At 39.8% G+C, this 115,343-nt stretch carries 115 protein-coding genes (1 of these 115 running past the window's edge); 41 read left to right on the top strand and 74 right to left on the bottom strand.

What is annotated here, in order from left to right; all coding sequences use genetic code 11:
- Positions 1 to 124, bottom strand: partial view of a serine hydrolase gene (locus tag H5183_RS04440; protein ID WP_145239207.1) — the 5' end (the start) only. The gene continues 1,055 nt to the left of window position 1, outside the view; only the first 124 of its 1,179 coding nucleotides appear in the window; it begins with the start codon at positions 122 to 124; its stop codon lies beyond the left edge, outside the window.
- 116 nt (positions 125 to 240) lie between these two features.
- On the opposite strand from H5183_RS04440, the gene H5183_RS04435 reads away from it, so the two are divergent.
- The 6 genes from H5183_RS04435 (at position 241) to H5183_RS04410 (ending at position 5,999) form a co-directional block, all read left to right on the top strand.
- The gene (locus tag H5183_RS04435) at positions 241 to 1,044 is read left to right on the top strand and encodes a hypothetical protein (RefSeq protein WP_145239591.1); all 804 of its coding nucleotides are present in this window, start codon (positions 241 to 243) and stop codon (positions 1,042 to 1,044) included.
- Positions 1,045 to 1,148: 104 nt separating this feature from the next.
- A complete protein-coding gene (locus H5183_RS04430; RefSeq protein ID WP_145239210.1) occupies positions 1,149 to 2,006 on the top strand; it encodes a MipA/OmpV family protein in 858 nt (285 codons plus the stop codon).
- Positions 1,996 to 2,388, top strand: coding sequence for a DUF3019 domain-containing protein (locus H5183_RS04425; RefSeq protein WP_145239213.1), 393 nt, complete (start codon positions 1,996 to 1,998; stop codon positions 2,386 to 2,388). Before H5183_RS04430 ends, H5183_RS04425 begins: the two co-directional genes overlap by 11 nt.
- 13 nt (positions 2,389 to 2,401) lie before the next feature.
- Complete coding sequence (locus tag H5183_RS04420; RefSeq protein WP_145239217.1) at positions 2,402 to 3,106, top strand: response regulator transcription factor; 705 nt, start codon at positions 2,402 to 2,404, stop codon at positions 3,104 to 3,106.
- Between the two features lie 28 nt (positions 3,107 to 3,134).
- Entirely contained in the window at positions 3,135 to 4,430 is a 1,296-nt protein-coding gene (locus H5183_RS04415) for an ATP-binding protein (RefSeq protein WP_145239220.1), read from the top strand.
- A gap of 216 nt (positions 4,431 to 4,646) precedes the next feature.
- Positions 4,647 to 5,999, top strand: coding sequence for a sodium-dependent transporter (locus H5183_RS04410; protein WP_145239223.1), 1,353 nt, complete (start codon positions 4,647 to 4,649; stop codon positions 5,997 to 5,999).
- Positions 6,000 to 6,015: 16 nt separating this feature from the next.
- Here the strand turns inward: H5183_RS04410 and H5183_RS04405 are convergent, their stop codons facing one another.
- On the bottom strand, positions 6,016 to 6,468 hold the full coding sequence (locus tag H5183_RS04405) for a GNAT family N-acetyltransferase (RefSeq protein ID WP_145239226.1): 453 nt from the start codon (positions 6,466 to 6,468) through the stop codon (positions 6,016 to 6,018).
- A 78-nt stretch (positions 6,469 to 6,546) separates the two neighbouring features.
- Positions 6,547 to 7,290 (bottom strand): sporulation protein, encoded by a 744-nt coding sequence (locus H5183_RS04400; protein WP_145239228.1) that lies wholly within the window; start codon positions 7,288 to 7,290, stop codon positions 6,547 to 6,549.
- 265 nt (positions 7,291 to 7,555) lie between these two features.
- On the opposite strand from H5183_RS04400, the gene H5183_RS04395 reads away from it, so the two are divergent.
- The 3 genes from H5183_RS04395 (at position 7,556) to H5183_RS04385 (ending at position 10,031) form a co-directional block, all read left to right on the top strand.
- Positions 7,556 to 9,127 carry a cation:proton antiporter family protein gene (locus H5183_RS04395; RefSeq protein WP_145239230.1) on the top strand — a complete coding sequence of 524 codons (1,572 nt, stop codon included), beginning with the start codon at positions 7,556 to 7,558 and terminating at the stop codon, positions 9,125 to 9,127.
- Positions 9,128 to 9,414: 287 nt separating this feature from the next.
- Positions 9,415 to 9,696 carry a hypothetical protein gene (locus tag H5183_RS04390; protein WP_145239233.1) on the top strand — a complete coding sequence of 94 codons (282 nt, stop codon included), beginning with the start codon at positions 9,415 to 9,417 and terminating at the stop codon, positions 9,694 to 9,696.
- A gap of 116 nt (positions 9,697 to 9,812) precedes the next feature.
- Entirely contained in the window at positions 9,813 to 10,031 is a 219-nt protein-coding gene (locus H5183_RS04385) for a DUF3820 family protein (RefSeq protein WP_145239236.1), read from the top strand.
- A gap of 171 nt (positions 10,032 to 10,202) precedes the next feature.
- On the opposite strand, the gene H5183_RS04380 is transcribed toward H5183_RS04385, so the two are convergent.
- The 5 genes from H5183_RS04380 to ilvY form a co-directional block, all read right to left on the bottom strand.
- Complete coding sequence (locus tag H5183_RS04380) at positions 10,203 to 11,438, bottom strand: ATP-binding protein (protein WP_145239239.1); 1,236 nt, start codon at positions 11,436 to 11,438, stop codon at positions 10,203 to 10,205.
- 6 nt (positions 11,439 to 11,444) lie between these two features.
- Entirely contained in the window at positions 11,445 to 12,137 is a 693-nt protein-coding gene (locus H5183_RS04375; RefSeq protein WP_145239242.1) for a response regulator, read from the bottom strand.
- 14 nt (positions 12,138 to 12,151) lie between these two features.
- Positions 12,152 to 12,538 (bottom strand): DUF3019 domain-containing protein, encoded by a 387-nt coding sequence (locus H5183_RS04370; RefSeq protein WP_182719327.1) that lies wholly within the window; start codon positions 12,536 to 12,538, stop codon positions 12,152 to 12,154.
- Position 12,539: 1 nt separating this feature from the next.
- Positions 12,540 to 13,400 carry a MipA/OmpV family protein gene (locus tag H5183_RS04365; RefSeq protein WP_182731025.1) on the bottom strand — a complete coding sequence of 287 codons (861 nt, stop codon included), beginning with the start codon at positions 13,398 to 13,400 and terminating at the stop codon, positions 12,540 to 12,542.
- Between the two features lie 152 nt (positions 13,401 to 13,552).
- Complete coding sequence (gene ilvY / locus H5183_RS04360; RefSeq protein ID WP_145239251.1) at positions 13,553 to 14,467, bottom strand: HTH-type transcriptional activator IlvY; 915 nt, start codon at positions 14,465 to 14,467, stop codon at positions 13,553 to 13,555.
- A 164-nt stretch (positions 14,468 to 14,631) separates the two neighbouring features.
- Here ilvY and ilvC point away from each other — a divergent pair, with 164 nt between their 5' ends.
- The 4 genes from ilvC (at position 14,632) to H5183_RS04340 (ending at position 20,393) form a co-directional block, all read left to right on the top strand.
- On the top strand, positions 14,632 to 16,104 hold the full coding sequence (gene ilvC / locus H5183_RS04355; protein ID WP_182731024.1) for a ketol-acid reductoisomerase: 1,473 nt from the start codon (positions 14,632 to 14,634) through the stop codon (positions 16,102 to 16,104).
- 193 nt (positions 16,105 to 16,297) lie between these two features.
- Complete coding sequence (locus H5183_RS04350) at positions 16,298 to 18,211, top strand: methyl-accepting chemotaxis protein (protein ID WP_182731023.1); 1,914 nt, start codon at positions 16,298 to 16,300, stop codon at positions 18,209 to 18,211.
- Between the two features lie 81 nt (positions 18,212 to 18,292).
- Positions 18,293 to 19,486 carry a tetratricopeptide repeat protein gene (locus tag H5183_RS04345; protein ID WP_182731022.1) on the top strand — a complete coding sequence of 398 codons (1,194 nt, stop codon included), beginning with the start codon at positions 18,293 to 18,295 and terminating at the stop codon, positions 19,484 to 19,486.
- A gap of 37 nt (positions 19,487 to 19,523) precedes the next feature.
- The gene (locus tag H5183_RS04340) at positions 19,524 to 20,393 is read left to right on the top strand and encodes a M28 family peptidase (protein ID WP_259397105.1); all 870 of its coding nucleotides are present in this window, start codon (positions 19,524 to 19,526) and stop codon (positions 20,391 to 20,393) included.
- Between the two features lie 37 nt (positions 20,394 to 20,430).
- Here H5183_RS04340 and H5183_RS04335 read toward each other — a convergent pair whose 3' ends face one another.
- The gene (locus H5183_RS04335; protein WP_145239261.1) at positions 20,431 to 20,748 is read right to left on the bottom strand and encodes a GIY-YIG nuclease family protein; all 318 of its coding nucleotides are present in this window, start codon (positions 20,746 to 20,748) and stop codon (positions 20,431 to 20,433) included.
- 119 nt (positions 20,749 to 20,867) lie between these two features.
- On the opposite strand from H5183_RS04335, the gene H5183_RS04330 reads away from it, so the two are divergent.
- A complete protein-coding gene (locus tag H5183_RS04330) occupies positions 20,868 to 21,227 on the top strand; it encodes an outer membrane protein assembly factor BamE (protein WP_145239264.1) in 360 nt (119 codons plus the stop codon).
- Positions 21,228 to 21,287: 60 nt separating this feature from the next.
- On the opposite strand, the gene H5183_RS04325 is transcribed toward H5183_RS04330, so the two are convergent.
- Positions 21,288 to 21,617, bottom strand: coding sequence for an RnfH family protein (locus H5183_RS04325; RefSeq protein ID WP_145239596.1), 330 nt, complete (start codon positions 21,615 to 21,617; stop codon positions 21,288 to 21,290).
- Entirely contained in the window at positions 21,617 to 22,054 is a 438-nt protein-coding gene (locus H5183_RS04320) for a type II toxin-antitoxin system RatA family toxin (RefSeq protein WP_145239267.1), read from the bottom strand. The genes H5183_RS04325 and H5183_RS04320 overlap by 1 nt, the downstream gene beginning before the upstream one ends.
- A gap of 146 nt (positions 22,055 to 22,200) precedes the next feature.
- Here H5183_RS04320 and smpB point away from each other — a divergent pair, with 146 nt between their 5' ends.
- Together smpB and H5183_RS04310 are read left to right on the top strand one after the other, a co-directional pair.
- Positions 22,201 to 22,680 (top strand): SsrA-binding protein SmpB, encoded by a 480-nt coding sequence (smpB, locus tag H5183_RS04315; protein WP_064666579.1) that lies wholly within the window; start codon positions 22,201 to 22,203, stop codon positions 22,678 to 22,680.
- A gap of 189 nt (positions 22,681 to 22,869) precedes the next feature.
- A complete protein-coding gene (locus H5183_RS04310; protein WP_182731021.1) occupies positions 22,870 to 25,467 on the top strand; it encodes a TonB-dependent receptor in 2,598 nt (865 codons plus the stop codon).
- Between the two features lie 66 nt (positions 25,468 to 25,533).
- On the opposite strand, the gene H5183_RS04305 is transcribed toward H5183_RS04310, so the two are convergent.
- Complete coding sequence (locus H5183_RS04305) at positions 25,534 to 26,139, bottom strand: peroxiredoxin C (protein ID WP_145239274.1); 606 nt, start codon at positions 26,137 to 26,139, stop codon at positions 25,534 to 25,536.
- A 273-nt stretch (positions 26,140 to 26,412) separates the two neighbouring features.
- Complete coding sequence (gene fadR / locus H5183_RS04300) at positions 26,413 to 27,126, bottom strand: fatty acid metabolism transcriptional regulator FadR (protein WP_064666576.1); 714 nt, start codon at positions 27,124 to 27,126, stop codon at positions 26,413 to 26,415.
- 419 nt (positions 27,127 to 27,545) lie between these two features.
- Here fadR and nhaB point away from each other — a divergent pair, with 419 nt between their 5' ends.
- The 3 genes from nhaB (at position 27,546) to H5183_RS04285 (ending at position 30,067) form a co-directional block, all read left to right on the top strand.
- On the top strand, positions 27,546 to 29,129 hold the full coding sequence (gene nhaB / locus H5183_RS04295) for a sodium/proton antiporter NhaB (RefSeq protein ID WP_145239277.1): 1,584 nt from the start codon (positions 27,546 to 27,548) through the stop codon (positions 29,127 to 29,129).
- Between the two features lie 123 nt (positions 29,130 to 29,252).
- A complete protein-coding gene (gene dsbB / locus H5183_RS04290; RefSeq protein ID WP_145239280.1) occupies positions 29,253 to 29,765 on the top strand; it encodes a disulfide bond formation protein DsbB in 513 nt (170 codons plus the stop codon).
- A complete protein-coding gene (locus H5183_RS04285) occupies positions 29,765 to 30,067 on the top strand; it encodes a DUF6170 family protein (RefSeq protein ID WP_145239283.1) in 303 nt (100 codons plus the stop codon). Before dsbB ends, H5183_RS04285 begins: the two co-directional genes overlap by 1 nt.
- A gap of 16 nt (positions 30,068 to 30,083) precedes the next feature.
- Here the strand turns inward: H5183_RS04285 and H5183_RS04280 are convergent, their stop codons facing one another.
- A complete protein-coding gene (locus H5183_RS04280) occupies positions 30,084 to 30,380 on the bottom strand; it encodes a ComEA family DNA-binding protein (RefSeq protein ID WP_145239286.1) in 297 nt (98 codons plus the stop codon).
- Positions 30,381 to 30,641: 261 nt separating this feature from the next.
- Between H5183_RS04280 and H5183_RS04275 the strand changes: the two genes are divergently transcribed.
- A complete protein-coding gene (locus tag H5183_RS04275) occupies positions 30,642 to 30,956 on the top strand; it encodes a YebG family protein (RefSeq protein WP_145239289.1) in 315 nt (104 codons plus the stop codon).
- Between the two features lie 70 nt (positions 30,957 to 31,026).
- Here H5183_RS04275 and putP read toward each other — a convergent pair whose 3' ends face one another.
- The gene (gene putP / locus H5183_RS04270) at positions 31,027 to 32,538 is read right to left on the bottom strand and encodes a sodium/proline symporter PutP (RefSeq protein ID WP_182731020.1); all 1,512 of its coding nucleotides are present in this window, start codon (positions 32,536 to 32,538) and stop codon (positions 31,027 to 31,029) included.
- Positions 32,539 to 32,915: 377 nt separating this feature from the next.
- On the opposite strand from putP, the gene H5183_RS04265 reads away from it, so the two are divergent.
- Positions 32,916 to 34,139, top strand: a complete 1,224-nt coding sequence (locus H5183_RS04265) for an EAL and HDOD domain-containing protein (protein WP_182731019.1) — start codon at positions 32,916 to 32,918, stop codon at positions 34,137 to 34,139.
- 69 nt (positions 34,140 to 34,208) lie between these two features.
- Here the strand turns inward: H5183_RS04265 and H5183_RS04260 are convergent, their stop codons facing one another.
- The 10 genes from H5183_RS04260 to ccmA are packed head-to-tail and all read right to left on the bottom strand — an operon-like array spanning position 34,209 to position 41,954.
- Positions 34,209 to 34,940, bottom strand: a complete 732-nt coding sequence (locus H5183_RS04260; protein ID WP_145239298.1) for a VacJ family lipoprotein — start codon at positions 34,938 to 34,940, stop codon at positions 34,209 to 34,211.
- A 9-nt stretch (positions 34,941 to 34,949) separates the two neighbouring features.
- Positions 34,950 to 36,230, bottom strand: coding sequence for a c-type cytochrome biogenesis protein CcmI (gene ccmI / locus H5183_RS04255; protein ID WP_182731018.1), 1,281 nt, complete (start codon positions 36,228 to 36,230; stop codon positions 34,950 to 34,952).
- Positions 36,231 to 36,692, bottom strand: coding sequence for a cytochrome c-type biogenesis protein (locus H5183_RS04250; protein ID WP_145239304.1), 462 nt, complete (start codon positions 36,690 to 36,692; stop codon positions 36,231 to 36,233).
- The gene (locus H5183_RS04245) at positions 36,689 to 37,261 is read right to left on the bottom strand and encodes a DsbE family thiol:disulfide interchange protein (RefSeq protein ID WP_182731017.1); all 573 of its coding nucleotides are present in this window, start codon (positions 37,259 to 37,261) and stop codon (positions 36,689 to 36,691) included. Before H5183_RS04245 ends, H5183_RS04250 begins: the two co-directional genes overlap by 4 nt.
- Positions 37,258 to 39,225 (bottom strand): heme lyase CcmF/NrfE family subunit, encoded by a 1,968-nt coding sequence (locus H5183_RS04240; protein WP_182731016.1) that lies wholly within the window; start codon positions 39,223 to 39,225, stop codon positions 37,258 to 37,260. The genes H5183_RS04245 and H5183_RS04240 overlap by 4 nt, the downstream gene beginning before the upstream one ends.
- A gap of 1 nt (position 39,226) precedes the next feature.
- Positions 39,227 to 39,706 (bottom strand): cytochrome c maturation protein CcmE, encoded by a 480-nt coding sequence (gene ccmE, locus H5183_RS04235; protein ID WP_145239314.1) that lies wholly within the window; start codon positions 39,704 to 39,706, stop codon positions 39,227 to 39,229.
- Entirely contained in the window at positions 39,703 to 39,906 is a 204-nt protein-coding gene (gene ccmD, locus H5183_RS04230; protein WP_145239317.1) for a heme exporter protein CcmD, read from the bottom strand. The genes ccmE and ccmD overlap by 4 nt, the downstream gene beginning before the upstream one ends.
- A 2-nt stretch (positions 39,907 to 39,908) precedes the next feature.
- Entirely contained in the window at positions 39,909 to 40,646 is a 738-nt protein-coding gene (locus tag H5183_RS04225) for a heme ABC transporter permease (protein WP_145239320.1), read from the bottom strand.
- Between the two features lies 1 nt (position 40,647).
- Positions 40,648 to 41,334 (bottom strand): heme exporter protein CcmB, encoded by a 687-nt coding sequence (gene ccmB / locus H5183_RS04220; RefSeq protein ID WP_145239323.1) that lies wholly within the window; start codon positions 41,332 to 41,334, stop codon positions 40,648 to 40,650.
- Complete coding sequence (ccmA, locus tag H5183_RS04215; protein ID WP_145239326.1) at positions 41,334 to 41,954, bottom strand: cytochrome c biogenesis heme-transporting ATPase CcmA; 621 nt, start codon at positions 41,952 to 41,954, stop codon at positions 41,334 to 41,336. Before ccmA ends, ccmB begins: the two co-directional genes overlap by 1 nt.
- Before the next feature lie 102 nt (positions 41,955 to 42,056).
- Between ccmA and H5183_RS21720 the strand changes: the two genes are divergently transcribed.
- The gene (locus H5183_RS21720; protein WP_259397104.1) at positions 42,057 to 44,741 is read left to right on the top strand and encodes a flagellar hook-length control protein FliK; all 2,685 of its coding nucleotides are present in this window, start codon (positions 42,057 to 42,059) and stop codon (positions 44,739 to 44,741) included.
- Positions 44,742 to 44,744: 3 nt separating this feature from the next.
- The gene (locus tag H5183_RS04205; RefSeq protein WP_182731015.1) at positions 44,745 to 45,053 is read left to right on the top strand and encodes an EscU/YscU/HrcU family type III secretion system export apparatus switch protein; all 309 of its coding nucleotides are present in this window, start codon (positions 44,745 to 44,747) and stop codon (positions 45,051 to 45,053) included.
- A 13-nt stretch (positions 45,054 to 45,066) separates the two neighbouring features.
- Here the strand turns inward: H5183_RS04205 and H5183_RS04200 are convergent, their stop codons facing one another.
- The 31 genes from H5183_RS04200 to H5183_RS04050 form a co-directional block, all read right to left on the bottom strand.
- Positions 45,067 to 45,471: a DUF2802 domain-containing protein gene (locus H5183_RS04200; protein WP_145239332.1), complete on the bottom strand. Its 405-nt coding sequence runs from the start codon at positions 45,469 to 45,471 to the stop codon at positions 45,067 to 45,069.
- A 16-nt stretch (positions 45,472 to 45,487) separates the two neighbouring features.
- Entirely contained in the window at positions 45,488 to 45,985 is a 498-nt protein-coding gene (locus H5183_RS04195; RefSeq protein ID WP_145239335.1) for a chemotaxis protein CheW, read from the bottom strand.
- 19 nt (positions 45,986 to 46,004) lie between these two features.
- A complete protein-coding gene (locus H5183_RS04190) occupies positions 46,005 to 46,802 on the bottom strand; it encodes a chemotaxis protein CheW (protein WP_145239338.1) in 798 nt (265 codons plus the stop codon).
- 3 nt (positions 46,803 to 46,805) lie between these two features.
- Positions 46,806 to 47,576 (bottom strand): ParA family protein, encoded by a 771-nt coding sequence (locus tag H5183_RS04185; protein WP_145239342.1) that lies wholly within the window; start codon positions 47,574 to 47,576, stop codon positions 46,806 to 46,808.
- An 8-nt stretch (positions 47,577 to 47,584) separates the two neighbouring features.
- Positions 47,585 to 48,544: a flagellar motor protein MotB gene (locus H5183_RS04180; RefSeq protein ID WP_145239345.1), complete on the bottom strand. Its 960-nt coding sequence runs from the start codon at positions 48,542 to 48,544 to the stop codon at positions 47,585 to 47,587.
- Between the two features lie 5 nt (positions 48,545 to 48,549).
- A complete protein-coding gene (locus H5183_RS04175; protein WP_182731014.1) occupies positions 48,550 to 49,314 on the bottom strand; it encodes a flagellar motor protein in 765 nt (254 codons plus the stop codon).
- On the bottom strand, positions 49,307 to 50,437 hold the full coding sequence (locus H5183_RS04170) for a chemotaxis response regulator protein-glutamate methylesterase (protein ID WP_145239351.1): 1,131 nt from the start codon (positions 50,435 to 50,437) through the stop codon (positions 49,307 to 49,309). The genes H5183_RS04175 and H5183_RS04170 overlap by 8 nt, the downstream gene beginning before the upstream one ends.
- Before the next feature lie 68 nt (positions 50,438 to 50,505).
- The gene (locus H5183_RS04165; RefSeq protein ID WP_182731013.1) at positions 50,506 to 52,704 is read right to left on the bottom strand and encodes a chemotaxis protein CheA; all 2,199 of its coding nucleotides are present in this window, start codon (positions 52,702 to 52,704) and stop codon (positions 50,506 to 50,508) included.
- Positions 52,705 to 52,718: 14 nt separating this feature from the next.
- A complete protein-coding gene (locus H5183_RS04160) occupies positions 52,719 to 53,483 on the bottom strand; it encodes a protein phosphatase CheZ (RefSeq protein WP_145239357.1) in 765 nt (254 codons plus the stop codon).
- 17 nt (positions 53,484 to 53,500) lie between these two features.
- Complete coding sequence (gene cheY / locus H5183_RS04155) at positions 53,501 to 53,884, bottom strand: chemotaxis response regulator CheY (RefSeq protein WP_016708035.1); 384 nt, start codon at positions 53,882 to 53,884, stop codon at positions 53,501 to 53,503.
- Between the two features lie 40 nt (positions 53,885 to 53,924).
- Positions 53,925 to 54,635 (bottom strand): RNA polymerase sigma factor FliA, encoded by a 711-nt coding sequence (locus H5183_RS04150; protein WP_145239602.1) that lies wholly within the window; start codon positions 54,633 to 54,635, stop codon positions 53,925 to 53,927.
- Positions 54,636 to 54,661: 26 nt separating this feature from the next.
- Entirely contained in the window at positions 54,662 to 55,522 is an 861-nt protein-coding gene (locus H5183_RS04145; RefSeq protein WP_145239360.1) for a MinD/ParA family protein, read from the bottom strand.
- Positions 55,515 to 56,996, bottom strand: coding sequence for a flagellar biosynthesis protein FlhF (gene flhF, locus H5183_RS04140; RefSeq protein WP_182731012.1), 1,482 nt, complete (start codon positions 56,994 to 56,996; stop codon positions 55,515 to 55,517). Before flhF ends, H5183_RS04145 begins: the two co-directional genes overlap by 8 nt.
- Before the next feature lie 23 nt (positions 56,997 to 57,019).
- Positions 57,020 to 59,128 (bottom strand): flagellar biosynthesis protein FlhA, encoded by a 2,109-nt coding sequence (flhA, locus tag H5183_RS04135; protein ID WP_145239366.1) that lies wholly within the window; start codon positions 59,126 to 59,128, stop codon positions 57,020 to 57,022.
- 95 nt (positions 59,129 to 59,223) lie between these two features.
- A complete protein-coding gene (gene flhB / locus H5183_RS04130) occupies positions 59,224 to 60,354 on the bottom strand; it encodes a flagellar biosynthesis protein FlhB (RefSeq protein ID WP_145239369.1) in 1,131 nt (376 codons plus the stop codon).
- Positions 60,355 to 60,363: 9 nt separating this feature from the next.
- Positions 60,364 to 61,143, bottom strand: a complete 780-nt coding sequence (fliR, locus tag H5183_RS04125; RefSeq protein WP_145239372.1) for a flagellar biosynthetic protein FliR — start codon at positions 61,141 to 61,143, stop codon at positions 60,364 to 60,366.
- Between the two features lies 1 nt (position 61,144).
- The gene (gene fliQ / locus H5183_RS04120) at positions 61,145 to 61,414 is read right to left on the bottom strand and encodes a flagellar biosynthesis protein FliQ (protein ID WP_145239376.1); all 270 of its coding nucleotides are present in this window, start codon (positions 61,412 to 61,414) and stop codon (positions 61,145 to 61,147) included.
- Between the two features lie 43 nt (positions 61,415 to 61,457).
- Positions 61,458 to 62,198, bottom strand: coding sequence for a flagellar type III secretion system pore protein FliP (gene fliP, locus H5183_RS04115; protein ID WP_145239379.1), 741 nt, complete (start codon positions 62,196 to 62,198; stop codon positions 61,458 to 61,460).
- Between the two features lie 4 nt (positions 62,199 to 62,202).
- Complete coding sequence (fliO, locus tag H5183_RS04110; protein ID WP_145239382.1) at positions 62,203 to 62,586, bottom strand: flagellar biosynthetic protein FliO; 384 nt, start codon at positions 62,584 to 62,586, stop codon at positions 62,203 to 62,205.
- A complete protein-coding gene (gene fliN, locus H5183_RS04105) occupies positions 62,583 to 62,981 on the bottom strand; it encodes a flagellar motor switch protein FliN (RefSeq protein ID WP_145239385.1) in 399 nt (132 codons plus the stop codon). The genes fliO and fliN overlap by 4 nt, the downstream gene beginning before the upstream one ends.
- Before the next feature lie 22 nt (positions 62,982 to 63,003).
- A complete protein-coding gene (gene fliM / locus H5183_RS04100; RefSeq protein ID WP_145239389.1) occupies positions 63,004 to 64,095 on the bottom strand; it encodes a flagellar motor switch protein FliM in 1,092 nt (363 codons plus the stop codon).
- A gap of 9 nt (positions 64,096 to 64,104) precedes the next feature.
- A complete protein-coding gene (fliL, locus tag H5183_RS04095) occupies positions 64,105 to 64,635 on the bottom strand; it encodes a flagellar basal body-associated protein FliL (RefSeq protein ID WP_145239392.1) in 531 nt (176 codons plus the stop codon).
- Positions 64,636 to 64,737: 102 nt separating this feature from the next.
- A complete protein-coding gene (locus H5183_RS04090; protein WP_182731011.1) occupies positions 64,738 to 67,131 on the bottom strand; it encodes a flagellar hook-length control protein FliK in 2,394 nt (797 codons plus the stop codon).
- A 127-nt stretch (positions 67,132 to 67,258) separates the two neighbouring features.
- A complete protein-coding gene (gene fliJ / locus H5183_RS04085) occupies positions 67,259 to 67,705 on the bottom strand; it encodes a flagellar export protein FliJ (RefSeq protein ID WP_145239397.1) in 447 nt (148 codons plus the stop codon).
- Positions 67,705 to 69,039: a flagellar protein export ATPase FliI gene (gene fliI / locus H5183_RS04080; RefSeq protein WP_145239400.1), complete on the bottom strand. Its 1,335-nt coding sequence runs from the start codon at positions 69,037 to 69,039 to the stop codon at positions 67,705 to 67,707. The genes fliJ and fliI overlap by 1 nt, the downstream gene beginning before the upstream one ends.
- Before the next feature lie 18 nt (positions 69,040 to 69,057).
- A complete protein-coding gene (gene fliH / locus H5183_RS04075) occupies positions 69,058 to 69,876 on the bottom strand; it encodes a flagellar assembly protein FliH (RefSeq protein ID WP_182731010.1) in 819 nt (272 codons plus the stop codon).
- A gap of 3 nt (positions 69,877 to 69,879) precedes the next feature.
- Positions 69,880 to 70,920: a flagellar motor switch protein FliG gene (fliG, locus tag H5183_RS04070; RefSeq protein WP_145239407.1), complete on the bottom strand. Its 1,041-nt coding sequence runs from the start codon at positions 70,918 to 70,920 to the stop codon at positions 69,880 to 69,882.
- Positions 70,913 to 72,628: a flagellar basal-body MS-ring/collar protein FliF gene (fliF, locus tag H5183_RS04065; protein WP_145239410.1), complete on the bottom strand. Its 1,716-nt coding sequence runs from the start codon at positions 72,626 to 72,628 to the stop codon at positions 70,913 to 70,915. The genes fliG and fliF overlap by 8 nt, the downstream gene beginning before the upstream one ends.
- A 20-nt stretch (positions 72,629 to 72,648) precedes the next feature.
- The gene (gene fliE, locus H5183_RS04060) at positions 72,649 to 72,981 is read right to left on the bottom strand and encodes a flagellar hook-basal body complex protein FliE (protein ID WP_145239413.1); all 333 of its coding nucleotides are present in this window, start codon (positions 72,979 to 72,981) and stop codon (positions 72,649 to 72,651) included.
- Positions 72,982 to 73,159: 178 nt separating this feature from the next.
- Positions 73,160 to 74,638, bottom strand: coding sequence for a sigma-54 dependent transcriptional regulator (locus H5183_RS04055; protein WP_182731009.1), 1,479 nt, complete (start codon positions 74,636 to 74,638; stop codon positions 73,160 to 73,162).
- Positions 74,635 to 75,747 (bottom strand): PAS domain-containing sensor histidine kinase, encoded by a 1,113-nt coding sequence (locus tag H5183_RS04050; protein WP_145239418.1) that lies wholly within the window; start codon positions 75,745 to 75,747, stop codon positions 74,635 to 74,637. Before H5183_RS04050 ends, H5183_RS04055 begins: the two co-directional genes overlap by 4 nt.
- 140 nt (positions 75,748 to 75,887) lie before the next feature.
- On the opposite strand from H5183_RS04050, the gene H5183_RS04045 reads away from it, so the two are divergent.
- Entirely contained in the window at positions 75,888 to 76,475 is a 588-nt protein-coding gene (locus tag H5183_RS04045) for a DNA-3-methyladenine glycosylase I (protein WP_182731008.1), read from the top strand.
- A gap of 400 nt (positions 76,476 to 76,875) precedes the next feature.
- On the opposite strand, the gene H5183_RS04040 is transcribed toward H5183_RS04045, so the two are convergent.
- Positions 76,876 to 78,312 carry a sigma-54 dependent transcriptional regulator gene (locus H5183_RS04040; RefSeq protein WP_182731007.1) on the bottom strand — a complete coding sequence of 479 codons (1,437 nt, stop codon included), beginning with the start codon at positions 78,310 to 78,312 and terminating at the stop codon, positions 76,876 to 76,878.
- 163 nt (positions 78,313 to 78,475) lie between these two features.
- Positions 78,476 to 79,261, bottom strand: a complete 786-nt coding sequence (locus tag H5183_RS04035) for a flagellin (RefSeq protein WP_182731006.1) — start codon at positions 79,259 to 79,261, stop codon at positions 78,476 to 78,478.
- A 210-nt stretch (positions 79,262 to 79,471) separates the two neighbouring features.
- On the opposite strand from H5183_RS04035, the gene pseB reads away from it, so the two are divergent.
- Genes pseB through H5183_RS04020 form a run of 3 tightly spaced genes read left to right on the top strand, consistent with a single transcriptional unit; the run spans position 79,472 to position 82,817 of the window.
- Positions 79,472 to 80,473 carry a UDP-N-acetylglucosamine 4,6-dehydratase (inverting) gene (gene pseB / locus H5183_RS04030; protein ID WP_145239431.1) on the top strand — a complete coding sequence of 334 codons (1,002 nt, stop codon included), beginning with the start codon at positions 79,472 to 79,474 and terminating at the stop codon, positions 80,471 to 80,473.
- On the top strand, positions 80,470 to 81,624 hold the full coding sequence (pseC, locus tag H5183_RS04025) for a UDP-4-amino-4,6-dideoxy-N-acetyl-beta-L-altrosamine transaminase (protein ID WP_145239433.1): 1,155 nt from the start codon (positions 80,470 to 80,472) through the stop codon (positions 81,622 to 81,624). Before pseB ends, pseC begins: the two co-directional genes overlap by 4 nt.
- A 38-nt stretch (positions 81,625 to 81,662) precedes the next feature.
- Positions 81,663 to 82,817, top strand: a complete 1,155-nt coding sequence (locus tag H5183_RS04020) for a Gfo/Idh/MocA family oxidoreductase (RefSeq protein ID WP_310736544.1) — start codon at positions 81,663 to 81,665, stop codon at positions 82,815 to 82,817.
- Positions 82,818 to 82,822: 5 nt separating this feature from the next.
- Here H5183_RS04020 and H5183_RS04015 read toward each other — a convergent pair whose 3' ends face one another.
- From H5183_RS04015 to pseI, 5 genes are read right to left on the bottom strand one after another with little or no spacing between them, the layout of a single operon-like run.
- Positions 82,823 to 84,349 (bottom strand): class I adenylate-forming enzyme family protein, encoded by a 1,527-nt coding sequence (locus tag H5183_RS04015; RefSeq protein ID WP_182731004.1) that lies wholly within the window; start codon positions 84,347 to 84,349, stop codon positions 82,823 to 82,825.
- Positions 84,339 to 85,922 carry a hypothetical protein gene (locus H5183_RS04010; RefSeq protein WP_182731003.1) on the bottom strand — a complete coding sequence of 528 codons (1,584 nt, stop codon included), beginning with the start codon at positions 85,920 to 85,922 and terminating at the stop codon, positions 84,339 to 84,341. The genes H5183_RS04015 and H5183_RS04010 overlap by 11 nt, the downstream gene beginning before the upstream one ends.
- Positions 85,923 to 85,924: 2 nt before the next feature.
- Complete coding sequence (locus H5183_RS04005; protein WP_076923517.1) at positions 85,925 to 86,167, bottom strand: acyl carrier protein; 243 nt, start codon at positions 86,165 to 86,167, stop codon at positions 85,925 to 85,927.
- Positions 86,167 to 87,255: an FkbM family methyltransferase gene (locus H5183_RS04000; RefSeq protein ID WP_182718190.1), complete on the bottom strand. Its 1,089-nt coding sequence runs from the start codon at positions 87,253 to 87,255 to the stop codon at positions 86,167 to 86,169. The genes H5183_RS04005 and H5183_RS04000 overlap by 1 nt, the downstream gene beginning before the upstream one ends.
- Complete coding sequence (pseI, locus tag H5183_RS03995) at positions 87,252 to 88,301, bottom strand: pseudaminic acid synthase (protein ID WP_182718191.1); 1,050 nt, start codon at positions 88,299 to 88,301, stop codon at positions 87,252 to 87,254. Before pseI ends, H5183_RS04000 begins: the two co-directional genes overlap by 4 nt.
- 186 nt (positions 88,302 to 88,487) lie before the next feature.
- On the opposite strand from pseI, the gene H5183_RS03990 reads away from it, so the two are divergent.
- From H5183_RS03990 to H5183_RS03925, 14 genes are all read left to right on the top strand, one after another.
- Positions 88,488 to 89,213, top strand: a complete 726-nt coding sequence (locus tag H5183_RS03990; protein ID WP_076923520.1) for a cytidylyltransferase domain-containing protein — start codon at positions 88,488 to 88,490, stop codon at positions 89,211 to 89,213.
- Positions 89,214 to 89,281: 68 nt separating this feature from the next.
- On the top strand, positions 89,282 to 90,229 hold the full coding sequence (locus H5183_RS03985) for an NAD(P)-dependent oxidoreductase (RefSeq protein ID WP_145239453.1): 948 nt from the start codon (positions 89,282 to 89,284) through the stop codon (positions 90,227 to 90,229).
- Positions 90,226 to 90,834, top strand: coding sequence for an SIS domain-containing protein (locus tag H5183_RS03980; RefSeq protein WP_076923522.1), 609 nt, complete (start codon positions 90,226 to 90,228; stop codon positions 90,832 to 90,834). The genes H5183_RS03985 and H5183_RS03980 overlap by 4 nt, the downstream gene beginning before the upstream one ends.
- Complete coding sequence (locus tag H5183_RS03975) at positions 90,834 to 92,108, top strand: hypothetical protein (RefSeq protein ID WP_182731002.1); 1,275 nt, start codon at positions 90,834 to 90,836, stop codon at positions 92,106 to 92,108. The genes H5183_RS03980 and H5183_RS03975 overlap by 1 nt, the downstream gene beginning before the upstream one ends.
- Positions 92,109 to 92,111: 3 nt before the next feature.
- A complete protein-coding gene (locus H5183_RS03970; protein WP_076923524.1) occupies positions 92,112 to 93,107 on the top strand; it encodes a GDP-mannose 4,6-dehydratase in 996 nt (331 codons plus the stop codon).
- Positions 93,108 to 93,114: 7 nt separating this feature from the next.
- Positions 93,115 to 93,777 carry a class I SAM-dependent methyltransferase gene (locus H5183_RS03965; RefSeq protein ID WP_083707533.1) on the top strand — a complete coding sequence of 221 codons (663 nt, stop codon included), beginning with the start codon at positions 93,115 to 93,117 and terminating at the stop codon, positions 93,775 to 93,777.
- Positions 93,777 to 94,733, top strand: a complete 957-nt coding sequence (locus H5183_RS03960) for a thiamine pyrophosphate-dependent dehydrogenase E1 component subunit alpha (RefSeq protein ID WP_169019240.1) — start codon at positions 93,777 to 93,779, stop codon at positions 94,731 to 94,733. The genes H5183_RS03965 and H5183_RS03960 overlap by 1 nt, the downstream gene beginning before the upstream one ends.
- Positions 94,723 to 95,778, top strand: coding sequence for an alpha-ketoacid dehydrogenase subunit beta (locus tag H5183_RS03955; RefSeq protein ID WP_076923526.1), 1,056 nt, complete (start codon positions 94,723 to 94,725; stop codon positions 95,776 to 95,778). The genes H5183_RS03960 and H5183_RS03955 overlap by 11 nt, the downstream gene beginning before the upstream one ends.
- Complete coding sequence (locus H5183_RS03950) at positions 95,778 to 96,548, top strand: SDR family oxidoreductase (protein WP_182731001.1); 771 nt, start codon at positions 95,778 to 95,780, stop codon at positions 96,546 to 96,548. The genes H5183_RS03955 and H5183_RS03950 overlap by 1 nt, the downstream gene beginning before the upstream one ends.
- Positions 96,549 to 98,327: a thiamine pyrophosphate-binding protein gene (locus H5183_RS03945; RefSeq protein ID WP_076923528.1), complete on the top strand. Its 1,779-nt coding sequence runs from the start codon at positions 96,549 to 96,551 to the stop codon at positions 98,325 to 98,327.
- Entirely contained in the window at positions 98,327 to 99,175 is an 849-nt protein-coding gene (locus H5183_RS03940) for an FkbM family methyltransferase (protein WP_145239468.1), read from the top strand. Before H5183_RS03945 ends, H5183_RS03940 begins: the two co-directional genes overlap by 1 nt.
- Before the next feature lie 3 nt (positions 99,176 to 99,178).
- Complete coding sequence (locus tag H5183_RS03935) at positions 99,179 to 100,234, top strand: alcohol dehydrogenase catalytic domain-containing protein (protein WP_145239471.1); 1,056 nt, start codon at positions 99,179 to 99,181, stop codon at positions 100,232 to 100,234.
- A complete protein-coding gene (locus H5183_RS03930; protein WP_169019238.1) occupies positions 100,231 to 101,679 on the top strand; it encodes a PfkB family carbohydrate kinase in 1,449 nt (482 codons plus the stop codon). Before H5183_RS03935 ends, H5183_RS03930 begins: the two co-directional genes overlap by 4 nt.
- Positions 101,676 to 102,374 (top strand): nucleotidyltransferase family protein, encoded by a 699-nt coding sequence (locus tag H5183_RS03925; protein WP_182731000.1) that lies wholly within the window; start codon positions 101,676 to 101,678, stop codon positions 102,372 to 102,374. The genes H5183_RS03930 and H5183_RS03925 overlap by 4 nt, the downstream gene beginning before the upstream one ends.
- A gap of 4 nt (positions 102,375 to 102,378) precedes the next feature.
- Here H5183_RS03925 and H5183_RS03920 read toward each other — a convergent pair whose 3' ends face one another.
- From H5183_RS03920 to flgJ, 11 genes are all read right to left on the bottom strand, one after another.
- A complete protein-coding gene (locus tag H5183_RS03920) occupies positions 102,379 to 104,496 on the bottom strand; it encodes a 6-hydroxymethylpterin diphosphokinase MptE-like protein (RefSeq protein ID WP_182730999.1) in 2,118 nt (705 codons plus the stop codon).
- A gap of 9 nt (positions 104,497 to 104,505) precedes the next feature.
- Entirely contained in the window at positions 104,506 to 104,805 is a 300-nt protein-coding gene (locus tag H5183_RS03915; RefSeq protein ID WP_182730998.1) for a hypothetical protein, read from the bottom strand.
- On the bottom strand, positions 104,795 to 105,223 hold the full coding sequence (fliS, locus tag H5183_RS03910; protein WP_149981556.1) for a flagellar export chaperone FliS: 429 nt from the start codon (positions 105,221 to 105,223) through the stop codon (positions 104,795 to 104,797). Before fliS ends, H5183_RS03915 begins: the two co-directional genes overlap by 11 nt.
- A 28-nt stretch (positions 105,224 to 105,251) precedes the next feature.
- Positions 105,252 to 106,670, bottom strand: a complete 1,419-nt coding sequence (gene fliD / locus H5183_RS03905; RefSeq protein WP_182730997.1) for a flagellar filament capping protein FliD — start codon at positions 106,668 to 106,670, stop codon at positions 105,252 to 105,254.
- A 31-nt stretch (positions 106,671 to 106,701) separates the two neighbouring features.
- On the bottom strand, positions 106,702 to 107,136 hold the full coding sequence (locus H5183_RS03900; protein WP_149981560.1) for a flagellar protein FlaG: 435 nt from the start codon (positions 107,134 to 107,136) through the stop codon (positions 106,702 to 106,704).
- A 77-nt stretch (positions 107,137 to 107,213) separates the two neighbouring features.
- Positions 107,214 to 108,176: a flagellin gene (locus tag H5183_RS03895; RefSeq protein ID WP_182730996.1), complete on the bottom strand. Its 963-nt coding sequence runs from the start codon at positions 108,174 to 108,176 to the stop codon at positions 107,214 to 107,216.
- Between the two features lie 165 nt (positions 108,177 to 108,341).
- Positions 108,342 to 109,310: a flagellin gene (locus H5183_RS03890; protein ID WP_182718208.1), complete on the bottom strand. Its 969-nt coding sequence runs from the start codon at positions 109,308 to 109,310 to the stop codon at positions 108,342 to 108,344.
- 417 nt (positions 109,311 to 109,727) lie between these two features.
- Positions 109,728 to 110,690, bottom strand: coding sequence for a flagellin (locus H5183_RS03885; RefSeq protein WP_182730995.1), 963 nt, complete (start codon positions 110,688 to 110,690; stop codon positions 109,728 to 109,730).
- A 338-nt stretch (positions 110,691 to 111,028) separates the two neighbouring features.
- Entirely contained in the window at positions 111,029 to 112,261 is a 1,233-nt protein-coding gene (flgL, locus tag H5183_RS03880; protein WP_145239518.1) for a flagellar hook-associated protein FlgL, read from the bottom strand.
- A 2-nt stretch (positions 112,262 to 112,263) separates the two neighbouring features.
- Positions 112,264 to 114,270, bottom strand: a complete 2,007-nt coding sequence (gene flgK / locus H5183_RS03875) for a flagellar hook-associated protein FlgK (protein ID WP_145239522.1) — start codon at positions 114,268 to 114,270, stop codon at positions 112,264 to 112,266.
- A gap of 1 nt (position 114,271) precedes the next feature.
- Positions 114,272 to 115,240: a flagellar assembly peptidoglycan hydrolase FlgJ gene (flgJ, locus tag H5183_RS03870; protein ID WP_182730994.1), complete on the bottom strand. Its 969-nt coding sequence runs from the start codon at positions 115,238 to 115,240 to the stop codon at positions 114,272 to 114,274.
- Positions 115,241 to 115,343 lie beyond the last annotated feature (103 nt).

The raw sequence follows: 115,343 nt of genomic DNA, 5'->3' as shown, positions 1-115,343 counted from the left end.
GATGTTGTGTGTAATCATTGACAAATTCTTGCCACTGTTGCTCGCTGGCATGAACCTGCGATTGAAATAACACTAACGTGATAACGAAAAAAAAGGAGTTGATTAACGACACAAAGGACTTCATTTTTTATTATTTTTATCTAGATTAAGACATTCTTAGCTTTATAATACCATGAAGTTTTATTAAGACTAACGTACAATATTCCGATTATCGAGCTTTCAAAGGGTTTTACAGTGTTTATACGTTATTTATCAATAGTTTTTTTCACTTTCATTACAACAGCTTGTGTGACTGCGCCGCCACCTGCTGCGCCTTTAGAAATGCCACTCAAGCCGCAATTAAAAAGCCAAAGCTATCAAGTAGCCTATGAAACCGAACATGCTTCACCGAAAGTAAAATCAGTACAATTACCAGCGCATAAAATTACTCGTAACCAAACTGTGCAAGTTATTGCCGATAAAGCAAGTGTCACTGATACCCTATTTAAACAAATAACTGATGCATTAACGACTATGAACTTACGTGTCGTTGATCAAGGTAATAGTGATTATACCCTAGCTATACACCAGCTAGAGCTCAACTTTATTGAAGATACCGAATATCAAATACAACCACCAAATAAAGCGTATCCTTTATTTGCGCAAATAACACAACTGTATCCGATCCAACAATGCTCAACCATCAATGCAGAGGTTAGCATGCGCCTGATCCATCGTGCATCGGGTGATGTAGTGTGGTTTGGAAAATCCTCAATCGACAGTGCGAGCTTCCATCGCGAACCACTTATTTACAGCTTCAGTGATGAACAAGTGATCAGTAATGAACTTGAAGTAGCCACTTTTATCCATCAACAAAATACTGATCAAGCACGTCTTGCCCGCGCCAATCAGGAGATCAGTATACCAAGCTATAAAACCATTTCAAAAATGACCAGCTTAACTAAACTTCAAGGACCGTGTAATCGCACTGAAGTGAGTGCTCTAACACCAATGATGCACTATTATCTAAGTAGTATTTTGATCGATAAAATAAAAGTACACTAAGTCAATGTCCACAGAATGACTACTGGCTACAATTTTTTACAGATCAAAGGAACTCTTTGACAATATAATACACTTAACAACTGCTTAATTTATTTGGATCATGGATGCAACGTAAACAACACACTCTACAGAAACTACTGTTATTACTGATCAGTGTGAGTTTATGGAGCACCTCTAGCAATGCCAGTAATCGCTATTATGCTGATAACACCTTAGAGCCAACCTCAGGCTTTGCTTGGGATTGGAGCGCGGGTGCGGGCTATTATGTTGAAGATTCTTATCTAGTTGGAATGGATTCTTACAGTGACGGTCTAGAACTTGATATTAACCTTGCTGTTTCTTACGAACGCTTTTATTTAGATATTGATCACAGCCAACTCAGTGGCGGCATCATTATTGGTTATAGCATCATCAATAAGTATAATTGGGATCTTGATATTCTTGGTACCAATATGCAAGCTGGGTTTGATGAAACAGGACTCGACTTTTATAGCAGTGGGGTGGTGCCTGAACTTAAAGGTATACGAACCAGAAAAAGTGACTTTGATACCGGCTTACGCCTTACCCGTCGCTTTGAAAACTCACAGATTTCCTTTGAATACTTACATGATATTTCTAATGCTCATAATGGTTGGGTCGTAAATAGCTTTTTTAGCCATATTTTACCGTGGCAAAACTGGGAGTTTCGCACCGGTGTTGGCATTAGCGCTTACTCAGCAGATTTCAGCAATTACTATTTTGGCATAACATCAGAAGAAGCCACCGCTACTCGTGCTGTCTATCAAACAGACGGCGCAATGAGTATGATTTTTGAATTCCACGCCGAGTACCCACTTAATCGACACTGGGTATTTTTAGGTGGCTGGCTGTCAACCTGGTTTTCAAGTGAAATTTCCAACAGTCCCATTGTATCTCAGGGTTATCAGCATAAAGCCATGGTAGGCGTGCGCTATGTATTTTAAAACCACAGTAATTTTATTACTGTTACTAAACGCAAAACAAATACTAGCCAATGGTGAAGAACCGCATGACAGTAGTTTAATTGCGTTGCCCGACACCTGTGTTGCACTGCGTGAAGGACGCAGTTGCTATGCTGATATAGAGCTAAGCTGGCAACAAACTAGCATCGGTAATTACTGTTTACGTGATGCAACATCGAAGCATATTATGCAATGCTGGCTTAGACAAAATAGCGGAAAGTTAAATTATGCTTTTGATTCTGTTGAAAGCATTTCATTTGAGTTAATAAACAGCGATACCGGTAAGATCATTGCATCAACACAAGTACAGTTGCAATGGGTGTATCAAAATCGCCAAAAGAAACGCCGCTGGCGGCTTTTTTAAAACGAGATAAAGCATGGATAATTACGGCACAATATTACTTGTTGAAGATGACGGCTCTTTAGCCCAGTGGGTGGCGGAGTATTTAACTGAGCAAGGCTACACAACTCATATTTGTGAGCGAGGCGACCAAGTTGTCAGTCATGTAAAAGAGCTCAAGCCTGACTTAATTTTACTCGATATTATGCTCCCCGGCCAAGACGGTATTAGTGTCTGTCGTGAACTACGTCAATTTTACCAAAGCCCTATTATTATGCTAACCGCTCGAGACGAAGAAATGGACGAAGTGATTGGTCTTGAAGTCGGTGCCAGTGATTACATAATGAAACCGGTCAGGCCGCGTGCATTGCTTGCGCGGATCAAAGCGGCACTGCGCGCCAATAACGACAATTCGGAGTCGCAAACGGATGATACCATTATTCAAGTTGGCTCTTTAAAAATTGATACACAATCTCGCAACGTTTTTATTAATAATATTGATCAAGGAGTTTCCAGCGCCGAGTACTTATTACTGCATTATTTAGCCTGTAACGCCGGGCAAGTTGTGTCGCGAGATGCTGTATTCAAAGCAACCAAGGGTCGTGAATACGATGGCCTTGATCGTAGTGTCGATGTGCTTATTTCTGCACTGCGCAAAAAGTTTAATGATGATCCGCAGCAACCTGAAAAAATTAAAACAATTTGGGGGCGAGGCTATTTACTCGTCGCAAGCGCTTGGTGATCGCCGCTAAGGTATACTGGCAAATGCTATGAAAAAGTTTTATCTCTCCTTATTAGCCAGTGCCCTGCTCTCGATCGTAATATTAGGTTGGTTAATTGATGCTTTTAGTCAGCAAACTCATACCTCGCAGGATGAGTTTGGCTTTCAAAGTAAACTTTTAATGGGCTTCAGCCAGCAAATTGCCAGCCAACCCTTCATGCAAAGAGCAGACTACACCGCCTTACTTGCACAACAGTTTTCGTTGGGATTAAGTTATCGAGCCACGCAATCTTTAGCGCTGCCACCATCACTGCTAGAAGAGATCAATGCTGAAGGCGGACTGATTTTAGAAGATCAAGAAGGGTATTACCTACTCTACAGTAATGATTTGCTTGCGCCTTTTCATCTTAAATTACGTTTGGAAAAATCCCACGAACAAGATCAACAAAATGATATGTTACTTACGTTAATGTTTTACGCTGGGTTATGTGTGTTTATGGGGTTTATTATTGCACCATTAGCTAAACGACTAGGCGTGGTTAATGACGCAGCTAAAAAGTTTGCCAGTGGCGACTTACATGCTCGCATTCGGGTATCCCATTTCACTTACATTAAAGATGTTGAGCTTACTTTTAACCGCATGGCAAGCCAGATCGAAAAATTACTCGATGAAAATAAACTGATGGCCTCGAGTTTATCTCATGATATACGCACCCCCATTGCCTGCCTACGATTTGGCTTAGATGCGGCACTAGATAGTCATAACGAAGAAAAAATAAAACATTATTTAAATCGTATGGAAGCTGATTTAGACCAAATGGAATCAATGTTGAAAAGTTATTTAGCATTTGCCACGCTTGAGCAAAAAGCCAACCAACTGACCTACTCACACACTGAGTTAAACAGCTACCTAAGCACCCTAATACAGCAACTAGAGCCTAAGTTAGTACAGCAACAACTTGATTTACAGCTTATCTGTCATGATAATTCTCATATTTATGCAGATTTACATTGGTTAGCTCGCGCAATCACTAATCTGCTTAGCAATGCCTGTGACTTTGCCAAACAAAAAATTATTCTCACGGCATCGATTAAAGAGCAAACACTTATTATTACCGTTGAGGATGATGGCCCAGGTATCGAAGAGCAAAATTGGCACAAAGTTTTTAGCCCTTTTTTTCAAGAACAGAGTCATCGCAATCGGGCCGATCAAAGTTATGGCCTAGGACTTGCCATTGTTGCTAAAGTAGCTGATTGGCATCATGGCAGTGTAAGCGTAAATCGTAGTAAACACCTAACGGGGGCATGCCTTACCCTTAAAATACATAACCCGGAACAGTTGTAACTTTTATGTTACAGTTTACAGCATCATAAACCACCTCATTATGATTAGATAACAATAACTTAAACAAACAATGTTAACAGCATTGGCATTCTAAATTTTGTAAATACAGTCATGCGTTAATTCTGCACGGCTGCAGCTAAAAATAAGGGCTTTTTATTTTTTAACATTTACAGTAGATTGTCAGCGCCGTCACTATATAGAGAAGAAAAAATAATTATGAGCGCAGTCAGAGGGGAGTTTAGCTCCCGTTTTGGATTCATTATGGCCGCAGCAGGATCTGCAGTAGGTCTTGGTAATATTTGGGGTTTCCCTACACAAACAGCTAGCAATGGAGGCGCAGCCTTTTTAATTGCTTACCTTGTATTGGCATTTTGTTTGGCTTACCCAGCACTGATGGCAGAACTAACGATTGGGCGCCATGGTCAGGCCAATGCGGTTAGTTCATTGCGGAAAATTTCAAATAACCCGTTCCAAAAACGCTTTGCGTTTGTGGTCGGTTTTGGCGGTATCATATGTGCCGGACTGATCCTCAGCTTTTATGCCATTGTCGCCGGTTGGATGATCAGTGCCACTCTAGAGCCCATTGCGACTTTAGTGGGCAGTGAGAGCTCTTCAACTTGGTTAAGTGAACAGTCACTCTCTAGAAACCTTATATTTACAGCTGGGTTTATTATTCTTACTGTCGCAATCATTAGCCGCGGAGTAGAAAACGGCATTGAAAAGTGGTCGAAACGCTTAATGCCCGCACTGCTGACTATTTTATTTGCACTGATTGTTTATGTGCTGATGCAAGAAGGTGCTATGACAGGCCTTAAAGCCTATTTAGTACCTGATTTTAGCTCTATTTTAGACCCTGAATTACTTGTTAGTGCACTGGGGCAAGCATTCTTTTCATTGTCATTGGGCACCAGTGTGATGATCATTTATGGCTCCTACATTAGTAAAAAAGAAAATTTAGTCTCACTTGGCGCCTACGTTACCCTTATTGATGTGTTTATTGCTTTTGTTGCTGGGTTACTAATTATCCCTGCGATGTACGTTGCGCAGGCACAAGGGGTGGAAATATTCTCAGCTACTGGAGAGTTGCTTTCTGAAGACACTTTAGTATTTCAAGTATTACCCGCTCTTTTTGATGGCATGGGCACCATTGGTTTATTCGTTGGCTTTGCCTTTTTTGCATTGATGAGTATAGCTGCACTGACATCGTCTATTTCAATGCTTGAAGCACCGGTTTCGTATGCGGTAGAGCGCTTTGATCTTGGCCGTGTAAAAGCCACTTGGTTAATAGGAACGATTATAGCATTGGTGAGCTTTACGATAGTCCTGAACTTTAATGCGCTGTTTGGTTTAGTTATTGCGCTCACAACTAAATTTGGTCAGCCTATTCTTGGTTTAATGTGTTGCTTGTTTGTCGGCTGGATTTGGTATCGCAACTCACTATTAAACGAAATACAACAAGGCTGCCCAGAAGTTGCTACCAGCCTATTTTGGAAAATATGGCCATGGTATATTAAATTCATTTGCCCAATTGCAATTGGTTTAGTGTTTGTCAGCTCGCTATTAGGCTAACTCAAAAAACCGCTCTTTACACGGAGCGGTTTTTTAAAATCATATCTTGATGTGCAATACCATCTTCTAAATAAGGCTCGCCAATACACTGAAAACCCAGCGACTGATAAAACGCGAGTAAATAGGTTTGCGCGCCAATGTATATATCCTTGTTCGGCCAATGCGTAAAGCAACACTGGATCGCCTCTTTAACCAATAACACTGCCAACCCCTTACCCCGTTGTGATTTTTCAACCAGCACGCGACCAATAGCGCTGTACTGCTCATTTTTCTCATAACAACGTGCGTATGCAGCTAATTGTTCAGCCTCGAGCCAATAGAGATGCTGAGTTGTTGCAGTGCAATCGATATCGTCTAATTCAGGGTATGGGCATTGCTGCTCAACTACAAATACATCGACCCGCGTGCGCATGATAGTAAACAGTACCTGCGCAGACAGTTGAGAAAATGGTTTTGTTGTTAATCGCATAAAAACTCCTAACATAAAAAAGCCCAGTCAATACTGGGCTACTTAATACGCTTAGCTAACTAACCGAGCTCTGGATAGCTAGGCAAGCAAACGTTCTAATTGATCACATAAATGCGAAAGATTAACGTGATCATGTTCAATCGTCAGGTCAACATAGCCATCGCCACGAAAACCACGGTCAAGCTCAATTAAAACATGAGTTTTATGAGCTTCAGGCACAAACGATAGTTCAATCTCTTGAATACCGAACAAGCTACGGCTATTTGGTTTATATTCCAGCTCTTGATAACAACCAGAGACAGAGTTAAACGTACTAGCACGTAAGAAGCCCTTTTCAACATCCGCTTTTACCAAGCTAAAACCCAGTTTATCCATCGCTTGCATAAAAGTAGTTACGGCATCATTTGGATAAATATGAAGATGATCTTTATCCGTAGGATCAAGTGCTAAATCAATATCTAAACCTGTTTCAAGCCACACATGTGATTGGTTATAACCGGCGTTGATTTCGGTGATCGGTGTTTCTGAATGTAAGCGCGCTTCAAACGGAATGTGTTTTTGTTGACCAGGTTCAATTGTACCAATATCGGTTATACGCCACTTATCAATAATATGATTGGTAAAATAAGCACCGTCTTCACCTTCCACTTTTACGCGCGTCATTAATGCTAAATCAAGACCTGTTATTGCTTGGCTAACATCCCCTGCGGTGATCACTATTTGGGCATTAAATAGTTGCCCAGGTTGTAAATGCTCAGTTTCAAGCACGGTATCTACTGTTGCTGCACCAATACCGACTGATGCAAGAATTTTTTTAAACATCTATTTCTCCTTAAGCTTAATTCACCTAAACCTGAATCACGCTTAAATTCCTTTGTTACTGCATCTTAACCATATTTAAAAGCTGCTGTCAGTGAAAAAATAACTATTTTTTGAGTTTTTAGCAGAATAATTAACTAAACGAGTGTTTTTCATACACAGGTATATCTCTATGCGCGCAATTTATATGCATAATATACACGAATGATTTTCAAAAATGCTGATATTTCGCTACACTAGGTAACCAAATGAAGTGATATTAAGAATTATGGAACTATTATATTTTGCTGTCGCATTTGTGTGTGGCTTTGCCGTGTACCAACTTAAACTTCCTCCGCTAATCGGTTTTTTGATTGCTGGCTTTGTACTGAACTTATCTGGCTTTAAAACCACTGAGCTACTTAATACGATTGCTAATTTAGGGATCACGTTATTACTATTTAGTATTGGTCTGAAACTAAAAGTTAGCCATCTTATTAAGCCACAAGTTTGGGCCCCTGCCTCTTTACATATTATTATTAGTAGCGCTATTTTTTGCAGTTTGATGCTGTTCTTAGGCGCACTTTCGTTGCCATTATTTGCAGACCTAAGTTGGCAAAGTGCGTTGCTTGTTGGTTTTGCTTTTAGCTTTTCTAGCACAGTTTTTGCTGTAAAAGTACTTGAAGAACGTGGCGAAATGGCCAGCCTTCACGGCAAAATAGCCATTGGTATTTTGGTTATGCAAGATATCTTTGCAGTGATATTTTTAGCCATCAGCACAGGTAAAATCCCCAACGGTTGGGCTTTTGCGCTATTAGTTGCCTTGCCATTATTACGCCCAGTCATGTTTTGGGTGTTAAATCGTTCTAAACATGGTGAGCTATTACCTTTGTTTGGCTTTTTCTTTGCACTTGTCGTTGGCTATCATGCATTTGAATTTGCAGGCTTGAAAGGTGATTTAGGCGCGTTGATCATCGGTATGATCTTTGCTCCTCATAAAAAAGCCAGTGAGCTTGCAAAATCACTACTTAATTTAAAAGAAATTTTATTAGTTGGGTTTTTCTTAACAATTGGTTTAGGTGCTGATCTGACGCTCAACTCATTACTTATAGCGCTTATTATTGTATTGGTGCTACCAGTCAAAGTTGCCCTGTATTATATACTAACGAATGCCTTTAAGTTACGCGCTCGTACCTCCTTATTGAGTGCATTTACCTTAGCTAACTACAGCGAGTTTGGCTTGATAGTCTGTATGGTTGCTGCCAGTAGCGGGTTAATCACATCTGAGTGGTTGGCTGTTATGGCTATTGCAGTATCAATGACCTTTATCATTGCATCCCCACTAAATAAACGTTCAAACGAAATTTATGTAAAAATCGAAGCTTGGCTCATACGTTTTGAAAGCCCTACTCGCTTAGCAGAAGAACTTCCTGTGAACTTAAATGACACCAAGATTGTTATTTTTGGTATGGGTCGTATTGGCACCGGTGCATATGAAACAATTAACATCACCCATCCTGGCGTTGTAGCTGGAGTAGACATCAAGCCAGAAGTGGTCGAGAAGCATGTTTCACGAGGCCGTAAGGCGCTCTTGGCAGATGCAACCGATCCAGACTTTTGGCAACGGGTAAATCACTCCCATGTAGAGATGATCATGCTCGCGATGCCGAAACATATGCAAAACATTTTTGCTTTGGAGCAATTGCGTGCTTCGGGTTACCAAGGTCAAGTTACTGCCATTGCTAACTATCCAGATCAGCAAAAAGAACTTGAAGATATGGGCGTTGACTCTACTTATAACTTCTATTTAGAGGCCGGTAGTGGCTTCGCTGAGCATGTAAAACAAAAATTATTTCCATAATATAAATAAAGTTCTCAGCACCACAAAAGGTACTGAGAACTATTTTCATTTAATTTTCATATCCTTATATATAACCGCCTGAAACAACGTCGCAAAAGTCCCCAAATAAGAGTCAAGCGCATTTACAAAGCTTTACATCCAGATTGGCATTTACCCATGAAAAAAGAGTAAACTGCATTTGTTGAGTAATACGTAAGTATCTATTTTTAGCACAAAAAAAGCCTTCTCGTGTTTTTGAATACGTATTTATCGGCATTTTGTCTTTTGCTATTAAATAAGGTTTTTAGATGAAGAATAAGTTTGCTACACAGTTTCAGACAGTGGCGGATGATGTAAATAACCCAAAACTGGTTGAGCTTCAAAATCGTCTTGATGAAATACAAAGAAATGGAATGACAGCGTTAACAATGCGCGCAGTGCTATTTCAAAAAATGCTCGATATATATCAAGTGCCGGAAAATCATTTCTTACGTGATAGCGAAACACCAAGCCGCATCGATGATCCGTCAATTATAAACAAACTTAAACAACTTGGATTTACCAAAAAGCATCAATATCAGATCCATTAGTAAATTATGAGGGCCTACTCCCCTCATTAAATAGGCTGTTTCTTGCCCGTCACAGCCTATTTTCTCACCCTCTTTTGTAATACACTTCACGCATAATCTAGCAAATTAAGTTAATCATGGATCCAGAGCTTTTAAAAACAGCGATCAATACAAAAATGCCGTTTGGTAAATACGCAGGCCGCCCTTTGCTGCTATTACCAGAACCATACTTGGTCTGGTTTAAGCAGCAAGGATTTCCTCACGGCACACTCGGTGCTCAATTAGCAATGATGTATGAAGTTAAACTCAATGGCTTGGAGCAGATGCTCATGCCGCTTTTAAAAACACATAAATAAATTAAAAGTAATAAATAATGGAACTTACTTAGCAAAGTGAAGTCTACTCTTTTGCTACTTGTTGATTTTGGTTTTAACCGCAGAAAAGCGCCTATTAGGCGCTTTTTTTTTGAGTATCAATTTAGCCACAGATATAGCAATAGAAAAGGAGTTACTTACCCTGAACTCTGGTTACTTAGGCAAATAGATTGTAAATTTGGCGCCACCTAATTCTGAATTCGATATCGTACAGCTGCCTTGGTGCCAAGACACTATTTTTGCCACAATGGCTAAACCAAGCCCAAAGCCTCCAGTCTTTTTATCGCGACTTTTATCAAGTCGGGCAAAAGGTTTAAACACTGCATCCCATTGTGATTGTTCAATGCCAGGGCCATCGTCTTCGACCGATAAAATTAACTGCCCAGTATTTTCAACTAAGCTAATTCGCACTTCGTGACGAGCATATTTCAACGCATTGCCTACTAAGTTTTGGATACTGCGGGCGATAAAGTGACTGTCACAAGTGTAACTGCATAAAGCTGGTAATTGCATATTGAGTTTTATTTGCGTAGCAAAATCAAGTTTAGTGACAACACTTTCTACTAGCTGCACTAAGTTACATGTTTGCACCGTAAGATTAGGTTGTTGGCTATCAAGGCGAGCATAATCAAGCATTTCTTTAACTAACGACTCTAACTCCACAATATCTAATTGCATGTTATCGATATATTCAAAGGCTTTTTCGTCAGCTACTTTATCCTCAAGCATTGCCAACGCAAATTTTAAACGTGCCAGTGGCGTTCTAAACTCATGCGATACCGACGATGTAAGTTCTTGTTGAGCGGTTAATAAATGCTGAATACGCTGCTGCATAGCACTTAAGGTGTCGGTAATTGGTAAAAAGAATGATTTCGAGGTGGCGCTCAGCTCAAAGTCTTGTGATCCACCAACGGCTTCACAGGCCAGTCGCAACTTAGCAAAATCACGCCACAGTAAAAAACTCCATAAGCCAACAGGGATCCCAACGACACACAATAATAATAGATAAGGCCAAACGGATGAGAATACTGGCGCAGAAACGGTAATTGGACCCACTTGCAATAATTGCTCATTATCAACAACGATATACCAGATAGCTCGCTGTTGTTGATCAAATAGATAAATATAATTATGTAGGTTAAGTTCTTGTTGTTGTTGTGCGGGCAACATTAGGTCTTGTTTTTGTACTATTTCACTTTGAAAGCGAGTGGCTATTTTAGTAAGCCCTTGCGGGGTTTGCGCTAATAGCCATAGGGATTGACCAAACTCATCATCGAGCGCAATTTGTTGTTGACTGTCTTCATAGGGCCAAAGTTGTTCAATTACCCCACTGACTAAAAACAGGGAAACTATAATATACACATATAAACTTGCAAATAGCTTCCCCATTAATAGTTACATACCCCATGCATCGGAGACAAATAAGTAGCCTTGTCCCCAAACGGTTTTAATACGGTATGGTTTATCGCTGTTATCACCTAATTTTTTACGGATCCGAGATACACGTACATCTACGGTGCGGTCTAATCCATCATATTGGCGACCAATCATGTGTTGATGAACATGTTCACGACTTAGTACTTCACCGGAATTTGAAGCTAATAACCACAGTAATTCAAATTCATGGGAAGTGAGGGTGATTTCGTTATTCTTTAAGCGAACAATACGGCTGGTTTTATCAATACATAAATCGCCAAATTGTAATTCTTCTGGCGCTTTTACTGATGCTTGGCCACGGCGTAATAGCGCATTAATACGGGCAAGCAATACTCTTGGCTCAGCTGGCTTAATAACATAATCATCGGCACCAAGTTCCAAACCAATGACTTGATCAAAGTCTTCACCTTTGGCGGTCAACATTAATATTGGTAAGCTAAATTTATCTCTGACTTGACGACAAACACTAAAGCCATCTTTACCTGGCAGCATCACATCGAGGATCATCAAATCAACCGGATTGTTTTCAAGGTAACTAAACACTTCATCGCCACGGTCTAGCACCGCCACTTCAAGGCCATTATTTTCAAGATAGTCACGGGTTAATTGCTGTAACCCTAAATCATCTTCTACAAGTAAGATCTTTGCCATTTGCAGCTCCAAGATTAAAAAAAGCTCCACGGAGAACGTAATCGGCGCCGAGTTGTTTTAGCGCGAGTGCTCTGTACTTCAATGCGTGTTGTCGCCAGTAATTCATCCGTGTGAGGATTGACTAGGGAGTATATGGTTTCAACCTGAACACGCGCTTTATGATTGAATTCTTCTAAGGTAACCTGTTGCCAACATTGCAGTTGTTGATCTTCGCTGTATAAACAAACGTCCATTTTATGGGGCATATTTAAAGCAAATTTTACATCAACATCGCAAAAGTCTTGTTGTTCGGAAACCACACAGACTTTTGGAGTAACTGTTAATATATCTTTTTTTGCGGCAGCTAACTTTGGCCATACCAACAAAAAAATGACGCACGCACCAAGTTGTAAATACTTCATATTAAAAAATATGATCAAACCCTATAAAGGCAGTCAGAGAATACGTTTGTTCAAACAGCGGACTGTCGTCAGCTAAGGCGGAATAATCATAATAAGCCAGATGAAAACGCAATGAGTTGGCTCCATTTAAGGGCCAGCGGGCATCTATTTTAGCATAAGGCTGCCAACTACTGCCAACCTCAATTGCACGAACTGGAGACTCTTTTTCTGTTACGCCATAAAAATATGTATTCAGTGCTGCCGATTTATACCAGATGCCAATAGTCGGCTTAATCTGTAACTCACCAATGTTCTTGTGCATTTGCCACTGCAGTGCACTTCGCCACCCGTCATACACTCCGGATACATCAGCTAATGCCTGCACGGAAAATACATGCTGCTGATAGCTATAATGGTAACTCAGGCCAGCATCGAGTGCCCATTTACGTTTATTAAGCTCACGGATATCTAGACTAGGTTGTTGGATTTGAAGTTCATTTTCACTGTTCGTAAATGAACTTTCTGATCTTAATGCAAAAATGTTACTTGGATGCCAATCAACAAAAAAACGAGTTTCCGAATTAAACTCAGTGACTAAATTAAAGGTATGTGGGGAGTCTTGTATCAGGCTATAGCCTAAGCGACCATTATCAAAAAAGAACTGTTCACCGTAATAAGCTATATCTGGGATCAACACTAATGGTAAATCACCTCCACCAGCTAATGGATTTGTTATGACTCCTAATCCCGTGTTAAGGCTCAAGTGCCACTGCCCTGTTGTTATATCCTGCACAGGCTCAATTTCTGATGGCTGTGCAAAACAAGGTACTGTAAGCCATACAGAGATGCAAAGCGCAGTAAGAATATTAACTATCGACTTCATTGTTGTTATTTATGCCAAAAGAGACAACCCAATATCGTTATCATAGCAAGGTATTAATAACTAATCCCTAGACGATTACAATCATTCACACTTTTGATACATATGGAACGATTCAAGGTAAATAAACTTTACATCTGCGTATTTAGACTCGGCTAAGGAGCTAAGCTATTAACGTTTTTCAGTGATTGAGCAATCTCCCATAATGCATTTAACGCGGCATCTGGTAACTCTTTACGTAATACTGCCAAACCAATCTCAAACCCGGCAGGGGCCTCTTTTTGATCACTGATCACCTGAACGCGATCTTTTAATGGGCTATTATCTAAAACAATTTTTGGCACCATGGCAATGCCTAGCCCTAAACTCACCATTGACACCATAGCTTCATGCCCCGCTACTTGCGCATAGATCTTTGCATTAATACCGTGCTTACGCCACCACAGCTCTAACCTTTGACGAGTAAAACCTTGCTCTGGCACTATAAACTCAAGCTCAGACCAATCTATCTTATCGCCAAACTGGGCCAGTTTTTCAGTGAGCAACGACGGAATACGTGGCGCGATAAATACCAAGGATGAATAACCAATACTGGCAAATGCAATTTGCGTCGGTAATTTATCAGGCTTTGCGGCAATTGCCATGGCTTCGTGTCCGTCAAGCACACGGTTTATTGCCACTGCGGGATCGCCAGTATTAAGCTTTATTTCTATATGTTGATGTTGCAAACGCAGTTGCTCTAATAGTTGATGCAAAAAACTATAAGAGGCAGTTACTGAACAGTAAATGCTTACTTTACCGTAAATAGTTTGCTCAGGATTTTGTACATTTGCTCGAAAACGCTGCCAATTAGCTAACGTAGCCGTTGCATAGTCGATAAACGATTCTCCTTCAGCTGTTAACTTTACACTGCGATTATCGCGACTGAATAATGCGACTCCAACTTCATCCTCTAACTGTTTAATATTGCGACTTAAGGTGGGAGCACTTATGTGGCATAACTCGCTGGCACGGGCAAAATGTAAGGTTTTGGCAAGTGCCAGAAAGTAATGTAATCGTTTATGGTCCATAGTGATCCCAATAGTTAGCGGTTATTAATTAAAGCATTTCATTTTTTGAAATACTTTAATGCAAATATATCATTTTACGCAAGAGTAAAAATTCCTTATGGTGACTTTAAGCAAAGCAGCAAGCGCTTGCATCTAACAAATACGAAATTTATAGGATACTAACAATGGCGAATTATTTTAATACTCTTCCCTTACGCGAGCAGTTAGCACAACTAGCACAATGTGAATTTATGGATCCGGCTGAATTTGCCGATGGTGTTGAAGCACTTAAAGGCAAAAAACTTGTTATTGTTGGGTGTGGTGCACAAGGTTTAAACCAAGGACTGAACTTACGAGATTCAGGTTTAGATGTTGCCTACACATTGCGTGATTCTGCAATCAGCGAACGTCGTCAATCATTTCTTAATGCGTCAGAAAATGGTTTTACTGTAGGTACTTACGAAGAATTGATCCCTACTGCTGATGTTGTGTTAAACCTAACACCTGATAAACAGCATACTGCGGTTGTAAACGCAATCATGCCGATGATGAAACAAGGCTCTACGCTTGCTTATTCTCATGGCTTCAACATTGTTGAAGAAGGTATGCAAGTACGTGATGATATCACTGTAATCATGGTTGCACCTAAGTGCCCAGGCTCTGAGGTTCGTGAAGAGTATAAACGCGGTTTTGGTGTCCCAACTCTTATTGCTGTTCACCCAGAAAATGATCCTCAGGGACATGGTCTAGCCCAGGCTAAAGCTTATGCAGCGGGTACTGGCGGTCATCGCGCTGGGGTATTAAAGTCTTCATTTATTGCTGAAGTAAAATCAGACCTAATGGGTGAGCAAACAATTCTTTGCGGCATGTTACAGACAGGCTCAATTTTATGTTTTGATAAGATGATCGAAAAAGGTATAGATGCCGGTTACGCATCAAAACTAATTCAATACGGTTGGGAAGTTGTTACTGAAGCACTTAAATACGGCGGCGTTACAAATATGCTTGACCGTTTATCAAACCCAGCGAAAGTAAAAGCGTTTGAATTAAGTGAAGAATTAAAAGTAATCATGCGCCCGCTTTACAATAAACACCAAGACGACATCATCGATGGTACGTTCTCTCGTGTAATGATGGAAGATTGGGCGAATGATGATGCAAACCTTTTGAAATGGCGTGCAGAAACAGCTGAAACAAATTTTGAAAAAACCCCTGCCGGTGATGTTGAAATCACCGAACAAGAGTTTTTTGATAACGGTATCTTGATGGTTGCAATGGTGAAAGCCGGTGTAGAATTAGCGTTTGAGACCATGACTGCAGCAGGTATTATAGCTGAGTCAGCATATTATGAATCGCTACATGAAACGCCATTAATTGCCAATACCATTGCACGTAAAAAATTATTCGAAATGAACCGCACAATCTCTGATACAGCAGAGTATGGTTGTTACTTATACAATCACGCATGTTTGCCACTGTTACAAGACTTTATGCAAAACATCGATACTGATGTGATTGGTAGAGGCTTAGGCGAGCGCTGTAATCATGTTGATAACCAAACACTAATTGCAATCAACAAGTCGTTGCGTGAGCACCCTGTTGAAATCATTGGTACCAAATTGCGTGGCTACATGTCAGCAATGAAGAAAATTGTTTAACCCTGGAAAGTAACAATTTCGCTTGTTAGAAACCAAGCCCACATGCTAAACGCAGTGGGCTTTTTCATTTTATTAATTTGCCTAAAGACGCCTTAGCGTAAATTATAAACTGAGTACTTACTCTATTAGATGATGAACTGTATGAAAAAAACATGCTAAAATACCCTCATAATTTGTAAAGTCAGTACCCACAATGCCGTATAAAAGTCTTAGTATCACACGTAAGATCACTATTTTAGGGATCGCTATTGCCTTGTCAGTCGCCAGCTTAATTGGCATTACGGCGCTGTTATCCGCCAAAACCATTATCGAACAACGGATGATACAATCTGAGTTGCCCAGTAAACTACACGCAATAAATAACTATATAAGCTTAGAGATCAATGAATTACTCAGTGCGGCCGAACAAGTATCAAGTAATCATTTTATACTCGCGTGGGCAAATAGTCGTGATAACAATGATGACGTTTTAATCAAAGAATTAAATCGTCTGGTAAAACAATACGGCTTAGCAACCGCATCATGGGCAAATCGCGATACCGCGCAGTACTGGAATCAAGATGGCTTTTTAAGAGTATTAGATCGGCAGCAAGATGGCTGGTTTTTTGATTTTAAAAACGCCAACCAAGCTTACTCTATTAGCTTATATCAAGAGCCTAATGGCGACACAAAAATGTTTGTTAATCATCAACAGATCAATGGCATCGGCTTAACCGGACTGGCAAAAAGTATTGATGATATGCAGGCACTACTGAATAAATTTACTATCGAGCAGACTGGCTTTGTATTTATTACTGACGATAAAGGCGTAATTAAACTCCATCAAGACGTTAATAAAGTAGAAAAAACAAATCTAGATAGCTTGTATGGTCATCAAGTAAGTGGTCAATTATTAACAAGCAATGAATTTAACTTGCAAGAAGTCGAACTCAATGGCGACACTTTTTTCCTTGCGGCGAGTCCAATTAAAAACACTCAACTCTATGTGGTTGCACAAGTACCAAAAGCAGAAGTGTTTGCCGGGATCACCACTTTACAATGGCAAATTTTAAGTTTTGCTATCGCAATTGCGCTGTTGGCATGTATCGTTAGTTTTTTACTGGCTCGTTCGTTAGCTTCACCGCTATCAAAAATGGCAGAGTTATTTACTCGTTTAGGGTCTGGTGATGCCAATCTAGCTTATCGTTTACCTCACAGTGACCAGCCTGAGCTATTAGCATTAACGAATGGTTTTAACCAATTCATTGATAAAATTGAAACCGCTATTGCGCAAGTCTCCCACGAAAGTTTAGAAATTCGTCAAAGCTCAGATCAGGTATTTACTCAAGCCAAGCGTAACTCACAGGCAATGGACAACCAAAAAGAGCAGACTATCTCTGTTGCAGCAGCAATCAACGAAATGGGCGCGACAGTGCAAGAAATTGCCCACAGCGCCGCAACTGCCGCAAAACTGACCGAAGATAGTAAAGCGAATACATTACAGAGCCACCAGCAAGTAGTGCAAAGCCAACAGAGTATTACCGCATTAGCCAGTGATATTGACACAATTGCGGGACAAGTGACTGAGCTTGCTAATAAAACCCAGACTATTGCCAGTATTGTTGACTCTATTCGTGGTATTTCAGAGCAAACCAATTTATTAGCACTAAATGCAGCAATTGAATCAGCACGTGCTGGTGAACATGGCCGCGGCTTTGCCGTAGTTGCGGATGAAGTACGAGCCTTAGCCAACCGTACGTCACAATCAACGACTGAAATTCAATCAATGATTGAAGAGCTCGCGAAAACAGCTACCAATGTGGTTGAACATATTGCCCAGTCCAAAGATAAAGCTCAGTACAGCGTTGCAACAATGCAAAGCTCTGTGCAGTTGCTTGATGCCATTACCAATACCGCTAATGAAATTAATGATATGGCAACCTTGATTGCAACAGCTACTGAAGAGCAAAGTAGTGTGGTTGCTGACGTCGGCCGTAATATTGAACAAATTAGTGAGATCAGCGATATGGCAATGCGAGAACAAATTGATACCGAGCAGGCGATCAAAGGACTTGCAACCAGCGCACAAACCTTAGCAAGTTTAGTCGCCACCTTTGAAAAGCGCTGACACAGTTTGTAACATTTAACATCTACCTCGACTAAAAAACAGACTAAACTTAATAAGTCAGTAATTAGTTGGGGTATGATTATGACAATACTAACGCGGTTTTGTAAGTTAGCAGTCATTGTGCTGCTTTTTAGTATCTCTGCCTGTACCAGTGTGAGTAATCAAACAATACTCATCCCTCCACCAGTCACTGAAAACCAATCTTTCACGCTTTACCCGGTGGAAAGTAGTGAACAGATTTTTACCTTAAGCGATACAATAACACAACAACTCGATGCAGCCTTCCCAAGTACTAAACACAATTTAAACACAACTCGAAAATTACTAAACTTTTTGTTAGAAAATGGCGATGCATCCTTACTATATCAAGCAGGGGCTACCCTAACCGCCAATCAAGCCTACCGAGATTTAAATGCTAACTGTTTATCATTATCGATTTTGGCCTATAGTATCGCGGAATATTTAGGCATGCAGGGGCAATTTCAAACGGTTCATATTCCTGAGTATTGGGCGCTAAATAAAGGCTATAACTTATTGACTGGGCATATTAATTTGATCGTCACACAGCGTCGTAATAACCACACTAATGTGACTTATGTGTATGACGCAAAAACCTCATTAGTGATTGATTTTGATCCGAACTCGCGAGGTGAGAAATTTCAGACGACCCCCATCAGCAAACAACGAATTACCGCGATGTTTTATAACAATAAAGGGGCAGCGGCAATGCTCAATCAAAATTATGATTTAGCCTATAGCTACTTTTTAGCGGCAACAAAAGCAGATAAATATTACTCTGCTGCATGGGGTAACTTAGCCGTATTACTTCGCCTTGATTCTCAGTATGATAACGCCGAATTAGCCTATAATTATGCTTTGCTGCTTAATAACGACAACAATACAGCACTGGGTAACTTAGCTTTACTGTATCAACTCACCGACCGTCCTGAGCTGGCAGACAAGATTTTATATAAACTTGATTTGAAGCGCCAAAGTAATCCGTATTATCATGTGTCATTAGGAAATAACGCATACCTTGGACAAAACTATCAAGATGCCATCAAGCATTTCAATAAAGCAAAAAGAATTGATGATGATATTCATGATAGCTACTTTGGTCTTGCCCGCACTTATTATCAGTTAGGTGATTTTAAGCAAGCATATCGCCAATTACGTTTGGCTAATAAACATGCCGATTTTGACCATGATAAGCAACGTTATCAAAATAAATTACAGGCACTAAGTGACATGACTGCGCGAGTAATTAATCATTAACTATTTTATTTTGCTATTGAGCCTCAGCTTTTCAACATTGTGCCAAAGTAATAGCAGCGCGCAGCAACAGCTGATCGATGATCTGAGGCATCTAAGCTCTACGGCTCTAAGCGGTAGAAAAACCAATACAGACGGCGCGCATACCAGTGCCCAATACATTAGTATGCGACTGCAAACGCTCGGTTACAATACGCAATTACAGCCGTTTAGTTACAGCCATGGTTGGTCTTCAAAAGCAACGGGGAAAAATGTCGTTGCGACTTTAAAACCACCACACTTAGCCAAGACTCATTTGGTAATTACCGCTCATTATGATCACTTAGGTATGCGTGGTAACACTTTATATGCAGGCGCAAACGATAATGCCAGTGGCGTCAGTGCCTTGTTATTCCTAGCGCAACGCTTCGCACACACAAATCTGCCTTTCCAACTTAGTTTTGTTGCTACTGACGCAGAGGAAAATGGTTTACATGGAGCTGAATATTTTGTTAGTCAATTGCAAATCGACGACAGCGTAACCGTGCTAAATATTAATTTGGATATGTTAGCAGTAAAGCCGCCAAAAAAAATCTTATATGCCTTTGTCTCACATGCACAACGCAGTGCTTTACAAGCACAACTACAGCAGGTGCCTGAGCATAATTTAAAGATAAAAGTAGCTAGTTCATCAACCACAATGAACAGAATGACCCTCGGAGATAGTATTGATTGGCGCCGAGCAAGCGACCATTATGCGTTTGCTAAAGCCGGGATTGCTTATATTTACTTTGGTATGGGTCATGATCCCCACCATCATAAGAGTTCCGACCTACTAAGTAATATTGACCAAGCACTTTATATTGATGCAGTTAATTATATTGCCGCATTTATTAGCCAACTTGATATAAACGATATAAACACTCTTTGAGCTAAATTGTAGATAGTAAATATATTTTAAACTGAATTCAGGTTAGCAAAATCCCAGAGCTAACAAACGCTCGCTTTTGTGCCTTACTTAAGCGTTTAATTTTTATCTCAAGCTTGGTGGCTTCACTGCGAGAACCGACTTCACATTGATATATTAAAGTCAGTGGCCCCTTCCCCTTTAAGTTTTTAGCCCCTTTGCCCGCTTGATGTGCGGCAAATCGTTTTGCCACATCCGTGCTGATCCCAGTGTACCAATGCCCTAAACGTGTTTGTACAATATAAAGTGACCACGTGGAAATCTTAGTTGTCATAGTATTTTCAGTAGTAGTTAAACTTTTAGCGGACTCTGAGGTCAAAATTACGCTCCAAACATCGATAGTAAAAATTAAGTCACAAACAATTACTCAAAAGGGTTTTACCTTAGGTGACTAATCGGTATCATGCAGTTTATAAAAAATAAGGATCCAAACAAACAATGCAGTCGTTAAAAACTTTTTCTCTTTGGTTTATCGTTGCTCTGACCTTAAGTGCAACCGCCGGTTGTTCTAGCTGGGTTTATCGTATCAACATCCCACAAGGTAACTTTTTAGAACAAACCGATGTTGACAAGCTTCGTATCAATATGACCCGTGAGCAAGTTCTTTATGTATTAGGTAAACCTGTTGCAGAAGACGCTTTCGATAAAAACACGTGGCATTACTTATATTCTTTTAACCTTGGCCGTGATAACGAACAACGTAAATCACTGACTATTAATTTTGAAAATGAAAAATTGGTATCGCTCAGTGGTGACTATGAACAACCCGCAGAGTTTAATACACCGCTTGAGCAATAACGCTCCAGTTCAGTAAATTACGAAAAGGTTAGCAACAGCTAACCTTTTTTGTTTGAGCTATTATTTAGCTTTATCAAGCGGTCGCCCACCTGTAATTTTATTAGCACGACCTTCGTCTTTAGCTTTTTCTGCACGTTTTCGTCGTGCGTCTTTAGGATCAGCAATTAAAGGACGGTAAATTTCAATTCTATCGCCATCCTCAAGCACTTGCGTAAGCTTGCAGGTACGGTTCCATATTCCTAAGGTTAATGCTAAGCCATCAATTTCAGGGCACTTAGCGAGGATACCTGATTGCATCACGGCATTTTCTGCCGTTGTACCAACTGGTACTTCAACAAGCAAACACGTTGCCGTGGTAGGTAATGCATACACAACTTCAACTTTTATCATCATCGCAGTCCATATACCTGTTTAGCGCGTTGAGTAAATGCATTCACCATGTTTTTTGCAACATCGTTAAATACGCGCCCAAACGCAAGTTCAATTAATTTACTCGCAAATTCAAACTCAAGCTGTAGCTGAACTTTACATGCATTGTCATCCAACACTTGAAAATGCCAACGCCCTTGCAAGGCTTTAAATGGCCCATCAACTAAGCGCAATGTTACTGTATTGTCATCTAAAAAGGTGTTTTCAGTAGTAAACCATTTTTTTATACCCGCTTTGGAAATTTCCAAACTTGCCGTCATGGTATTACCTTGCTGTGCAATAATTTTTGCATCCGAGCAATGGGGTAAAAATTCAGGATAAGCATCCACATCATTGACTAAATCAAACATTTCTTTGCTGCTATACATTACTAGCGCACTTTTTTCTATTTGTGGCATACTCACTCCCAACTGTGTGGGCGAATTTTAGCAAGCTTTGCGTTTTTCCCCAAACTTTCATGGCGCTTTATTTACAAACACTTTTTTATTAGCAAAAATAAAAAATCGATGTAAAAAGCAGAGCTTTACGTATAATATGGGCCACTATGGCTAAGAAAAATTCATCTAAATCGACAAGTAATACTATCGCGCTAAATAAAAAGGCGCGTCATGAGTATTTTTTACACGACAAGTTTGAGGCTGGTGTTGAACTACAAGGCTGGGAAGTAAAAAGTATCCGAGCTGGTAAAGTAAACATCTCTGAAACATACATTCACCTTAAAAATGGCGAAGCGTTTTTGCTTGGCAGTCAAATACAGCCTCTCAATAGTGCTTCAACCCATGTTATTTGCGATCCATTACGTTATCGCAAGTTATTATTAAGCAGACGCGAGCTAGATCGCTTAGTCGGTGCGACTGAGCGCGATGGCTATTCATTAATTGCCACTGCCATGTATTGGAAAAAATGCTGGGTGAAACTTGAGTTCCACCTCGGTAAGGGTAAAAAAATGCATGACAAACGTGAAGACGGTAAAAACAAAGACTGGTCTCGCGAAAAAGAACGGTTAATGAAGCACAAAGTTTAATCTATCTAAACAACCTCAAAAACGCCTAACCCAGTTAGGCGTTTTTATTTTCAGCCCCTAAATCCCCGCAACTGTATAAATTATAGTACACAATCCAAATAAACAATTTGATAACAAATCACTTACATGATATTGATGTTACTGGTTGATTTAACCAGATAAAATTAACATGACAACGAGGATTTAAGGATGAAGAACAGAATACTCCCATTTAAACCTAAGCTAATCGCTTGTGTAACACTTGCACTTTCAACAGCGGGTTATACTTCTCAATCATTTGCTGCGGACGAAGCAAAAAAAGTTGAACGTATTGAAGTGACTGGTTCTAGAATAAAGCGAACAGATATTGAAGGCCCTTCCCCAGTACAATCAATTAGTCGCGCCGATATCGATAATATGGGCTATGACAATCTACAACAATTACTAGAAAGAATGCCTGCTGCTGGTAATGGTACTTTTTCTACTCGCGGCAACAACCAAGACTCTACGGCCAATGGCTCTGCGGCAGTGTCGCTTCGTGGTCTTGGCGCAGATGCAACGCTTGTGTTAATTAATGGCCGTCGAGTAGCTATAAGCGCATTTGCTGAGAGTATCACTAACTCATTTGTTGATATTAACAGTATTCCGGTCTCTGCTATCGAACGTATTGATATTCTTAAAGATGGTGCCTCTGCAATTTATGGTTCCGATGCCGTTGCAGGTGTGGTGAATATTATTTTGAAAAAAGACATCGATGGTTTAGAAGTTAATTTAGGTTATGGTGGTACTGACGGCCCTAACTATGAAGAAACCTCAGCAAGCATAGTTTGGGGTACCTCAAACGAAAAAAGCAGTGCGTCTGTGATCATCGATTACTTTAAAAACACCTCTTTATCATCAGATGAAATGGGCCGCTTAGGCACTGCTAATCAAACCGCGAATGGTGGTGAAGATTTCCGTTCATCACGCGGATTCCCTGGTTATTTCTATGTTGACGGCGTAAAAACTATCGACCCTGATTGCCCAGCTGAAAGTGCCACATCTAGCGGCAGCTGCTTATTTGATTATGGTCCATTTGGTTATATTGCCCCTGCTTCTGAGCGAGTTGGTGCTATTTCACAATTTGAATACAACTTTGATAACGGCATTACAGCCTTTCTGGAAATGGCCATGCAGCATAATACCTCGATTGCTGCAGGGGCACCGACACCGCTAGACGAAGATGCGGGATTAACAGTTCCAGGCAGTCATCCAAACAATCCTTTTGGTAAAGATATTGAGATTGGTCGCTATCGTACCGTGGATGCAGGTGCCCGTCAGTGGGATATAGAATCAGACACGTTACGCTTTGTTGCCGGTCTTCGTGGTGAAATTAGCGATTGGAGCTGGGAAGCAGCTGTACAAAAAGGTCGAAGTAAATCAATGCAAACCGGTGATCGTACTCAAGGCTGGGTAAGAACTGACTTTTTACAACAAGAAATAAATGCTGGCAACTACAACCCATTTGGCGGCACTTATAATGATCCAGATGTAATAAATCGTATTACCACCAGCTTAGTTCGCCGTGGTGAATCACATATGACCTCATTTGATGCCAACATTACCGGCGAAGCGTTTAGTTTTGGTGACAGTGTCGTGATGATGGCGGCTGGTATTGAGTACCGCGAAGAGGACGTCAGTGATATCCCTGATGATCAATTTCAACGTGGTCTAATTTTTGGTACTGAGTCCGTTTCTGCTGCCGCTGAGCGGGACCAATACGCTGCCTATGTTGAATTCTCAATCCCATTAGCTGATAGCTTAGAATTACAACTTGCAGGTCGTTACGATGATTACAGTGACTTTGGTACCACAACCAATCCTAAAGTAGCGCTGCGCTGGGCACCTACTGATGAAATTACTGTTCGCGGCTCATGGGCACAAGGATTTAGAGCCCCTTCACTAGCACAAATCGGCCTAGGTCCTTCAGAGGAAAGTCAGTTTTTTATTGATAGTTACCGCTGTGCTGCAACGGGAGAAGATTGTGATGTACTCGATTACAACATCCAATTTGCTGGTAATCCTGATTTAAAAGCCGAAGAATCTGAGTCATGGAACGTTGGTTTTATTTGGGCACCTATGGCTGATCTTGGTTTCAGTATTGACGTATGGAGTATCACTCAAGACAATAAGATTGATGAACAAGCCTTTGGTCCTATTTATGATGCTGAATGTAACAACCAGAATAGTACCATCTGCGTTCGCCTGTCGCCACAAGGTGGACAAAGTCTTGGGGTGATCCAAAAAATTCATAGTACCTTTGAGAATGTCTCTTCGCAGGAAGTGTCTGGTGTTGATTTCTCAGCAAATTATAATCACTCCTTGGATGATCTTGGTTTACTTAAGTTCAACTTAGAATGGTCCTATCAAGACAAGTTTGAAAAAGACGGTCGCGATTATACTGGTGAATATGGTTACCCTGAACACCGCTGGATGTTCTCAACTAATTGGGAGCTTGGTGAATTCAATACTAATGTAAATATCAGCTATGTGGGTGAGTTTGAAGATACACCTGATATTGATTTTGATGGCACCCTCGATTTTGATAGCAACACATCAAGAATGGTTGATTCACAAGTCTTAGTTGATTTACAAACGGCTTATCGTATTACCGAATCGACCAAGATCTCGATTGGCGTAAATAACTTATTTGATGAAGAGCCACCATTTGCAATTGGTGATGGTGATGGTGATTTATACGGTTATGCTTCCGCGGTTCACAACCCTCGCGGACGTTATATCTACACCAAAGTGTCATTCGCTTTCTAGCGACTACCCTAAATAAAAAACCCGCCAAGTTGGCGGGTTTTTTATATTCTAAAACAAAGGCCTAAATTATAGGTCGCTTTCGTTTTCAGAAAGGAACTTAGCAACGCCTGCTGGGCTTGCATCCATACCTTTTTTGCCTTCAGTCCACCCAGCTGGACATACTTCACCGTGCTCAGTGTGAAACGCTAGAGCGTCAACCATACGAAGCATTTCGTCGATGTTACGACCTAGTGGTAAGTCATTTACTACTTGATGACGTACATTACCTTCTTCATCAATTAAGAATGAACCACGAAATGCAACGCCGGCTTCTGGATGCTCAACATCGTATGCTTTACAGATTTCGTGCTTAACATCTGCAACTAGTGCGTATTTAACTGCACCGATACCGCCGTCTGCAACAGCAGTGTTACGCCATGCGTTGTGTGAGAATTGTGAATCGATTGAAACACCAATTACTTCTACGCCACGCTTTTGGAATTCTTCATAACGCTTGTCAAAAGCAATTAGTTCAGAAGGACATACGAAAGTAAAATCTAGTGGGTAAAAGAAGATGACTGCTTTTTTACCTTTGATTGTTTCGTGAAGATTGTAGCTATCTACGATCTCGCCGTTACCTAGTACTGCTGCAGCGGTAAAGTCTGGTGCCTGGCGGCCTACTAATACACCCATTTTATTCTCCAAATATTTGAGTTTGCTTTTAATTGCTTACGCAATGCTTGCCTTTAATATGGGATCTAAAAAGTAAATACCAAGGGCTAACATGCATAATTATCAAATTATTTTAGAGACTAAAGACTTAAAAGAACAATCGTATTTTCCGATTCACGTCATCGAAAAATGCGAACGACTGTTTGTCACTCGCTATTTGTCACTAATAACAGCTACAAAAAAAACCTGCAGATGCAGGCTTTTTATCGGTATAACTACATATTAAATGCGGTATTAATCCATGATATTTTCAGGCATATCACCGCGAATTTTTTGCCAAATTTCACCAGTTTGATGACCATATTTTCGCATCATTGAAATTGCGCCGTCATGTTCGCGTTTCTCAGCAAGTATGGTTAAATCTTTATAGAATTGACGTGCTAACTGACGCGTGCCTGGATCTGAAAAGTAATGACAGCCAATCTTAGAGTAAAAACCTTTAAAGCCATTGAGAATAAGCACATAAATACGGTTATTACCTGCAACAGCTAACTCATGGTGTACCTTGTAATCATAATCAGCGAAAGCTTGTGCACTATCTTCAAGCTCATCACTTTGCGAGAGGATTTCTATCACGCGATCAGGTGCTAGCTTAATGGCTGCACGAGTGTAAATAGCGCTAATGTTTGTTCGCGCAGAAAGTAGCTGGTCGGTTAACTCGGGCATTTTATCTTCATCAAGACGCGCTAAGGTCTCTAAAATATTAAGTCCTGAAGTTTCCCAAAAGTTATTTACTCGTGTCGGTTTACCGTGCTGGATTGTTAACCAACCATCGCGCGCTAAACGCTGTAATACTTCACGTAAGGTTGTACGAGTGACACCGATTAATTCTGATAACTCTCGCTCAGCCGGAAGAATAGAACCTGGAGGAAAATCACCATTCCAGATTGACTCAACAATGTACTCTTCGGCAAACCCTGCTGGGCTTTTCGCTTTAAAAATTCTCATTCAATTCCCACTTGAGTTACCACATAATATTACTTTTAACGATTAACTGACTGATTGTACCAGATGAAGCCAAACTAACAAGTAAAGTCACCCCATTAATTCACCTTCGATAGCAGGTTAAAGCCTCTATCTAACTAAGTTTTCTAAAATGGATAAAAATTAATTTATTGCTCTTTCATTGTCTAGTTCTTCGATATTAAATTAAGGTATTAACCCTAAAGAGTAATAGACTTTTAACTTCATTGTGCACACTATATACACCCATTTAGCTATTTCAGCTACACTAAATATAGCGCGGAACGCATAACAGATAAAAGGTACTCGATGTTGTTTATAGCTTTTTTGTTTACACCACAGCTAGACTACATTAACTTAACCAACAATAGTTATACTTAAATGCAAAATAATAAGGAACACCTATGCAACAGAGTGTTTTCAATGCAATTTTTAAGAATTTTTTAGGCTCGGCCCCACAGTGGTATAAATACACAATTATTGCTTTTTTAGCTATTAACCCTGTGTTGTTTCATATCAACCCTTACATGGCTGGTTGGGCATTAGTTTTAGAGTTTATCTTTACTCTCGCGATGGCGCTGAAATGTTACCCACTGCAACCCGGCGGTTTACTTGCGATTGAAGCACTATTCATAGGCATGACAACTGCAGGGCAAGTAGAGCATGAAATTGTTCAAAATGTAGATGTAATCTTACTGCTGATCTTTATGGTCGCAGGTATCTACTTTATGAAAGATTTACTGCTCTATATTTTTACACGCCTAGTGGTGTCAGTTCGAAGTAAAACAGTACTTTCCTTGGCGTTTACTATTGCGGCGGCATTTCTTTCTGCATTTTTAGATGCACTTACAGTTATGGCGGTGGTTATAGCTGTCGCCATGGGCTTTTACAGTATTTACCATAAAGTCGCCTCTGGGAAAGATTCCACTAGCGAACATGATATTAACGATGATAATCAAGTACGCCCGGTTAATCGTCAGGAACTTGAAGAGTTTCGAGCTTTTTTGCGTAACTTATTAATGCATGCCTCGATAGGTACAGCCATTGGCGGAGTTTGTACTATGGTAGGTGAACCACAAAACCTCATTATTGCAGAACGAGCAAGCTGGCAATTTGGGGAATTTTTCTTGCGTATGTTGCCTGTTACTATGCCTGTATTCATAGCTGGCATTATCACTACAATATTACTTGAAAAGACAAAAACGTTCGGATACGGCGCCAAATTACCAGAGACGATTCATCAAATACTAGCTGATCATGCAAAAGAGCTCGATAGCAAACGTACCAAACGCGATAAGGTTAATTTGATGTTTCAGTCATTAATTGCTGTATGGTTGATCATTGCATTAGCATTACACCTTGCCACTGTTGGCTTAATCGGCTTATCCGTCATTATTTTTGCAACTGCGTCCGCTGGTATAATTGAAGAGCACCAACTAGGAAAGGCTTTTGAAGAAGCACTGCCGTTTACTGCACTGTTATGTGTATTTTTCTCAATCGTTGCAGTCATTATTGACCAACACTTATTTACTCCTGTAATAACTTGGGTACTGACATTTGAAGGGCAATTACAGTTAGTTATGTTTTTTGTCGCAAATGGCCTACTCTCGATGGTCAGTGACAATGTCTTTGTTGGCACTGTTTATATTAATGAAGTGGCGGCAGCATTAAAAGCAGGGCAAATTAGCCGCGATCAATTTGATTTATTAGCGGTGGCAATTAATACCGGTACAAATTTACCAAGTGTTGCCACACCTAACGGTCAAGCTGCATTTTTATTCTTACTAACATCGACCCTTGCTCCCGTATTGCGATTATCCTACGGTCGTATGGTTTACATGGCACTCCCCTATACCATAGTGCTAACGGTTGTTGGCTTAGCAGGGACATATCTTGGCCTAAGTGAAATGACTGATTTATTCTATCAATGGGGCTGGATTGAGCACCATAGTGCAAGCTTACAAAGTATAGGAAGTTCTGGGCATTAAATAATCCAAACAGTAAATAAAGCTGCTTCGGCAGCTTTTTTATTGTTACAAATCATATTTATCCTTGCGCGTAGTTTAATGACTAAGTCATAATTCATCCACAAATTATAGACTGGATATTTTATGACTTGGTTAGCAAATTTAGCCCAACAACGCAGTGCTTGGTTACTACTCGCTTTTAGCGCTTTTATTTTTGAATTAATCGCATTGTATTTCCAATACCAAATGGGCTTAGAGCCATGCATTATGTGTATATATCAACGTACTGCCATGCTAGGGTTACTAGCCGCAGGGTTAGTCGGCGCAGTCAGACCAACCAATTTAATTTGCCGTATAACAGCATTTTCAGCATGGGCAGTTGCTAGTATTTGGGGTTACTTAATTGCACGCCAACATATTGATATGCAAACGACAACCGATCCCTTTGCGTTTAGCTGCGAATTCGAGCCTAATTTTCCATTACCATTACATGAGTGGATGCCACATTTTTTTGCTGCGACAGGAGACTGTGGCAACATCGATTGGCAATTTGCAGGGTTAAGTATGCCAGCATGGATGGAGATCATTTTTGCGGTATTTACTCTGATACTGATAAGCGTTGTAGTAAGTCGTTTAATAATTAAAAAGTCGCTGTGATGATTGCATTATTTTCAAGTCAAGTAACGCAATTAAAATCGTTTAAAATACGTCAACGTCAGCAAATAATTGCGATTGCAGTGAGTATGTTAACTCCAATGCAAAAAATCAGTTTGCGTATTATAAAGCTGATTTTATTGATCCCAGTATTTCTATCATTAGCGTATATCGAAGGTTGGCTGTTACTTCCTGTATTACTGGTGGCTGGGTTAAGTTACCCGTTGTTAACCACCCCTGTTGAAATTCAATTCTCTAAACACTATTTGAGCAAGGCTATAAAGCAATTTGAGCAGGGCGAATAATTCGCCCTGTAGTTTTTTAAAATGTAACTTTGCCATCCAGTTTAGCGACTAATTTATCGCCAATACCTTTCACCTGCGCTAGATCTGCAACAGACTTAAATTTGCCTTGCTCGGTACGGTAATCAACTATCGCTTGTGCTTTTGATTTACCAATACCTGGCAGCTGGGTAAGCTGCTCGACTGTTGCTTGATTAACATTGACTAACTGAACTTTACCCATACTTTCAGTAGCTTCGGTTTTAGTTACAGCGGCACCACTAGGCAATGATATAGCCAAGCCAAGCACTACGACTATTAAAGTTAAAAACTTCATGTTTCTCCTCCATGATGTCCATACGTGGACTCAATTAATAGTTGACTTTAATGCCTTCACTTTTGGACTACTTCCAAATAAAGTCATACTAAAAAAGTGCGACTATTTAAATAAAGTAAAGTTGTACCTCTTTGTCAAATCCTAATAGTAAAAAATAAAAATGTTCACTTGCAAAAAGACCAATAAACAATTACTGTACATAAAAACAGTAATCAATCAAGGTGAACTTGTTATTCACCAAGCAAATTGGCAGGAGAAATCATGGCTGTTGTTGTTAAATATGTTGTAGAGAGAAACGGAGTCGAGCGTATGACGTTTACTACTAAAAAAGAAGCTGACGCGTATGACAAAATGCTTGATATAGCAGAGTCGCTTGAGGTTATGCTTGAGAAAGTTGATGTACCACTAAGCGAACAACAAATCGAATCGCTCGCACTTGAGATTGCTAAAAGTAAAGACGACTTTATGAATGTACTTAAAGGCGGCAAAGAGGCAATACAGAAAGCACCAACGGCGAAAGTAAAAAAAGAAAATGTAGCGTCTATTAAAGCCAGCACTGATAAAGAAGCAAGCTAAAAAATCATAAGTTAACTAACTAAAAAAGGGCAATTAATTGCCCTTTTTTAGTTATAAAAATTACTACTCGTTATAGCCCTCGTTCAACTTCATCAAATAATTCGGTGATCTCTTTATTTGGTGGCGCTGTTGATAAGCTCACTGTAATGATTGCAATTGTTGCAAGTATAAAGCCCGGTATAATTTCATAAATGATACTGCTGAGACTCTCTCCATTTATGGTGATTGGCGCATATATCCAGATCAACACTGTCCCTGCACCCACAACCATACCACTGATCGCACCTTGTAGATTCATTCGCTTCCAATATAAACTAAGTAATACTAACGGGCCAAACGCAGCCCCAAAACCTGCCCACGCATTACTTACTAAATCTAAAATAGAACTGTCGCGGTCATAAGCCAAATAAATAGCAAATAATGCAACGAGTAGTACACTAATTCGACCAACTAAAACCAGCTCGGTTTGTGATGCATCACGGTTTAAATAAATTTTGTAGAAGTCTTCAGTCAAAGAGCTTGAACAAACCAATAACTGAGATGAAATAGTACTCATAATCGCAGCTAAAATAGCAGCAAGTAAAAAGCCGGCAATAAGTGGATGGAAAACCAATTCAGATAATACTAAAAATATCGTTTCTTTATCGTCAATCAACATTTGATTTTCGATCATGTAAGCAGCACCAAATAGTCCTGTTAACACTGCACCAATTGCTGATAAGGTCATCCACGACATACCAATACGACGCATAGTAGGCATATCTTTAACAGATCGTACTGACATAAAACGCACTATGATATGCGGTTGACCGAAATAACCTAAGCCCCATGCCATTGCAGAAATAATAGCGATGGTTGAACCGCCTGCAAACCAATCTAACATATTAAGAGAGTGGACTTCGCTCTCTTTCGGAGCGCTTAACAGCAAGTCATAACTGGCATTAGTAAGTGTGTCTAACACTGGCTGATCTAGCATCATATAAGTAACAATAGGTACAGCAAGTAGCGAGATGAACATGATGCAACCTTGCACAAAGTCAGTCAAACTCACAGCTAAGAAACCACCAAACAATGTATAAAGTACGACGACCCCGGTTGTCACATAAAGCCCCGTTTCGTAACTCATCTGAAATGAGTTTTCGAATAATTTACCGCCAGCGACAACGCCTGAAGAAGTATAAAGTGTGAAGAAAACGATGATCACGATTGCCGAAATTACACGTAATATATTTTTATTATCAGCAAAACGATTAGCAAAGTAATCAGGAATAGTAATCGAGTCATTCGCTTTCTCAGTATAGACACGCAGGCGTGGCGCTACTAAGAAGTAGTTTGCCCAAGCGCCAAATACTAAGCCTATTGCAATCCAAACTTTACTTAAGCCAAATAGATACATAGCACCGGGTAAGCCCATAAGTAGCCAACCACTCATATCCGATGCACCGGCAGATAGAGCAGCTACAGCTGGTGATAAACTTCTGCCACCCAACATATAGCCCGACACATCGGCGGTAGACTGCTTATAAGCGTACAAGCCAATACCTAGCATTACGATAAAATACGCAGCTAAAGAAATAATCATTCCAGTTTCCAAACTCGCCTCCAACTCTGAAGTTAAAACCTGGCTTTTAATCCTAATAATGACTCATAAATCAATACTATATAAAGTCATTATTGGTGTAAAAACCAACCTAGAGCTTGACTATATCACGCAAAGGGTGAATAACTCCAATTACTAAGTTAACCTTACAATGATATAGGGTTAAGCGGTTTTACCTAATGGTTAATTATTTAACTATAGAACATGGTAATTAATACTTAATTACCCTAGGATTAGATCGATGATTTTGCAATTAATCAATACTATAGTATTGATATTTTAAATATAGTTAATGCTATTTATGTTGTTTTATCTTATATTGCCCAAGTAATCGCTTAACTGATGTGGACCCGCTGTTTATGTATTTTTATGCTGCACGCCAACCAATTTTAGATCGAAACAAACAACTTGTAGGATATGAGTTACTTTTTCGTGACGGCGTTGATAATGTATTCCCAGATATTGATGGTGACGAGGCAACTAGCCGGCTAATTGAAGGTAGTCAATTCAATTTTGGCTTAGAAGATCTCACCGATAATAAACCAGCGTATATCAACTTTACGCTTGAAACATTACAAAAAGGCTACCCAACCCTGCTTGGTAAAGATCAGATTGTTGTAGAAATACTCGAAACAATTCAACCAGGGAAACGCTTACTCGCGATCGTCAAAGACTTAAAACAAAAAGGTTATACGCTCGCCCTGGATGATTATATTCACCAGCCTGTATGGCGTCATTTTTATCCTTTTATTGATATTATTAAAATAGATTTTCTCAATTGTGAAGTTGACACTATCCACAGCATAATCGAAGAAATTAAACCTTATCCGCATATAAAATTATTAGCAGAAAAGGTAGAAACCTACGAAAAGTATCAATTAGCATTAGATCTTGGCTTTACTTACTTTCAAGGGTTTTTCTTTTCCAAACCAGAAATGGTGCAAAGTAAAACCTTGCCGCCATCAGAGATAGCTCTTGCCGAGCTGCTTTATGAGACATCCACTGTTGAAGTCAATTTAAAGAAAATTACCGACGTATTTGAGCGAGATGTAAACCTCTCTTATAAATTATTACGTTATAGTAATTCAGCGGCATTTAAGCGCAGAGCTGAGATCAGCACCATCAAACAAGCACTAATTGTGCTAGGTGCAGCAGAAATTAAAAAGTTTTTATCCTTGTTGTTTGCAGCTCAAGTTGCTGGTCATAAACCCGCAGAGTTAATACGCTTATCGTTAACTAGAGCACGCTTTACTGAGTTGCTAGCTATAAACCATAGTAAACTCAAAGATACGGGAATGGCTTTTTTAACCGGTATGATGTCACTAATGGATGCCATATTAGATGAAGATATGGAAAGCGTGATGAATAAGCTACCATTATCCAACGACATAAAGTTAGCATTATTAGAGGATCAAGGTTTACTGGCACAATATCTGCGCTTGGTAAAATTATACGAACAAGCCAATTGGCAAGGTGCAAACGCGATTAAAGATGAGCTTGGTCTTACAGCTGGTAAAGTGCCAGATGCATACCATGACGCAGTTAACTGGGCTAATGAACAAATGAAAGTACTGGCTGGGTAATAAATAACGCCGTAAAAACAATGCCAGCTTAGATGCTGGCATTGTTATTTAACCCGAAAATATAATATATTAAAGGCTTTCTAAAAAGTCTTCATCAAAATCTTCGGGCTCTTTTTCAACAGGTGGATTACCATCATACAGCTCATATAACTGACGTTGAAAGTAAATGTCTTTCATAAAAATATACGGATCGAGTGACTCATTCAATAAGCTTTCTTGCGGTATTAAAGAGGCTCGGGCTTCTACGGCCTTTAATGCAAACACCAATACAGTTTGTGGCGTGGTTAAGGCAATTTTCGGTAACACAAAGCTATCAACAACATCACCCGTCAGGTTACGCGCTGTTGACGGTCCCATTCCCGGTAGCATTAAATAGGCACCGTCACCTATTCCCCACACCCCCAGAGTTTGACCAAAGTCTTCATCAACAATATTCAAACCAAGCGATGTAGCAACATCAAATAAGCCAAAAATACCCACTGTTGAATTAACTAAAAAGCGCGCTAAACTAACCCCTGCGTTACCCGCTTTACCTTGTAACGTGGCATTAATTACATCAGTTGGTGCACTAATGTTACCAGTAAAATTGACGATACTACGGCGCACCGGTGTTGGCGTTACAGCCACATACCCTACAGCAACAGGGCGCAGAACATACGCATCAAGTACATCCATATTAAAATCATACATTGGACGATTAAATGATTGTAGTGGATCTCGCTCATCTATTTTTTCGTCAGGCACTTGTGCGCATCCTGCTAGCACCAATAGTCCAAACAAAACTAAACTCTGTCTTAACATCTTTTATCCTTAAGGTATTAATTCATTGATAAGTAAATCATAAGCCTTGGTTTGGCTACGTTCTAACACATCTGAACGCCCTTCCAACTCACCCGTTGAAGGCATTACTGATGCATCCTTTGAAATGCGTGCAGTTAAAATAATTTTATCAACGCTCGAAAGCGTTAAACCTGCAACCATAGCATTACTATCACTTAACTGTACTTCAATTGGAAAACTATAATCTGTTAATTTTACCACTGCGAGTGGCATTGGTGGACCATTGGCGGCTTTTGCAAAGACGAATAAGGTTCCTTGCGTTGGAAGCTTGTCAGTAAACTGTGGAGCAAGATTAACAGTGATTTTAATAGCGCTAGTTTGGACTGCGTTATTATCTTCGTCACTGCTCTGTTGAACTTGTTGTTGTGTATTTTCAGCAGAAATATTTTGTTCAATTTCAGTAATCCTCTGAGCAATCATGCCATAACGAGAGTCTTGTTCGTCCATACTATTTAAAAGTACTTCGAATGCTGATTTTGCTTGTAACCAATCGTGACGCTCGTAAGCAATTAATGCTAACAATGAAATAGCATCAAGGTTAGTTGGATCGTCTTTAAGTACTTTAGAGAGCATACCCGCAGCGCGCGTCATATTTGCCTCACTGCCTTCCAGTAATAGCACTTGGCTGTAACTGATAAGCACAGGCATATTGTCAGGATCCAGACGCAACACTTTATCAAATGACTGTTGTGCCATATCGTATTCATTCAATGACATAGCAACACGTCCTAGCAGCATCCAGGCCACTTGATCATCACCACTTTGATCTAGTTTAGTGCGTAGCCCTAACGCAAACGCTTGTAATTCATTTTGGGTTAAAGGCTCGCCTTTTTGCATCACTGCACGTTCACCGTAGGCAGGTAAATTATCCATAGCGCTGTGCCAGTTCTGTAATTGCTGTTGTGAGCCAGTAGCAGTATAAAATATAGCCGTAAAAGCAATTAAAAATGCACTACCGGTTAACGCAAAGATACGGTTATTACCCTTACTCATCAGTGATTTTTCAGGTGATAACTCATTTAGTAAACGACGTTTGAGCTCAATCACAGACTCATCATGGTTAGCTTGATCAATACGTTGATTTGCTAAATCATTCGCCAGCTCACCAAGGCGCTGATGGTAAATGGCAATAAGCTCTGAATTAGCATTGTAAGTGAGACTTTGTATGCGCTCTTTACTCAAAAAAGGCAATGCCACAAACGCCACAGCTAATAAGGTTAATAATGCAAAAGAAACCCACATTAGTATCATTTAAATCTGCTCCTGACGTTCATTTTTCGCAATGAGCTTGGCTAATAACGCCTCATCTTGCTCACTCCATGTTTGCTTAACCGCAGCCTTACGTTGTCGAAAAATAATAAAACCAAAGCCAAATACCACAATCAAAATAGGTAATACCCATAACACTAATGTTGCTGGCGTAACCGGCGGATCGTAGTGAACAAAATAGCCATAGCGGTCAATCATATATTCAATCACATCGTCTTTCGATTTGCCTTCTTTGACTAACGCCAATACTTTTTCGCGTAAATCTTTTGCAACCACAGCATCTGAATCTGCGATATTTTGATTTTGGCATTTAGGGCAACGTAATTCTTTAGTTAACTCAGTAAATCGTTGCGCTTGTTCGTTGTTATCAAATTGGTACCGATCTTGCTCTGCCATAGCTATGCCACTAGCTAATATCATTAAAGCAATTATAAAATATTTCATGGCTGTAATTCCTGCATCAAGGGAGCAAATTTAGCACGCCAAACTCGTGGGTTTATATCGCCAGTATGGTGCAATAAAATGGTGCCTTTGCTATCCACTAAAAATGTTTCAGGTGCACCTGATACACCTAAATCAAGCGAAAGTGTACGATGTAAGTCAAGAATATTAAACTGATACGGATCACCTGCACGACTTAACATTGACGCCACTTCTTCACGAAGCGCTGACATATCAAATTCACCATCAAAGTCAGCATCGTAACTTTGCACATAGTAAAGCCCGACAATTTTAACGCCTTGCTCTCGCAATTGGGTTAAATAATCTAATTCAGCCAAACAGGTAGGACACCAAGTGCCCCACACATTGAGTAAATATACATCGCCTTTTAATTGGCTATCTTGCCAACGCTTTGAATCCTGCATTAAATCTGGTAAATCAAAAGCTGGCATCGGTTGACCTAACCGACCAGTTTGAATTTCTCTTGGGTTTGAAAACAAACCTTGAAATAAAAACACGCACACTAAAACAAACGCCAACAGAGGTATTAGCGCTAACAACTTGCGGTTCATACCAGCTTCTCCTGTGACTTATCGATGCTTTTCTTACTAGTGCGGTAACGTTTATCACCTAAAATCATAAAACCGGCAAGTGATATCAACACACCACCAATCCACATCCAACGCACAAATGGCTTATGGTAGATACGCAGTGACCAACCACCGTTATTTAATTGCTCACCAAGGGCAAGGTATAAATCGCGGGTAAAGCCAGCATCAATTGCAGCCTCAGTCATAAATTGCATACCAATATCGTAACGGCGTTTTTCTGCATGCAGTATAGTAACTAGTTTATCATTTTTCAGGACACTCACTTCTCCAGCATGACCACTGTAGTTTGGTCCACGAATAGTGTTAACCCCTTCAAAGCGATACTGATATTGGTTTAACTGCACGATTTCACCCGGCTTCATCGAAACATCACGTTCAACAGAGTACGCAGAAGTTAAAGTGACTCCTGCGATGACAAAGGCAATACCTACATGCCCTAGTACCATAGCCCAATAACTAAGTCCTAACCTTTTAAGGCCTTGGCTAAAGTTAGTTTGCACAGTAGCTTTAACATATAAATCAACACCGGTGGTGATCACAATCCATATCGCAAGCGTGGTCGCCAATAAAGTTAAAGGCGCTACGATGGCATAACTTGAATATAACCAAGTAGCACCGATTACTATGCTCATTAACGCTGAGACAAGGAGTTTATTTTGTAAAAAAGACCACTTGTTTTGCTTCCAACGTAACAGAGGGCCAATACCCATTAAGATGGCAAACGGCACCAAAATAATGGCAAACATTTTATTAAAGAATGGTTCGCCAATTGAAATACTGCCTAAGCCCATTTCTTTATGAACCATAGGTAATAAAGTACCTAGTAACACAATAAAAGTAGCAACCACTAAAAATATATTATTGAGCCATAATGCCACTTCACGTGATACCAGTTTATAGCGACCTTCGCTGCGTACTTGCGATACCCTAAATGCATATAACGTTAACGCACCGCCGACTACTATCGCTAAAAACGCTAAGATAAATAAACCACGATCGGGGTCGGTAGCAAATGCATGCACGGAGACAATAATGCCAGAGCGAACAATAAAGGTGCCCAGTAAACTTAATGAAAATGCAGCAATCGCAAGTAATACGGTCCATGATTTAAATACACCGCGTTTTTCAGTTACCGTCAATGAATGCAATAGCGCCGTAGCTACTAACCAAGGCATGAGCGATGCGTTTTCAACGGGATCCCAAAACCACCAGCCACCCCAGCCTAGCTCGGAATATGCCCACCAGCTTCCGATAGTGATACCTAATGTTAAAAATCCCCACGCAGTCATTGTCCACGGACGTGACCACTTAGCCCAAGTATTATCAAGTTTACCTGTTAATAATGCAGCAATTGCAAATGAAAAAGAGACCGATAGCCCAACATAACCCATATACAGTAAAGGAGGATGGATGATCATTCCGGGGTCTTGTAATAACGGATTAAGGTCGCGCCCTTCGACAGGAAAATACGGCAGTAATAATTCAAATGGGTTCGACATCCACAGAGTATAAAGCATAAAGCCAACCCCTAAAAAGCCTAACACACCTAATACACGTGCTCTTAATATCCAAGGTAATGAATTAGAGCGCAGTGCAACAACTGCAGTCCAACCAGCTTGCATAACTAACCATAATAAAATAGCGCCTTCATGGCCGCCCCAAGTTGAGGTGATTTTATAATACCAAGGCAAAGTACTACTTGAATGATACGCCACGTACGCGACGGTAAAATCATCAGTTAAACTTGCATAAATAAGGGCTGCGAATGACAACAGTACGAATACAAATTGGCCGATAGCTAATGAAGGAGCAGCACGCATTAACCGTAAATTACCAGTATGTGCGCCCCACAAAGGAAAAATACACAATAAAACACTTAGCACCATAGCCAGTGTTAGAGAAAAATAACCGATTTCTGGGATCATCTTAATTGCCACTTTCTAAGTTATATTTTGGTTTTTCGTGTTTGATCCCCTTCACCGCTTCCGCAACTTCGGCAGGCATATACTCTTCGTCATGCTTAGCCAATACCTCGAACGCTTCTATTACATTAGGTTCAATCAACACACCTTGAGCAACAATCCCTTGCCCCTCACGAAATAAGTCAGGCAAAATACCTTGGTATTTAATCGTTACTAAGGGGCCTGTATCAATCAAGGTAAAGCTTACTTGTAGGCTGGTTTCATCCCGAATCACTGATCCTGGAACTACCATACCGCCAATACGCAACTTTTGACCAATATGCGGCTTTTCTTTATCTGGGCCTTTCCCCTCGATTAACTCACTTGGTGTATAAAATAGATTAATATTTTCTTGCAGAGCATAAAGTACTAAACCAATGGCGGCACCAATACCAAATACAATAGCGACGACGCCAAGCAAACGTTTCTTACGTCTTGGGTTCATGCATGATTCTCCTGCTTAGCGTGTTTAATGCGAGCTTCTCGTTCAGCTTGTTGCTGCACAGAAGCCATAATACGCTTTGTATCATTCAAAGAGCTTACTAAAATACCTAACAAAATCAGTGCACATGAACCAAAAGAAAGCCACACATAAAAGCCGTAGCCGCCCATGGCAATAAAATCAGAAAAAGAATCAAACTGCATAACTAACCCCTATTCAACAACTGGCGCACCCAAGGACGATGCTTTTCACGTTGTAAAATTTCATTTTTAAGACGCATCAAAGTCACCATACCGACAAAGCCGGCAAACGCGACTATATTTACCATTAATGGCCAAAACATACTTGGATCAATAGCTTTCGTATCAAACTTGGTAATACTGGCACCTTGATGCAAGGTGTTCCACCACTCAACAGAAAAATGGATGATTGGTAGGTTAATTACCCCCACAATAGCCAAAATAGATGCAGCTCGACCTGCTGCTTTTTTATCTTCAAAGGCATGATATAAAGACAATACCCCTAAGTATAAAAATAATAGAATGAGCTCAGACGTGAGTCGTGCATCCCATACCCACCAGGCCCCCCACATAGGTTTACCCCAAGCGGCGCCAGTAATAAGTGCAATTGCAGTTACACATGCACCAACAGGTGCAATAGCAATTACTGCTAACTCTGCATTACGAAGTTGCCATACCAAAGCGATCACTGCAGCTATGGCCATTGATGAATAAGCACCCATAGATAAAATAGCTGATGGTACATGAATAAAGATAATGCGATAACTGTCTTTTTGCTGATAGTCGGCAGGCGCATAGGCTAACCCCCAGACCCAACCAATAAGCATACAGACAACCGTTATCACGGTAAAATAGGGCAGTAACGTATTGCATAATTGATATGCACGCTCTGCTTTGGCGTAGGGATGTAACCACTTCCACATATTAACTTACACTCACTTTCAATGCTGACGATATGGCGATTGGTGCGCTGATAATTGCAATGACGAGCATCGCACCAAGGATGGCAAGCTGCCCACTATAATCCAGTGACATTGTACTGGTATCGATAGCAGACGTTGCAAAAATTAATACGGGGATATACAAAGGCAGGACCAATAAACTCATCAAAATACCGCCTTTTTGTAATCCCACAGTAAGCCCAGCGCCAATAGCGCCGATAAAACTAAGTAATGGCGTACCCAAGAGCAAGGTAAGCACCGTTGCAATCAATGCTTGATTGTCTAAATTTAATAACAAGGCGAACAGCGGCGTCATCAACACCAACGGCAAGCCAGTAATGATCCAATGGGCAACAACTTTACCGAGCACCGTTAACGGTAGCGGGTACGATGAAGCAATCAATTGCTCTAAACTACCATCATGATAGTCATCACGAAATAGTTTATCTAAGCCTAACATGGTTGAAAGTAAAGCGGCGACCCAGATAATACCAGGTGCCATACGGCTAAGTAGACCGGGCTCAGGACCAATTGCTAACGGAAATAATGTAATAACAATCAAGAAGAACAAAATGGGGTTTACGATTTCAGCACGCTGGCGAAATGCCAGCTGTAAATCTTTCTTACAAACGGCACTAAATAGCTGCCAATATGAATGCTGGCGTAACATCAGTGTCGGTACTCCAAAGTCACTGTTTGTAACTCATTAAAATGCGTAGTTAAATCTTGATGGGTAGTTAATAAAATCGCCCCACCTTGTTCTAGATGGGCTAAAAACCGTTGCTGTAAAAATGCAACCCCGGATTTGTCTAAGGCTGTAAATGGTTCATCCAGAACCCATAACTTCGCATCATTAAGCCAGAGCCTAATCAGCGCAACACGACGTTGCTGACCGGCTGATAGAGTACGCACAGGTACATCTTCAAGACCAACTAAGCCAATTTTAGCTAATAATGAGTAAAGATCTTGCTCAGTATTGTAACCTTGAATTTGCAACCAAAACCGTAGGTTTTCAATCGCACTAAGTTGACTATTCACCCCGGTTTTATGACCGATAAATAACAACTGTCGGGCAAATTCATCATAGTTTTTAGCAATTGATTCACCTTGCCACATAACTTGTCCTTCATCGGGCGCAGAAAAACCCGCAATTATACGCAACAGTGATGTTTTACCAGCCCCATTTGGGCCTGCTAATTGCATGATTTGACCTGATTTCAAGCTGAAATTAAGATCCGCAAACAAACAACGCTCTTGCTTGATGCAGGTGACGGACTTAATGTGTAACAAGATGATGATTCTCTATACCCAAAATTAGGCGTTAGTCTATCATAATGATAGGGTAATACGAATAATGCTTTGCACCTATTAACGAAAACTTGATTTAAATTAATGAACAAACCTACACAGATAACATTAGCGAATTCGCTTCCTATAAGTCATTCGTCACACAATGGCGTTGCACAGCAATTACCTGTTTTCAGCGAGCAAACACTCAGCGCTAAAAATATCGTATTCGCCAATGGCTCTGTGCAGATGGAAGTCTATATTGATAAGCATTGGCAAACATTGCGCTTAGCTACAACTGGCACTGAAACAAACACTCAAAAAATTGCCAGTGCCGATATTCAACTCAGTAATGATGGTAAACAACTCACTATTTTACCAAAACAAACTGAAATCAGCCTACGCCAAACAAACCAGCTGCAAAGTGTTTTGAATTTTATTAATAGTGGTGATCAGGTCGATAATAAACCATTGTCGTTGCAAATTATTTTACAACCTGCTGCAAAATTACTGTTAAACCAATTACACGCCAGTATTCCTATCAATAAAGAAGTCGCCCAACTACTGCACAGTGAACAAGGCCTAAAAGCAATAATTACTCCGAACCGCAATAATTTTACCTTAAGTGTTATTAATCGCTTTGCTGATACACTTCACCAACAGCCAATCAGTCAAGCAAAACTTGCTCTTTGGCTAAGTAAACAAGTGCCTAATGGGCAGCTACAGCTAGATAAAAACGCCGTAATACTGAGTTTTAATAACTATAATGGCAGTATTAAATTAGTACCTCAGCAGCCGTTACAGAGCCACAGTACACACACAACTCAGCTTGGCGGAGTAATTCAAAAAGTACAATTAAATGCGCTTAATGAACAATTAATAATAAAAACGCAGCTACCAAAAATAGCCTTGCAGTTAAAAAATTCATTAGCCCATACTTTTAATTCACTGGTACAAAAAAGCCATGTACAAGGCCAGTTTAATACCCAAACAAGTGCAGCACCTAGTAGCCCCTCATTGGTCAGTAGCAGCCCAATAAGCTCGTGGTTACAAGACAGTTTTGCTGACTTAAAAACCCGAATAAGTGACGCAGTACGCTATTTTGAAAGCAAACCATTTAGTCAATTAGCAATGATCAGCAATAAATCAGCTGTAGCACAATCGCTAACACCAACACATCAAACTGCACAAACCTTATTACCCAAATCACTCCGGCAAATAAACCTTGTGGCAATGGCGACAAGCAACACCCAACCATTACTGGCAGATATCAGTCAAGGTACCGCGCTGCCAAAGCATTATCACCAGTCGCCTCCCCTGGTACAGTTATTTCAGCGATTAAAAGCCGGTTTAGCAAGTATTACAGAGCCTAATGTGGTTAAAAATAACAGTACTACTGCGGCGCCACTGAGCAACGATACAGATAGCCATCAGCAATTAAATAAACTAGCCGCCGCGATTCAATCCAGCAAGCAAACTGCAGTAGCGCAAAATAAAATACCGCAGGTTACTGCTAATCCAAAACAAACAGCCGCTGATATTCATGCTCAACCGACTCAACCGGCTCAGCTAAATAAAGAACCTATCACTAAAGCGCCGGCACGCAGTTCCGAACAAATTCTACCCAGCAAAATCAATAGTACAACTGTCAATGTCAGTGATAATAGCGCTGCAGCCAAAACAGTTATAGCCGATGCTCAGCAAAAATTAAAAACAACTCCACCGTTTGCTGCTGGGGTAGATACCAAAGTAGCATCTCTAACAGCACAGTTAAACAACGACAATCTAAAATCAAGTACCCACTCACAAATCGATGCACCATTAAAAGGGCCGATAACTAGCGCTTTGCCAGCCAGCCAGATTAGCTTGCCACTGGAAGCCAAATTATTGGCACCACTTTTAAAAACGCCTATCGAAAAGCCGCTGCCTAATTTTAAATCAGCAGCAAACTACGATAAACAGCATATCGCTTCACAAATTGATAAACTAGCAACGACCAAAGTGAGTGATAATGTCGATTTAAATCGGCTAGTCAATCAAGCTTTTAGCCGCATGATTGACAGCCAATCGTTGCAACCGTTAACCATTCAACGAGAAATACTCAGTGTTTTACGTCCAGAAAGCTTAACAAATAGTGCCCTGCAAAATAGTTTTAGCCAATCTGTTGAGCATTTGGCCGTGGCTATTTTAGCGGCTCCAAGCTTAGCAAATATCAGCGCATTGAATTTTAATAGTCAAAGCTCACTTGATGCTTTACTCCAAGTATTGGTGCCTAACTTTAAAGCAATTAACCCACAGAAACTGCAAGAACAATTACTACAGCCACAATCACAAGCATTAGCGGCTGAGCTGAGCCAAATAAAAACTGCAATTAGCCAAATTAACACGACCCCCATAAATCAGCAGCCTGATAATAATCCGTTAGTACAATTTTTACTGCCGATGCGACTGCCACCGGAAACCGCACAGACAGAAATTTCATTAGGGCAATATAAAAAACCAAGCCAAAATAAACTCGAAGATAAAAATGTTTGGTTTGTGCGACTTAATTTTGATTACGCAGAGCTAGGCCAATTACAGATCACCGCTGAATTAATGGATAAAGCACTAGATTGTCAATTACTTGCCTCAAGCCAAGATATCACCGCAATGGCTCATCCACACCTTGAGAGTTTGCGCCATAAATTAACAGCTCATGGCTTACAAGTTGGTGAAATGAAGCTAAGCCAAGGTGCGCCGCAACACCAAGCTTTTTATCAGTCCCATGCCATTATTAATATTAAGGTTTAAACCATGAGTGAGATATCAAAACATAAGTCTGCAATTGGTTTAGTTTACGAAGCCGGTCGCACTCCTACAGTCAGTAGTAAAGGGTTTGGTGAGCTCGCAGAAGAGATCATTAAAGCCGCAGAAGAAAAAGGAATTTTGATCCACAAAGATGAAGCTTTGGCTAAAACGTTATCGCATTTAGAGCTTGGCGAAGAGATCCCAAGAGAACTGTATTATGTGATTGCCGAACTGATTGCTTTTTCATATGTACTGCGGGGTAAATTTCCACCTGGCTGGCAAGACTTTCAAGGCAAGTTAAATATTCAGGCGTAAAAAATAAAAGGCGCTAATTAGCGCCCTTTTGATGATGTAACGACATTAATAGTTCGGCTTCGGCACGCGGAAGTTCACATTCTCGTATGATCTCTTCAATATCGGCACCTAGTTCAACCATTTTCACTGCTCGAGAATAAATTTTCGCATCAGGATCGTCATATTTTTGCGCATCTTGTAACTGCGCTAACTCTTGATTTCGCTGCTCTACAGCAACTAAGCGCTTACCAATACTTAGCATACCGGTGCGCATTTCTGCGACTTCACTGCGTAAAATACTGAGCTGTTGTTGAGTTTCTTGCAGTTGCAGTATTTTGCTTTTTAATGCTGCAGCGTACTTATTATTATTAATAAAAATTAGTCCCAGGCATACTAACACCAGTACAATTGAGACTCCAAGCAACGAGTATAACAACATAGTTTTTCCGTAAGCGTTATAAATCGCTCAACTCATCCCACTCTTCGTCATTTAGTAATTTATTTAAATCAACTAAAATCAATAATTCACCATCACGATTACTAACACCTTGAATAAACTTGGCACTTTCTTCAGTACCAATGTTTGGTGCACTATCAATTTCTGAGCTACGCAAATAAACCACTTCTGCTACACTGTCGGCTAAGATACCAATAACTTGCTCTTCAGCTTCAATAATTAATACTCGTGAATTGTCTGTTGCTTCTGCAGACATCAAACCAAATCGTGCACGCGTATCGATTACTGTTACAACATTGCCACGTAAATTAATAATCCCTAAAACATAGCTTGGAGCACCTGGTACTGGAGCAATCTCTGTGTAACGCAAAATTTCTTGCACTTGCATCACATTCACACCATAGGTTTCTGATTCAAGCTTAAAAGTTACCCACTGCAATACTTCATCATTGCCATCGGTATTTTTACTGCTTGATAATAATCTTTGTTCACTCATGTTATTACTCCAAATATCGTTACTGGTCGCGGCTATCTAAACCTTGCTCTAATAATTGACCTAAGCTTTGCACATCAATTAAGGCACACATTTTTTCTTTAATTACACCTGCAAGCCAAGGCCGCTTGCCACTTTTAGCTCGCCATTTTACATCTTCACTACGTAGTGTAATATTATTAACTAGCTTTTCAGCCAACAATCCCCATTGGCTATTACCTAAAGTAATTAAGTATTGGTAGTTTAATTTGTCTTCTAACTCTTGGGTATACTTTTCTGGCATCACCCAGCGAGCAGTATCGACTACATTAAGATTCTCATCACGATTTAGCATCACTCCTTTAAACCACTTGGGTTTACCAAAAAGCTGATTAACTTCACCTAATTGATGAATACCACCTAATGCTTTTAATGGTACAGCGAGAGTCAGCCCTGCCACTTCAAAGAATAACGCCTGAAACTCGCCGTCAAAATAATCTTCTTGACGCTGTACAGGAGTCTTGTCTTTAGCAATATTTAACTGTTCGCTCACTTTAGCTATATCTTTGATATTAGCTTGGATCTGTGGTTTCTCAAGGAGCGGTGTAATTTGCGCTGGTATTTCTTTCTCAAGGCTCGTCTTTGGCTCATCAAGTGCGTTTGGCTGCACAATCGTTTGCTGCGATGCCTTTAGTGGCATTTTATTGCTACTTTCTGTGGATGGAACTTGTTCGAGTAATTTTGCAACCGGGTGTAAGTCTGTTGACTCATCGTCTTCGCACAGTAAAGCCCCCAAGTACTGGGTCATTACTTTTTCATTAGCAAATAATTGCTTACTCATTCATTAACCTTGTTCAATCAAATAATCGAGTAATGCGCGATAAGCATAAACACCTCTTGAGCGTGGACAATACTGAATCGGTACTTGTTGAGCTAAACTTGCATCACGGAACTTAGTGTCTACGGGTATTACCCCTGGCCATACTTTTTCTTGGTACGTTTGCTGTAATGTCTTATATGCTTCAAGGGATGCATTTGTGCGCTTATCATACATTGTAGGGATAATGGTATATTGATACTGCTTTGATTGCGAGCTTTGCATTAATTCCATGGTCCGCATCATTCGGTCAAGCCCTTTGAGAGCTAAAAACTCAGTTTGTACTGGCACTAAAATGCGCTCACTTGCAGCCAATGCGTTAACCATTAAGACACCTAACACTGGCGGGCAATCTAAAATAGCATAATCATAATGCTCACTAATTTTTGCTAAGGCTTTTTTTAAGATAAGCCCCATTCCGGTCTTATTACCCATACTACGATCGAGTGTCGCTATAGCCATAGTTGCAGGAAGAATATCTAAGTTGTCTATGTTCGATGGACACAAAGCTTGCAATATTTCTTCACTTGCCATGGTGTTACCACGGGCAAATATATCATACACACTAACTTCTAAATCTTCTGAATCAATGCCAAAGTAATACGTTAAAGATGCATGAGGATCGGTATCAATCAGTAATACCCGCTTTCCTTGCAGCGCTAATATACCAGCTAAACTCACAGCCGTGGTCGTTTTCCCTACTCCGCCTTTTTGATTTGCTACCGTCCAAATTTTCACATCACACCTTATTTTTGTTCGTTGCGCGTTGTAATTCGTATACCACCGTGTGGGAGTTGGATCACTTTAATAGTGTTATCATCACTTGGCAACTCAATTGGCTGCTCAGCTTCAGTTTCTATTGCTGATTGCTCGATTGATACAATGGGCTTGGGTGGTAAACCATATTTTGATAATGCAACGACTACTTTACGATTTTCAGCGCGCCCTTGCTCTGTATCATTATCGGAAAAAGGAGAATACTGACCGTAACCTTCGATGGCCATTCGCGCAGGGTTGATACCCAATGCATCAAGTTCGACTAAAATAGAGGTCGCTCTTGCAACAGATAGCTCCCAATTAGAACGAAACATTTCATTATGAATAGTTTCATTATCGGTATAACCACGTACTCTGACGTAGTTATCTACAGGAGCAATAATATCGTTCACTAATTTTATTACTGCTTTCGCGCGTTGATGCGCCACAGCACTGCCACTGGAAAATAACATTCCTGAGCTTAACTCAATAATCAACCAGTCTTGGTGTAACTCTAAACTTGCTTCGCCATCGCGTATTTCATCGATCAAAGCTGATTGTAATTTAGTTAATAAACTATCTAGCGGTTTACCTAAGTGTTTTTGTTTTATGTTACTGGTGTCGCTTTGGCCATCAAGTAACTGCGGGCCAACTTCTTGCTTTTGAATACTCTCACCAAACAACAGTTCTTTTTCTGGGCTTACTCTGTCGGTTAATAAACCAGTACCGGTCACACCTTGGCCTTCTTGGCTATACTGACGAGCTGACTTGTCAAAAACCTGCTCCAGCGAATCAGATAAAATTTGGAAGCTTTCTTCTTTATTAATCGCAATCGCATACATCACTACAAAGAATGCAAACATAATAGTCATGTAATCGGCGTACGACACTAGCCAACGTTCTGTATGCTGACTTTTGGTCGATGAGTGACGAAGTCGACGGCGCATCATAATAATTATTCTTGTAGCTGACTTGGACGCTCTACACGATACGCTTCAAGTTTCAGCTCAATATTGACAGGGCTATCACCTTGGCTCATTGCAATAATTCCTTCAGCTAATAACTCATGAAACAGCATCTTTTGTTCTACTTGTTGTTTTAGCTTATTAGCCATGGGTAAAAACAGTAAATTTGCTAAACCAACCCCATAGATGGTCGCGATAAAAGCCGTCGCAACCCCCGCACCTAACTTTTCAGGCTCAGTGATAAATGACATTGCTTGGATCAGACCAAGCACTGCACCTAATATACCGATAGTAGGACTGTAACCGCCCAACGCCTCATAAACTCGACTGGCTTCAAGCAGCCGTTCTCTTTCTAGCAATAAATCAATTTCTAACGCATCTCTGAGTTTTTGCTCACTGTTGCCATCAATCAGTAAACTCAAGCCTTTGGCAACGTATGGATCCGGATGGGTTAACGCTATTTCTTCAAGTGCTAAATACCCTTCTTGGCGGGCTTTTTGTGACCAACTTTTAACTTGCTCAATTGCTCTGTCGATATCATGACTTGGAGGAAAAAACACCCAATGACTTATTCTTAAAACTTTATTAAACGTATGTGCCGGTGTTTGTAGCATTACAGCACCTAACGTACCACCCAATACAATAATTAGTGCTGGGCCATTAAATAAAGCACTTACAACCCCACCCTCTAGTGAGTAACCATAGCCAATCGCCAAAAGTGCAACGAACAGGCCTAGAAACGACAACTTATCCACAACCAATTTCTCGAACTAACCGATTAGCAACCTCTTCAAGTGCGATACTTGCCGACGATAGCCCAGCGTTAGCAACCGCCTGTGGCATACCATATACCACACTGGTTTTTTCATCTTGCGCCCAAATAGTGGCGCCGGCTTGTTTGAGCATTCTTGCACCATCTCGTCCATCAGCGCCCATGCCTGTAAGTACCACAGCTAACACATCACCTTGAAAAGATTTGGCTGTACTAGCAAAAGTAACGTCAACACTGGGCTTATAAGTGATCCGCGCACTGTCGTCCTCAAAAACACGTAACGTGCGATTTCCACCTCGTCCCTCAACCAGCATCTGTTGACCACCTGGCGCTAGATAAGCGACGCCTGGCATTAATCGGTCGCCTTGTTGTGCTTCTTTTACTTTTATTTTGCACAAGCCATTTAAACGAGCGGCAAATGCTGGCGTAAACGCAGCTGGCATATGCTGTATTAACAAAATGGGATGTGGGAAATTGGCCGGCAACTTAGTCAAAATAGTTTGCAGTGCGACAGGCCCCCCTGTGGAGGTGCCTATTGCAACTATTTGATATTTCTTACCCGAAGCACGTGTATTAGCTGCAATGTTCGAAGCGGGCGCTGTGCTGCGGTTAAAACTTCTATCAGGTTGAGTTATCGCAGGTCGACTTGTTGTACCTGCAGAAACGGAAGGTATTGATGTCGGTGTCGGCCTACTGAAGCGTGATAGACGCTTGCGTCCAATTTCTTTTACTTTATTTTGTAATAACTTAATCGCATCTTCATTATTACGAGCAATGTCTTCAAATTTTTTCGGTAAAAAATCTAAAGCACCCGCATCAAGTGCGTCTAAGGTTGCTGTTGCGCCATCACGGGTCAAGGAAGAGAACATCAGAATTGGGGTTGGATTTGCTGCCATGATCTCTTTTACAGCACTAATACCATCAAGCACAGGCATTTCAACATCCATAGTGATTACATCTGGACGCAATTGATTTGTCTTGTCTACCGCTTCTCTGCCATTTACCGCAAAACCAATTACTTCAATATCCTTATCTTGCTCGAGTATTTCGCTCACCCTGCGGCGAAAGAAACTTGAATCATCAACAACTAAAACTTTAACTGCCATTGGCATACTCTATGTAAATTTTATCTGTGAGAGCCATATATAGCTCTCACAATAAGATAAGAATTGGACTAACCTGCGTAATGTTTTAACAGGTTTGGAACATCTAAGATTAGCGCTATACCACCGTCAGACGTGATCGTTGCACCTGCCATACCAGGTGTTCCTTGTAGTAAAGCATCAAGCGGTTTAATAACAACTTCTTCTTGACCAATCAATGAATCCACTACAAAACCAACTTGTTGCGTACCTATTTGTACAATTACAACATGGCCTTGAGCTTTGCGTAATGATCTGTCAGCACCTTTGACTAACCAATGTTCTAAATAAAACAACGGTCGTGCTTTCTTACGAACAATAATGGTTAATTGGCCATCAACTACATTCGTTTTAGTTAGATCTAGGTGGAATATTTCATTAACACCAGCCAGTGGTAATGCAAATGTTTGCTCACCGACAACCACCATCAATGTCGGCAAAATAGCCAACGTTAACGGAACTTTAATTTCTAGGATTGTACCTACACCTAGCTCAGATTGAATACTCACAGAACCATTTAGTTGGGTAATTTTGGTTTTCACCACATCCATACCCACACCACGACCCGAAATATCAGAGATCTGTTCTTTGGTGGAAAAGCCTGGTGCAAAAATAAGGTTATAGGCTTCTGTATCAGATAATCGAGCAGCTTGCTCGTGATCAAGCACCCCTTTATTGATTGCTATTTTTTTCAGCTTTTCGGGATCCATACCAGCACCATCATCTCGGATGGTAAGCAAAATATGATCACCTTCTTGCGATGCTGATAAAGTTACAGTCCCAGTCCTTGCTTTACCTGCCGCTTCACGCACATCAGGCATTTCAATACCGTGGTCTACAGAGTTACGCACCAAGTGGACTAAAGGATCTGCCAGTGCCTCAACTAAGTTTTTATCTAAATCAGTTTCTTCACCCACGAGCAATAAATTGATGTCTTTTTTCAAACTGCGGGCTAAATCACGTACTACGCGAGGGAAACGACCGAACACTTTCTTGATCGGTTGCATCCGCGTTTTCATCACCGCACCTTGCAAGTCCGCAGTTACTACATCAAGGTTTGAAATGGCTTTACCCATCGCTTCACTTTCAGTATTGGTTGCTAAACTGACTAGGCGATTGCGCACTAGCACAAGTTCACCGACCATATTCATTATTTGATCAAGGCGTTTTGTATCAACGCGCACAGTGGTATCAGCTTGTGGTGGAACTGATTTTTTCGCAACAGCTGTCGCTGGAGCTGGCTTTTCAGCCGCTTTCGCAGGCTCAGACACTGCTGGTTTAGGCGCAGGTTTAGCTGCGGCAACAGGTGCTGGGGGAGGGACTGGTTTTTGAGCGGGTGTTGGCTCAGTATCTGCAACTGCTTGTGGTGCACTCCCTTTGCCGTGCAATTCATCTAATAATGCTTCAAACTCATCATCGCTGATCTCGTCTGGACTATTACTTTTAGTTGGCTCTGATGACGCTTGGGGCGGTTTAGGCGCAGTATTTTCGGTGCTTGCAGCATCTTTATTACTGACCAAACCAAAGCTACCAACACCATGTAATTCATCTAATAAATTATCGAATTCGTCATCAGTAATATCACTATTTGATGACTCATTGCTAACTGTTACTGCTGGAGTTACAGGACTTTGTCCTTTTCCATGCAGCTCATCTAGCAAACTTTCAAATTCATCTTCTGATATATCATCGATTTGAACATCTTTTTTATCGCTATCAACTTGACCATCAAATAACAAGTCAAATGCAAATGGATCATCAGAATCATCTAAAATAGCATCAGCATCAACAACAGGAGTATCGTCTGCAGGCTCAGCAGCGCCAGTTAGTTCTTCAGCAGTTGGCGGCAATCCCAATTTATGTAAAACAGCCAGCAACTCTGGATTTGCAGGTTCTGGTTTTTCTCGGCTTTGGATGGTCGCAAACATTTCGTTGATAGTATCGAGCGCTTGCAAGATCACGTCCATCAGCTCAGAATTAACCTTACGAACACCTTGACGCAATAAATCGAAAACGTTTTCTGCACCGTGACAAGCGTCAACTAGCTCAGTCATGCTTAAAAAACCTGCGCCGCCTTTTACCGTATGAAAACCACGGAAAATTGCATTGAGTAATTCGGTATCATCTGGGTTATTTTCAAGCTCCACCAGCTGTTCTGACAAAAGCTCAAGAATTTCTCCAGCCTCTACTAGAAAATCTTGTAAAATATCTTCATCGACTTCAAAGCTCATGCAGTTCTCTCCTCTTAGAAGCCCAAGCTTGATAATAAATCATCAACATCATCTTGTCCTGAGACAACATCATCACGAGATTCTTTATCAATAATTGGCCCTTCAGGGCCTGCAAGTGTATTTTCAGCAGGCGGTTTTTCAATGACTGGTGCTATTGTTTTTGTTTCGCTATCATCTTGGCTACCAAATGCTGTCAACAAGTGGATCAAGCTGTCTTCTACTTCTCTAACAAGCTCTATCACTCGACGGATCACTTGACCTGTTAAATCTTGAAAATCTTGTGCCATCAAGACATTGGTCATGAGTCCTTGCAACTCATCCGTTTTAGTTTGCGAGCTATTCATGAACTTATCTAAGCTGTGGCATAATGTTTTAAACTCACCTAGCTCAATTTCACGATTCATTAAACGATCCCAAGTGGGTTTAATGTCTGAAATATCATCTGCAAGCTGTTGGGCAATTGGTAAACTTGCTTCTACAGCATCCATGGTTTTATTAGCAGCGTTCTCTGTCATTTCCATAACATAGTTTAGACGCTGCTTAGCATCGGGGAGTGCGTCTTTGGTCAAATCAGCTAAACGTGTATCAAGCTCAAAATTTTTCAACGCATCATGAAGCTGACGCGTAAGTTTGCCTACTTCGGCAAATAATTCTGATTGCTCTTTTGACGCCGCATCAATAATTAACTGATCAGCTTTATCTTGTTCACCATTTTCAAGGTAAACCACAAGCTGCCGGGCTTGTTCTAAACTGATCTGAGGCGCAGCTGGTGCTGACATAAGCCTCTCCTATTTATTTAACCTAAACGCTCAAACACTTTTTCCAATTTGGTTTTCAGTGTTGCGGCTGTAAATGGTTTAACGATATAGCCGTTAACACCAGCTTGTGCAGCAGCAACAATTTGTTCTTTTTTAGCTTCTGCTGTTACCATTAAAACAGGGATGTGTTTCAGGCTGTCATCGGCCCTGATAGCGCGCAAGAGGTCAATTCCTTGCATGCCAGGCATGTTCCAATCTGTTACTACAAAATCAAATTCTTGATTCTGCAACATCGGTAAAGCTGTTGAGCCATCATCAGCTTCTTGTACATTTGTAAAACCCAAATCTCTTAACAGATTTTTGATAATACGTCTCATCGTCGAAAAATCATCAACAACAAGAATTTTCATGTTTTTATCCAAAACATCCTCCGGTGAGGTCTGAACCTATATTTACTTACTACTAGTTAATCCAGTCATTGATTTTTGCTTTGAGCTTAATCATCGCCTGACCATGTATCTGACTCACACGCGATTCGCTTACATCGAGTATATGTCCAATCTCTTTTAAATTCATTTCATCATTATAATAAAGCGACAATACTAACCCATCTCGTTCAGGTAAAGATTGTATAGCTGTTAATAATGATTGATTAAAACGTTCATTTTTAACGTTATTAAAGGGCTTGTCTAGTGCTAAATCATGTCCCACTGGTGTGATAACATCTTCATCAATTCCCAAGTCTTCTATACCTAAAACCTTACTTGAATTTACATCACTAAGAATATGATGGTACTCATCTAGCGTAATATCAAGTTTTTCAGCAACTTCACTATCTTTAGGTTCTCGATTCAGGCTGCTTTCTAGCTCACTAATCGCTTCAGCAACTCTGCGGCTATTACGGTGCACTGAGCGAGGAGCCCAATCACCTCGGCGCATTTCATCCAGCATCGCACCACGAATACGAATGCCTGCAAAGGTTTCAAAGCTTGCACCTTTAGTCGCATCAAAGTTTTTTGATGCTTCAATTAACCCTATCATCCCCGATTGAATCAAATCATCGAGTTGCACACTCGCGGGTAAACGAGCGATCAAATGACAAGCCACTTTTTTAACTAAAGAAGCATGTCGCTCAACAATCACATTTAAATTTTGTGTCGATTGATATCCCATCGCTTTATTCACCGATGCCGTCATAGTTAGCCGTTTACTAATTTTTCTATGAAAAATTCTAAATGGCCAGATGGTTGATTAGGTATAGGCCATTTAACTGCTTTTGTCGCTAATGTTTTAAATGCAATTGCCGCTGGAGAATTTGGAAATAAATCAACAATTACTTTTTGACGACGAGTTGCTTTACGCATGTTTTCATCATAAGGGACTGTTGCAACCAATTCCATTGAGACATCCAAAAAGCGATCCGTTACTTTTGAGAGCTTAGCAAATAGTTCGTGGCCTTCACGCATACTGCGCACCATATTAGCAACTATTTTAAACTTATACACACCATGCTCACGACTCAACACTTTGATTAATGCATAAGCGTCGGTTATTGAGGTCGGTTCATCACATACTACTACCATGACATCTTGCGCTGCGCGCGAAAAACTTAATACCATGTCAGAGATACCAGCAGCAGTATCAACAATTAATATATCAAATTCGGTATTCAACTCACTAAAAGCACGAATTAATCCAGCATGTTCTGATGGTGAAAGTTCCACCATACTTTGTGAGCCTGACGTCGCTGGTACTATTTTAATTCCTGCAGGCCCTTCAACTAAAATTTCATCGAGCTCACATTCACCTGATAGTACATGAGATAGATTACGTTCAACCCGAAGCCCTAACATCACATCACAATTTGCTAAACCCAAATCGGCATCCAGAACTAACACTCGGTTTCCGAGCTGACCCAACGCAATCGCAGTGTTAAGTGAGACGTTAGTTTTCCCTACGCCACCTTTACCACCTGTTACAGCGATAACTTTAACGCCGTTATTATTGTTTTGACTCATTTTACGCAGGCCACTTGCTTGATCTAATACTGTGTTAATCATACATCCCTACTGTGCTTGACGCTACTGCTTGGCGTCGTGAATGTTGTGCTTTTGTTCTTTTTAAATACAATTGTTCTGCTTTTTTTACTAATTTCTCTGCATTGGCGACCCGAATGTCCTCTGGAACGCGCTGACCGTTAGTAAGATACCCTATTGGAAGGCGATTTTGAATCGCTATACTAATAATCTCACCTAAACTTAATGATTCGTCTAATTTAGTGAAAATACAGCCACTTAATTGTACCTTCTTAAAATGTCTTACGGTTTCTTGTAAAACATTAATTTGTGCGGTCGCACTGAGCACTAAATAATTGCGAATATCGACACGTTGATTACGCATTAGTGTATTTAGCTGCTCAGTTAAACGTAAATCACGTTGGCTCATTCCCGCAGTATCTATTAATACTAGACGCTTATTTCGTAAATGATATAAAACTTCTGCTAATTCATTGGCATCTTTAACTTGTTTTACACCACAACCGATGATCCGGCCATAAGTAGCTAACTGTTCATAAGCGCCAATACGGTAAGTATCAGTGGTAATTAGCGCAACTTTATCTGCGCCATATTTTTGTGCGCCAAGGGCTGCAAGTTTTGCCACGGTTGTAGTTTTACCTACCCCAGTAGGACCAACAAGTGCATATACCCCGCCTTGGCGAAGGATTTCGTTATTTGTAGTATGCATTTGGTTTTCAACCATTTGCAATAGTGCTTGCCAGGCTTGCTGACGTGACACATCGTCCGGAATAAAGCAGGCCATTTGCTCTGCAACTTCACTGTCGATACCCATTCCAACTAAACGATCGATCATGCATGCGCGAGTAGGATCGCGACGCGCTAAATCTTGTTGCATCAAACCCGATACCTGATACTCAAGTAATTGACGCATCGCAGCCATTTCATCACGCATAGCGGTGATTTCATCTGTTTTGGCTGCACTTTTTGTTGGCATCGGAGTATCTAAATCATCAAAACCACTTTCTAGATCATCATCAAAACCTAAGCTATGTGCTTGCGTTTGTGGACGCGGCGCAGTATCACGACGAGCAAAATCACTATGCGCTTGTGGTTCATGGCGAGCTTGCTGTGCTTGATGTTGTTGCTGTGGTTGATACTGAGTAGATGTATCAATCCCTGACTGGCTAAACATAGACGCAAGCTCAGGTGAGCGTGGACGCGGTGATTGGCGCTCTAATAATGCTTGTAAGCTATCAGCTACCGCAGCTTGCGGCTCATGCTGCGCACGTTGTGGCGCAGGTTTAACAAAGTTAGCATTCGTTTGCGGTTGCGCCTTAGCAACATGTGGTTGTGCCGGTGCGTTCGGGGCTGCTTTTTCATAATCAACGGCGGCAACAATCTCTACCCCATTGGCTAATTTTTTATTTGACATGATTACAGCATCTACACCGAGTTCATCTTTAACTTCTTTCAGTGCGGTGCGCATATCTTTAGCAAAAAAACGTTTTATTTTCATGGTTCAACCCCTTTAAAATCCGATTATTGGCCTACTGAGCTGACAATCTTGATCTGTCTTTCGTCTGGTACCTCTTGATAAGACATCACTCGCAATCCTGGAATGGTGTACTTAACAAAACGAGATAACACAGTGCGTAACATTCCTGACGTTAGCAATATCGAAGGTTCACCGGCCATTTCTTGGTTTTGATGCGCTTCATTTAATGATTGTTGAAGTCGCTCTGCAAGTCCTGGCTCTATTCCGGCACCTTCGTCGCCTGCATTTTGTAGTGACTGATGCAACATCTGTTCCAACTCAGGCGCCAAGGTTATGACAGGGATTTCTGATGACATTCCAACCGCGTCTTGAACAATTAATCTGCGCAGTGAAATTCGCACTGCTGCGGTTAATACATCAGGATCTTGGCTTCGAGGGCCATACTCAACAAGGGTTTGTACAATTGAACGCATATCGCGAATAGCAACGCCTTCATTTAATAAATTTTGTAATACTTTAACAATTGCTGTTAGTGGTAAAATATCTGGCACTAGCCCTTCAACTAAACGAGGATGACTTTTTGCCAGCATATCTAATAGATTTTGCACTTCCTCGTGGCCGAGTAACAAGGCCGCGCTGTTAGTTAGTAACTGACTAATATGCGTTGCTACCACAGTCGCTGCATCAACCACGGTATAACCGAGTGATTGTGCTTCATCTTTTTGATCTGGTTTGATCCAAATAGCGTCTAGACCAAAGGCAGGATCTTTAGTAGCAATCCCTTTTATTGGACCAAATACTTGGCCAGGATTAATAGCCAACTCATCACCGTGCTTAAGCTCGCCCTCACCACTTGAAACACCCATCATGGTAATTCTGTATGCATTTGGGTCTAACTCTAAGTTATCGCGAATATGCACCGGTGGAATTAAAAAACCAAGTTCTTGAGATAACTTTTTACGTACCCCTTTAATTCGGTTTAATAATTCGCCACCTTGTGATTGATCAACTAATGGAATTAAGCGATAGCCAACTTCGAGGCCAATTACATCAACTTGTTGTACATCATCCCAACCTAGCTCTTTTTGCTCTTGCTTGTTAGCAACACCAGTGCCTGTTGCACCGCCATTGGCAGCTTCTGCTTCCTTAGCAGCCGCTTCTTTGAGCTTACTTTGCTGGGTGTAATACGCTAAATAACCAAGTAAAGCACCAAGGCTTAAAAAGGCAAAATGTGGCATACCCGGGACCAAACCCATCACGATTAAAATACCCGAAGCAATAAATAATGATTTTTCGTTACCGAGTTGTTTCTTAAATTGATCGCCCATATTGAGCGATTCATTTTGACGAGTAACAACAATTGCAGTGCCAATAGATAACAGTAATGATGGTAATTGTGCAACTAGACCATCACCAATGGTCAGTAAGGTATACACTTCCATTGCGTTACCAAAGCTTAAATCATGCTGGATCATACCAACAAACAAGCCGCCAACAATATTGATGATCAGTATCACTATACCAGCAATCGCATCACCTTTTACAAACTTACTCGCACCATCCATAGAGCCATAAAAGTCCGCTTCACGGGTGACTTCTTCACGGCGGTCTCGTGCTTGCTCTGCACTAATAAAACCCGCATTCAAGTCGGCATCAATGGCCATTTGTTTGCCTGGCATCGCATCTAAGGTAAAGCGTGCCGATACCTCAGAGATCCTGCCTGCGCCTTTGGTGATTACCACAAAGTTGATGATGATCAAAATCAAAAACACCACTAAACCAACTGCGTAGTTGCCACCAATTACCACTGAACCAAAAGCTTCGATTACTTTACCTGCGGAATCGCCACCGTTATGGCCTTCAAGCAGCACCACCCGGGTACTGGCAACATTTAGTGCCAAACGCATAATAGTTGCAATCAATAGTACTGCGGGAAACATCCCAAATTCAACAGGCTTCATGGTGTAAACTGTCACTAACAACACCACTAATGCTAAAGCTATATTAAACGAGAAAAGAATGTCGAGTAAAAATGGCGGTAACGGTAAAATCACCATGCCCAGCGCAGCGAGCACTAGCAAAGGTGTACCAACACCTTTTAAATACTCTTTTTTATCTTTATTAAGTTGTTGTAATACAGCTTTAAATTCCATAATTCTACAATTTCAAAAAATTGACACTAAACGGAATTTGCAATAACTATTCCAAGTTATTAATTACGAGCTTAAAAGAATACTGATTATTCAAATCAATACTTATAGGCATCTGGAATTGGGAGTGTTTTATTCAATTTTGTAGGGCGTTTACCACGGCCTTTTTGAAAGCGTTTAAGCTGAAATACATAAGCTAAAACTTGTGCGACTGCAGTAAATAGTTGGTCAGGGATTTGTTCTCCTACTTCGGCAGTATGATACAGTGCTCGAGTAAGCATGGGGGACTCTACAATGGGTACCTCGTTACCTATGGCTATTTTTCTAATTTGCATCGCCATCTCATCAACGCCTTTGGCAACTAATATAGGCGCGCCAGCGCGCTCTGTGTCGTACTTTAATGCCACAGAGTAATGAGTAGGGTTGGTAACAACTACATCGGCATCTGGCACATCCTGCATCATGCGTCGCTGCGACATTTGTCTTTGCGTTTGTCTTATACGCGCTTTAATTTGCGGATCACCTTCAGAATTTTTATATTCATCTTTGACTTCTTGTAGAGTCATTTTTAATTCTTTGTGATGTTTATGGCTTTGATATGGCGCATCAATCGCAGCAATAATGGTTAAGGTGCAGGTCAGCCCTAAAAACATCCATGCGAGTATCTCTAAGGCATGAATGATATTGCCCGGCGCACTTTCAATACTCAGATGAAGAATTTCATCAAAGAAGGTGTTGATCAAAAAAATGGCAAAGCCCGCCACGACCACAAACTTTAAAATCGATTTCACCAACTCGACGCCCGCTTGTGGACCTAACATCCGCTTTATACCTTTTGCTGGTGACATTTTACTGGCTTTGGGTGCTGCCGCCTCCCAACTAAAGTTAAAACCACCTAACAAGGTATTACCTATGATACCCGCCAGCACAATAATAAACACGAACATCGCCATCGGAAATACTAGCGCATCGGCCACCGCTCCCCACACAGAAAACATTTTCGTAGTATCGTAGGTTTCATTGCGGTTCAAACTGAGCATGCGACCCATTATATTATACAGTCCCTTGCCAATCTCAGGTCCGTACATAAGTAATGAAATCGCTGAAAAAATAAGTACAAACATGGTGCCAAGCTCTTTTGAGCGCGCAACCTGGCCTTTCTTTTTCGCGTCGTCTACTTTTTTCCCCGTGGGTTCTTCGGTTTTTTCTTGACCTGAATCTTCAGCCATCACTCTCTCCTATGGGGAACAACCAACTAAAGTACACATTAACTCAATCATTTTTAGCCATTGAAATTCAAATTGAGTAACAAAGTTACCTAAGGTTGCCCAAATAATGACTAAACCTGCAACCAAGGTAAACGGAAAACCGATTGAAAAAATGTTTAACTGCGGTGCTGCACGGGTCATCACACCAAACGACATATTAATCACCAGCATAGCTGTTAAAGGCGCCAAAGATAACACCAAGGCGGTAGTAAACATCCAGCCGCCCCACGTCACTATGTCCCAATAATGATCAACCGCCCACCAATTACCGTCGATTGGTAGCACCTCAAAGCTATGCACTACCATTTGGATCATCATTAAATGGCCATTAAATACAAAGAATAATAGCGTGGCTAGAATCAAATAAAACTGCCCAACAGCAGGCACACTCATACCATTAGAAGGATCAACAACAGAGGCGAAACCAAGGCCAGTTTGCATTGCTAATATTTGCCCTGCTAACACAAAAGTATTCAACATCAGTACAGAAGCAAAACCTATAGCAACACCGATTAACATTTGTTGAATAACTACCAATATCATCTCAAAAGAGAATAAGTTATTAAATGTCGCAGGCGGAAGTACTGGTACAACTAAAAAAGTAATCATTACCGCTAGACCCATCTTGATCCGCGTAGGCACATTTTTAGCACCCAGCCCCGCCATGATCATAATCATCGAGCTGATCCGTACTAGTGGTAACAAAAAATCACTCAGCCACTGAATAATAACCGAAAATGGGAATTCCATACTAGCCTGCAATTTCAGGAATAATTAACACTATTCGACTAAAAAAATCCATTAACTCTTGCGTTAACCAATGCCCTCCAACAATCAAGGCGCTGATAGTAATTAATAGCCGCGGCAAAAAGCTTAATGTTTGTTCATTGATTGACGTTGCGGCCTGAAATACAGCTACAACTAAACCCACTAATAAACCTGGTACCACAATTGCCGATACTAATTTAATAACTAAAAATAATGCATTACTGAGAATATCGACGAAGATTTCTGGTTCCATGGTGCCCCCCTAGCCTTTGTAGGCAAAGTATTGTATTGCCATATCAAGTGCCTAAGCCAAAACTTTTAGCTAAAGTCCCCATCACTAAACTCCAGCCATCAACAAGTACAAACAACATAATTTTAAACGGCATAGACACAATCATCGGCGAGAGCATCATCATACCCATGGCCATCAAGACTGAAGCCACAACTAAATCGACTATCAAAAATGGAATAAAGAACATAAAACCAATAATAAATGCAGTTTGTAATTCGCTGGTTATAAATGCGGGGATTAATACAATTAATGGCGTTGCTTCAGGAGAATCTAACTTATCATACCCAGCAATTTTAGCGAAGGTTTCTAAATCTTTTATGCGCACCTGTGAGAGCATGAATTCCTTCATCGGCTCTTTGGCAAGTTCAAGCGCTTGAATCGAGGTCACCTGCTCATTTAAATATGGCTCAATAGCTTGCTGATTCACTTTTTGATAAACCGGCGTCATTATAAAAATACTTAGAAATAGCGACATACCTAACAATATTTGATTTGATGGTGTTTGTTGCAAACCAATTGCTTGGCGTAAAATAGCCAGTACTACGATTATGCGAGTAAATGAGGTCATCATGATCACCGCTGCAGGTATAAAGCTTAGCGCGGTCATAATAGCCAGTACTTGCAAGGTTACAGAGTAATCTTGTGAACCGTCTGGATTAGTCGTAATACTTAACGCTTCAATGCCTTCGGCGTTAACTGTGGGGATAAAAACTAATGCAAAAAGTATAAGCAGCCACTTAGTCATATTATTAATTCTTTTTAATGTGGTTAGTTTGTGGGTTTAAGAGTTTACCAAAACGTTGTGCAAGGGCTGGCAACTCTTTTTCTGTCAATGGAGTCTCTAATTTATGCAGGTAGTTAATACTGTGCGGGGTTACGCCTAGTAAGTGCTGACAATTATCAATTTCGACGACCATTAATCGCTCTCGCGCACTTAACGGTAAACTACGCACCACTTTAAATTCGTCGGTATTTGCTAAATTGGGGTTTAGTTTTTTAACCAAAAATGCCAGTACCACAATCAGTACTAGCACCATGATTAAAGACATTACCATTGAGAGTAAGTCGCCCATTGGTGTCGCTGCAGGCAGCGCTGAGCTTGCTGCAGTCGATAAAAAAAGCCAACTGCTCATCGCAGCTTCTTGATCCGTTCAACTTGGCTGATCACGTCAGTCAGGCGGATACCAAATTTATCATTAACTACGACCACTTCACCATGCGCTATCAATGTACCATTAACTAATACATCCAATGGCTCACCGGCAACACGATCAAGCTCAACAACTGAACCTTGGTTAAGCTGAAGTAAGTTACGAATATTAATTTTTGAACGCCCGACTTCCATCGAAATAGTCACGGGGATATCTAAAATTGTATCGAGTTTGCGTTTTTCTTCGCCACTCATTTCATGTCTAGCATCACTTAACTCGTCAAGTTCAGTTACTTTGGCACCATCAGAACTATCGGTCCCTTCGGCTTCGGCTAAAGCAGCCGCCCATTCGTCCATTGTATCTTGGTCATCACTCATACTATTAAACCTTTTTATTCTCTTACCAGTCTAAATCTACGCCTTCGGAAAGGTGTAGATCATCTTCTAGTTCTGCTAATTCCGCATCTGAATCAAGCTTTTTGCCACCTTTTGTAAAGACATGCAACTCTGATTTGACTGATTCAGGACGTTTAATTTTTTCACTAATTTGCAGCGCGACGTTATCACGAGAGCGACCCATTTTAGCCCTAAAGGTTGGCAGCTCTTCGACAAACACCGTTATGTGCTCTGGCATCTCAACAGGAATAATATCCCCAGCCTTAAGCTCCATAATTTGCGCTAAGGTTAAATCAACTTCAAGCAGTTGTGTTGATATTCCAACTTCAACATCCATAATCTCATCACGTAAGGCTTTGCTCCAACGTAAATCGGTATCTTCAGTATCTGATTGCACACCAGCATCGAGTAATTCACGAATAGGTTCAAGCATTGAATACGGCAATGCGATATGGAAATCCCCGCCACCGCCATCCAGCTCAATATGGAATGAACTGATCACCACCACCTCGGTGGGACTGACGATATTAGCCATTGCCGGATTAACTTCTGAATCAAGATATTCAAAAGACACATCCATTACCGGCGCCCATGCTTCTTTGTAATCTTCAAAGATTATTTTTAATAGCATTTGTACAATACGGCGCTCAGTAGGTGTAAATTCACGACCTTCTATTTTCGCATGATAGCGACCATCGCCGCCAAAGAAGTTATCAACCAGGATGAACACTAACCGTGCTTCCATAGTGATTAACCCAGTACCTTTAAGAGGACGAAAGCGCACCATATTAAGACTGGTAGGAACAAATAAAGTGTGGATATACTCACCAAACTTTATCATTTGTACGCCATTGATAGAAACTTCAGCAGTACGGCGCATCATATTAAATAAGCTAATGCGCATGTGTCGAGCAAATCGTTCGTTCACAATCTCCAGAGTCGGCATGCGACCACGAACAATACGATCTTGTGAAGAAAAATCGTATTGCAACGTATTACCGCTACCATCATCACCGTCCTGTAGATCCTCCTCTTCGACTTCATCGACACCATGCAACAGGGCATCGATTTCATCTTGGGATAATAAATCACTCACGCTGACCCCTTATTGCATTACAAAGCCGGTAAACAACACCCGCTCAATTACTTTACTACCCTCTACATCAGTTAACGCGGCTTGTACTTTATCAAGCGCTGCTACTCGTAGGGTTTCTTTGCCTTCGCTAGTACCAAGCTCATCTGCGGTGGTGGTTGAAAACACACCAAGCAATGTGCCTTCAATAAGTGGAATATGCTTTTTAGCCGTTTCTTCATTCACATCACCGCGCACTAGTAATTGCACTTTTATTTGCACAATGCGATCACGACTGGCACCAGGTACGTTAAAAATAAAAGGTCGAGGCATCGCAACATATAAGGCACTGCCAACCTTTGCACCACTACCACTTACATCTGCAGTTTCAGTTGCTGATGCAACAGATTCATCCGCAAGTGTTTCAGGAGCAGCGTCGGAGCCAGACATCAAGAAAAAGCCAGCTGCACCACCAATTACCAATACCACAGCAATAATAATTATAATCAGCTTTTTTTTACTTTTACTACCGTCTTCAATTTCTAAGTTTGCTTCTTCAGCCATGCTGCTTTCCTTTATGCCTTAATAATAGCGATATTACGAGTGTCACCGCGCACCATCAAGTTATTTATTTTTATAGTCTTATACCTCATATAATAGCAGGTGTTAGGCATAGTAATCTATTGATGATGAAGATTGTTGCCCAGAGCCTCGAATTGGTTGCTGAGTTAATGCACTTTCCTCTTCATTTTGTTGCTGATTTGCCTGTTGACCACGACCATTTTGTTGTCCGTCACCACCAGTATCACTTTGACTATTTCCCTGCTGGATACTGCTTTCACCCAGTTCAATTCCCTGCTGTGCTAACATTTCTCGTAATCTCGGCATTGATTGCTCAAGAGCTTCTTTGGCTTGCTGATTTTGTACCACAAAGTTAATTTGAGCTTGTTCTGCATCGCTACGAATACGAATTTGCATACTACCCATTTCTGGCGGATCAAGACGTATTTCAGCTTCTTTATTATTGATACTTAGTAATGCACTCACTCGTTCTTGTAGTAATTTGGCTGCATCACTTTTCATGATATTCAATGCTTGTAACACAGTTGGATCAAGATTTATTTGTCTTGTCTGTGATGTAGGGCTCGCTTGCTGGGCATGCATTACTTGCATATCTGCCAAAGCTTGTTGATAGCTTTGCTCACTCCCTTCTACAGCCGAGGCTGTCGTAACCGCAGTGGTTAATCCGGTGAGCTGGCCAAACAATTGATTTACACGTGTCAATGTGTTGTCGCGCACAGGGCTTTGCTCTGCTTTAATATTTTCAGCAAGTTGCTCACTTTTTAGAACATTATCTTGCACTGCCAGTTTCACTTCTTGCTCTTTGCTCGCGGCCTTTATAAGTGCATCTTGTGGCGCAGATACTTTATTTGTATCTGATTTAGCGGTGTTGCTATTGGTTGTTGTAGTGCTTACTAAATTATCTGTCATTGACTGAACCGTCAATTGAGCTTTTGACTCAGTCTTTTTTTCAATACTCTCTGGCTGAGCTAATTCTGCAATAGCCGTATTGATCTGAGTTAATAAAGCCCCCTTAGGCTGCTCAGTGCTCACAAAATTTTGTAATTGCTGGCTCAATGCCTGCTTTTGTACAGGACTCAACAGCGAAATATCTTTACTTAGTTGGGTTAGCTCTGCCGTGTTCATTGTCGCAACTGCCGTGGTAGGTTTTGCAACTTCTTTACTATTAAGCTCTACAAATTCAGCCAGCATTTTTTTTAAGTCAGTTACGTTAGCCGGTGATGGATCTTGCTGACGAATGACATCAACTTGATTTTGTAGCTGTTTTTGCTGCTCTGGTGTTAAGCTCGCCAACAATGGGTGTTCATTTTTTTGTACTGTAGTTGGTGAGTTAAGCAATACCTTACTGATTTGCTCTAATACAGCACTGTTACTATGCTTTGCCTGTGTAGCTGCTTTTTCAGCTACATCAGTTTGAGAGCCAATCGTAGTGGTTGATTCCACACCTTTAACTACTGGTTCTGCCTTTGAAGCAACGTCCATTGCTACTGCAGTAGCACTTGTGGTTGCTTGTTTGGCGTTAGCAGTAACGTTAGCTACAGTTGCGTGCGCATCTGCAGTTAACGCTGCACTCTGTTGAGGTTTTTCTTGCTGAGCAATCCTTGTGTCCGAATCTTTAACTAATACTTCACTTTCTTGTGGTTTAACTTGTTGAGCAAGCGTTACGTCCAAACCTTTAGCTAATACTTCACTGTTTTGTGGCTTACCTTTGCTTGTATTTTCAGCAATATTTATTTGAGCTGTTTCATTGCCAACTTCCCCACTCTTTAAGGTAGCTGCAGCTTGTTGGTTTGTTGGCTGCATTGTCATCGCTTTATTTTGCGATATCTCTTTTGCCACTTGAATATCATCAATAATAGGAGTCACAGCATCATCAGGAGGGGTGTTTCCCTTCAGTTGAAGCTGTTTATCAATCGCCTCTGCCAGCACCGTTTTTTCAGTAAGTAGCGTTGGTTTTAGTTGTTTATCGACTAGTTGTGCAATTGGATCATCAGTGGCAGGAGTGTCTGTATCAATAATAGGCGTAACATCATCAATTGGACGAGGTCCAGTGACTTTAATAAGCTTCGGATCTATTTTTTCTTCACTGTATTTACCCAACGTTGAAAGTAATGAGGCATTTGCAACAGTTGGCGTATTATTTACCCGAGTGTCCATATTGTTGGCTGCCGTGATCTGAGCAAGCATTGCATCACCAGACATAGCATCACCTGACATCGTTTTCTCATCACTGCTGTCAGTGGGCGTTTTTTGCGCTTTTTCAGCAGCAACTTCGGCTTCACTTGCAGCTGACACAGCGCCAGATGAGTTAACTTTCATGGGTGTTTCTGCAGCATTATTAGCGTTTTGTAACTCACTAAAGAAATCACTATCGGTGCTTTCTTTACCTGTTGCCGCACTGCCTTTGGCACTGTCTTTTTTATTTAACTGAACATCCTGCTCAGTTGAGATAAACACTGAAAGATCACTAATAGCCATAATTCACCTAGATTAAAAGTGGCAATTTGCCGCCGCAGTTTGCCAGAATAAATACTTCATACGTTAAACAAGCAAATAATATGCCTAAGCTAATTTTAAAAATAAATAATGCTGTTTTGGGCGATGACTATAGAGCGCGACGTCTTTGATAAAATTGATTTGCAGAAAATTCATCAAGCATTTTTTGTTCATTTTTTTGTGCGATTACATTCGCTTTAAGCTGCTGTTTTTCTATTAATTTAGCAACCGCTTTAGCCTTAATCTGCTGTTTCAGCCATAAACTTTGTCGTTGTGAAACAACTTGTTTAGCAGTACTGACGGTATTCGCTTGTTGACGAATAGCTTCTTCTATTTTGGCAATAAAAGCATGGTATTGACTAAACCCTGCACTACTTAAACCAGACTTTCCTTTTAAATGTAATTGCTGAGTATACTCCAAACGAAAGTTATTCAAGCCTTGCAATTTTTGTTGATTGCCTTGCAAGTTTTGCTGCGCTTGTAAATAATTTATCCGTAAAGTTTCTTCTTTATCATTTTCTATTTTCAGCAATAGATTGAGCTTATTTGTTGCCATTATGCTTGTCCTAATAATTGCGCAAGCCCTTGTAGGCCATCGTCATAGCTAATCACATCTTTCATGCCTTGTTGTAGAAATGCATTCACTCTTGGCATCATATTAATGGCCTGATCAAGCATTTGGTCGGTGCCTTTTTGATAAGCACCTAAAGTAATCATATCTTTATTTTGCTGGAACATTGAATACACTTGTTTTAACACTCGCGCTTGTTGCATGTGTGCTTCTGAGACAACTTGTGGCATCACCCGTGAAATCGATTTTTCTATATCAATAGCAGGATAATGACCACTGTCAGCGAGCTCTCTGGATAACACGATATGACCGTCTAAAATGGCTCTCGCCGCATCAGCAATCGGATCTTGCATATCATCCCCTTCACTCAGTACAGTAAAAAACGCTGTGATAGAGCCTTGCCCTTCGCCGCCATTACCAGCACGTTCCACCAGCGCGGGTAGCTTTGCAAATACTGAGGGCGGATAACCTTTAGTCGCCGGTGGTTCACCAACCGCAAGCGCTATTTCGCGCTGAGCCATGGCATAACGCGTTACAGAATCCAGTAGCAATAAAACATTTAAGCCTTGATCGCGAAAGTACTCCGCGATAGTTACCGCACTTTCACAACCTTTTAATCGCATTAATGGCGATGCATCGGCGGGAGCAGCAACTACGACAGAACGCTTACGCCCTTCCACACCGAGTATTTCTTCGATAAATTCTTTTACTTCGCGGCCACGCTCCCCCACTAAACCAACAACTATTACATCAGCTTCTGAGCCTCGGGTCATCATACCCAGTAATACCGACTTACCCACGCCTGAGCCTGCAAATAGCCCCATGCGCTGGCCTTGGCCAACAGTTATCACTGAATTAATAGCGCGTACGCCAACATCCATCGGCTGCGTAATTGGTCGTCGAGATAATGGGTTAATTGAATTTTGTGCAAATTTTAAGTAATGCTCTGCTTTAATAGCTCCAAGCCCATCCAACGGACGCCCTAAGCCATCAACAACACGACCAAGTAAACACATACCAACAGGCAGTCCGGTATCATTTACTTGTGGGATCACTCGCGCTCCAGGTAGTACACCAGAAATATGGTCATTTGGCATCAAGTAAAGCGTCTGATCATTAAAACCAACAATTTCAGCATCAACAAAACCATGCATGGTTTCAATTTTACATTGGCTGCCAACTGGCGCGCGTAATCCTTTCGCCTCTAATGTTAACCCTACAACACGGGTTAAAATTCCCGCAACAGCAGGCGTTGGGCTATGAATATGTTTTTGATACTGTTGTAAACGTTCACTTAATGGGCGTGGTTGAGAACTCATTGCAAACCAAAAATAGCGTTAGATACCACTACTATGCAAAAAACTATCCAACGTTTCTTTGACGCGGGTTTTTATAGTCATATCAATAGATGACTGAGGTGTTTTTACTTGGCAACCGCCGCGATCTAAAGTCGGCTCTGCAACTAACTGCCAATGGTTTTCAGCTAGTGCAGCTTCACCATAACTATTTTTAACCAGTTCAATGTCTTCAGGATGTAAATGAATACGCACAGTTTGCTGCTCATTGGCTAACGCATCGATACACTGCTTTAAACTTTGCAAAATGATTTCAGGGGAGGTTTTAATTTCTTGATAAACTAGCGCTTCGGTTAGCATTACGGTTAACTGTACAAGTTGCTTTTCGGCGTCATCATCGACTTTAGCTAATGGTGCTGACAAACTATCCAACAATGCTTTTAGACCCGTTAGCTGTTCTTCAATCAGTGGTTTTACTTCTTCTTGACCTTGTGTTTTACCAAGCTCAATGCCTTCTTTATAACCGGCTTCTTTTCCCTCACCTACGCCTTTTTCAAAACCATCAATATAACCCTGCTCGTGGCCTTGTTTTAAGCCTTCTTCGTAGGCATCTTGACGAATTCGTTCCAGCTCAGCCATTGTTAACGAGGGCAGCTCAGGCTCTTCGGGCTCTAGTGCTTGTTCACTTTCTTCAAGCTCTTTACGATATAAATCGGCCAGCGGTGTACCAAACGCCGTTGAACGACCATCGAATTTTCGAGTGTCTTGCGTAACATCTGGAATTGGCCAGTTTTCTAATAATTCATCAACTGCTTCACTGGCTCGTAAAGGACGACCTTGATATTGAGTAGGTTTGCTCATGGTTTACAAGAACTCCTCACCACCACCACCACCAAGCATAATTTCACCTGAATCAGCGAGACGACGTGCCGTAGATAAGATCTCTTTTTGCGCGGCTTCAACTTCGCTGATCCGCACAGGTGCCATTGCTTCTAAATCATCAGCAAGCATCTCTGCAGCCCGTTTTGACATATTGCCGAGGATTTTCTCTTTCAATGCATCATCAGTACCTTTGATGGCTTTCATCAGTACATCTTGTTGGACTTCTCGCAAGATAGCTTGAATACCACGATCATCAACATCCATTAAGTTTTCAAATACGAACATTAAATCTTGGATTTGTTGCGACATCTCTTCGTCATGCTCACGGATAGAATCCATCAACTGACCTTCAATATTAGTATCGAGGTAGTTCATGATATCTGCCGCCGCTTTCAAGCCGCCCATTTTTGCAGCTTGCGCACCAGCTTGTCCGGCAAATTGTTTTTCCATTATCTCGTTCAACTCTTGTAAAGCCGCAGGTTGAACTTCTTCAAGGTTGGCGATTCGCATGGTTAAATCTAAGCGCACTTTTTCAGGAAACTGCGCTAAAATTTCGGCCGATTGCTCAGGCTCCAAATACGATAAAACGATAGTTTGTATTTGCGGATGCTCATTGCGAATAATATTGGCAACCTGCTTTGAGTCCATCCATTTCAATGAATCAAGACCCTTGGCACCAGATCCCATAACAATTTGATCTATCAGGCTTGCCGCTTTATCTTCACCAAGTGCCGCAGTAAGCGCTTTTTTGATAAAATCTTCTGATTGGAAGCCAATCGTACTAAAGCTTTGTATTTGTTCTATAAATAAATTGTGCACGGCACTGATTTTGGCTTGCGATAGATCATCTATCGCCGCCATTGCCATACCCACTTTTTGCACCTGTTTAGGTTCAAGGTGCTTTAATATTTGCGCTGCATCTTCTTCGGATAAGCTTAGCAATAAAATTGCGGCTTTATCTACACCGTCTAATTTATCAACATCAAACGCTGCTGGCAGTTGTTTTTGTTCTTGATCAGTCATCTTCAGTTAACCACGCTTTCACAACTTGTGAGGAGAGTTCTGGCTCATTTGCTACTAAGGCACGAACAGCTTTTAATAAGTCTTCATCGCCATGTAGGTCTGGTAACTGTAGTGTACCATCACTTGAGAAGCCAACCGAAGCAGAATCAAAATCTTTATTTAGCATATCTAGGGTGTTATCACCAATATCTACACCAGAACTAAGCGCATCATCATCATACTCTTCAAGGGTATCATCTGGGTAAATCAAGCGTTTCAGCATAGGTTTAACCACCGCCATGATTAACACTATAATAACCAATGCGCCAAGCACTAAACGCACAACTTTCATAAACCAGTTTTGTTCCCACAGTGGCACTTCAATAGCTAAGTCCATCGGTTCACGTACAAACGGTACTGTCACTACTTCTAATGCATCACCACGCTGTAAGTCAAAACCCACACCACCTTGCAGTAAACGACGAATATTTGACAGTGCTTCAACTGAGCGAGGCTCCATAGTCGTTTCACCATTTTCACCCACTTTTGCCACATAATCGACTGCCACAGACACACTAATTCGACGAATAACACCACTTTGCTGACGTGTGTGGGAGATAGTAGTATCAAGTTCATAGTTACGTGTCGCTTCTTTGTGAGTGCGACTGGGTGATGAACCAGAGCCTGCACCACCTTGACCGGCAATTTCAGGAATATTTGAATCTGTTGGAGGCTGATTTGTCAGCGCGCCAGGAATACCGATAGCTAACCCGCCGATGTTGTTTTCTTCAAAGGTGGTTTCACTGCGTACCGCCGGTAAATCAGGGTTGTAGCGTTTTTGAGTTTCTTCAATCGCACTAAAGTCCATACTTAAATCGACTTGTGCAGTGTAGTTACCCATACCAATAACTGGCATTAAGATACCATCTATTTTATCTAGATATTCTTGTTCACGTTTACGTTCAATATCGTATTCTTTGCGTGAGCGAGCAGCTAACGCACTTTGCGATCCTGAATTAAGTAATCGGCCATTTTGGTCTGTTACAGTTACTCGTGACGGCTCTAAACCTTGCACTGCTGAACCAATAATATCAACAATGGCGTCCACTTCTTCACTACCGAGCATACGACCACGTTTTAAAGTTAATACCACTGTTGCGGATGGTTTTTTCTCACGGCGAGCAAAAACATTTTCTTTCGGTATTGCCAATAATACTTTAGCACGCGTGACATTTTGTAGTTCCTCAATCGTACGCGCTAGTTGTTGTTCACGACCATGCTTTAAACGTTCACGCTCTAAACGCTGACTAACACCAAAACCCATATCTTGCATGATAATATCAGTACCCGAGTTCGGCGCTTGCTCAATACCTTCGCGGGTCATTAACAATTTAATATTTTGATATTCATTTTCAGGAACAGAAACCACATTGCCATCAAGTTGATAGTCAATTTTTTGTGCATCTAAAAAGTCGAGCGTTTGAATTAGCTCTTCCGTTGGCATTTTTCCAAGTGGACGCATATCTGGTTGACGTGCCCAAATAATCACAAAAATAGCAATCGCTAAACAAATCGCTAATGCAATAATTAGAGTAACCTGACGCAATACATCAACGCCGTTTAATGCACTTAAATAGCCTGACTTTTGTTCTTGTTGATCGTCATTATCAGTTTGGTCGATACCGCCGCCGGCCAAAGCAAGATCTGTTGATTGATTAGATTGCGCCACAATAATTCTCCACTACCTAGTTAAACAGGCATGTTCATGATTTCTTTATAGGCTTCTACAAGTTTGTTACGAACTTGCACCGTAGCTTCAAAGGCAACTGACGATTTTTGTGATGCGATCATTGCATCCGCTAATGACACATTTCGATCGCCCATTTCAACCGCTACGACTTTTTGTTTCGCATCAGCTTGAAGGCCATTCACTGTATTGAGTGCATCACTTAACAAATCGCCAAATTGGGCGCTCGAAGTAGGCTGCGCCTGCGTCGGTAATTTGTTTACTTGATTACTACGACCAGCTTCGAGAGCCATAGATTGCATTTCTTGAAATAATGCGCTGTTTTGAATTTTCATAATTGTCTCTGACGATGCAGTTTACTAATAACTTAATAAAGCACAAAGCATGCCAACTAATAAAACCATAAATATCATCATCTTAAGATTTATTTTAGTTGTCAGAGTTTTGACAAGTTTACGCCCAGCAAGGCTGAGCGTAAATTAAATAGTGAAGGAAAACAAAAATTATAGAGGCTTAAGCAGGTAAGGTGATCCCCAAATCACGCATTTGAGCCAATTTATAACGTAATGTTCGTGGGCTGATCCCTAATGTTTCAGCTACATCTTTACGCTTGCCTTGACAACGATTTAGGGTTTCTAAAATAATTCTATGCTCTTTATCTTTAAGTTCATCTTTGTAACTTCCCGAATCCAAGCTTGGTAATTCTTCACGCAGCTGATTGCGTTGTGCTGTGGCTTTTATTGCTGGCGCTTGCAGATCATAATAAGCATCATTAGTTGGTGAACTTGTAACCGCCGAAGTAGTGCTTTCTGGTGCTGAATTAGCCGGCACTAAACTTGCTGATAAAGCCGCAGTTAGAGGAGTCTGGGTTAAATTTTCAATAAAAATAGCACTTTCGTCAATCATATCACCGTGGCGTAATATCAGCGCACGCTGGATCACATTATCCAGTTCACGCACATTACCTGGCCAAGTATGAGCTAATAATTTTTTCTCTGCCGGTTCGCTAAGTACAGCGATAGGCTCTTTGCTTTTATTGAGATGACGTTCAATTAAATGCTTTGCCAACACGACAATATCGCCTGGACGTTGACAAAGTGGACGCCACATCAACGGAAATACATTTAATCGATAATATAAATCTTCTCTAAACTGGTGCTTAGCCACAGCCTCTTTTAAATCACGGTTACTGGTAGCCAAAATACGCACATCCAGCTTAATAGTTTTGCGACCACCTAAACGTTCAACTTCGCGTTCTTGTAATACGCGTAGTAACTTAGCCTGTAGGCCTAAATCCATCTCAGTGATTTCATCAAGTAAAATTGTGCCACCTTGTGCTTGCTCAAATTTACCCGGACAAGCTTGAATCGCACCAGTAAACGCGCCTTTCTCGTAGCCAAATAATGTAGCTTCGAGCATATTTTCAGGGATCGCAGCACAGTTTATTGCGACGAATGGCTGCTCTGCGCGATCTGATTTATCATGGATAAAGCGTGCGAGTACTTCTTTACCTGAGCCACTAGGACCAAGCACCATCACACTGGCATCCGATTTAGCAACCCGACTTGCAAGTTCTAATAGCTGAATACTACTCGGATCAGCGACAATCGGGCCATCTGTTTCTTTTTCTGGCTCAGGTAGATAGCGGCTTACCATATTAAGTAGCACTTCGGGCGCAAACGGTTTGGCCATATAGTCAATTGCCCCTAACCGCATAGCCTCAACAGCATCATCAATAGTCGCATACGCTGTCATCATTAAAACCGGTAGATCAGGGTAATTAAGATTAATGCTGCGCAGTAAATCAAGACCACTCATCGCGCCCATTTGCACATCGCTCACGACCAGCGAAAAGCTGTCTTTTTTAAGTAGCACCATAGCTTGCTCGGCACTGTCAGCCGCAACGCAATCTATTCCAGACATTTCAAGCGTATCAATCAAGGCTTCACGAAGCCCTGCATCATCTTCAACCACTAAAATCGTGTTGTTCATATTGCCTCCGCCGATGTTGACTTTGTACAAATAGGTAACAGTAAACTAAAGCAGGCTCCGCCTTGAGCATTGTTCGTTACTTCAACTCGTCCTTGGTGTGCATTTGCGACTGAACTAACCACCGCTAAGCCTAAACCTGTGCCTTGGCTTCGCGTAGTAAAAAATGGTTCAAATAATTTATCAAGTAAGCTTAAATCGACCCCAGGGCCATTATCACTTACAGTAATACACACTAGCTCGGGGTCACTCGCATCCCGCTGCGCACTTAATTGAACGAGTGCATTACTGCCAATGACTTGAATACTATTGTGAATAAGGTTTTGAATGGCACTGGCAAGCGCAGTTTTATTGCCCATTATCTCGATATCAGGCTCAGGTAAACTGACCTGAAGTTCACTATTATTAAGTGCGACCATAGCATCAGCGCCAGTTTTCACTTCAGTTAATAATTGCTGCATGGAAACATGTTCAACAACTTGCTGATCGCCACTTTTTGCGAACAACAACATATCGTTTACTTGGGTTTCGAGATCTTTTAAACGCGACATTAACTTAGTATGAAAATTGCCTCGAGAGCTTTCGGGTAACCGCTTTGAACCTAAATTAGCGGCATACAAAATCGCAGCAGACAGTGGTGTTCGCACTTGATGTGCCAAAGATGCCACCATTTTACCCAATGCACTTAAACGCTGCATATGTGCAACGCGTGTTTGTAGACGACGCGTTTCGGTTAAGTCAGTCATTAAGATTAATTGCCCTGGCTCTGGCGCTAATGCCGTTATTTCTAACTTAATTAAGCGTCCATCTTTTAGCGATACTTCATGGCCATCATCTTGTTGGGGCCGAAACGAGCGCTGGATCACACTGAACCACTTTTCACCTTCGAGTGGTTCCCCTAACATGTCTGTTGCGATTTGATTAGCTTTAGCGATCAAACCGCGACCATCAAGCACCACAACACCCGCAGGCATTGTATCTACTAAATGACTTAACCAACTGGCTTGCTGGCGTAATTCACTTAACTCACCAATGTACTCTTCTTGCAGTAAGCATGGGTTATACTGGGTCGCTGTGATAAATTGTGGTTTTAAGACATTAGCTAAGGCCATAATGCATTCTCGTTTACAGGATCTAACTAGCTAAATGCACAAATTGTACCAACAATTATATTGATTAATTTCATTTGCTTAGCGTATAAATAACGCGACAAAAAAATGACAAACTAAAATAAGCAAAGCAAGGAGACACTATGAATTCAACAAATTTATGTCGCTGCTCTTGGCTCGATACCAGTAAAGATGACTATGTTGCCTATCACGATGATGAATGGGGGATCCCAGTATATGATGACCAAACACTTTTTGAGTTTATTACTCTGGAATCAGCACAAGCAGGATTAAGTTGGTATACGATTTTAAAGAAACGTGATGGCTATCGTCGTGCATTTTTGGATTTTGATGTAGAAAAAGTCGCACAAATGAACGAGCACGATGTTGAACGATTAATGCTTGATGAAACAATTATACGTAATCGTTTAAAAATTGTAGCAACTATAAATAACGCCAAACGTTTTATTGAAATTCAGCAAGAATTTGGCAGCTTCAGTAACTATCAATGGCAGTTTGTAGGTGGTAAGCCGTTAGTGAATGAGTTAGATAAACTTAGTGACTACCCTGCAATTACAGAGGCCTCAACTGCATTTGCAAAAGATTTAAAAAAACGGGGATTTAAGTTTTTAGGTCCAACCACAGTGTACGCCCATATGCAGGCCTGTGGTATGGTGAATGATCATAGTAATGATTGTTTTAGAAAAGCAGAGATTATTGAAAAATACTAGGTGAAAGGTGCTAGGTGCTAGAAAATCTTCTCTTTGCGCAATTAATCTTGTAGGCGCGGGTTTATCCCGCGCAATTAAAATGTATTCACAAAGAGGTTAAGAGTGCGCTGCGCTTATGAGGTAAAAAAAAGTATCAGATTTTAGGGTATTCGAAGCTCATTGCTCGAAGCCCGTGGCATTTTTTCTTCTCATTTACCCTCATTGTTTTCTCTTTGTGCAAAAAGTTTTTAGTGATTTATTCACTACAGCCCCCCCCCCCGAATTAAAGATGGTGAGCGCGTCAGCAAGCTTAACGCCTATGGGTAATGACGAAGCCCATTCTAAAGGTGTAATTACCATCGTACTTGGTTAATTTCTGCCTAAAACCTGCTACCTGACACCTAAAAGCTGCTCTTAGCTGTTAATCTCGTGATAGGTTATATTTTTTCATTTTTTCAACTAAGGTTGTGCGGCGTACACCCAAGATCTCCGCAGCACGCGCTACGACATAATCATAACGCTCTAAGGCCTGAGTGATCAGGCTAATTTCCAGCTCAGCTAAATAATCTTTTAGCTCAATCCCTTCGTCGGGTAAAAGGTCTGCTGATGGCTGAATTGCTTCAACTTCTGGCTCATCGTCGTAATCACTAAAACCAGTACTGAAAATATCATTGAAAGCATCACGCTCCATAAGCTCTTCGGGATATTGTGGTTCATAAGCATCAACTTCAATATAACGATATTTTGCTGGTAGGTCTGGAATATCAACCACTTTATCTGGCAGCATGATCACCATACGCTCAACTAAGTTAGCTAACTCGCGAATATTACCCGGCCATGTATGCTCTTTTAAACTATCAATTGCGCGCTCGGTAAATTTAGCGGTAGTACCACTTTGCTCATTAATACGGCGCATTAGCTCTTTTAATAATAATGGAATATCATCAGCACGTTCTGCAAGTGATGGGTTTTCGATAGGAAAAACATTGAGTCGATAATATAAATCTTCGCGGAAACTTCCTTGCTCTATCATTTTTTCAAGATCACGGTGTGTTGCAGCAATCACCCGCACATCCGCTTGAATTGGTTTTGTACCACCAACCCGCTCATAGCTGCGCTCTTGTAACACTCGTAATAACTTTACTTGCATTTGCAGCGGCATATCGCCAATTTCATCTAAAAAAAGCGTCCCACCTTGGGCAAGTTCAAAGCGGCCTTTACGCGCTGAAATAGCACCAGTGAACGCGCCTTTTTCATGACCAAACAATTCACTTTCTAACAGCTCCGCAGGTATCGCCCCACAGTTAACGGGTACAAATGGCCCTGTATTACGTTTTGATAGTAAATGAACATTACGAGCAACCACTTCTTTACCAGTACCTGATTCGCCTAAAATTAATACATTAGCGTCCGTTTTAGCAACTTGTTCAATTAAAAAGCGTACATCTTTAACCGCTTCAGTTTCACCAACTAAGCCATCAAAGGTTTTGTGCGGTTTTGCGTGTTTATGCTCATTTGGTAACATCCGTTGATACTGTTGGCAATCATGCAGTAATTGAGTCGTTACATCATGGTTAAAAGGTTCACAGATAAGGCCAACTACATTGGCAATGCTCAACAGTGATTTAAGGGTTTCACCAATTAATAGAAATGGTATTGTTGGATGGCGCTTGATCACGCTCTCATGATCTAAACTTTGTAATGCGCCGAGGATCACCATACATGACTGCTTTTGGTATTTTTCACATTCTTGTTCAAGGCTTGCATCATCAAGCAGTTGCACTGCCTCACCAATAAAGGTAAGCGCAGCATGTAAACCAATCGCACGATTATTATTATTATCTAAGATCAAGATCATTATTTAGCGAACCACAGTTACTACAAGCTATTAATAATTTAAATTGTAAGCGAGTTTGACAGGGATGCAAGCACTAAGCGGCAGTTTTTTGACAACCATGCCAAAAAATAGACGCTTAGCTAATTGCAAGTAATACTTAAGAATTACCGCAGTATCTTTAATATTAAAGCAAGCCTAAAATAGATTCAGCCGATTGGTTGGCTTGTCCACGCAGTGCAACTGACGCTTGTGCTAAAATATCATTTGATACTTGCTGTGAAACCGCCTGAGCATAATCGGTATCTTGAATTCGACTTTGGCTCGCGGCAATATTTTCTTGCTGAGTTCCTAAGCCTTTAATGGTACTTGCCAAAGTATTTTGAAAAGCACCAAGTTCAGCTCGCTGGGCGTTAATTTCGTCCGCCGCTTGGTCACTAATATCAATTGCAGCTTGAGCACCTGCTTGAGTAGAAATATCAATTGTTGATATTACTGATGCAAAACTACCGTCCGAAGGAATAATCGTTTGATTTGCATTCGCATCTGGACCAACTTGAAACGACACCGACTGACCATCAAACATAGGTTTTCCTGCAAAATTAGCATTTTCAAACGTCTCTGTAATTTGACTTTGTAACTGCACTACTTCTTCTTGCAAAGCAGCACGGTCATTATCATTTAATGCCCCATTACCTGCTTGGATAGATAATTCACGAATACGCGAGACAGCATCGTTGACACCCGACAAGTTTGACTCGGTCGCTTGCGAATAAGAAATACCATCATAGGCATTATTCACCGCTTGGCTGTAACCGTCTTGCTGGGAGGTTAATCTATTAATTATTTGTAATGCAGCGGCATCATCTGCCGCAGAGTTGACTTTTTTACCCGTAGCAAGTTGCTCTGCAAGCTTGTTACTGGTTTGCTGTGTTTGGTTTAAAAAACTAGTTGCTGGTGATTGAATTTTCATAACAGGCTCCGACACGCTGATTGGTTAAATTATAGCTTAATTTGCCAAATTTTGCACTTTGTACCATTGTTTAATTAAATTAACTTGGCATCGTGCTTGCTAACCTACTCTGTTAATAGGTAAAGTACTGAGCAGTGTATTAAATTTCACTTTTTGCGTATTTAATTTTTTACTATAACTACGCCAATGATAAATAACTTGGGTAAAACTATGTTCGATAACAAAACAATTTTAATTACCGGTGGTACCGGATCATTCGGTAAAAAATACGTAAAAACGTTACTTGAGCGATACAAGCCAAAAAAAATAATTATTTTCTCTCGTGATGAGTTAAAACAATTTGAAATGCAGCAAGACTTTGATCAACCATGTATGCGTTACTTCATCGGTGATGTACGCGACAAAGACCGCTTACGCCGTGCAATGCGTGGAGTAAATTACGTTATTCATGCTGCAGCTCTTAAACAGGTCCCTGCCGCAGAATATAACCCGATGGAATGCATCAAAACTAACATCAATGGTGCGGAAAATGTCATTGATGCTGCCTTAGATAATAATGTTGAAAAAGTCATTGCGCTTTCTACTGATAAAGCAGCCAACCCAATTAATTTATATGGTGCGACAAAATTAGCATCCGATAAATTGTTTGTTGCCGCTAATAATATTGCCGGTGGTAATCGCACCACATTTTCAGTTGTTCGCTACGGTAATGTAGTCTGCTCGCGCGGTTCAGTAGTGCCTATTTTCCAAAAGTTTATTGACCAAGGCCGCGACCATATCCCTATCACCCATGAAGAAATGACCCGCTTTTGGATAAGCCTACAACAAGGTGTTGATTTTGTTTTAACTAACTTTGAGAGGATGTTAGGGGGAGAAATTTTTGTTCCCAAGATCCCATCAATTCGTATTACAGATTTAGCAACAGCTATGGCACCAAACCTGCCACAAAAAAATATTGGTATTCGCCCGGGTGAAAAATTACATGAGGTGATGTGCCCTTCTGATTTGTGTTTTGATACCTACGAATTTGATGATCATTTTGTGATTGCACCTGGTATTAAATTTAGTAGTCGCAGCAATAGTTTTGATACAAACGCATTAAATGAGCGCGGTAAAAAAGTTGAAGTCGGGTTTGAGTATAGTTCTTTAAGTAACCCCCACTTTTTGACAATAGAAGAAATAGCAGCTTTTAATATTCAGGCACTTTTATGATCCCATATGGAAAGCAATCTATTGACCAAGCAGATATTGATGCGGTACTCAATGTTTTACAATCTGACTGGCTCACGCAAGGTCCTAAAGTACCTGCATTTGAAGCTGGCATTGCTAGTTACTGTAAAGTAAAGCATGGCATTGCAGTAAATAGTGCAACATCGGCGTTACATATCGCATGCCTAGCATTAGGCGTTGGAGAAAACGATATAGTCTGGACATCTCCTATTTCTTTTGTAGCATCAAGTAATTGCGCACTTTATTGTGGTGCTAAGATTGACTTTGTTGATATTGACTTAGATACCGGCAACATGTCGATTAAGGAACTTGAGCAGAAGCTGATCCTAGCAGAAAAAAATAACTGCTTACCTAAAGTTGTCATACCGGTACACTTGGCGGGTCAATCATGCGATATGCAAGCCATTCATCAGCTCGCTACTAAATATGATTTTAAAATTATCGAAGATGCCTCTCACGCCATTGGTGCTAAATATTTAGATAAACCTGTTGGTAATTGTGAGTTTTCAGATATTTGCGTATTCAGCTTTCATCCTGTGAAAATCATCACGTCAGCTGAAGGCGGTATGGCGGTTACAAATGATGATAATTTAGCAAAGCGTTTAAAACGATTAAGAAGCCATGGGATCACATCAGATGAAAGTGAAATGACCGATGCAAGTCATGGACCTTGGTACTATCAGCAAATCGAGCTTGGCTTTAATTATCGTATGACTGATTTACACGCAGCGTTAGGGCTTAGCCAACTAAGTAAAGTTGACGAATTTGTTAAGCAGCGACATCACCTTGCTAAAATATATGATACACATCTTGATTTAAATTTGGTTCGTCCATTACAGCAAATTGATACCTGTTATTCCGCTTATCACTTGTACATAATTCAACTAAATAATAGCAATACAACTCGTCATAAAAACGCTGTAACTCAGCTTCGAGCAGCTGGGATCATTGGCCACGTTCATTATATTCCAATACATTTACAGCCATACTATCAAACTCTAGGCTTTAAGGTTGGTGACTTCCCTAATGCTGAAAAATATTATCAAGGTGCTATCACCCTTCCTCTTCATCCATCGTTGAAAGAGCAAGAAGTGCATTTTGTACTGAACACTCTACAGCAAATCTTAAATTAAAGTTTTCAACCTTTTTGACGATATAAACATATTATTTAATGAACCTTGAGGCAACTATGTTACAAACTCACCCGACTTTCAAACTTGCTTTTATTGGCGGGGGTAACACGTCAGCTGTTGGTTATGTGCACTTTTGCGCAGCTCACATGGATCATAAATTTCAAGTTGTTGCCGGTGCCTTTTGTCGTAATCAAGAAAATAATCAAGCTACAGGTATTCATTGGGGGATCCCAGCAGAACGTGTTTACGCAGATTGGAAAGAAATGGTCGAAGCTGAAAAGGGTCACATTGATGCTTTTGTAGTGCTCACTCCAACACCACATCATTTAGAAGTTTTACAGTATTTATTCGAAAAAAAATTACCCGTAATCTGTGAAAAAGCGATGGTTTGTGGACCACGAGAAATTGCAACTCTTCGCCCTTATTATGATCCAAAGAAACAATTTTTAGCTGTTACTTTTAACTACAGTGGCTATGCAATGGTACGTGAGTTAAAGCATTTAATAAATTCAGGAAAGCTGGGAACAATTCAAAAAATTCACTTAGAAATGCCGCAAGAAGGCTTTCGCCGCCCCCCCGATATCGCGGGAAAAACATCACAACCGCAGGCGTGGCGTCTGCGAGATGCTGAAGTACCAACCATTTGCTTAGATTTAGGTGTTCACCTTCATCACCTAAGTAGCTTTTTATTGGGTGAGGAACCAACTCACACATTAGCTGAATTTAGTAACCACTCTCAATATGCTAATTTAGTCGATGACGTACAAATGCTAGTAAAGTATGCCAGTGGCGTCAAAGGCAGCATGTGGATGTCAAAAACGGCTATTGGTCATCGTAACGGTTTACAGATCAGAGTGTATGGAGATACCGGAAGTGCTAAATGGTTACAGCTCAACCCCGACGAGTTAGAACTAAATTTTAATGATGGTAGGCGAGAGATATTAGACCGAGCGGGTCAGTGCGACTACGCCCACCAATTTAGATATAACCGCATGAAACCAGGCCACCCCACTGGTTTTGTAGAAGCATTTGCAAACTTATACAGCGACATCGCTGAAGATTTACAATGTTTTCAACTAGGGCAAGAAAATAACCAACCATACGTATTTGGTTTAGAACACGCCGCAGATGGCTTAAAGTTATTTGCTGCTGCTAAACGTTCGACACAAACACTTGGCTGGGAAAGCGTGTAATACGCTTAATTACAACTCTCTAGATATGCCTGCTTGATACTCGGTTTATGGATTTTACCCATTTCGGTTTTTGGCAGTCTTTTCATCTCAAACAAAATTCGCGGTTGCTGATAGTCAGTAAGTTCTTTGAATAAATGCATTTGCAACTGCATTTTTGCATTCACTGGCGCAGTATCATTACAAACAAAAGATAATAAAATGACTTCTCCAAATTTATCATCACTTACTCCAAAAGCCGCACACTCAGCAATCCAAGGTAAGTAATTAGTTACCAACTCAATATCGCTCGGGTAAACATTGATCCCGCCCGATTTAATAACTTCTTTTGTTCGACCAACATAATAAAGATAATTATCATCATCCAAATAACCAAGGTCACCAGTAAAAAAATAACCATCACTGTCGTAACTCTGCGCAGTTTGCTCTGGTAAGTTATAATATTGTGCAAACGCAGTTGGTGAGCGACAAGCTATTTCACCGATATTACCATTAGACAAAGTATTACGTTCAGCATCACATATTTTTATTTTCAGATTTGGTAAAGGCTTACCTACACTATTGATCGGTACATTCGGCTCGGTTATATCAAAATCACTGATCACCCCCATTTCTGATGCCCCATAACATTCATGAAAACGGCAATTCAAGGCTGATAACAGTGACTTTTTGTCGTCGCTTTCAAGCGTTGCAGAAGATGATACAACACACTTCAAGCTTGTTAACTGCGCTTTTGCTAACTCTGGGATCAAGGCCTTTAGTTGACTTGAAACAGCAAATAAAAAACTAATTTTATGAGTATTGATTGCATCAAGCCAAGCATTAACTGAGAACTTGGGTAAAATAACTACACTTGCGCCCAACATTAGTGGCATCAGTAAAGAGCGCTGTGCAAGTGAATGATATAAAGGTGTTGAAACCAACACAACATCGCTTTTATCTAATTGGTAATACTGAGCCGTCGCATCAAATGCGCGAACAATTTTAGTCGCTTGAGTAAATACTATTGGCTTAGGTTGACCAGTAGAACCTGAAGTCATGGTAAGAATATAAGGTAAATTGATATTTTCTACTGGAAACTCATCATATTGCGCCGTGGATGCAGACATTACATTGACCAAATCAATCAAGTTATCACTATTGCCACCTATCGTAATTATATTGTCGGAAGCTAAAACATCATTATTAACAAGTTGTTCAGCCACACTTATCCATGCTATAGCATACTCGCAATCAGCTACTTGTAACGCTTTTGATAAAGCCTGTCCTTTAAGAGTTAGTGGTAATGGCGCAAGCGCAATACCCAGTTTAGCCGCAGCTAATAAACAATATGTAAACTCGAGGTTATTTGGACAAAATAACGCAACTTTATGTCCTTGCTTAATTCCTAACTGAGTCAGGCCAGCAGCTAAAGAATCAACCTTATTTATTAGTTGTTGGTAGTTAATTTGGGTCTGTTGATATATACACGCAATTTTCTCAGGTTGAGTAACCGTATGTGATTGAACAAGCTGGTATATATTTTTATTGTGCATTTGGGTCCCACATTACAAAATTAAACTTCTCATCGGCCAAAGGAAATAACTGTTGCGTTACTTTATATTCTTTTGAATGTATTGGTATTGCCACAAATCCCATATAGCTATTTAGCAAATTTACAAATTTGTTGTCTTTGTGGATCACCGCAAGCCAAATAGCATTGGGATGACTCGCTTTACAAAACTCAAGTTGCCATTGTAAGGCGATCATAGCTATGGGCAAGGAAAGATCTTGATTACAAGAAAACCAGCCGCCATATAAATACTTATCTTTATATAAATTATGCCAGATATACAAACTTTGAGATTGCCTACTGCCTTCTCGCTCTGTAATCACAAAGTTAAAACGTGATTGATTAAACCACCATAAATAATGTTCCAATGGCTTAATAGCATTCTGCACAGTCATTCTCACGCTATTGCTAGGTAAGTTTCTAGCCGATAAATAACTATTTATATGGGTATCATCAACTTGGCAAACAACCAAATTATCTGTTAATTCAGTCTTTACTTCGCAGTGCTGCTCAGCAATAGCAAAACAATTTGTTGATATCTTCTCACCGACAAGAGCTTTAGCTATTCGCCGTGCCCCCTCGCCATCAACCGATACTTTTCTTTTGGCTACCAGCAATTGTAATCTTGGTAATTGACTAAGAGCGATATCAATTAACTCTCCTAATCGCAAAAAATCATCAATAGAAACATCATTAATATGGAGGTAGTGACCTAACCACTCCAAGATATCAATATCATTAGTCTGGTTATCCTCAAGAGAAAAAGTAATCGCTGGTGTTTTAGTCGCAGCACATTCATAAAAAGAGGTGCCTAATGCACCCACAAAAAGTGAGGCTCTTTCATAATACTCTTTCAGGCAAGTTACATTCTCTAAAATATTAATATTTGGAAACTCTTGCCCAATAGCATACATAGTATCTTTATTCGTTGCATAGGGACCTATCACTATATCAAAAAGAACATTTGCTTGAATGGCTCTTGGTAATCCATCAAAGATTCTTTTTAGAATAAAAAGATCACCACCGCCACCTAATGAAAATAAAACTCGAACGGGAAGATCTGACTCCGAAGAGTGCTTTTCAACGGTACGATATGTGGGATCTAAAATACAATAATTCGGGCCTAAAAGACGAACGCAATCAGTCGGTACTAGCGATTCATAACGGCTCTTTGTATTCGGTCCTACCCATTTATAATCAATCAAAAAATCGCAAGTATGTTGTCGCTCGTTATCATCAATAACGGTTAAGGTAAAACCGGATTTCTTTATCAACTGCTCGTATTCATGCGGTAAAGTATAACTATCAACTATTAAATGCGATAAACTATTCTGATGCATATAATTAATTGTTAAAAGTGCGTCCTCTTCATAATTTTGCCAATGAACATCAGCCACTTTAAAATCTGCATACAGCGTTTGGCTAAACTGACATAAATCATCAAGAATTATGTGGACACCTAATTGATGCTGTTTTAATGCAGAAGCCAAATGTTTCATTCGCATTAAATGACCAATGCCATTGTCTTGCTTATTAGTGATACGAATTGCAAACATAATTATTGCTTTGCCATAACCATATCAACAAATCCACTCACATAATTCGTCTTTGGATCAAGCAATTCCTGAGGTTCAATTTTTATACCGAAAGTCAATTCAATCTGCATTACTAATGTCAGAATCTCAAATGAATCCAAAGCTATATCATCCTTGAATGAAAGCTCTAAAATATTATCAATATCAACAGCGCAACCTCTGTCTGTAAAAAACTGATATAAAAAGTTAATAAGTTGATTTTTCATTAATGAGAACCTTTTGGAATACAATACAAAACGGTGCTTAACCCTAAATGTTCATGTACTCGTAAATACATATCGTAATTAGGCTGCAATTGATCGATAAATTGAGGGAGTTCCCATAAATCTTTCGGTTTATGGTAAACACAAATAGCTAGCACAGGCTGTTGGGTTTGAATTAAACTTTTGGCACCTTCAAGAGCAGCTAATTCGGCCCCCTCTATGTCCATTTTTATATAGTTTATATCCATAGCTTGACAAGTTGAGTCTAAATCAACAACAGATACTGAAGAATCATTTATAACTTCACTTTGTATAATATTGCTGGAGCTTGTTTGCCCTTGATTAAAATTAAGTAAATCAACACATTTCCAAACCCCCGAAGGGAATGCTTGAAAAGAAATTTCAGGATTATTTTTCTTTAGCCTGTTTTGTGTATTTGTAAGTGTTTGATAATTATTTGTATCGGGTTCAAATGAGGAAATATGCTCAAGTGTTATAATATTTTTTTTATGAAGTTCTACAAACGCCTCTACTGTATCCCCAGTATAAGCACCACAATCGATAAAACGAATTGGTGATTGAAAATTGAAAGGTATATCATCTGGGAAGTACTCAATTTTTCTATCCGGTTCAGGGTAGTCATCAATAGAAAGGGATGCCCTAAAAGCACACAATTTATCTAATATATTTTTACTTTTATCATCCCCCAAACGCGCTCGTAACCACTTAATACTTGGTAAATTCAACATATCATGATGACTTGTGCGCATCCATAAATGCTCTAGCTGTGCATATTCCTTAAACACTTCTGGGAACTCTCGTGCAGCCTCAAAAAAGCCAAGAACATTATTATAACCGAGCTCTTGTAGGCGCTCTTTGATTTGCCCTCTATTAGAGTTAACTAACGGCGTTACTGCAACAATGACTGTCATATTACGATCAGCTGTATGCTCATCAAAAATAGGTAAATTATACTTCATCTGGCTAACTAAACGTTGATCGATCCACCCATTAACTTGTAGCTTTTGCTTTACTAAAATTCTATAAAAACATTCTCCAAAATGACCCGCTCCGTAAATTAGATAGTTCATTTAATCGCTCCAACGTGATGCCAAGTCAAAGGCATACCTTTTTTAATCGCTTTCGTTGCGAGTCTGCCCGTTATAAATCCTAAATCCTTTGGCATCAGCTCACCTACACCAGGCCTTAGATTGACCACATTCTCTTTGTTCAAAACTTCACCAGCAGCAATATCCCTCACTGCAAATAGGCAACGCCTTGCTTTACTGGGCTCACTAGGGAAATGTACACTGCCAATAGCCAACTCAACTTGCCTAACTCCTTGAACTAAATCTTCAAGTTCATCTGGTGTCATGGAAAAAAAGCTATCAGCCGTTTCATCTTCTTTACTCATCACAAAATGCTTTTCTATAATTGTCGCCCCCATAGCTACAGAGGCGACAGGTATATGGTTACCTAATGTGTGATCCGATAAGCCTATTGGTACTTTAAAAACATCTGCTAAATGAGGGATTGTTTTTAAATTAATGCTTTGCGGGGGAGCTGGGTAGCTACTTGTACATTTCAATATAGCTAAATCTGTTACTCCTGCTTGGTGAGCAACTTTCACAGCTTCGTCAATCTCAGCAAGCGTTGCTCCACCTGTTGACATAATCACCGGCTTTCCAGTCGCAGCAACTTTTCGAATGAGGTCATGATCGATCAACTCTGGCGAAGCTATTTTATATGCAGGTGAATCAAAAGATTCCAATAAATCGACTGCAGAATCATCAAATGGTGAAGAAAAAATAGTGATACCGATTTCATTCGCCAGCTGAATTAAAGGGGCGTGAAAATCCCATGGCATATATGCCCCTTCGTATAAATCATATAAATATTGTCCTTGCCATGGACCTGTTGCTTCAAAATGCGGTAATTTACAATCCATTGTTAAAGTATCTGCGCGGTAAGTTTGTAACTTTATCGCATCAGCTCCGGCCTCTTTTGCGGCTCTAACTAACGCTTTCGCCTGCTCTAAATTTTGACCATGGTTTGCTGACATTTCGGCAATAATATACACAGGATGACCTGGCCCAATTTTTCTACCATCGATGGTAATTTCAGAATTAAACGCCATTTGCGCCCCTTAAATTGCACTGTCAAAAAATCATTAAATCAAAGCAAATTTCATACCTAATTATCTACAATAGCTTACAATTTGATAAACTATATTGATCCAAAAGGATTTTAACTTTTAAGTTATGTGCAAGAGTGTAATGATTTGCTATATTTATCTCAATAATAATTACGATTACCAGTGACCATGTCTGATGTATTAATAATAATTCAAGCACGTATGACATCAACCAGATTGCCTGCCAAAGTGATGTTGCCGCTGTGTGGCAAACCAGTGTTACAAATTATGCTTGAACGCTTACCAAACTGGCACGATCAAATCATTGTCGCAACAACTAATGATGGCACTGAGCAGCCTATCTTGGATTTATGCACACAGCTGAATATTAAAACCTACCAAGGGGATACACAAGACGTACTAAGCCGCTATTATCTGGCTGCTAAACATTATAATGCTCAATCATCTACAACCATAGTTAGGCTAACGAGTGATTGTCCACTGATTGATGAAGAGCTATGTAACAAAGTGATTAATGAAAGAGTGACTCAAACCTATGACATGGTTAATTTAGGTCCTCATAGTGGTTACCCTAGAGGACTTGACTGCTGCGCATTTTCATTTGATTTACTAGAGAATACCCATCTAAAAGCAACATCACCGGACGATCGTGAGCATGTTACGTTAGGCATGGCAAAATTTAATACTATAACGACTCACACATTCAGTGCGTATGAAGATTATAGCCACTTTCGCCTAACACTTGATGAACCAGACGATTACAAAGCAATTACCGCTGTTTATGAGCATTTTTTGAATAAAGTAGATTTTTCCTATAATGATTTAATAAAAACATTAAAGGAAAACCCTCACATCACCGATATAAATAAACATGTAGAGCAAAAATCTACTTAAGTTAGGCATAATAATTGTATGTCATTGAACATTATATTTATGACTACCAAAGAATTAGAGAATATTAAATGAATCCAAAAACAATATTAGTTACCGGTGCAACTGGCTATAAAGGAACTGTACTGGTTCCAAAACTACTGGCTTTAGGCCATCGCGTAATCGCGTTTGACATCCAATGGTTTGGTAATTTTTTGCCCTCTCATGACAACCTCTCAGTCATTAAAGGTGACGTACGCGACACTGATACGATTAACTTAGACGGTGTGGATTCTATTATTCATCTTGCTTCTATCGCAAACGATCCCTGTGGTGATTTAAACCCTAAATTAACATGGGAAGTGAGTGCGTTAGCAACTATGCGCTTAGCCGATAAAGCAAAGCGCTGTGGAATAAAACAGTTTATTTATGCGTCATCGGGTAGCGTATACGGCGTTAAAGATGAAGAGCAAGTAACTGAGGACTTAACGCTTGAGCCTATTTCTGAATACAACAAAACGAAAATGGTTGCAGAGCGTGTACTTCTTAGTTATGCCGACGACATGGCGGTACAAATTGTACGCCCAGCAACTGTATGCGGTTTATCTAAACGAATGCGCTTAGATGTTTCTGTCAATATGCTGACAATGCAAGCTCTAAAAAATGGAAAAATCACAGTGTTTGGCGGCGATCAAGTCAGACCAAATATTCATATTGACGATATTACTGATCTCTATATTTATATGCTGGATAATCCAGAGAAAGTCTCTGGTGTCTTTAATGCAGGGTTTGAAAATATCTCAATTATGGATATAGCAAAAATGGTACAGGCTAAAATAGCATGTGAGATTGAGGTTACTCCTTCAAATGACCCTCGTTGTTACCGTATTAATTCAGATAAGTTACTATCTACCGGTTTTACACCCAATAAAAATGTCGACACAGCCATTACCGAAATTATTACAGCTTACAAACAAGACTTACTTAAAGATGAAGACCATTTTTACAACCTTAAATGGATGCAAAGAGAAGTTTTATGACTAACAACCAATCTGCAACCACTATAGCCAAGGATTCAGTGAAAAACCTGACAACAAACTATGTGAACACCCTAACGGATGTATTAAAACAGTTAGATAGTGAACAAGTTAAGAGTCTTGTTGATACCTTACTTACTATGAAGGCAAATAACGGCACTTTATATTTATGTGGCAATGGCGGCTCAGCAGCAAATGCAATCCACCTTGCAAATGACTTTACATTTGGTATTAGCCCAGAAGGTAATGCATTAAAAGTTGAAGCATTACCAGCAAACAGCTCTGTTTTAACTTGCCTAGGCAATGACATTGGTTATGAAAATATTTTTGCACATCAGCTAAAAGTTAAAGCAAACAGCAATGATATTTTACTTGTTTTATCTGGTAGCGGTAACTCTGAAAATATAATTAGAGCGACTCAACAAGCACTCGACATTGGCATGAAAACAGTGGGCATTTTAGGATTTTCTGGCGGTAAAGTTAAGCCGATGCTTGACCAAGTTTTCCATTTCGAAGTCCAAGATATGCAGATATCAGAAGATACTCAAGTTATTGTCGGGCATATCTTAATGAAAGCTCTATACAATGCATTACGTGAGGCTAATTAATGACCACCATTGTCTACGGAATTACAGCCTCAACAGAAATGTTTATCCGATCAGAATATAATACTGACAATAATATTTTTGCTTGTACAAATGGTGGCGAATCATACAAAGGCACGCCTGCAAAATCATTAGAAGAATTATCAAAACTAGAAAAAAAACAAACGCTCCAAGTAGTAATTTGTTCTGAATTTGTCTTTGATATCTTACAATCTTTAAATAAAATTGGTATTACCACTAATCAATGTTCTTTTTTTAACCACATGAGCGGTAAGCTCATTCCTTGTATACAAATGCAATTTGATATTGATACTAAATCAACGTTATATGCTTTTTATGATCTCTCTTATAATTTGCCCTGCTTTGATGTAACTACTTTTATCGTTTTAGCTGAAATAGAACGAAAAAAACAAAATAAAAAAAATATTCAATTTGTAATTATCCCTAGCCATAGTGACGATACTCCAGGATTAAATGTATATCACGATAACGTTGATGCTAAATGGCGTATCGAAAAGGTTATTAAACCCATGTTTAATTGTCTTGCCTCATGCATAGGTATTGATCAGCCGATTTCGCAAAGTAGCCTTGTATACTATAAAAGCTTGAACCCTAGCATATATCCAAATAACTACTTTCAAAACCCTAGACAAGCAGCTGGAGATTTTAAATTATTAAAATCTTATGCCGAGCAAAATATTAAATTAAGTAACTTAGCACCTCCACAACAAGCTTATACTATTGTTAATGACTTCATAAGACATTACGTGGGCAAAAAAAAGCTAATAACAATTACATTGAGAGAATATTGGGCAAATTCCGAGCACAGAAATAGCAATACAACGGCATGGCTTGATTTTGCATTATCACTAGACCTCAATGAATACTTTCCGCTAATTATTAGAGATACTTATAAAGTAAGTGAGCCCCTTGAAGAAAAATATCAATCGCTTACAACGTATCCCCTTGCAGCTGTAGATTTAAGTATCAGGCTCGCCTTATACCATGAAGCGTATATAAATATGGGTGTTGACAGTGGTCCTCTTTATCCGATTAGCTATCTTGAAGGGGCTCGCTCAATCATTTTTAGATGGTGTTCGAATGATATTCCAAATCTATCAGACAGAACAAATAGCATGCACGGCTTTGAAGTTGGAAAAAATCATTACTTTAATGATAATGAATTTCAAATAAATGCATGGATGGATGATTCATTTGAAAATATTCAAACTCAATTTTCTCTTCTTGAGAATAAAATAAATAAGGCGGCAATCTAAACTATGAATGACTCATCAATTTTAGTTTTAGGAAGCAATTCATTTTCAGGGGCATCATTTTGTGCGCATATGCTAAAAAATGATCAGCAAATTGTTGCTGTTAGTCGCTCATCAGAACCTAATTCAGCATTACTACCATATAGTTGGCAAAAAAATGCAGATAAATTGCAATTTAGCCAACTGGATATAAATCATCATCTGCAAAAAATTATTGATATTGTTAAACAGAAAAAAATTAAAAAAATTTATAACTTTGCTGCACAAAGCATGGTTGGTCAAAGCTGGCAACATCCTGAACATTGGTTTATGACTAACACTGTTTCAACGATCAAGTTACACAATTCTCTCCGACAATTAGATTTCCTTGAAAAATACATCCATATATCAACTCCCGAAGTTTATGGTAGTTGTAACGGATTAGTACCAGAGCATACTAATTATCAACCCAGTACACCATATGCAGTCTCCCGTGCTGCTGCAGATATGAGTCTACATACATTTGCAGATGTTTATGACTTTCCAGTGGTATTTACACGAGCTGCCAATGTTTATGGTGAAGGCCAACAGCTTTATCGCATAATCCCTCGTACTATTTTATATGCCCTACTAGGCAAAAAATTACAGCTGCATGGCGGAGGGCATTCAACACGATCATTTATACATATTGACGATGTATCTTCAGCGACACAACTTATTGGCGAAAAGGGTAAAAATGGTGATATTTACCATATTTCAACAGAGCAAATGATCTCTATTCGAGTACTCGTTGAAACAATCTGCAATATGCTTAAGCTCCCATTTGAACAAGTGTGCCAATCGACTGAAGATCGATTAGGAAAAGATGCAGCATATTTATTAGACACAAAAAAAATTCGCTCCGAGCTAAATTGGCAAGATTCTATTTCATTAGAAAACGGCTTAGAACGAACAATTTATTGGATGAAGCAAAATTTAGATGTACTCGCCAAGCAAGAACATGACTATATTCACAAACCTTGAGGTAATCATGATAGGACAAGAAATAGATTTACTAAAAAATTACCCTAAGTCTAAGCGTGATCTTTCTGGTAGATTAGAAGCCAAAAGTGAAGCAGTTAGAGCTATAGCGCGCCAATTTGACGAGGAATTCTTTGATGGTGATAGAGAGCACGGCTATGGTGGTTTTAACTATCATTCAAGATTTTGGCAGCCAGTCGTGCCTGACTTTATTACGCACTTTGGCCTGCAAGAAAATAGCAGTTTATTAGACGTAGGCTGTGCAAAAGGATTTATGCTTTATGATATTTTACAACAGCTACCAACAATGACATTAAGTGGAATAGATATATCCCATTACGCATTAGACAATGCCAAACAGGAAGTAAAGCACTTATTACAACAAGGTTGCGCTACTAAATTACCTTTCGAAGACAATAGTTTTGATACTGTAATATCAATTAACACTATTCATAATTTAGATCTTAATAATTGTGCAAAAGCACTGCAAGAAATAGAGCGAGTTTCTAAAGCTAAAGCATTTATTACTGTTGATGCATATAGAAATGAACAAGAAAAAGAACGCATGGAAGCCTGGAATCTAACAGCCAAAACAATGATGCATGTTGATCAGTGGAAAGAGTTTTTCAAAGATACAGGCTACACTGGCGATTTTTATTGGTTTATACCCTAATGAAAAAACTTGATGCATATTTTGAATCATTAAGAATTCGAAAAATAGAAGAAATGATAGCCTTACGCTACCCTGAGCAAGAAATGAGATGCCCAACACATCTGTCAATAGGTCAAGAGCTAGTACCTGTTGTTGTTTCTAATTTTTTATCTAAAGATGATAAGGCTTTCAGTTCACATAGAGCACATGCCCACTATCTAGCCAAAGGCGGATCATTAAAGAAAATGATAGCTGAATTATATGGCAAGGCGACAGGCTGCACAGGTGGCAGAGGTGGCTCTATGCACTTAACAGACTTGGATTGCGGTTTTATAGCTAGCACTGCAATTGTGGGTAATAGTATACCACTGGCGGTTGGCAGTGCGCTAAGTCAAAAACTACAAAATAGCAATTTTTTGACCGTAAGTTATTTTGGTGACGGTGCAACGGAAGAAGGCGCTTTTTACGAGTCGTTAAATTTTGCAGCAGTTAAATCTCTTCCTATATTATTCATATGTGAGAATAACCGCTATTCAGTGTATAGCCCATTAGAAGTTCGCCAGCCGGTTAATAGAAGCATTACGGATTTATCGCAATCAATTGGAGTTGAAAGCTTTCACGCTGATGGAAATCTTTTAATACCACTAACCCATGCCGTTGAGAGTGCTATTGAATATATTAGAAAGAATAATGCCCCAGCACTCTTAGAGCTTGATACATATCGTCACAGAGAGCATTGCGGTCCTAATTTTGATGATGACTTAAACTACAGAGCCGCAGGTGAAGTCAAAACATGGCTTGAAAAAGATCCGTTAAAATTATTATTCGCGGAACTATCAGCAGATCAACATTTCGAGAAAACTCATAACGAAATGATTATCAAAATAAAAAATGAAATAGAAGATGCTTTTCTTTTTGCTGAAAATAGCCCTTTTCCAAATCCACAGTTAAACGAAGAGTTTCTTTATGCAAAATAAAACAACAACATTCGCTGAAGAAATAAACCAAGCACAGCACTGTGCCATGGCTGAAGACGATAGCATGATTTGTATGGGATTAGGTATTAATGATCCAAAAGCTATTTTTGGTACAACTACAGGCTTACAATCAAAGTTTGGCTCAGACCGTGTCTTTGATATGCCAACATCTGAAAATGCAATGACGGGTGTAGGGATTGGCGCAGCTATTACTGGCACACGTGTATTAATGACCCATCAACGAGTCGATTTTTTCTTGCTTGCCATGGACCAACTTGTAAATAATGCCGCTAAGTGGCACTACATGTTTAATGGGCAAATGACTGTACCTTTAACAATACGTTTAATCATAGGTAGGGGTTGGGGTCAAGGACCCACTCATCAACAAAGCTTGCAATCATGGTTTGCACATATCCCTGGACTTAAAGTTGTTACTCCAAGCTTAACTGATAATGTAGGACAGCTACTTTATCAAAGTATAATGGATAATAATCCAACTATTTTCCTTGAACATCGATGGCTGCATAACCAAAACATCGACAAAGAAACGTGCGTCGATTACAACTCAAACATGCAAACAACGAGAGTCATCAAAGAAGGTGAAGATGTCACTATCATCGCTAATAGCTATATGCTCCTAGAAGCCATACACTGCCACAACTTCCTAAAAAAACAAGGTGTTAACTGCGAGGTAATTGAGGTATCTGAACCGACAAATATTGATTGGCAAACTATTTATAACTCGGTCAATAAGACTCAAACCTGCATATGCACTGATATAGGACATAACTCATTTTCTGTCTCTAGTGAAATTTCAGCAAAAATATATGAAGCATGCTTTACTTCCTTAAAAAAACCAATAAAACGAATAGCACTCCCCTCTTACCCTGAACCTACGAGCTTTGGATTAACAAAAAAATACTACAAAACCAGAACTGAGATTACTAAAGCTGTATCTGAACTCCTTGATAGGGAAATATTTATGACCGAAGATGTAGAATTTCCTCACGATGTTCCTGGTAACTGGTTTAAAGGCCCGTTTTAATGAATCGAGTATTAATTACAGGAATAAATAGTGGTATTGGGCAAGCACTTGCTGAGCGCTTAAGCCAAAATACGATTATTCACGGTACTTATCGAGGGCGAAAATCAAACTTAGATTTTGCTGAACTAACAAAAGTTGATTTTAGCTCACAAAAAAACGTTGACGATTGGTGCCATAAAACGAACTTTTCAATATATGATAGTATAATTTTTGTTCATGGCACACTCGAGCCAATCGGTTCTCTATCAGATTGCTCTTATGACGATTGGGAAAATGCATATAGAATTAATTACTTATCTATAGTGCAAGTGTTAAGTTCAGCAGTTCTAAAAATGAAATCAAACTGCAAAATCCTGACCTTTGCTGGCGGAGGCGTCAATAGCGCCCCGACGAAGTTCAACTCTTATATAAATGCGAAAGTAGCATTAATAAAAATGACTGAAGTTTTAGCTGCTGAATATCCCGATTTAATCTTTCTAAATGTTGGTCCTGGCTGGGTAGATACACCTATTCACCAACAAACACTCCACGCAAAAGAAATAGTGCCGGAAGCATATAAGGAAACAGCCAGAAGATATGAGAAAAATGACTTTGTGTCTATGCAACTGGTCATCGACTCCTTAATTTTTCTTCTTGATAATGCAAATAGTAAGTTTAGTGGACGAAACTATAGCATTGCATCCAAAGAAATTTTTCATGAGGATTTTTTGGAGTCTCTTGAAAACCCAAATATCTACAAATTGCGTAGACTCAATAAAGAGCATACATAAATGAAACTAACGGATTATATTGCATCTTACCTTGCTCAATTAGATATCAAGCATGTATTTGTTCTGCAAGGCGGTGCTGCTTTACATTTAATTGACTCAATTGAAAAACACCCTTCGCTTTCAGCTATTGCAATGCAACATGAGCAATCATGTGCGATGGCTGCTGATAGTTATGCAAAAACACACCATGTACTAGGCGTGACTATAGCCACATCAGGCCCAGGCGCTACAAATTTATTAACAGGTATCGCAAGCTCCTACTTTGACTCTGTAGCTACTTTACATATAACTGGAAATGTAGCTTCATTTAGGCAATCGCATAAATTAGGGGTTCGCCAATATGGTTTCCAAGAAACCGATATTGTTTCTATGGCAAAGCCAATAACAAAGTACGCAATACAATTAAAAAGACCTAATGACATTATCACTGTATTACCTGAAGCTATAAAAGCAGCATTAAGTGGCCGGCCAGGGCCTGTGTTAATAGATATTCCTGATGACTTTCAGCGAGAGATATTAGATATAAAAAAAATACCATTTGAAGCTTTTAATCAATCAACTGTAAACCATAAAGTAATTCAAGAAAACATATTTAATAACTTCATAGTGTCATTAAAACAAGCGAAAAAACCTTTATTTATTCTTGGTGCTGGGTGCCATAACTCAGCAGAACGGTTAATTTCACTTGCAACAAAACTAAAAATCCCCTTTCTATCGACTTGGCCGCTCAAAGGGATTGCAAATCATGATGACGAGCTAAATCTAGGGAATTTTGGAACTCATTCTTTACGTGGGAATAATATCGTTTTACAAAATTGTGATTTTATCATTTCTATTGGGTGCAGACTAGATTCAAAAGCCACAGCAAAATTAGATACTTTTGCACGTGAAGCTAAAATCGCAATGGTGGATATTGACCATAATGAAATAGAGAAATTTGCCCAATTAGGCAAAGTAATCAACTATCAATTTCCTGTATCTGTACAAGTTTTTTTAGATGCTTTTTCACTGCATTGTGAAGATTTAATTGAAATATTTAAAAATAACGATGTGTGGCTAAATTATATTACGGATGTCACACAAGAGTTTAACTACATACCTGAATATAATTACGGTGGTGTAAACCCATATTTAGCTGTTGAGTTGTTTAGTGGTGCTTTCTGTGATGACCAAAATATATGTGTGGATACAGGTACTTGCTTACCTTTAACTCTTGTCTACGGTAAAGAGAAAAAAGGCCAGCAGTATATTTCTTCATATAATAATACCCCCATGGGCTATGCTTTACCTGCATCGATTGGTGTTGCCCTAGCAAAAGAAAAAGAAGTATTTTGTATAGTTGGCGATGGTGGTTTGCAAATGAATATCCAAGAACTTTCAACGTTAAATCACTTGAAACTTCCAGTCATTATTATTGTATTTAACAATAGTGGTCATTGTATGATAAAACAAACCCAAGATGATTGGCTAGACTCAAATTATTTTTCTGCTGATTGTAATAATGGCTTGCCTCACATAAATTTTTCTGAAGTTGCTAAAGCTTATGGGATCGACTCTGAAAAAGTTGAAAATAATGAGCAATTAAAATTATTAGTAGAACGTTTACACCTTCGCATGGATCAAGAAGGGCCAAAGCTTATCGAATTAGTAATTAACCCAAACTTTAGATATGAACCGATTATCAAGTATGGCAATCCATTAGAGAATATGAGCCCTGAACTTGCTTACATAAAACAAAAAAAAGCTATGCTTATACCCAGTTTGAAGGAAAATCTATAATGATAAACTTACACCAAGAGCTGGTTATGCTAGCTAGGAATACACAATCACACGTACAATCAAGCAGTGATTACCAGCTTCTTAACAAAAAACTATCAAAAGTAATTGCCAGCGCTTATAACACGACATCAACACCAACATTTTTATTAACGGATAATATTACATTTTCTCTTCCGTATTACGATATGGGCAATATTAATACGACTCATTTGTTTGGTATTGATGAGCTAATCATTTTAAGCTTTTACTTGAAAAATAAAAATAACTATAAGAATGTGTTAGATCTTGGCGCTAATATCGGTCTGCATTCAATAGTGCTGAGCTTATTAGATTATCAAGTTACATGTTTTGAAGCGGACCCTGAAACATTCCGCGTTTTAAAACAAAACCTAGAATTAAATAATTGTAAAAAGATTAAGCCAATAAATGAAGCCGCGGCAAGTTTTGATGGCAAAGCTGAATTTACACGAGTATGTGGAAACTTAACTGGAAGTCATTTGAGCGGCGCAAAAAGTAATCCCTATGGAGAGCTAGATAAATTTGAAGTTAAAGTTAATAACATAGGTAATATAGCTAAAGAATTTGACTTAATTAAAATTGATATTGAAGGTCAAGAAGCAGATGTATTAACTTCAATTTCTTCGGAGGACGCTTTAAAAATTGATTTTATGATGGAAATTAATGGCGAAAAAAATGCAAAAACTATTTTCGACTACAGTTTACAAGTCGGCTTAAATATTTTTCTTCAAAAAAATGATTGGAAAAAAGTGAACTCTCTTGCCGAATTACCCCTAAGTCATAGAGAAGGTAGTGTTTTCCTTTCTAGTAAAAATAAGATGCCTTGGTAAAATATGAATATTCCAACTTATTTTAAAGCAGGTGTATTAATAGATATAGAGCAGCCCCTTCAACTACTCGATTTAAAAATACCGTATTTGAAAGATAATCAAGTTCTGGTGAAAATGCATATGGCTGGCTTGTGTAGAAGCCAGCTGATGGAGAGTAAAGGCCTTAGAGGAGAAGACAAGTATTTGCCCCACTTAATGGGTCATGAAGGTGTAGGTGAAGTAATAGCAGTTGGCAATAGTGTTACCAAGGTTAAACAAGGAAATCGTGTCGTTCTTGGTTGGCTAAAAGGCAGTGGAATCGATTCCGGTGGGACACATCTAATTAGCAAAGAGGGTCAAATTATCAATGCAGGTCCAGTTACGACTTTTTCAGAGTACTCTGTTATATCTGAGAATAGAGTAACCATTTGCCCTGAAGGTATTTCAAATGAGTTAGCTGTTTTACTCGGTTGCGCCCTCCCCACAGGAGCCGGTATGGTTCTAAACCAGATACAACCACACTCTAATAGTAATGTGATATTAATCGGACTAGGTGGTATAGGCATAAGTGCACTATTAATGCTTAAACATTTCAGACCAAAAAAAATCATAGTTGTAGATATTGAACAATCTAAATGTGACTTAGCACTACAACTAGGCGCCGATGAAGCTTATTTATATGAAGAAGCAAGCCTAGCTTTACTCAAAGAGCAACACCCTAACGGCTTTGATTATGCTATTGAGAGTGCTGGACTATGTGAAACCATAGAATTCGCTTTTAATAATATACATAACAGCGGTAAATGCTATTTTGCCTCACATCCAAAAACTGGCGATTTTATAAAGTTAGATCCTCATCAACTAATTTGTGGAAAGCAAATTTTTGGAACTTGGGGAGGTAATTGTAATCCAGACAAAGATTTAAAATCGATTGCAGATATTATTCAAAAACTTGAAATATCTATTAATTCTTTGATAAGCCATCGCTATTCTTTGAATCAAATCAATGAAGCAATATCGGCGCTCGAACGAAGAGAAATTACCAGAGCCATCATTACTTTTGAGAATATTGAAGTATGAATAAGCAAGTCCTTGTTCAAGGAAACTTTGACATTTTACACCCTGGCCACATTCGCTTACTTCGTTTTGCAAAAGAGTGTGGTGATAAACTAATTGTTGCTGTTAACAGCGACAAATCTATGGGGTTAAAGAGTCGGGTAAACGAACAACATCGCCTAGAGATGGTTCAATCCCTCGAATGTGTGAATGAAGCATTTTTATCAGATTTAACTCCAGCAGAAACCGTAAAGAGCCTCAAGCCTCATATTGTCGTGAAAGGTAAAGAGTTTGAAAGTAGGCACAATCCTGAGCATGCTCTTGTTGAAATGTACGGAGGAAAGCTTATTTTTGGCTCTGGTGAGTTCGAATCTAATTCCGAACAATATATTACAAGAACAATAAGCCATGGTCATAACTTTGATTACAAAAAATGCCAAAGTTATGCAACAAGGCATCAGTTTGATTATCAATCAATCAACACGGTATTTTCTCAATTTAGTGAAAACCGTGTTGCTGTAATTGGCGAAATAATCGTCGATGAATATATCCAAGGTACTGCGGTAGGCTTATCTCAGGAGGATCCTACCATAGTGATGACACCAGATAGAACGGATACATTTTTAGGCGGAGCAGCAATTACAGCAGGTCATATAAAAGGGCTAGGAGCTAATCAAGTTACGCTTTTCTCGGTACTTGGCAAAGATGATAAAGCTGATTACGTAAAAAATCATATTAACGCATACAATATTGATACTATACTTTTCGATGATGGCAGTCGCCCTACACCATTAAAATCACGATATAGAGCTGGGAATAAAACACTTCTAAGGGTCAATCAAGTTCGACAGCATAAAATTTCTAAAGAAATTCAAACCGATTTATACTTGCAACTTGAAAGTAGTATTAACAACTTCGATTTACTGGTATTTTCTGATTTTAATTATGGATTATTACCTCAAACTCTGGTCGATAAAGTCATTGCTTTATGCAAAGAAAACAATGTACGTGTTGTCGCAGACAGCCAAACCTCTTCTCAAGTTGGTGACATTGCCCGTTATAAAGATATGATGCTAATAACACCAACAGAAAAAGAAGTCCGTGTTGCTCTGAATAACATTGATGATGGTCTACCTATTTTAGCGCAAAAACTGTGTGAAAAAGCTAATCCGATGTCGTTGGTTATTACCCTTGCGGGAGAAGGTATTTTTATCCATCTACCAGATCAAAATGGCCAATGGGAAAATGATATGCTTCCTGCGATTAACCGTAATGCGGTTGATCCTGCTGGAGCTGGTGATTGCTTCTTAGCTGCCAGTAGCCTTGCTTTGTGCTCAGGTGCAACACCGTGGCAGGCATTTTATATTGCAAGTATTGCAGCCGCTTGCCAAGTAGATACACTAGGAAATCAGCCACTGTCTTTTAACACGCTCCAGCAACGAGTACTGGAGTCATTCAAAAATATATGAAAGCGATATTGCTAGCAGCAGGATTAGGCACTCGGTTAAAACCTTTGACTAATACAATTCCAAAATGTTTAGTGCCAATCTCCGGACGCCCTCTTCTATCTTACTGGTTAGAGAAGCTAGATAATTTAGGTGTATCTGAAATACTAATTAACGTCCATTATCTAGCTGAGCAGGTCGAAAGCTACATCAGCCAATCGCCCTATAGAAATAAAATAACCATTGTTAAAGAAAGTACATTACTTGGTACTGGCGGCACATTAATTAAAAATGCTCACTTTTGGAAAGATGAACAAGTGATTGTGATCCATGCTGATAATTTCTGCCTCAGTGATTTAAAAGGCTTAATTCACGTTCATAACACTAAACCGGGCAATGTAGATGTGTCACTACTACTGTTTACTTCATGTCAACCGAGTCAATGCGGTATTGTAGTTATGGACACCAATAATGTCATCCATGAATTTCATGAGAAAGTAGCTAACCCTCCTGGAAATATCGCAAGCGGAGCACTCTTTGTTTTTTCTAATTCTGTTTATGAGCGGTATTTTAAAGAATTAAAAGAAGATAAATTTTATGATTTAAGCAAAGACATAGTGCCTAACATGATTGGAAAAATGCAAGGGTGGATCGTAGATAATGAATATATGGATATAGGCACGCCCGAGAGTTATCAGCGTGCCCAAAAACTGGTATAAAAGATTACGAGCCTTGGTTCATAATTTTAAGCTGTTCATCATTAAGAAAATCACAGGGCTTTTTGTAGTTATCTTCAAAGTAGTCTCTCATATCAACAATATAATTTTGCCAAAGTAAAAAAAGCTCATCAAATTGTTCTAATGTAAACGTTTCATTTTCATAACTATAAAGCAATGTAATTAGTGGGCAGTGATAATATAATAATGACCCTTTCATCATATGATAAATATGACCTAATGGTGAATTTTTAAATGAATACACATACCGTTGCTGTCTTTTAAGCAAATCTGCAGCTTCTTTGATTGTTGTATAAGGCTCGTTACTAATAACTAACAGATGGTCACACATATCAATAAAGCGCTGTATTTCGTAATCTTCATCGTTTAATTTATCCAAATTCAGGTTTTCAAAATATCGCGTCTTGATTAACTCCAGCAAAGGAGGCTTATCTAAGCTGTTTTCTGGATCAATTAATATATCAGCAGCTAATGAAATAGCGCCTTTAATTTTAGCCCCGTTACCAATATTGAATACATCAACTGCAGGAAATATTTCCAACAGCTTTTCTATTTGGCTATGCGATACTTTGTATAAATCATTAGTGTAAACAAAGCTATCACTTAAATTACCAGGTAAAGTTTTTTCCGTGACAGGTGCACAACTGATTCCTTTTTCATCATCTTTATCTTTTTTATAAAAACTGTGATCACTATGATGTTTACCTGTGGGTAAGCTTCCATTATCAACACCAAATAAATACACATTTTTAAAACCAAAATTTAAAAATAACGAGAGTGCAGTATTAGATACAAGTGGATTACTATATGGAATTAATGGCAGTGTTTTAGAGCGATTTTTTAATGATAAAAAATTAATGAAATCAGTACCACCTTCATTCCCTTTTAATGCTAACCCTGACCACTTATATAGCTCGGTTGTCTTAGGATGGACCATATTAACGGCTAGTAAATTAACTCGTTTATACGCTTCGATCGGTAAGGAATCAGCGACTATTTTGTAGTTTGCATAAGGTCTCTCTACTAGTACATGAAAGTCCGCCTGGATCCCCAATCGCTCTAAAGAAACAATGGCAGATCCTGCAGCTACAACAATCCCTTTATTCTGATTATTTTTCAAATATTCAACAGCTTCATCTAAAGATGGGCCATTGCCAATTATAAATACAGGTATATCTAATAACGAAGCAGGTAAACTCGCTTTATTTGTAAGAAAAGACTGATTACTTTCAATATGAGCTATCGAGTGTGCAAACCCAGTTATTGCATCATTGAAAAAGCCGTGCCCCATTTGAAAACGAAAATAATCCGCAGCCCAGTTGGCTATTAACTCATTAATTTCACGTCCAGGTGTATGCTGATAACAAAAGCTTCTTACAGCGGAAAATGCTCCTATATCTTCAACTACATTTTCTAAATCTTGAATAAACGTGTTTTTATCTGCTCCCAGATTAAAGAAAAGGCAGTTTCCTTGGTCATCAATTTTTTTAATAACATCAAACCAATCAATACAAAATAAGCTTGCATAAAACTGCTCGATATCTGGCTCAATAATAAATAAATAATCAAACTCAGTATGATTTAATAATTCAGGTATGTGATAGCCTAATCCCACTCCAAAAATAATTCCCGATGGGAAGTGACAAGGTAATTGGGCTATTTTTTTCTCGTCATACTTGCGCAATTTACGCATAAACTGACCAAGCTTAACCATATACTCTGTATGAAGACGTTTATCAGAACTGCTATCTGGGTAGCCTGTATAATCTGTTAAGCTAAAAACAGGATGTTCAATCTGACGCCTAACCTGCTCCTGGCTCTGCTCGAGAGGGTTTTGAGAATAAAGGGGAGCTAATGCATTTTTAGGTATAATATTTCCATGACCACTTTGCGTGACATGAATACAAAAATCATCGCGGAGTTGCAGCTTAGATAAAGCTGCTACAATCTCAGGGTAATAATGAGTGAAACATTGCCAATTCTTTTCAAATCGCTCATTTGCTTCTGTAGCAAAAATAGCCTCTCTTTCTTGATGTTTAATAGTTTTTTCAAGTTTTTCTGAGATGTGCTCAAGCTCGTTATTAATATCTATATTCTTTATCATGTCGGTTACCTACTTGATATTTTTATACACATTTATTTTTTTTTGCGTATTAATATGAACACCAAGTTCTTTTGCAGCCTGCTGTTTTTTGAGGCTTATCTCTAATACCGTAGTATTCAATTTGATTGAAAAATCCGATAAAAATAACACATCGTTTTCGCTGAGGTTCTCAGGTGAGGCAAAGAGTGCTTTCAATGTTCTATCAATTAATAGTAACTTGCTTTGAGCTGACTCTATATCACCTTCAGCTAAATATTGATTAATTACAGACAAATCGGGGACTAACTGAGACAATAAACTAGCCGACATTAGCATCTATACCATTTTCACTAAGTGTTTTTTCTCGAACATCATGAGGAATAGCATCCCAAGCAGACTTTATTTCTTTTAATAAATTAGATACTTCTTCAACAATTGCAGGATCATTTTTTATTGTTGCATCAACTAAGCGATCTATCATATAAGAATAAAGTGCATATAAATTATCAGTCACTTCACCACCAACTTTAAAATCTAAACAGCCCCTTAAGGCTTCAATAATAGCAGTCGCTTTAGATAAATGTTCGGCCTTCGCTTCCATATGTTTTCTTTCAATAGCAACTTTAGACATCACCATTTTTTCAATCGCACCCGCCATTAACATTTGAATTATTTCATAGCGATCAGCACCCGCAACACGGGTCTTGAGTGCTTCTTTCTGATAATTTTTTACTTTGGCGTTATACATATTAAAACCCTTTTAAATCAAAATTAATTTATGATTTGTTTCTTGTAAATCCTGGTAAGCTCGCAAGCTGCGCTCCTAAGTACTGTTGTGTTGATTGCATTTGCGCCAGTAACACATCTAAACCCGCATATTGCTTTCTAAGCCTACTTTCTAATTCGGTCATTCTAAATTCATGCTTTAGTACATCATCTTCTAAATCAGTGACCTGTGTATTTAAATTATCTTCTCTTTGCTTTAAAATGCCTTTTGAACTTACGTAATTATCTAAAAAAGATTCGAACTGTTTAGCAACACCATTTTCACCAGCAAAAGCCTTTCCGATATCATCAAAATTTTCATCCATTGCTGTATTTAAACTGCGGACTAAAGTTGATTTTTCTAGATAACCTTTCTTATCAACACCCAAGCCAATATCGAAAATACTTGTGAAAGGCCCTGCATCCGTTAAATTTGTAGAAAGCATATTGACCATTTGCGAGCTCAAAGTACGAATGGTTGCATCGCTATTTAAAGGTTTACCGACTCTCGATTGCAGACCTAACTGCCCTATAGCATTGTTATAATTAGCAATAAATTCATCAATTAATGTTGTAACGCTCTCACGGTCATAGCTAACAGCTAACTTTGCAGTCTCTCCATCAACGCTTTGTCGTTTAGCAGTGATCGTCATATCTTGTACAGCATCTTTAAAGGTATTGGTGTCATTTGTTATTGTTATGCCATCTACTTTTATAACTGCACTTTTTGCTTCATTTCCAGCTGTTATACCAATACCACCGCTACCAGAAGCTCCACCATTAGCATCTGTAGATACATTGTCTAGCTCAGCATTATCATTGGTAATTACCAAGTCATTACCAGCGCCACTCACACTCGAAGTAAGAACCAACTTTGACTCAGTACCAGTATTTATTATATTTGCTGTTACACCAAAATTATCATCCGAGTCATTAATTGCGTCACGCAAATCAGCTAATGTCGCACCCGCATCAAGAGTTAGGTCAAAGCTTTTGTCTCCAGCAGCAAATGACAAGGTGCCTCCAGAAGCAGTGACCACATCGTCAGTAGATGTAAACAAAGGAGGTACGGCATCGTTTGACGTTGCACGACTGCCTTGAGCAAGTGCAACAACTTCAATTTTAAAATTACCAGGCGTAATATCTTTTGTTGGGGTAACTGAGACGAGATCACCGTCATCACTTGTTGGTTGAGTGATATTAGCAATACGTTTATTGAAATTATCAGGATCTGCTAGCTTTTTTATTGTGTCTTGTAGCTTGGATAACGCAGACTTGATCTCTCCGATTGAAGATAATTCAACTTCTAACGACTTGTCCTTTGTTGCAAAGGCATTCATTTTTGGAACATTTTCGGCATCAACAGATGCTGTAATGATACTTTCGAGATCCAGCCCAGATCCAATACCTGCGGATGTTATAAGTGGCATACTTCTCTCCTACTATCTGTTCCAAAAAATATTATACAGTTTGATTTAGTAACAAACCTTTGTTAGTTAGTTTATCGGCAAATTCATCTAAAGCTTTAGCAACTTCTCTAAACTCTTCAGTTGGAATTTCACGAATAACTTCTTCGCTTGTTTTATCAAACACTTTAATTATTGGTGGATCACCCTGCTCATCAAATTCAAATTTTAAATTTGTTGCCGTCACAGGAATATATTTATTTAATTTCTCTAAGTTTTCTTTCACTTCGTCGATCAGTGCTTTTCTTTCACTTTCAGAATCAAGTTGCTGACTATTATCAACAAGTGCGGGCTCTCTACCAGCAATTTTTGTACCAGCTTTTTCAACAGTTGCTTTTTTACTTGCTTCGTTTAACTCATTTTTATTTGTAAAAGATGAATTAGCGGTGAAGTTTTCACTCGATTTAATTATTCCACCTAAGTCAGCCATAGTAGCTCTCCTTCAAAATACAAACAAAGTATAAGTCATTATCGAGACAATATCTCAATAATGACCTAATTAACCGTCTAGCCTAGTAACGATAATGCTACTTGTGGACGCTGGTTTGCTTGACTCAAAATAGATTGGCTTGCTTGTTGTAATATTTGAGATTTAGTCAAATTAGCTGTTTCGGCAGCGAAATCAGTATCTTTAATACGTGACTTAGCAGCACTCAAATTTTCTGAAATGTTAGATTGGTTACGAATAGTTGATTGAAAACGATTTTGTACAGCACCGAGTTCGGCACGTTTTTTATCAACTACTGCAATCATTGCATCCATACCTGCCATTACAGCTTGTGCATTTGCCTGAGAAGATACACTGATCCCAGTCGCTGAAAACACTGATGAGAAAGCAGTGTTATCAGCTGAAGCACCAACCTGTGAACTAATTGTTCCCGCTGTAGCACTTAAGCTTGCACCCGTTACAGCACTAGCAACACTGGCAATGCCTGACATAGTAAAGCCGCCGCCAGCTACAATAGAGTTAGCTGTGCCACCAATATCTTTCATACTAAAGCTAATATTCTGTACAGCATCAGCACCAACTTGGAAGTTAGCTGAGAATGAACCATCTAGTAGATTTTGACCACCAAATGTTGTATCTGCAGCAACACGATTTACTTCTTCTGATAATGAACGAATTTCTTCTTGTACTGCTAAACGATCTTCATCTGTATTTGAACCGTTTGAAGCTTGTTGAGCAAGAGTACGAATACGCTGGAACATTGACGTAGTCTCATCAAGTGCGCCTTCAGCAGTCTGCGCAAGTGAGATCCCATCATTAGCATTTCGGTTACCTTGATTCAAACCATTTATTTGACTAGTTAAACGGTTAGATATTTGCATGCCTGCAGCATCATCTTTTGCACTATTAATGCGAAAACCTGATGATAGACGTTGAAAGGATGTATCGAGCTGGTTACCAGATTTCATCAACTGGCGCTGTGCGTTCAATGAACTCACATTAGTATTTACATATAAAGCCATAATAGCCTCCGCTTTATCATTTTAAATAGAATAACAACGGGATACCCCTACCCTGTTATTACTCCAGACTGAGAGTCCTAGATTTTTAGTTCTCTAAGTCAGTTATCGTCAGATAAAACGGAAACTTTAGCTTTATTTATAAATTTTTAACAACGTTATACTATTTTAACCCTGTAACAAGCTTAATGCAGCCTGAGGCCTTTGATTTGCTTGGCCTAATATTGTTTGGCTCGCTTGTTGTAAAATTTGGTTTTTAGTTAAGTTAGCTGTCTCCATTGCAAAATCAGCATCTTTAATTCTTGATTTAGCAGAGGCTAAATTTTCAGAAATATTAGCTTGATTTCGTATTGTCGACTGAAAACGGTTTTGTACCGCACCTAATTCAGCGCGTTTTTTATCAACCACCGCTATTAGAGAATCCATACCCGCAAACACAGCCTGTGCATTTACTTGTGATGACACACTAATACCTGCAGCTGTAAATACAGAAGAAAAATCTAATGTTGTTGATGCCGTTGCGCCATCAACTGAGCTTACATTAGCTGCGAGCGTTGAAAGTGCTTTACCACCCACGGCTGAAGCAACACCGGCAACACCTGATATAGTAAAACCACCATTAGCAGCAAGAGAATTAGCTGTATCGCCAACAGACTGCATACTAAAACCAATAGTCTGTACAGCATCAGCACCAACCTGAAAGCTTGCAGAATAAGAGCCATCCAATAAATTTTGACCACCGAATGTAGTGTCCGTGGCAATTCGGTTAACCTCATCAGATAACTGTCTAATCTCTTCTTGGATAGCGAGCCTATCTTCATCTGTATTAGAGCCATTTGCTGATTGCTGAGCAAGTGTTCGGATACGTTGAAATGTAGAAGTAATTTCATCAAGCGCACCTTCAGCCGTTTGTGCCAGCGAGATACCGTCATTCGCATTACGGTTGCCTTGGTTTAAACCCAAGATTTGCGATTGCAAACGATCCGATATTTGTAAACCAGCAGCATCATCCGCCGCGCTGTTAATACGCAGACCAGATGATAAACGTTTAAAGGAAGTATCTAAGTCGTTTCCAGTTCTTTCAAGCTGTCTTTGCGCATTAAGCGCACTAACATTCGTATTTACAAATAAAGCCATAATAAACTCTCTTCTTATCTGTCAAATTAAAGCCACTCTAAAATGAGTGGAGTTTTGACAAAGTGACTAGTTACAGCAGCCAAGTAAGATTGGCCCGGGGCAATAAACTGCCACTTTGCAGGTTAATTTAAAAACTTAATAAGTATTGAGCAATCTTTAGGCCAACTTTATAGATAGAGTTGCATTGAATTAGAAAAAAAGAGAAAAGGGCCTATAAGGCCCTTTGAAGATAAGTTTGAGAGTAGGTTTTAATTATTGGCATATTTTATGCTTAATAATTTATGTTCTTACAAATGTTAGAACAATACAGGATTTTTAAGCGCCTCCGCTTTATCAATCCGTTTCAGCGCCTTTGTTAATACCCCATTAAACAAAGGCGCTACATTCTTAGTCAATTAATTGACTATTTCCAACCAATTATCCTAGAAGACTTAATGCAGCCTGTGGACGTTGATTAGCCTGGCTAAGAATTGTTTGGCTAGCCTGTTGTAGAATCTGCATTTTTGTTAAGTTTGCAGTTTCTTGAGCAAAGTCAGTATCTTTAATACGTGATTTTGCAGCACTTAGATTCTCTGAGATATTTGATTGGTTACGAATCGTTGACTGAAAACGATTTTGTACCGCACCCAGCTCAGCTCGTTTTTTATCAACAACCGCGATAAGCGAATCCATACCAGCCATTACAGCTTGCGCATTAGCCTGTGAAGATACACTGATACCACCAGCAGTAAATACTGATGAAAATGCTGTTTGGTCTGCTGATGCACCTACTTGCGAGCTGATTGTTCCAGCTGTCGCACTTAAACTAGCGCCGGTTACCGCACTGGCAACACCTGCAATACCTGACATGGTGAAACCACCATTAGCTGCGATAGAGTTAGCAGTACCACCAACCGATGCCATACTAAAGCTGATATTCTGAACGGCATCTGCACCTACTTGAAAGTTAGCCGAGAAAGAACCATCTAATAGGTTTTGACCACCAAACGTTGTATCTGCAGCAACACGATTAACTTCTGATGAAAGAGAGCGAATCTCTTCTTGCACCGCTAAACGGTCTTCATCAGTATTTGAGCCGTTAGCTGCTTGCTGTGATAATGTTCTGATACGTTGGAACATTGATGTTACTTCGTCTAATGCACCCTCAGCTGTTTGTGCTAGTGAAATACCATCGTTCGCGTTACGGTTACCTTGGTTCAAACCGTTAATTTGTGATGTTAAACGGTCAGAAATTTGTAGGCCAGCCGCATCATCTTTCGCACTGTTAATACGAAAACCTGATGATAAACGTTGGAATGATGTATCCAGTGCATTACCAGAATTATTTAATTGTCTTTGTGCGTTTAACGCGCTAACATTTGTATTTACATATAAAGCCATGATATCTCTCCAGAAGTAAACTTATCATTTACTCTCAAACTTACTAGATTAAGCAGTGGTTGTTATTTACAACGCTTTGCTTGGTTAATTAAGTTATCGGTCTAGCAAAAAAATCCTTTAGCTTTTTTTTTATTTTTTTTCCATTATTTTTTAAGCTCATGTAATTTAATGAATTTTATAGTGACTAAATTAATAAAGCTCATTAAAAAACTAAAAGGATTACTGTACAGGTCTTTTTCTTCAGGAAATTATTAAGCTGTTAAATAGTAAGGAGATGATCTTAAAAGGCTGGAAAAATACGAGAGTAAGGCAATATATTGCCTTACTCCTTTACTTACTTATAAGTAATCGAACAGTGATAATTTAGCCAAGCGGCCAAAAGTTGCCTGCGAGGCTTGTAGTGCAGTTTCTTGCTTCGTGAGTTCAGTAATGGCCTCAGCCATATCGAGTTCAATTAAATCTGCACGAGAAGATTTGTTATTTACATCAAGGTCACTATTAGATTGCGTGATTTTTTCAGCTGTATTTAACCGCCCACCTAAACCAGCCTGCGTTAAAGAGACCTGATTTTTACTATTGTCGATCTGGATCATGGCCGCTGCCAATACTTGCTCATAATCTTCTTGGCTAATTGTTGGATCAGTCAGTCCTGCGATCAAATCATTTAAGGTGTTTAAAATATTTTCTTTTTGCGGTGCTTCTAAAGTAAAGTCTACCTGCCCATTTGCCACGGGGCTAATGTCGATTTCCAACCCTGCAAATTTAATTTGTGATCCCTCAAAGCTGCCAGAGCTGATCACACTTCCACCTTGTTCAACCTGATAAGTATTAGGTGTACCTGCTGTCGTTATAATATTAAACGTATTTGCTCCGACTGCGGCAGCAGGATCAGCGTTATAATTTGCTTTATGAAAAGAGTCAAACTGAGCTTGTTCACGCACATACACTTTTGCACTAGTGATCCCTCCTGATGCAACACCATCATTCGAGGCGACGTCTAAACGTGCATTGACCTTTTCAAACGTATCAACCCCATTATCACTGGATTTAATTTCAACTCCTTCCGCTACTTTAATTTTATGCTGGCCTTGGTCGCCACCATAAACATATTTGCCAGTTGAAGAATCAAGCGAATAGGTTTGGGTATTATCTTGATAGCCTGAAAATATATACTTCCCATCTTCAGTTTTAGCATTCATTAAATCAAGCACACTACTTTGTATAGATTTAATCTCTTCAGCAATACCTTCACGATCTATATCTGTATAAACACCATTACCAGCTTGAATTGCTAATGTATGTGCTTTTTCAAGCGAGCCTTTAATATTCTCAAGTACACTTTCTTGGGTATTTAAACGACTCGTCAGCATAGTAATATTTTTACTGTATTGCTCATTCGCTTGTATACGATCGGTATACAGTAACGCCCGTGCTGTTGCCGATGGATCATCTGAAGCTGTAAGCACTCGCTTTTGGGTATTAACTTGCTCTTGTGCTTTATTGACATTTTGCTGATTATTCAAAATCGAATTAACACTGTTTTGGTACATCAAATTATTAGATAAACGCATAATTACCTCGCAGCATTAAGTAAAGTATCAAAAATTGTACGGGCTGTTGATAGCACTTGTGCAGACGCCGCATAAGATTGTTGAAAACGTAATAAATTGGCTGCTTCTTCATCAAGGTTTACTCCCGAGAGTGACTCATACCAGGCTTCAGACTGTTGAGCTAATGCCTCAAAAGCAGCGCCATTAGTCTTCGCTTGATTGGTTACAACACCAATATCAGTAACTAACCCTGCATAGGCTTGATTAAATGTTTTATGATTATCTGCAGTTGAAGTTGTGGTCACATTTTGTCGAACTAACTCACCACTTTGTAACCCAGCCAACATTAAGCCATTGCGGTTATCATCAAAACCACCTTCATTAAACTCCAGTGTAAAACTATCGCCTGTTGCTGGTATGCCTTCAATATTAAAGTCAAAGCCATATAATTCGAAACCATTCCCAGCTTGTGAAAGCATATTTTCAGCAGGCGGAGTGACTGTAAAAGTACTTGTATTGACCCCATCTGATATTGTGTATTCATCTGGGTTAGCAGTTTTCACTATCGTGATATCGCCATTAGCAAGATCCGGAGGTGTCGTAGTTGTAAAACCACCTGAAGTCACACTACTTACACTACCTACTGAAATATTGGCATTGCCAGTGTTGTTTATGTTATCAGCCGTACGGATTGGTGAAGCAAGCGCTAACGATTCAGGCCTATCGGTGGCAAGTGTTAAACTCGATGCAGCCTCTGCATTAAGTTTTACAGCAAATTGATCGCCAACATTACCGGTTCCTGTAACATTTAATTGTAAACCAAAAGATTCCCCACCGGTCATAGTCGATGAATCAATAACGCCAGCAACTATATTGGCGGTTGAGGGAGAGCCTAATGGTTCACCTTTATTATCGACAGGTTGTATTTCTACCGTTGTACCACTGGTATAAGTAACAATAAAGTCACTAGCAGGAATTTCACTGCCTTTACCAGGCTCTAGGGTAGCCGTCATGCTTGAGTTACCTGTATTAGCTTGATAGGCGTAACCGCCAACCGTTGGAATTGTAAAAATGTCCCCACCAAGTTCACCGTTGCCGTCCATCCCTAAACGGTTTTGTTGGTTAAAAGCATCAGCAATTGCAAGCCCCATTTGGCCAAGCTGGTTTTGTGCTGGCACTAAAATATCATCACGAAATGCTAGTAACCCACCAATCTTACCTTTAAGTTTACTTACATCAACATCAAGCGGCACAGCTTTGCCGCCATTTATATCTAAACGTAATTCTTTAAAATTAGGATCCGGATCACCCGCCATCGAAAACAAATTAAATGCGCCGTCTTGCATTACGAGTGATTCACCGGTGCCCATAAATACCAGCTTTTCACCGTTGGGGCCATCAAGAGTCTCTACATCTATTAATTCCGATAACTTACGAATAGCAAGGTCTCGCTCGTTATACATGGTGCTTGAGTTTGCCTCATTGCGCGTACCATTTACCGTAGCTATTTGCTTATTCAAACTGCTAATATTTTGAATCAATGTATTCGCTTCATCAGAAAAAATTTCTAACTGCTCATTCACGATGTTTTTTTGATCAAATACAATGCCTGACAAACGATCCATTTGATCAATCAAATTTTCTGCATCTGTCATAACCAACGAACGTGCAACTGTTGATGATGGCTGATTTAAGCTTTCCTGCACATTGTTGAATAACGAATTCATACTGCTCGATAAGCTATTGGATTCTTGAGAAAACAAGCTATCAACCCGGCCTGCTTCTGTAACAAATTGATCAAAAAAGGTTTTATTTGAAGTATCGCGATTGAGCTGCTTTTGAGCAAATTCATTCAATAATCGATATGTTTCACCACGACCAACTTGATTGTCGATCATGGTCATATGCTCTGTACGCTCACGTACATAACCAACTGTATTTATATTGGCAATGTTTTTACTGGTCGTTTGTAGCAATTCTGAATTAGCGCGAACGCCTGAATTTGCAATGTCTAATAAATTAAACGACATCTTAATTTACTCCTTGGCGAACCAATGTTGTCGCCAGTGTTTTAAGTTCTGTACGATTAAGTACTTGCTTAATTTTTTCGGCATAATTGGGGTCTGTGGCATAACCGGCTTTTTGTAAAGAGTCTAAAAAAGCGGCCGGTTTTGCGGTATTTTGTAATGCTTCTTGGTAGCGTGGGTTTTCCGTTAAAAACTGCACAAAGTCATTCACGCTGTCTTTAATCGAATCATATGCTCTAAAGCTGGCTTGTCTTTTTACTGGTGTACCTTGCTCAAATTCGAGTGTCATTTTATTGGCTTTCTCACCCTGCCAGCTTCTATCTGATTTGATATTGAATAAGTTAAAGCTGCTGTTGCCATCACTTTTATTAATAATATGCTTACCCCAACCAGTCTCAAGAGCTGCTTGTGCAACCATCACAGCAGGGTTCAAACCAATTTTTTCAGCTGCTGTTTTTGCATGCTCCCAAACACTACTAATAAAATCTTCTGCATTTTCAAACTGAGGTTTTTGCGCTGTTGATGGGCTGCTATTAACAGCCTTGGTGTCAGCCGTGTTTTCAGTATTCGTACCTGTTGCACGTTGATCACTGGTAAAATCATCAACAGTACGCAGCACTGAACTAGGGGTAAAGTTTTTTCCATCAGGAGAAAGTTGTTGCACTATGAGATCGGCTAAACCCAATGACCCTTTTGAAGATAAATCAACTGATAACTGTTGATCATGCATTTCTTCAAAAAACTTTACACCACTGGAATTAAAAGGACTGTCTTCGTCTTCAAACGCTTCATTTGCTTTACGCATACTTTTAAGAAGCATCTGCGTAAAAATAGATTCAAATTGTGCCGCTGCTTTTTTTAGCGCTTCTTTCGATGCTTCAGGCGAGGCACCACTTTTTAAGGCATCTTGACGTAACGTATTAAGATTGCCTAAATCAAAGAAGTTTTGTTTATCGAGATGATTAGTATCCATCAGCAATTTGACACAGTGATTAATAATATTATTAACAATGCAATAATTGAGCCAATGCGAGTTTGCGAGTTTGCGAGTTTGCGAGTTTGCGAGTTTGCGAGTT

It is taken from the genome of Pseudoalteromonas sp. SR44-8 (genome assembly GCF_014163635.1).
In the GTDB taxonomy this organism is placed as follows: Bacteria; Pseudomonadota; Gammaproteobacteria; order Enterobacterales; family Alteromonadaceae; genus Pseudoalteromonas; species Pseudoalteromonas rhizosphaerae.
This window is presented reverse-complemented; position numbering and strand designations above follow the sequence as displayed.

Coding starts and splice junctions, on each gene's coding strand:
- H5183_RS04430 (WP_145239210.1), top strand. CDS start 1,149: ATGCAACGTAAACAACACACTCTACAGAAACTACTGTTATTACTGATC.
- H5183_RS04425 (WP_145239213.1), top strand. CDS start 1,996: ATGTATTTTAAAACCACAGTAATTTTATTACTGTTACTAAACGCAAAA.
- H5183_RS04420 (WP_145239217.1), top strand. CDS start 2,402: ATGGATAATTACGGCACAATATTACTTGTTGAAGATGACGGCTCTTTA.
- H5183_RS04415 (WP_145239220.1), top strand. CDS start 3,135: ATGAAAAAGTTTTATCTCTCCTTATTAGCCAGTGCCCTGCTCTCGATC.
- H5183_RS04410 (WP_145239223.1), top strand. CDS start 4,647: ATGAGCGCAGTCAGAGGGGAGTTTAGCTCCCGTTTTGGATTCATTATG.
- H5183_RS04405 (WP_145239226.1), bottom strand. CDS start 6,468: ATGCGATTAACAACAAAACCATTTTCTCAACTGTCTGCGCAGGTACTG.
- H5183_RS04400 (WP_145239228.1), bottom strand. CDS start 7,290: ATGTTTAAAAAAATTCTTGCATCAGTCGGTATTGGTGCAGCAACAGTA.
- H5183_RS04395 (WP_145239230.1), top strand. CDS start 7,556: ATGGAACTATTATATTTTGCTGTCGCATTTGTGTGTGGCTTTGCCGTG.
- H5183_RS04390 (WP_145239233.1), top strand. CDS start 9,415: ATGAAGAATAAGTTTGCTACACAGTTTCAGACAGTGGCGGATGATGTA.
- H5183_RS04385 (WP_145239236.1), top strand. CDS start 9,813: ATGGATCCAGAGCTTTTAAAAACAGCGATCAATACAAAAATGCCGTTT.
- H5183_RS04380 (WP_145239239.1), bottom strand. CDS start 11,438: ATGGGGAAGCTATTTGCAAGTTTATATGTGTATATTATAGTTTCCCTG.
- H5183_RS04375 (WP_145239242.1), bottom strand. CDS start 12,137: ATGGCAAAGATCTTACTTGTAGAAGATGATTTAGGGTTACAGCAATTA.
- H5183_RS04370 (WP_182719327.1), bottom strand. CDS start 12,538: ATGAAGTATTTACAACTTGGTGCGTGCGTCATTTTTTTGTTGGTATGG.
- H5183_RS04365 (WP_182731025.1), bottom strand. CDS start 13,400: ATGAAGTCGATAGTTAATATTCTTACTGCGCTTTGCATCTCTGTATGG.
- ilvY (WP_145239251.1), bottom strand. CDS start 14,467: ATGGACCATAAACGATTACATTACTTTCTGGCACTTGCCAAAACCTTA.
- ilvC (WP_182731024.1), top strand. CDS start 14,632: ATGGCGAATTATTTTAATACTCTTCCCTTACGCGAGCAGTTAGCACAA.
- H5183_RS04350 (WP_182731023.1), top strand. CDS start 16,298: ATGCCGTATAAAAGTCTTAGTATCACACGTAAGATCACTATTTTAGGG.
- H5183_RS04345 (WP_182731022.1), top strand. CDS start 18,293: ATGACAATACTAACGCGGTTTTGTAAGTTAGCAGTCATTGTGCTGCTT.
- H5183_RS04330 (WP_145239264.1), top strand. CDS start 20,868: ATGCAGTCGTTAAAAACTTTTTCTCTTTGGTTTATCGTTGCTCTGACC.
- H5183_RS04325 (WP_145239596.1), bottom strand. CDS start 21,617: ATGATAAAAGTTGAAGTTGTGTATGCATTACCTACCACGGCAACGTGT.
- H5183_RS04320 (WP_145239267.1), bottom strand. CDS start 22,054: ATGCCACAAATAGAAAAAAGTGCGCTAGTAATGTATAGCAGCAAAGAA.
- smpB (WP_064666579.1), top strand. CDS start 22,201: ATGGCTAAGAAAAATTCATCTAAATCGACAAGTAATACTATCGCGCTA.
- H5183_RS04310 (WP_182731021.1), top strand. CDS start 22,870: ATGAAGAACAGAATACTCCCATTTAAACCTAAGCTAATCGCTTGTGTA.
- H5183_RS04305 (WP_145239274.1), bottom strand. CDS start 26,139: ATGGGTGTATTAGTAGGCCGCCAGGCACCAGACTTTACCGCTGCAGCA.
- fadR (WP_064666576.1), bottom strand. CDS start 27,126: ATGAGAATTTTTAAAGCGAAAAGCCCAGCAGGGTTTGCCGAAGAGTAC.
- nhaB (WP_145239277.1), top strand. CDS start 27,546: ATGCAACAGAGTGTTTTCAATGCAATTTTTAAGAATTTTTTAGGCTCG.
- dsbB (WP_145239280.1), top strand. CDS start 29,253: ATGACTTGGTTAGCAAATTTAGCCCAACAACGCAGTGCTTGGTTACTA.
- H5183_RS04285 (WP_145239283.1), top strand. CDS start 29,765: ATGATTGCATTATTTTCAAGTCAAGTAACGCAATTAAAATCGTTTAAA.
- H5183_RS04280 (WP_145239286.1), bottom strand. CDS start 30,380: ATGAAGTTTTTAACTTTAATAGTCGTAGTGCTTGGCTTGGCTATATCA.
- H5183_RS04275 (WP_145239289.1), top strand. CDS start 30,642: ATGGCTGTTGTTGTTAAATATGTTGTAGAGAGAAACGGAGTCGAGCGT.
- putP (WP_182731020.1), bottom strand. CDS start 32,538: ATGATTATTTCTTTAGCTGCGTATTTTATCGTAATGCTAGGTATTGGC.
- H5183_RS04265 (WP_182731019.1), top strand. CDS start 32,916: ATGTATTTTTATGCTGCACGCCAACCAATTTTAGATCGAAACAAACAA.
- H5183_RS04260 (WP_145239298.1), bottom strand. CDS start 34,940: ATGTTAAGACAGAGTTTAGTTTTGTTTGGACTATTGGTGCTAGCAGGA.
- ccmI (WP_182731018.1), bottom strand. CDS start 36,230: ATGATACTAATGTGGGTTTCTTTTGCATTATTAACCTTATTAGCTGTG.
- H5183_RS04250 (WP_145239304.1), bottom strand. CDS start 36,692: ATGAAATATTTTATAATTGCTTTAATGATATTAGCTAGTGGCATAGCT.
- H5183_RS04245 (WP_182731017.1), bottom strand. CDS start 37,261: ATGAACCGCAAGTTGTTAGCGCTAATACCTCTGTTGGCGTTTGTTTTA.
- H5183_RS04240 (WP_182731016.1), bottom strand. CDS start 39,225: ATGATCCCAGAAATCGGTTATTTTTCTCTAACACTGGCTATGGTGCTA.
- ccmE (WP_145239314.1), bottom strand. CDS start 39,706: ATGAACCCAAGACGTAAGAAACGTTTGCTTGGCGTCGTCGCTATTGTA.
- ccmD (WP_145239317.1), bottom strand. CDS start 39,906: ATGCAGTTTGATTCTTTTTCTGATTTTATTGCCATGGGCGGCTACGGC.
- H5183_RS04225 (WP_145239320.1), bottom strand. CDS start 40,646: ATGTGGAAGTGGTTACATCCCTACGCCAAAGCAGAGCGTGCATATCAA.
- ccmB (WP_145239323.1), bottom strand. CDS start 41,334: ATGTTACGCCAGCATTCATATTGGCAGCTATTTAGTGCCGTTTGTAAG.
- H5183_RS21720 (WP_259397104.1), top strand. CDS start 42,057: ATGAACAAACCTACACAGATAACATTAGCGAATTCGCTTCCTATAAGT.
- H5183_RS04205 (WP_182731015.1), top strand. CDS start 44,745: ATGAGTGAGATATCAAAACATAAGTCTGCAATTGGTTTAGTTTACGAA.
- H5183_RS04200 (WP_145239332.1), bottom strand. CDS start 45,471: ATGTTGTTATACTCGTTGCTTGGAGTCTCAATTGTACTGGTGTTAGTA.
- H5183_RS04195 (WP_145239335.1), bottom strand. CDS start 45,985: ATGAGTGAACAAAGATTATTATCAAGCAGTAAAAATACCGATGGCAAT.
- H5183_RS04190 (WP_145239338.1), bottom strand. CDS start 46,802: ATGAGTAAGCAATTATTTGCTAATGAAAAAGTAATGACCCAGTACTTG.
- H5183_RS04180 (WP_145239345.1), bottom strand. CDS start 48,544: ATGATGCGCCGTCGACTTCGTCACTCATCGACCAAAAGTCAGCATACA.
- H5183_RS04170 (WP_145239351.1), bottom strand. CDS start 50,437: ATGGCAGTTAAAGTTTTAGTTGTTGATGATTCAAGTTTCTTTCGCCGC.
- H5183_RS04165 (WP_182731013.1), bottom strand. CDS start 52,704: ATGAGCTTTGAAGTCGATGAAGATATTTTACAAGATTTTCTAGTAGAG.
- H5183_RS04160 (WP_145239357.1), bottom strand. CDS start 53,483: ATGTCAGCACCAGCTGCGCCTCAGATCAGTTTAGAACAAGCCCGGCAG.
- H5183_RS04150 (WP_145239602.1), bottom strand. CDS start 54,635: ATGGGATATCAATCGACACAAAATTTAAATGTGATTGTTGAGCGACAT.
- H5183_RS04145 (WP_145239360.1), bottom strand. CDS start 55,522: ATGATTAACACAGTATTAGATCAAGCAAGTGGCCTGCGTAAAATGAGT.
- flhF (WP_182731012.1), bottom strand. CDS start 56,996: ATGAAAATAAAACGTTTTTTTGCTAAAGATATGCGCACCGCACTGAAA.
- flhA (WP_145239366.1), bottom strand. CDS start 59,128: ATGGAATTTAAAGCTGTATTACAACAACTTAATAAAGATAAAAAAGAG.
- flhB (WP_145239369.1), bottom strand. CDS start 60,354: ATGGCTGAAGATTCAGGTCAAGAAAAAACCGAAGAACCCACGGGGAAA.
- fliR (WP_145239372.1), bottom strand. CDS start 61,143: ATGGAATTCCCATTTTCGGTTATTATTCAGTGGCTGAGTGATTTTTTG.
- fliQ (WP_145239376.1), bottom strand. CDS start 61,414: ATGGAACCAGAAATCTTCGTCGATATTCTCAGTAATGCATTATTTTTA.
- fliP (WP_145239379.1), bottom strand. CDS start 62,198: ATGACTAAGTGGCTGCTTATACTTTTTGCATTAGTTTTTATCCCCACA.
- fliO (WP_145239382.1), bottom strand. CDS start 62,586: ATGAGCAGTTGGCTTTTTTTATCGACTGCAGCAAGCTCAGCGCTGCCT.
- fliN (WP_145239385.1), bottom strand. CDS start 62,981: ATGAGTGATGACCAAGATACAATGGACGAATGGGCGGCTGCTTTAGCC.
- fliL (WP_145239392.1), bottom strand. CDS start 64,635: ATGGCTGAAGAAGCAAACTTAGAAATTGAAGACGGTAGTAAAAGTAAA.
- H5183_RS04090 (WP_182731011.1), bottom strand. CDS start 67,131: ATGGCTATTAGTGATCTTTCAGTGTTTATCTCAACTGAGCAGGATGTT.
- fliJ (WP_145239397.1), bottom strand. CDS start 67,705: ATGGCAACAAATAAGCTCAATCTATTGCTGAAAATAGAAAATGATAAA.
- fliI (WP_145239400.1), bottom strand. CDS start 69,039: ATGAGTTCTCAACCACGCCCATTAAGTGAACGTTTACAACAGTATCAA.
- fliH (WP_182731010.1), bottom strand. CDS start 69,876: ATGAGCAAACCTACTCAATATCAAGGTCGTCCTTTACGAGCCAGTGAA.
- fliG (WP_145239407.1), bottom strand. CDS start 70,920: ATGACTGATCAAGAACAAAAACAACTGCCAGCAGCGTTTGATGTTGAT.
- fliE (WP_145239413.1), bottom strand. CDS start 72,981: ATGAAAATTCAAAACAGCGCATTATTTCAAGAAATGCAATCTATGGCT.
- H5183_RS04055 (WP_182731009.1), bottom strand. CDS start 74,638: ATGAACAACACGATTTTAGTGGTTGAAGATGATGCAGGGCTTCGTGAA.
- H5183_RS04050 (WP_145239418.1), bottom strand. CDS start 75,747: ATGGCCTTAGCTAATGTCTTAAAACCACAATTTATCACAGCGACCCAG.
- H5183_RS04045 (WP_182731008.1), top strand. CDS start 75,888: ATGAATTCAACAAATTTATGTCGCTGCTCTTGGCTCGATACCAGTAAA.
- H5183_RS04040 (WP_182731007.1), bottom strand. CDS start 78,312: ATGATCTTGATCTTAGATAATAATAATAATCGTGCGATTGGTTTACAT.
- H5183_RS04035 (WP_182731006.1), bottom strand. CDS start 79,261: ATGAAAATTCAATCACCAGCAACTAGTTTTTTAAACCAAACACAGCAA.
- pseB (WP_145239431.1), top strand. CDS start 79,472: ATGTTCGATAACAAAACAATTTTAATTACCGGTGGTACCGGATCATTC.
- pseC (WP_145239433.1), top strand. CDS start 80,470: ATGATCCCATATGGAAAGCAATCTATTGACCAAGCAGATATTGATGCG.
- H5183_RS04020 (WP_310736544.1), top strand. CDS start 81,663: ATGAACCTTGAGGCAACTATGTTACAAACTCACCCGACTTTCAAACTT.
- H5183_RS04015 (WP_182731004.1), bottom strand. CDS start 84,349: ATGCACAATAAAAATATATACCAGCTTGTTCAATCACATACGGTTACT.
- H5183_RS04010 (WP_182731003.1), bottom strand. CDS start 85,922: ATGTTTGCAATTCGTATCACTAATAAGCAAGACAATGGCATTGGTCAT.
- H5183_RS04005 (WP_076923517.1), bottom strand. CDS start 86,167: ATGAAAAATCAACTTATTAACTTTTTATATCAGTTTTTTACAGACAGA.
- H5183_RS04000 (WP_182718190.1), bottom strand. CDS start 87,255: ATGAACTATCTAATTTACGGAGCGGGTCATTTTGGAGAATGTTTTTAT.
- pseI (WP_182718191.1), bottom strand. CDS start 88,301: ATGGCGTTTAATTCTGAAATTACCATCGATGGTAGAAAAATTGGGCCA.
- H5183_RS03990 (WP_076923520.1), top strand. CDS start 88,488: ATGTCTGATGTATTAATAATAATTCAAGCACGTATGACATCAACCAGA.
- H5183_RS03985 (WP_145239453.1), top strand. CDS start 89,282: ATGAATCCAAAAACAATATTAGTTACCGGTGCAACTGGCTATAAAGGA.
- H5183_RS03980 (WP_076923522.1), top strand. CDS start 90,226: ATGACTAACAACCAATCTGCAACCACTATAGCCAAGGATTCAGTGAAA.
- H5183_RS03975 (WP_182731002.1), top strand. CDS start 90,834: ATGACCACCATTGTCTACGGAATTACAGCCTCAACAGAAATGTTTATC.
- H5183_RS03970 (WP_076923524.1), top strand. CDS start 92,112: ATGAATGACTCATCAATTTTAGTTTTAGGAAGCAATTCATTTTCAGGG.
- H5183_RS03965 (WP_083707533.1), top strand. CDS start 93,115: ATGATAGGACAAGAAATAGATTTACTAAAAAATTACCCTAAGTCTAAG.
- H5183_RS03960 (WP_169019240.1), top strand. CDS start 93,777: ATGAAAAAACTTGATGCATATTTTGAATCATTAAGAATTCGAAAAATA.
- H5183_RS03955 (WP_076923526.1), top strand. CDS start 94,723: ATGCAAAATAAAACAACAACATTCGCTGAAGAAATAAACCAAGCACAG.
- H5183_RS03950 (WP_182731001.1), top strand. CDS start 95,778: ATGAATCGAGTATTAATTACAGGAATAAATAGTGGTATTGGGCAAGCA.
- H5183_RS03945 (WP_076923528.1), top strand. CDS start 96,549: ATGAAACTAACGGATTATATTGCATCTTACCTTGCTCAATTAGATATC.
- H5183_RS03940 (WP_145239468.1), top strand. CDS start 98,327: ATGATAAACTTACACCAAGAGCTGGTTATGCTAGCTAGGAATACACAA.
- H5183_RS03935 (WP_145239471.1), top strand. CDS start 99,179: ATGAATATTCCAACTTATTTTAAAGCAGGTGTATTAATAGATATAGAG.
- H5183_RS03930 (WP_169019238.1), top strand. CDS start 100,231: ATGAATAAGCAAGTCCTTGTTCAAGGAAACTTTGACATTTTACACCCT.
- H5183_RS03925 (WP_182731000.1), top strand. CDS start 101,676: ATGAAAGCGATATTGCTAGCAGCAGGATTAGGCACTCGGTTAAAACCT.
- H5183_RS03920 (WP_182730999.1), bottom strand. CDS start 104,496: ATGATAAAGAATATAGATATTAATAACGAGCTTGAGCACATCTCAGAA.
- H5183_RS03915 (WP_182730998.1), bottom strand. CDS start 104,805: ATGTCGGCTAGTTTATTGTCTCAGTTAGTCCCCGATTTGTCTGTAATT.
- fliS (WP_149981556.1), bottom strand. CDS start 105,223: ATGTATAACGCCAAAGTAAAAAATTATCAGAAAGAAGCACTCAAGACC.
- fliD (WP_182730997.1), bottom strand. CDS start 106,670: ATGCCACTTATAACATCCGCAGGTATTGGATCTGGGCTGGATCTCGAA.
- H5183_RS03900 (WP_149981560.1), bottom strand. CDS start 107,136: ATGGCTGACTTAGGTGGAATAATTAAATCGAGTGAAAACTTCACCGCT.
- H5183_RS03895 (WP_182730996.1), bottom strand. CDS start 108,176: ATGGCTTTATATGTAAATACTAATGTGAGTTCATTGAACGCACAGCGC.
- H5183_RS03890 (WP_182718208.1), bottom strand. CDS start 109,310: ATGGCTTTATTTGTAAATACGAATGTTAGTGCGCTTAATGCGCAAAGA.
- H5183_RS03885 (WP_182730995.1), bottom strand. CDS start 110,690: ATGGCTTTATATGTAAATACAAATGTTAGCGCGTTAAACGCACAAAGA.
- flgL (WP_145239518.1), bottom strand. CDS start 112,261: ATGCGTTTATCTAATAATTTGATGTACCAAAACAGTGTTAATTCGATT.
- flgK (WP_145239522.1), bottom strand. CDS start 114,270: ATGTCGTTTAATTTATTAGACATTGCAAATTCAGGCGTTCGCGCTAAT.
- flgJ (WP_182730994.1), bottom strand. CDS start 115,240: ATGGATACTAATCATCTCGATAAACAAAACTTCTTTGATTTAGGCAAT.